This is a genomic window from Victivallis vadensis (assembly GCF_003096415.1).
In the GTDB taxonomy this organism is placed as follows: domain Bacteria; phylum Verrucomicrobiota; class Lentisphaeria; order Victivallales; family Victivallaceae; genus Victivallis; species Victivallis vadensis.
On sequence record NZ_QEKH01000014.1, the window covers coordinates 1 to 115,343 of the forward strand.

Consider the following 115,343-nt stretch of genomic DNA (forward strand, 5'->3'; position numbering starts at 1 on the left):
CAAGGTCAATGTCCGATGGTTTTCCACATCGCAGACGACCACTTTGCGGAGACGTTCCGGATATTTGTCTTGCGAACCACGCAGAAAAATGACTTCATCGCTCAAAACGGTTCCGGGATATTGCTTGACGTCGTATTCCGGGATGTCGTAGGTCGCATTGGTCTTGAGGCGCGTGACAAAATCCACACCGGAGAGATTCCATTTATACAGCATGGAAAAATCGACGTATCCGCGATCGCAAACCACCATGCTGTCACGCGGGAGTTCCATTCGTCTGGCGCTGTTTACCTCATGAACATCTCCATTGGTGAAATCAACGAACACGGGAAGATGACCATCGTGATCCAACAGCATATTGAGCTTGATTGCCCCTTTGGTTTGCCGATAGGTTGCCCATGGAAAAACTTTAACGCAAAGCTCAATCAGCGTTGCGTCGAGACTGTAAAGTTTCTTGGGAAACGAAAACTCATGCCGTGGCGCAATTGCATGGCAGTGGCCCAGAAGCATATGGAAAATATCGCCGAACATTTTCGGAGAGCGATGGGCATTGGCGTACGACAAGTTGGATTTGGTTGGAGCGGATTCCACTCCAAGATGATTCAACTTGCCTCCGCAGGTTTTCAAACCTCCGCAAATCTCTCGCAGACTATTGGCCTGCGCCAACTGGCAGAAGATCATCGACACAAAATGTGCCCAACTGTCAAAGGACTGTTTTCGCTTGTCTCCATTGTGTTTCATGACTATTTCTTCAAATTCTCGCTTCGGTATCAAATCCAACACTTGACGAAAAAGACTGACTGATGTATTTTTCATTACGGAGCCTCCTTGTGGTTTAGGCAACCGTAATATACTATTACGGACAAGTTGGCTCCACTTTTTTCACCCCTTCAAAAGTTTGTTAGGACAGGTGTGAAATTCAACCGATCTTTTTTTGCATTTGAAGTCTTGATCGTGTATTTATATATAAGATAGCACATTTTATCTGAAACTCAACGCAAGAGGAGGCTTTTCATGACGCTGCGCTTTCTTTCCGGGGCAACCGCCCTCCTGACGGCCTGGACCGTTCTGGCGGCGGAACTTCCGCCGATCCGGGCCGACGAGGCCGTCGAACGGCCCCGGGTGCAATCCACCGGCGACTTTCTGGTGATCGAAGCCCCCGGTGAAAACAACGCGATCGACACGCCGCGCGGCACGACGGCGAGCCGGCTCTCCGGCAGCGGCAGGGTCTACCGCTGGACGCCGTCGGACGACACTTCCCGTGTGACCGGCGGCGCCGCGCTGTTCGACGCGGTCCAGAGTCCCGACGAAAGTTTCCTGCTGCTGGGGGAACGGGTTGGCGCGGCGGACGGCCCCAACTCCAGCCGCCTGATCGGTTTCAACCTCTTCAACAAAAAGCTCGCGTCGGGAATCACGCTGCCGGAGCGCAAGCTCGGTTCGCTGCGCTTTCTGCCGTCCGGCACGACGCTGCTCGCCGTCGAGAAAGCCCAGCCGCAACTGGCGCGCCCGGACCGGCTGCTGCTGATCGACCTCGCCGCAGGCAAGACCGTCGCCGAATCCGAAGCGTTGGACCGGCCGGTCGCCGCCGCCGAAACCAACGGCAAAAAGTGCTGGTTCACCCTCGAAGGCGCCAATCAGTTTCATTCACTCGGCCTCCGGGAGTTCGGAGCTTCCCCGAAAACAGCCCAGACGCTCGTAAAGGGCGGGAAACTGCTGCTGTCGCCCGACGGCAGCACGCTGGCGATTTACGGTTCCGGCCAATTGGAAATCTACGACGTCGGCGCCGAACCGCCCCGGCTGCTGCGCGCGATGCCGCTGCCGAAGGGCTTCACGCCCGACTGGGGCCTCGCCCTCTCCGAAAAGCTGGATGAACTGCTGCTGGTCGAATCCGGGCGCAACGCCTGGCTCGTCAGCGGGAAAAGCCTGCGGCCGCTGGCGGAAAAGAGCGGACAGGCCGGCTGCTACGACTTTTCCGACCGCCGGCTGCTGCTCACGCTGGCCGCGGACGAAACCATCGGCCTGTATCAGCTTCCCGCCGCGACCGCGCCGTCGATGATGGTTTCGCCGCGCCGTCTGAAGCCGTTCAACCGCAACGACAATTTCCGGCTTTTCAATCGCTCCGGCAAGGAGCCGCAGGCGATTCTGGTCGATCACCGCGGCAATGTTTCGATTCTGGAAATCCGGCCGCGCCGCTGGAAAAAGACGCCGGTCTATCAGATTCCCTGACCAACCGCTTTTCAGGCCAGCGCCTCACGCACCAGCTGCCAGACCGGGGTGAACACATCGCAGGAGTCCATCCGGTTCTTCAGCACCGCGACCGCGAAATCACCGACCAGGTCGGCTTTCGCGTTGCTGCCGCCGTAACCGCCGTGGCCGAACACCCGGCCGACCGGTTCGCCCGGCGTCGCGTCCAGCGCATAGCCCAGCCCGAAGTTGCCCCGCTTCCCCGGCGGAACCAGCGGCTGGTGCACCGGCGAAACCGCATACGTCAACTGGTCGGCGGCGATCAGCTTGCCGTGGACGAGGTCGCCGTACATCCCGGCGATAAACCGGGCGTTCATGATTCCGGTGGAGGCGGGGATGCAGGCGGTCCGGATCGTGGTGTTGTTCATCCACTGCTCCAGCGGACAGACCTGCGGCGGAATCGCCAGCCGGGCGATCCGGTCGTTCTCGGTCAGCGGCACCGTATCCGACAGCGCCGGCGGCGACGGATTCGGCTCCAGCCACGCGATCGGCAGCGTTTCCGCTTCACGGAGCGTCATGCCGCAGTAACAGTCTTTCCCGAGGTAGCGGCGCACCAGTTCATTGAAGGAGCAGCCGGTGATGTTCTTCAGCGGCTTGAAGGCGAGCCAGCTGAAAGTGACCGCGTGGTAGTGGCACTCCGTGCCGGGCTTCCAGAGCGGTTCCAGCGCCGCAACCGCCGCCGCCATCCGCTCGAAATCTGCAAACTCCTCATGGGATTCCGCCTCAGGCAGTTGCGGCACGCTGGCGGTATGGCTCAGCACCATGCGCATCGTGATCTTCTCCTTGCCCCGGCAGCCGAATTCCGGCCAGTAGTCGGCGAGCGGCGCATCGTAGTTGAGCCGTCCCGCCCCCGCGACCAGGTGAACCAGCGTCGCCGCCACCCCTTTGGTCATCGAGAACACCGGGAAGAGGATATCACGGTCCACCGGCCTTTCCGTCCGCGTATCGGCGATGCCGGACCACGCTTCGGCCACGAGTTCGCCGCGATGGACCACCGCCGCCTGAAGGCCGACCGCCTTCCCGGACTTCACCAACTCATCCAGACAGGTCTGGACCCTGCTTTCCAACTGCGCATACAACATGGGAGACTCCATTCACTTTTTCACAACAGAAAAGTATACCACGAAAAAGGCTCATTGCAAGAATTGAGAAACGAGTTTTCCCGAAAAACTTCCCGCCGGCTCCGTTTATCCGCCCTTTGCCGACAAAAAACCCCGGCCGGTGGCCGGGGTGGATTTCCGCAAGCCGCTCACATCTGCGGTTGAGGCGGATCGATGGGGCTGATGTTGCCCCCCTGCCCGAACGGGGTGAAGCCGCCGCTGTTCGAAACCGGCGCCCAGACCGCACTGTTGACGGTAGGATCGTTCGGCGCGACGATGCCGAGCTGCAGCACCCAGACCTGTCCGGTGGTGGTGTCCACCTTGAACATCACCTTCTGTTCATTGCCATTGCGCCCGCCCTGCTGGGAGAGGGTCGCCACATTGATCTCGCCCTCCACCAGCGCATACCGGCCCGGCGTGAAGAGCTGCGAATTGCCGCTGTTGTCCGCCTGTGCCGGAAGTGAAGTGTAAATACCGACCGCCAGCAAAGCGACCGCTGCAACCGCCGCAACAACCAGAATCTTTTTCATAACCATTTTTCCTCCTGTTTGTATCGGAATTCAACAACATCGTCAAATTCCGCAACTAATTCCTCTAATCATTAAGATAATACCGGCTGATAAAAATGCAAGAGGAAACAGAAAAATTTCGTCATTCCCGCTATTTACCCTCCACCATCGGCGGCCGGTATCCCCGGTCGCCTCCGAGCCGCATAAAGTGCCGGAACACGACCAGCAGCGAGCAGAAACCGGCGACGCTCAGCCCCCCATCAGAAAAATCCACGAATAATCGTGCCCCAGCCGGTCCAGCCGCCAGAAATTTATTGCTCAGGTCGATCCGGTTCCAGACGGAGCCGACCGTCTTTTCCAGCTCACCCGAATTTCGGAACCAGACGTTGGAGTCGCCATAGGCGCAGATGCCGTACCGGTAGTAGCTGTTACGTGGCGCAAGCACCGCCATCGTCGGACAGCGCACCGCCGCATCCGGCAGCATCGCCTGCCATGGCCGCGTCTGGTATTCGACTCCGGCGCTCGAATACTTCGGACCGATGATCTCGGTCCAGTTCCAGTCATTTCCGCTGATTTTCATCGTCAAAGGATAGTAACCGTTGTTCGCATCGCCGTAAAACGCCAGTCCCATCCCGCACTGTTTGAGGTTGTTCGCGCACTGGATCGCCCGCGCTTTCTCCCGCGCCCGATTCAACGCCGGCAGCAGCATCGCCGCCAATATCGCGATGATGGCGATCACAACGAGCAATTCAATAAGGGTGAACGGCCTTAAGCGGCGGTATGCGGGGGGCGTGTCCGCCGCCCCCCGCGCCCCCTGCGTCCGGCAAGGTGCCGGTGCCGGGTACGGGACGGTCGACTGGCGGGAGCGCGGTCGGCCGGCGGGGAAGGAAGATCCGCAATAACGTGAAGTTGTCTTCCCGCTTTTCTGCGGAAAAACAACTTCACGTTTTTGCTCCGACTTGCCGCTTGCAGAGCATTGACGAAGACGTGAGAGCTTGCCGGAAGTATGTAAGAGATTGAGGAGGTCTGGTACGGGGAGAGACGCGGCGCAAGTCGCCGCTTTCTCTCCCCCGAACCCCTCTCTTTTACGCAGAGCGGGAACGAGGGGCCGGGGGAGCACAGCTCCCCAGCGGGATAAGCAGGAGGAACGCAGTGACGACGCACATCCCCGGCGGCGGCACCTTGCCGCCTCTCTTTTGCGCAGAGCGGTATAAAAGCGGAAATCACATATTTGACAAACTTTCATCTTGCGGCTCCTTTGGATTCTCTCATTGGAAATTCATTTTCATCAGTTATATTATACAATAACCGTCCGGAGTCGCAAAGTAAAAAGGTCTTTGAAAATGGTCAATTCGTACAAAGATAAACGGGACAGGGTCAGTCCTTACTGGAACCTCGACCTGGTTGCCGGCAGGAGCTTCGGCACAGCGAGACACGATATCTGGGAGGGGCTGCACCCGCGCGCCTGCAATCTGCTGATCGTGATGTCGGGGCGATGCACCGTCCGGAACGGCCGCCAGTCAACCGTGCTGCTGCCCGGTTCGGTCTATTTGCTGGCACCGGCGGAATCGCGCGTTTTCGAGCGGTTCGGAAGCTGGGACGCCTACTGGGCGCTGTTCCCCCTGCGGCTGCCGCTGCTCTGGCCCGAAATCAATCCGGGCATCTTCCGGATTCAACCGCCGCGCCGGGAACACCGTATCATGCTGCGCAACCTGATCGAGACCGTCAACCTGACCACCGAATGCCGCGGCGAATGGTATCAGCTGGCCGGAAACCTGATCGACAACGTGGTCCTGCGCGGCAACCGCCTTGCCGGAAACGCTCCCTCCGACCGGCGCATGCTGCTGGCGGTGAAACTCCTGAGCCGGCCGGAAAACGATCTTGCGATGGATGAGATCGCCGCGAAATGCGGCATGTCGCACTCCACTTTTTTCAGCGAATTCAAGCGCGTCCACGGCCTCTCTCCACGGCAGTTCCGGGAGCAGGCCCGGCTCCAGATGGCGAAAATCCTGCTGAAATCCGAAAAGCTTTCCATCGGGGAGATCGCCGCCCGGACCAACCTGATCGACGGCAGCTACCTTTCCAAGCGGTTCCGCAAGGTGTTCGGAGTGACTCCGCGCGAATATGTGCGCAAATTCCGCGAATCGCCGCCCGGCCCGCTCGAAGAAAAATATCTGCCGCACGATCCGGCCCGGTAAATTCAGATCCGGCGGTCGCGCCAGCGCCCCTTCCACAGATAGAGGCCGCAACCGGCCAGCATCACCACCTGATACAGGATTTCGGTCGTCCACGCCACGGCGGGCGAACAGCGCAGATAAGTGACCAGATAAAGCACCGCCGCCAGATAAACTGCAAGTGTGATCAGCTCGATCACCAGCCCAGCCCGGGTGCTTCCGGTCCCGGAAACGATATTGAACCAGATATTGGCCGGCGTCTGCACCAGGTGGGCGACAATCATCACATAGACCGCCGGAACCGTCGCCGCGATCAGGTCGGAGTTGTCCGTGTAAATCGACAGCGCCGCGGCGGGAAACAATGCGAGCAGCGCCAGTACCGGCAGAACAGCCAGATAACCGGTCCCCACCACTTTCCAGCCCAGCTTGAACACTCCGCCGGGGCCTTCCTCGCCGATCAGGTTGCTGACCAGCGAACTCCCCGCCGTCGCAAAGGAGTTCAGGATGATGAAGGGAATCGCGGAAAGCGACCGCACCAGATTCACCACCGCGAGCGGCCGCTCACCGAGATGCTCGACCGCGATAAAGAAAATGAACCAGACCGACAGCGCCAGAAACAGCTGCATCATCGTCCAGCAGGAGATTGCGAACACCCGGCGCAGCACCGTCACGTCAAAGAGCTTCAACCCGCCGGAAAATCCGTACTTATGAAGGTCCACCCGCCTGGCGAGATACCAGAAGTAAAAGATCGCCGACCCCAGCTCCGCGGCGGAAGAAGCGATCGCCGCGCCGGCGATGCCAAGGGGGGGAAAGCCGAACTTCCCGAAAATCAGCGCATAGTTCAGCACCACGTTGGTCAACACCATCACCACCGAATTGACCGTCAGGATTTTCGTCTGCGTAACGCCGACGAAGAATGCCCGGAACATCACGCCGGTGAAAGCGAAAAAGAAGCCGAACACCCGCCAGTTGAGATATTGAACGGTCGCGTCGAACACCGCCTCCGACTGAATCACGGGGCGCAATACATGAGGCGACAGCAGCAGCGACGCTCCGCACAGGATTGCGGCCAGAACCAGCAGGAATCCCAGACCGGAATAGAAGATTTTTCCGATTTCACCGTAACGCTTCTCACCATTCCGCCGCGCGATCAGGATTTGCGCGCCGATGCTGAAACCGAATCCCAGCATGAAAATCGACAGAAAATAGACGCTTCCCAACGCGGACGCACCCAGCTCGACTTCACCGATCCGCCCGAGGAAAGCGGTATCGGTAAGGCCGATCATATGTTCCATCAACACACTGACCAGCACCGGAAGCGCCACCAGCCATATTTTTCGATACGAATAACTCACAATCCCGCCATTCAATTACCTGCACCTGAAAACACCGAAACCATTTCGGCACATTTTCCGGCGATCCATGTAATATAATCGCATTATGCTTTCCGTAAAGCCGTAAACTGCAGGAATTCCGGAAAAAACAAGAAATATCCCGCCTCTCCCCAACAGACGTGCGCGCGCCCCTTAAAACGACAGTCGAAAAAGCTGGAGTTTCCATTTGCTCCGGTTTCCATGCGTCTGAATCATCATTTGTTGTCGGAATGAATTGCCGATGAACCCCGTAAACGGATCGACGCGGCGGTCAAATACAACTCCCAGCTTCTGATTTCCGTCACCAGATTCAAACGAGAAGAAGAATCGGAATGCCTCGAAGGCCTGATCGACCGGCAGTCGGACGACATCCTTTACAATCCTTAATCTGAAATCTGAACGCAGACGGCGGATTATCTGAAGCGAGTTCCAAGCGCCTTGCCCGTCAGAGACACTTTGTGCCCTGCAAAGCCGGGCTGCCGGAGATGCGATTGCACATCAGGCCGCGCAGCGCATAAGGCCTGCCGCGAAGGCGGCATGGCCTCCCCTGCCCCGCGCGGATTACTCCGCCCCCGCTCTTTCAAGCGGCAACGCGCCCCACAGTGTGCGCGCCTCCTCCGGCTTCAGCGCATACTCCGGCGAAGCGATCCGGAGCGCCGGAGTGCAGAAACGGTGACGGATTCCCATCAGGTCCAGCATCAGCTCGAACACCAGATCGTTCGTGAAAACCCGTCCCGCGTTTTTCCGCAGCGTCCATTCCAGCGCGGAACGCTGTTTGCGCAATGTTTCGGAGAGATACAGAAACATCGGAATTTCAGTCATCTCCGGCTCGAAGAGGTCGGCGGCATGCCCGACGCCCGGCACTTCGGAGTGATCCGACACATAGACAGCCGCTTTCACGCGCGGATTCTCCCGGAACATCCCGATCATCTTCTCCAGCAAGGTATCGGTGTACAGAATGCTTTTATCGTAGGGATACCACTCCAATTCCGGCCTGAACTTCTCCGGGTAACGCCGGAAATACGGCCCGTGACTCCCCATCAGGTGCACCACCACCAGTTTACGCTTCCCCTGAAGCAGCTCCGGCAGCCGTTCCAGCAACGCGCCGTCGGGACGCGCCCGCCACAGGATGAAATCCTCCATCGTGTTGAGCCAGATCCCCTGCCGCGCCCCGGAAGCCAGCGCCGCCACCGGCGAGTCGAACCGTCCGTGCGGATACTGGTTGCTCAGGAACACCGTCTCGTAGGAACAGTAGTTCGCGACGTCGAAGATGCTCGGATACATCCCCTCACTCCGCTTTTCGTACTGGTTGCGGGCGGTCAGCAGCATGGTCAATACCTGCATGGTCTGCACATGGCAGGAGTAAACCTCCTTCATCAACACGCAGTCCGGCGCGGCCGCGGCGCGGCGGAGAAACGGCGTAGTGTCCGTTTCGTAACCGTAGGCGCTCGAATGGCGGCGGCTGTGGGACTCTCCGATAATCAGCACGTAGATGCCGTCATCACCGCTTTTCTCCACACTCTTCTCCACTTCCGCCAGCCGTGCGGCATCACCGGCTGCGTAGGACTCGATCACATCGAAGTAGCCGAGACTGTCCGTAAACAGCACCTTGGTCCGGTTCAACGCCTCCCGGCCGGTGAATTCCTGCAGGATCCACGGCGAAAGCGCCAGCGTCACGGCTGCCGTCGCGATCAGAACTCCGCGCGGCGCGGGTTCCTTTTTTCCCAGCCGGTTCAACCAGAAAACCCCGCAGCAGACCGCCGCGCCGAGCAGAAGCAGGAAAATTCCGATGAAATGAGTGAAACAGTAGTAAAACGCCTCCGCCGGCTCCGTCTGGTAGACCGCCTGAATCGAATCGTAAGTGAATTTGCGCCCCGAAGTCAGCCGGTGCGCCAGGATCGTCACCGGCAGCAGAAAAAGCGTTCCGCCCAGCAGCAGCGTCGGCAATCCGGCAAGCCAACGGCATCTTTTCGCGATCAGCTCTCCGGCCACAGCATCCGCGCACCAGCACCAGGCCGCCGCCAGCATCGCGAACGCGAGCTGGTATGCCGCATAGTAGCGGTCGACCGGCGCGAAATTCAACGCCTCCTCCCACGCGAGCACCGCCGGAAACGCGAAATAGACCAGCCGCGCCCACCGCCGCTTCAGCAGCAGCGCCGCCGAAAGCGCGGCGGCGTACAGGATCGCCGACGCCGTCAGTTTCCACATCGTCGCCGGTTCGATATAGTCGCCGGGACAGCACCGCAGATACCCGATGCAAACCAACGCGACCATCCCGGAAACCGCCCCGCACAACACGGCGGCGCGGCGCGGGATGCGCCCGAAACCGAATCGCCCCACAATCACCTCTTTCCGTTCAGCCATCCCCCCGGATTGCGTCAATATAGCAGGCGGAAACCATTTTTTCAATCCCGCCATCAATTGGACGCCGCCACAATATTTTTATTTTTTTTTGTTTTCCCTATTGCTTTTCCTCTTCTCTTATGGTATAATATTGTTAACCGCTATAACTGAAATAACATAAATCGATATAACTAAAATAAAGAATCAAATCACGATATGCCGAAGAAGATCGAACAACTGCTTGCCGAATTCGCTCCGACCGGGAACATGGGCATTCACCGTGAATTGGCCGAGTTTCTGCGCCGGAAGATCGAAGCGGACGAAATCGCAGCCGGTTCCATGCTTCCTTCGCAGCGTGAAATGGCGGCACTGTGCCACACCAACGCCTTTTCGGTCAAGCTCGCCAGCGACGAACTCGCCCGGCTCGGCCTGATCGCCAAACAGCCGGGACGCGGAATGTTCGTAGTGGACCGTTGCGTCGGAATCCGCAATGTCGCGATCTACACCTCGGACAGCGTGGAACACCTTGAAAACCATGCTTTTTCCAGCGCTTTCCGGGAAATCCTCTGCCGGAAGCTGCAACAGGCAGGCATCGGTTACGAACTTCTCTTCGACTGCCGCCCCGAGGCGGAACATGACTCCCCGCCGGAACAACTGAGGCGGGCATTGGCCGAAGGCCGGATTCAAGCCGTAATCGGCACGAGCGTGCGCAGTTTCGATGAAGGCTGGTTCAACCGGCTTCCGGTACGGCACCTGAGCCAGATGTTCGATCCCCGGCTCGAAATTTCCGGCCTGGCCGAATATTTTTCCGGCTGCCGCCGGATTGCGGCTGTGCTGCCCACGCACGGCAACAGCCCCTACAGCGATATCCTCGAACTGCTGAAACCGGCCGGTCTCCCGCTCAAGCCGCGCTATATGCGGCAGATCCGCGAATTTGAACACCTGAAGGACAACTACGCCGGCCTCGGTTACCGGTATGTCCGGGAATTGCTGGAAACGACTCCGCCGCCGGACGCGCTGATCGTCTATCCGGATACCGCGGTTCCCGGCGCGATCATCGCAATTCTGGAAATGCGGCTCAAGGTGCCGCAGGAGTTGCGCGTGGCTTTTCACCGCAATATGGAACTTCCCTATTTCTGTCCGTTCCCGGTTCATTATCTGGATACGGAAATCTCCCTTATGGCCGAACAAACCGTCAGGGCGCTTGCTGAAAATTGTTTACCCCAATCGTAAGGAGAAGGAACGATGAGTCGAGATTGTCCAAAATTCACACTGATTGAACTTCTGATTGTAATAGCGATCATCGCCATACTTTCTTTTCCCGGTGAAAAGAAAGTAGGCAAAGAAAAGCCGCGTAACGGCATGTGCGTCACTTCGTTCCTACTTATGCCGCTGGTGGGCTTCGCCCCCCCGGCCCCCCGGAAAAAAGCAAGAAGTGATTCGCGCGCCCCCCACAGGGGCATTGGCGCGCGTTACCTGGCGGCGGCACCTTGCCGCACGCTGGTGGGCTTCGCCCCCCCGGCCCCCCGGAAAAAGGGTCATTTCACCCTTATTGAGCTGCTCATCGTCATAGCGATTATCGCAATCCTTGCCTCCATGCTCCTTCCGGCGTTGAACAAGGCGCGGGACCGGGGCAAGGCGGCCCGCTGTTCCTCCAACCTGCGGCAGGTCATGCAGGGGGGAATCCTGTACGCCAATGACAACAAAGACGGACTGCTCAGCAAATGGGATGACATCTGGTGGGCCTCTTTGCTGCTGTCAAAGAGATACGTTGCGGAAAAAGTTCTGTTCTGCTCCGACGCCGTGCCGCGTGGAGACGGTTTTGAAACGGAGTCGAGCCGCTGCTGGTATCCCTCATACGGGATGGTGAACATCAGAAGCTCCACCTGGTACTACCAGTACAACGTCAACTCCGCAGCTCCGACGCTCGGCGTCTTCTATGTCAAAGAGGGCGGTGAAAAGGGGCTGCTCCTCTTCAACAGAATGAAACGGCCGTCCCGGATTCACCTGTTCGGGGAGACCCGCCGGGCAGACAATGCGGCGCTGCACCCCGGGCTGGGCCACTGGATGTACCACCCCCGTGAAGCTGTGGAGGATGGCGGCCTCGCACTGGTACACGGCTCGGGACGGCTTGCCTTCGCCGATGGGCATGTGGCCGGCCTGACTCCGGCGACACTGGTGAACGAGTGGAAATTCGACTGCCTGATCGACGGCGGCACCGTCACCCGGTCGGAAGTGTCAATGCCGTGGCCGTGGCTGCCCTGAAAAACAAGAAGGAGTAAAAATCGTGAAAGTTTTGTTGCCGTTGTTTCTTGCTGTCGCCGCAGCGGCCGCCTGCGCCGCCGAACCGGTCTTCAGCTGTCGCGGGAATGTGCCGGGAAACATTCAATTCGCCGCCGGGCCGGTCCGGCTGGAACTTCGTTTTGAAAACCGCGGCTCTCTCGCCGGTGAAGTTACCGAACTGGTACGGCTGGCCGATTTTCACGGAAACGGCGAAGCCCCGCTCCGCCGCCGCGTGATGATGGAGCCGGCCGGCGTGCTGGAGCGTGAAATTGTGATTCCGGCGGAACGCAGGGGTGCGTTCCGCCTCACCTACTCCCTGATGCGGAACGGCGAACTGGTTTTCAGCCGGGACGTCACCGGGGCCATCCTCGAACCGGTGAAAGCGCTCGATCCCGAAAACTCCCCGATCGGCATGTATTGCTACAACCTCCACTGGAACGGCAAACGCGAACTGCCGGTCCTGCGGAACATGGGAATCAGCTGGATACGCGCCAACCTGAGCTGGGGGCGGAGCGAACCGGAACGCGGCCGGTTCGACTGGAAACAGGGAGATGACAGCAGCCGGCTCCTGAAGGAATACGGCATGCACGCGATGTTCAATCTGGTCTATCCTCCCCGCTGGGCGGTCGACCGCGTCAATATGTACGGAGGCAATCCGGCCGATTTCGGCGACTACGCCGCCTTTGCCGCCCGCGCCGCCGCCAGATATTTGCACATCCGGCACTGGAGCATCTGGAACGAGCCGGATGCGGAAAGCCACTGGGAGGGCGGCGGAGCCGAATTTGCCCGCCTGCTGAAAGCGACCGCTCCGGCGATCCGCGCCGCAAACCCGGAGGCGAAAGTGCTGCCCGGCGGCGTCACCGGTTCGCCCGCGCTGGCCGAACGTTTCTACCGGGAGCTGCAGCGGGCCGGCGCGCGTCCCGACTTCGACATCTACGAATATCACTACCGGAACATCGGCCTGCACCGGCGCCTGCTCCGGGAGTTCGGCTGGCGGGATATGCCGCTCTGGAACACGGAAGCCGCCGAAGGCGCGGAGAAAGCGGCGCAGCTGGTGCGTGAAACGGTCTCCGGACTCGCCGCCGGAGTCGAAAGGACTTTCATTTTCCTGTATGCAATTCCGATGACCCGCCCGGAGGAGTTCGAGGAGTTCGGTCCGGTGGTGATGGTCGATAACGACGGCAGGCCGACCGGCAACTTCCCGGTGGTCTACACGATGTCGCGACAGCTCAACGGGATCCGGGAGTGCCGGGAGCTTTCCTCCGGCGGACTGCGTCTTTTCAGCTGCCGTTACCGCGACGGCGGACCGCGTTACATTCTCTGGAGCAGCACCGGAGCACGCGCCGCAACCTTGAAATGCGGCGGCGAGCTCCGGATCACCGACGCCACCGGCACGGAAAGCCGACTGGTTCCTTTTGAAGGTTTCGTCAGCGTCCCCGTTTCAGAAGTCACCTACCTCGACGGAGCGGAAGTGACTCCCGCAGCGGAACGGGCGATGGCTGAAATCGGTACGCCCCGAACCACTCCGGTATTCGGAAACGAATTTGAGATTCCGCTCTCGTTCCATAATCCCGCACCAGGCCCCTTTCACGGTCAGGCGGTTCTGTCCGCTTCCCCCGACTGGGAGGCAGCGACTGCCGAAATCCCGCTGACTCTTGCTCCCGGAGAAAGGCGTGAAGTACTCTGCCGACTGAAACCGCGCCGCCTCGCCGACCGGGCGGAAACGCGCCTGACCTTGCAATTGTACCGGGAAGACGGCGCGCTCACCGGCTGCGACACGCGGGATATCAGGCTGACGACTGCACTGGACTTTACCCTGAGACCGGCTTTTCGCTGGGGAGAGCCGCGAGTCCGGGCGGATATCGCCAACCCGACCGCGTCCCCGATCGAAGCATCGATCCGCTTCCGGGTTCCCGGCAGTCCGGAAAAGACGGCGGCCATGCCGGTGACGCTCCCCGCCCTGGCCACGAGCCACGTCTATTTCGACCCGGAACCGGCGGAGGGCGAAAGCCGCGGCGAAGCGGAGGCGGTCCTCACCTTCCCGGGCGGAACCGTCCGGCGTTCCGCCAAGCTGAACTGGCTCGCGCTGAAACCGGCGGGGAATCCCCCGGTCATACTCCAGGAACGCTCCGATTACATCGCCCCTTCGCGGATCCTGTTTCAATGGGACGGCCCCTCCGACCTCTCCGTGAAAGCGAACCTCGACTGGGACGAACGGCACTTCAAGCTGACCGCGGACGTCACGGACGATGTCCACTCCGCCGATCCGGACCCCGCCTTGCTCTGGCAGCGCGACTCAATGCAACTCTGGTTCGACGGCATGTTGTTCGACCTCGGCCTGAATGAACGGGGAGCCGTGCTTTTCCGTCATGACAAGAAATCCGCCGGAATGAAAATCCCGTTCTCCGTCGTCCGTGAAGGTAACACCACCCGCTACCGGATCGCCTTCCCCAAACCGGACGGTTCCCCCTGGAAAGAGAACGATACAGTGCGGTTCGCCTTCATCGTCAACGACGCCGACCTCGGTGCGGAAAGAAAAGGCTGGATGTATTATCTCTCCGACATCGGCGATCCCCGCTGCCGTCCCGCCACGCCTGAAATCACTTTGGTAAAAGAATGAATCCCCCTAAATGTAAATTCCGAATAATAAGGAAAAAGCATGATGAAAAAACTGCTGTGTCTGTCCCTTCTCGCAACCGGAGCAATGCTGTATGCGACAGCCGATCCGCTGAAACCGGAAAACTGGAACAAGCAGTTCTCCACTTCCGGCAAAGCCCTGAAAATCGCGCACGCGGAAAAGGAGAACGCAGTCCGCTTCCTCGCCTCTTTTCCGGATTCGGTGAAAGACCGCTGGCTTTATCCCGCCATCGCCCTGTCCCCGGAAGACCGCGACGCGGATACGCTGCACTTTGAAATCCGCGCCGTCCAGAATCCGGCCGGACGCGGCTATAAGAACACTCTGGTCATCTTTCTGGACGCCAAAGGGAAACAGCTCGGCGGCATCACGTTTCCGGCACCGCAGGAAGAGTATTCCCTGGTGACGCTCAAGCTGGACGGCCGGCTGAAATTTCCGCTTTCCGATGCCGCATCAATCCGGATCGGCCTGAACAACCGCGACGCTCAGGAAGTGGCGATGTTCCTGCGCAACATCCGCTTCGGGAAAAAAGCGCCAGCCCGGTAATAAATCTACTCCCGGTAACCGGTTTTCAGGATTCCGTCGCGGATATCCCACCGTTCCCGGGTCAGGCGGTGCAGGAGTTCCTGCTTCATCCGACGCAGCTCCGTTTTCTCCAGCTCCCGGCTCCGGCCGCGGTTCTGCAGTTCGATTTCCTGCTGGCTCCTGCCCTCCGTCCAGTTGGTCGGCTCATCCAGACACAGAATGTCCGGCTCCGCATAAAAGGCACATCCCGGCCGGGCGCGTTTACGCTCCCCGAATGAGAGGGACTCCCAACGTTCGCTCCAACCGGCTTCCAGACCGAACCGGCACCTGATTTCACAGGCGCGAAAATCCGTTGCGGCAAGCTGTTCCGTCAACTCCGGCGGCGGGACATCGCACTCCTGGCGGCAGAAACAGGTCGAACCGTTCCGGCCCACCAGCCCCGTCTCCGGCGTCCGCCCCCCTGCCGCGAGTTTCAGCAGTGTGGATTTCCCGCAGCCGTTGAAGCCGGCGATTCCCGTCCCCCCGGGCGGAAACACCGCATTGAGATGTTCAAAAATTCTGCCTGGCGATATGTTCGGACGACTCCCACTTGCCCGGCTTTTTGACCGCCGGCTCGCAGGCTTCCGCCAGCGGAACCGGTTTGGCTCCGGTCAGCTCCTGTTTGTAATGCGGACTTGTTGCCGGACGGCGTCGCATAGAGTTCAAGATATGCATTGCTCTCCTCCGGTTTCAGAAATACACGGATATTCGGCAAAGGTTGCGGTCGTGTGAAGAACATAATAGTTGTAAATCTCCGATAATACCTGAGCATCGCATTCCGTTGCCGGCCGGATCCGGATTTCATTCATTGCTTCTCACCCCGCTTTCTGATAACGGAGCAGATGCGCTCCCCCAATGCAAGGAGTCCGTCGCTGACCTTGCCGAGAATCGCAAACAATACAACAATACAGGCGATAATCACATCAGCCCGGCTGGTCTGCCGGGCGTCATACATCAGAAATCCAAGTTCCTTTGAAGCGCCTTCCGGTCAGTTTTTCTGCCTGGAAGGTGTTTTCGGTTCCGGGAACGTTGTTTCGTTCAGAACCCGTTTGTAGTAGAATTTTGAGGTGTAGATCGCCGCTGCCGGATTGTGGCCCAGTACCCGGTCCTTGACGATGAACGTCACTGCCGGCGCCTTGCTGTGACGGGTGAAAATCGCGTCGTGCCCGACACACAGGCCGACCAGCACATTCAAATCCGCTCCCCAATCGTTGAGCACCTGGGCCTGAAGCGCCGGATTGCAGCAGGATTCGTTGCAGCCGGGGCAGACTTTCAATTGGTCCGGCAGGCCGATTTCCGTTTTATCGATCGCACCGACCTTGCAGATCACCGTTTTCGTTTCGATTCCGGCTGTCCGTACGATCTTGGCGTAGATCGATGCTTCGTCCAGCAGGCCGATGCAGCTTGCAATGCCGAGCTTCTTCACGCCGAGCTTCATCGCAAAGCGGATCGTTTCCTCCAGCCGGGTCAGACGCCCGTAATATTCGCCTTCGATTTCGGCGGCGGCCCGGGCGAGCCGTCCGTCAATGCCGTCGCTCTCATACAATCTGCGCGTGAGTTCCACGGCATCTTTGTATTCCTCGGTCAGGCAGAAAGCCGGATATTGCTTTTCACGCCGGTAGCAGTTGCGAACTGCGCACTCCGAGCAGCTCAGGCTGCATTTTTTTTCATCTTCACTCATCGGATAAGTCTCCATTTTCATGATTCTCAGATTTCCAGCCCAAGCAGTAATGCAACGATCGTGTTGGCCTGAATTGCGGCAGCGATTCCGCCCCGGGGCGACGCGGGCGGCAAGGCGGCGGATATCCCGGAAACCAGATCTCCCGCAAGGCCGCTGGCCGCGATCACCGTTTTCCCGATCTGCCGGAGTTCCTCGATCAGAACCATTTTGGCATCGGGAGCGTCGAGTGCCTGCCTTCCGCCGCCGCTTCCATTCTGCCGCTGAATTGAAATTCCATCATAAAACTCCATGCAGGCACACTGGAACCAATGTGACGTGAACGCCATCCCGGAGTCCATGACCTTTCAGATCAGTTTCAGGGCCTCGTCGAGAGCGGCGATGATGTCGTCAACGTGTTCGAGTCCGATGGAAAGACGAACGAGTTCGGGCGTGAGTCCGGCCTTGCGCTGGTCCTCGTCGGAGAGCTGCGAATGGGTCGTGCTCGCCGGATGGATGATCAGGCTCTTGGCATCCCCGACATTGGCGAGAATGCTGAACAGCCCGATGTTGTCCACCAGTTTGATGCCCTCGGCGCTGCCGCCCCTGACGCCGAATACGACCATTCCGCCCGCGCCGTCCGGCAGGTATTTCTGCGCGAGATCATGCGACGGATCGCCGAAAAGTCCCGGGTAGCGCACCCATGCGACCTTCGGATGATGCTTCAGGAACTCCGCCACCTTCCGCGCATTGGAGCTGTGGCGCTCCATGCGCAGCGGAAGCGATTCGACTCCCTGCAGGAAGAGCCATGCCGCGTCCGGCGCGAGCGTCGGCCCCTGATTGCGCAGCCCGACCGTACGCAGCCGCAGAATGAACGCCAGCGGATTCAGTTCCCCGAGATCGTGGGCGAAACGCAGTCCGTGATAACCGCGGTCAGGTTCGTTGTAGAGCGAGAACTTCGGATCGGTCCAGTCGAAATTCCCGGCATCGACGACCACTCCTCCGATGCCGGTTCCATGTCCTCCGATCCACTTGGAAAGCGAGTGGATCACGATGTTCGCGCCGTGCTCGATCGGACGCAGCAGCGTCGGCGGCGTGAAGGTCGCATCGACGATCAGCGGCAGGTGATGCTTTTTCGCAATCGCAGCGTAACCTTCGATGTCGGCGACGTCGAGCGCCGGGTTGCCGACGGTTTCGATATAAAGCGCACGGGTCTTTTCATTGATCGCAGCCTCTGTCGCCGCAAAATCGTTGACCGGCGCGAAGCGGACCGTGATTCCCTGCTGGGGCAGGATCGCGTCGAACTGCGTGAAGGTGCCGCCGTAAAGATTGTTTGCGGAGACCAGTTCATCGCCCTGCCTGAGAATATTGGTAACGGCGAAATAGATCGCCGCCGTGCCGCTGGAAAGCGTCAGCGCCGCTGCGCCGCCGTCGAGCTGCGCCAGGCGTTTTTCCAGCACGTCGTTGGTCGGATTCATCAGCCGGGCGTAGATGTTGCCCGGCTCCCGCAGCGCGAACAGGTCGGCGCCGTGCTGCGAGCTTTTGAAGTTGTAAGCGGTGGTGCGGTAAACCGGCACAGCCCGGGCGCGGGTGGTCGGTTCGATCTCCTGGCCGGCGTGGAGCGCCAGCGTTTCGATATGATAGTTTCGATTGTTCATGGATGTCTTCTCCCGGTGTTGCGTTGACTCAGTGATTGAACAGCCAGCCGGAGAGATAGCGTTCTCCCGTATCCGGCAGCAGGGCGATGATCCGTTTGCCCGCATATTCCGGGCGCTTGCTCAGTTCGAGCGCGACGAAAAGCGCGGCTCCGGAACTGATGCCGACCAGCAGCCCCTCCTGCTTCGCGGCTGCACGGGCGGTGTCGCCCGCCTCTTCGGCTCCGACCGGAAAAATCTCGTCGATGATCTGCGTATCGAGTACCGAGGGGACGAATCCGGCGCCGATGCCCTGAATTTTGTGCGGTCCGGGCCTGCCGCCGGAGAGCACCGGGGAGTCGGAGGGCTCCACCGCGATCAGCTTCACGTCCGGATTGCGCGCTTTCAGCACTTCGCCGACTCCGGTCAGCGTTCCGCCGGTTCCGACGCCGGCGACGAAGGCGTCGACTTTGCCGCCGGCATCCTGCCAGATCTCCTCGGCGGTCGTGTGCTTGTGGTATTCCGGATTGGCCGGGTTGTCGAACTGTTGAGGAATGAATGAACCCGGATGCGTTTTGGCAAGTTCCTCCGCTTTGGCGATTGCGCCTTTCATGCCGAGTGCGCCTTCGGTCAGCACGAGCTCCGCGCCGTAGGCGGCGAGCAATTTGCGGCGCTCAATGCTCATGGTGTCCGGCATGGTGAGGATCAGCCGGTAACCTTTGACTGCCGCAACGAGGGCGAGGCCGATACCGGTATTGCCGCTGGTCGGTTCGATGATCAGCGCTCCCGGCGCAATCTTTCCCGCCTTTTCCGCCGCCTCGATCATGCCGATGGCGATGCGGTCCTTGACGCTGCCGGCAGGGTTGAAGGATTCCACTTTGACCAGCACTTCCGCATTGCCCCGGTTGAGTTTGTTGATCCGCACCAGCGGGGTTTTGCCGATTTTTTCTAGAATGTCATTGCAAATTTTTTCGGACATGATAAAACCTCCTTTTTTCCAAAACTCTACTTTTTTGGTTGTGATATCATAAAATACAGCGTCCCCGGATAAAAACAAGTAAACATTGGAATTTTTTTACTTTTTTCTATTTCAGGGCGCAATCATGAAAACAGAGCAAAAAAGCAGATGACGGTACTTGAACCTACTCTATCGGTAGTGTATATTGCTCAGGATGGTTTGCAGGAAACGAGATGAATGAAAAAGAGGAAAGTAATGAAAATTTCCACGAAAGGGCGTTACGGTTTGCGGATTCTTCTGGATATCGCCTTGTACCGCGTCGGAGACAAACCGCGCATGATCCGTGAAATCGCGAGCAATCAGGAAATTTCCGAAAAGTACATCAGCCGCCTGATCATAGAACTGAGGAAAGCGGGATTCGTGAGGTCGGTCCGCGGTGTGAATGGCGGTTATACCTTGACGCGCAAGCCGGAAGACATCAGCGTCCTCGATGTACTCGAAACAATGGAGGGGCCGGTCGCCATCGTGGACTGCATGAACTCCTCGGGAGAAGTGTGCCGCCGGAAATCACAGTGTCCCACGCAACGGATGTGGACGGAAATCAATCAGAAAATCCGGAGCGCCTTTGCCGCCTACACCTTGAAGGATCTGGTGGAGCTTTATATCTCCAACGGCGAAACCGTCCTCGACTACTGCATCTGACCGCCGCTTCCGGCGGAGATGAAACAATTCAGACTTGCGAGAAATGCCCGGTCTTCCGCAATGCTGCGCCCGCGGGTGGTCAGATAGCCGCCGGTAATCATGCTGTTCATCCCGGCAAGCATCAGGAGTCCCTGGAAGTCTTTCATCGTCGTCTCGCGTCCTGCGGCGAATTTCAGCATCTTCGCGGGGTTGACCAGCCGGAATATCGCAGATGACTTGGCGACATCGGCAACCTCCATGACCGGAAGATGCTCCAGCGGCGTTCCCCTGACCGGAAGCAGGACATTCAGCGGAATGCCGTCCACATCCAGCTCGCGCACCGCAAATGCCATTTTCACCCGGTCGCGCCAGATTTCGCCGAGTCCGAGAATTCCGCCGCAGCAGATTGATACGCCGTACTGCTGCGGACCTCCGTTCCGGCTCCTGCGGCTCCGTTCAAAGCGGAAGTCAAGGCGCGTTCGGGGCAAACACCGATTTTCTGCCGGGTGTCTCCATCACCGGACGACACGCTGCGCGCGGAAATTCCGGAAGGCATTCCGGCGATTTCGCCGGGACAGTCCCTGGGCATCTGTCCGCTGAATATTCAGATGCCGCCGCCGTTCCGGACTTCGGAACGTTTTGCGAGACGTTCGAGCATGTCGCTGCGGTAAACTGCCGGAATCTTCTGCTGAAGCGCCTTGATTTCCGGCTGCCGGAACAGAGCGGTGCGATCGTATCGACGCGAAATCCGATTTCCCTCGTCGGCGATAATCCGCCCGGGGGAGCTGGAGAATACCACGAGCCGCGTTCCCAGATAAAGGGCCTCGTCGATGTCGTGCGTCACGAAAATCACCGTCCGCCGTTTTCCGGCATCACGGTGCAGATTGCGCACCAGCTCCTGCAGGAGCGCCCGGTTTACCGGGTCCAGCGCGCCGAACGGCTCGTCCATCAGCAGAATCCCGGAGGGGGACGCCAGCGCCCGCGCGATTGCCGCCCGCTGGCGCATGCCGCCGGACAGCGCCTCCGGATACTGGCCGAAAGAACCGCCCAGTCCCACGGTTTCGAGATAAGACTCCGCCAGCGCCTTTACCTCCTTCCGGTTTTTATCCGGATATGCGGCATGCAGTGCCAGCGTCAGATTCGCCCCGGTCGTCATCCAGGGGAAGAGCGAATAATCCTGAAAGACCACGGAACAATGGCGATCCGGCCCGGCGACTGGTTCGCCGTCGATCCGGATTTCTCCGGCCGACGGCCGTTCCAGTCCGGCAAGCAGCCGTAAAAGCGTCGATTTTCCGCAGCCGGATTGTCCGAGAATACAGAGAAATTCGCCGTTTTCGATGTTCAGGTCAATTCCCTGAAGGATCGTCTTCGAATCATAGGAAAAATCAATATGCCTGCATTCAATCATGTATATTCCTCCGGTAACGCAGCAGCCTGCGCTCCAGTTTGTTGAAAAGCCACATCAGCGAAGTGACGACGATTCCGATAAAGAGGATGCCGACGATCACCCGTCCGTAATCCGCGAAGTCGGAAAAGTTCTTCACATACCAGCCGAGTCCCTCAGTTGCGCCGATCAGCTCGGCGGCGGTCAGCAGGAGAAAACTGAAAATCAGCCCGAGCGAAGCGCCGGTCAGGATCGACGGCATCGCTCCCGGCAGCAGAATCCGGAAAAAGAACACGCTCCTTTTCAAGTGGAGCATTCTGGCTGAATCCAGCAAAGAATCCGGAATCGTCACTACTCCGGAAACCGTATTGACGAAAACCGGCCAGAACGCTCCCGACCAGATCACGAAGATCGAAGCCGAACGGAAACTCGGCAGAAGCGCAATCGCATACGGAATGTAGACGATCGGGGGAATTGCGCCCAGCACGCGGGAAAACGGTTCCGCTGCGGCGCGCAGCCTGCGGGAGCTTCCCACGGCGATTCCGGCCGGAATCGCCGTCACAAGGGCGAGCCCGTAGGCGGAACCGAGCAGATAGGAAGAAGAGAGCAATCCCCTGAGCATATCGCCCAGTTCCGCGAAGAACAGTGCGAGAATCGCCGCCGGCGGGGGAAACAGCACCGGGTCGGCAAGTCGGAAATTCGCACTGGCCAGCTGCCAGACCAGCAGAACCGCTTCGATTACAGTGGCGGAATCGATCACGGCGTTGCGCTTCTCTTCCCGCCGGGCGAGCCGGGCGCGTACTGTCGTGACGGCCGGCAGCGCGAGAGCGAGCAGCGCAAGCGGATAATCCCGGTTTCCCAGCGCGGCCGCAAACAGCGCGAGGCTTATGACTGCGAGCAGATATTTCATGACCGATTCCACTCCCTGTTTCAATTGTTCGCTTTGAAGAAGGCGTCCATTTCCCGGTATACCGGATCGTCGGGCCACCGTTTCAGCACTTCATCCAGTGCTTCGCGGTAAATCGATGTGTCGATATGGCGGCTGATGTCGACCCGGTTTTCCGGCAGGTAGCCGATCTCGTTCATCGTATTCCAGAAATCCACGGTTCCCTTTCTCAGAGGGTCGGGGTTGGAGTCGAAGGTATGATCGGTATAGGTGTCCGCGCGGACAATGCCGGGATCCAGCTTGAAACTGCCGGCGAATATCTTCACGGTTTCCTCCTGATTTTCCCGGTAAAATCTGTACGCCCGGATTTCCGCGATCAGATATCGCTTGTAGATTTCCCGTTTCGCCTTCAGGTCCTTCGTGTTGGCGATCAGCCGGCAGCAGGTGTAGGCGGGCTGGAAATCGGCGATGTAATTCGACACCACAAGACCGTAATTTTTTTTCGCCAGCGAAAAGTGCGGGCTGAATACGATCCCTGCATCCACCGCGCCCTTCCGGACGGCTTCCACCACGGCGCCCTGGCCGCCGAATTCAATGATTTTAAGATCTTTGTAAGGATCGACCCCCGCCTTTTTCAACGCGCCGCGAAAAATCACGTCGCCGGTGGAGAGTTTGCCAAGGCCGACTCTTGCTCCCTTGAAGTTCGCAAGATTCCGGAACTTCCCGGCATTCTCCGGCTTGACGATGATCGCCTGACCGCCGATCATCATGCCGCCGAAGACGGTGAAGTCGACTCCTCGGGCGATGAAAAGCAGCGGCGCCGCCGTGCCGAAGGTCCCGACATCAAGTTTTTTCGCCCGGACCGCTGCGCACCCTTCCGCAGTGGTATTGAATTGAAACAGATCGGCATCAATTCCTTCTTCGGCGAAAAAGCCTTTTTCCCGGGCGATGAAGTGCAGTCCGTGCGCCGGTTCCGCCAGATAGCCGACCCTGACCTTGTCTGCGGCGAACGTCCCCGAAGCCGTGAGAGCCAGAATTGCCGAAAGAGTGATTTGGGAAATGTTGTTCATGTTGAAACTCCTTGATTTTTTTTCAGATTATTCAATTGTGTCGGAATCAATTCCGTACTGTTCAAACCCGAGATTGTTGAGCGGATTCCGCACACCGGCACGGACGTCCTCGACGATTTTGCCGACATTGGCCTGGATCTCCGTCGGTACAGGATCGAACGGCGTACTGTATTCCGCGCTCGCCAGAATCACGATCTGCGACTTCTTAGTCGATTCGCTTTCGGTCGAGAACAGCCAGCCGAGCAGCGGAAGGTCTTTCAGGAGCGGCACTCCCGCGACACCCCGGACGATGTCGAACTTCCTCAGGCCGCCGATCACGAAATTCTTGCCGCTGTTGCCGATCTGCACTTCCGTTTCGATTTCGGACTTGTTCAGACGCGGTTCCCCGCTGGAATCCCAGCCGATCAGCGAAACGCTCTCCGCATGGAGCTTCAGAGTGGTGCTGTTGGCCGTGACGATCGGCTCGACGAGATCAAGCGAAAAACGAAACCCTTCTCCGACTTTGGTGATCTGCTGCTGCCCCTTCCGGATTTCGAGTTTTCCTGCGTCCGGCACATCCGGTTCGCCTGCGAACGGCGCCGGCAGCCTGCCGGTGTTGCCGGGTTCGATTTTTTGCGACACGTCGTCATAGAACAGGCCGGAACCGACATTGATTGAGGTTGTGGTGCGGTTTTTGGCATTCAGCACGCCGCTGGTCAGCACCCGCGCTTTGCCGCGGCTGGTCAGAAAATCGATGTACTTGCTGTTCCACTTCGGATTGAAATTGAAGAATTCCGTTTTGCTGGAGCCGGAGTTGTTCACTCCCGCACCGAACGTGGAAGCCCAATTGCTGCGGAAACGCCCTCCTGCGGAAAAGAAATCCGCGCCGTCGTTGTTTTTCCAGCTCTGAAAATCCAGACCGATCTTGTCGTCGTTCTCCGCGAAGATTTCGACCACTTTGTAGCGGAAACGGATCTCCGGAATCGGGCGGTCGTATTGCGCAAGCATATTGCTGATATGCTTCCATGACCAGAAAGGAGCCGCGACGAACAGCGCGTTAAGTCCGCCGTCGACGATCAGTTTGTCCACTCCGTTGTCGAATTCCACATCAATCGCCGAAGCGCCCACTTCCGAAACCATTTTCTTCAAAGTCGCCGCTGAATTGATCTTCGGGAAGTAGATGAATTTCGGACGGCCGCTGGAGGCGGTCAGCCCGGGCTGGTCAAGCCGTTCCACCAGTTTGTCGATGCTCTCTCCGTAACCGTCGTCCTCAAACCGGCAGGCTTCCGCCGAGACGATCAGCAGCTTGCGCCCATTGTTGAATTTGAGCGCAGCGACGCTCGGCTGATTCTGATCCACGCGCTTGGCGTTGATGATGGCGTTCAGATACCAGCGCAGTCCGTAGGGGTCCGCATGTTTGAGCTCGTAAGTTCTGGTAATGACGTACGGGTCGTTGTTGTCGCGGATGAAATGGATCGCTTTCGTCCCGTCCTTGACTTCCAGCCGCAGCTGCGCCTGCACGCTGCTGCTGCCGTAACCGGCGCTGGGGGCGTTGAAATCGGCTTTGGGCTTGCCGGGAATCTGCTCCGGCACAAGTTTGATCGTTTCGCCCACCGTCAGGATGGAAGCGGGAAAAAGTGCGGCCAGAAGGAGAAATATCTTGTTGTTCATGAAGTAAAACCTTTCGGAAAATCAGTTGAGTTCTTCCGCAACGACTTCCGGACTGACCGGAGGAGCCGGCAGAAGTTCGGGGTGGACCAGACGGGCTTCGGCTGTGACGATGATGTAGCTTTTCTCTTTCAGCGTGGTGGTCGTGCCGAACAGATACTTGAGCACCGGAATCCGCGAGAGAAACGGGATGCCGATCGTTTGTTCAACATCGGTCTCCTTTACATAGCTGCCGAGCAGTTTCTCCTGCTTGAAGCCAAGTGTCAAAGCGCCGTCGATCCGTGCGTAATTGCTGAGTTCATCTCCTCGATTGTTGCGTTCCACCACGCTGTTCACTCCGAGGTTGTAGGAGAAAATCACTCCGCCGGTTCTGTTGTTTTCATAAAAATCCCCGGTCGCCGGCACCATGCCGACGGAATCCACTTCACCGGTCTGTGCACCGAAGCAGATCACCGGGTTGGTGATTTTGAGCGCGACGGCCGGAGTTTCAGCTTGGTCGGCCACGACATCGGTTCGGTCGTCATCATCCTTTTTGAGGTTCTGGTAGCTCGGCGTCAACTCTGCATAATAGGTGCGCGTGACATCGCGGCCGTCGCCGTAAAGCGGCGTATTGAGAAAGGTCAGGTCCGCATTGGAAACCAGCCGGGCGTTGCCGGATTGCTGAAGCAGCCGCACGAAACTCAAATCGAACTGCGGCGCCGTGAAAAATCCACCGTAGCTCCAGCTCGTGGAGAAATTTTTCGCAAGATCGGCAAACTGTTTCGCTCCACCGAGGAGTTGCAGAACCGCTTCGTTGGAGAAAACCTTTCCGGCATCATATCCGGCTGCGAACAGATTCAATCCCGGTCCGTTTTTCCACGCCAGATAGTCCACGCCGATGTCACGCAGTTTGCTTTCGCGCACCTCATAGTAGTTCAAACGCAGATTCACCTGCGGCACCGGGCGGTCCAGCCGCTGTACCCAGGCGAGAATCGCCTTGGCGGAAGCCACATCATCTTTCCAGTAGATCGTATTGGTTTCCGCATTGAGATAGGCCGCGCCGATGCCCGTGCGCAAAGCGCCATTGATGATGTTGACGATATCCTGCGCCGCCCGGTAACGCGGCGTGTAGCTGATGCGGGTCACGCCGGTGCCTTCGATCACGGAGCCGAACTCGTCAAGTTTGCCCGGCTGGTCGATTTTTGCGATCAGGTCGTCGATCAGCGGGATGATTTCCGGGCCGGTGGAAACGATCAGCCAGTTCTTTTTTGCCGAAAAGTAGTTGACCCGTTCGACCCGCGACTGCGAGTCGTAACGCTTGACCGCGTTCTCGACAAAGGGACGGATATCGGTCGCCTTGACGTATTTGAGTTCATAGATTTTGCTTGTAATATTGGTTTGGGCGTCATCCTGAATCAGACGGATCTGCCGCACCTCGTCAGGCACGTTTTTTCTGCCGGCAAACGCCGGAGACTGTCCGAAGGCGGAGACGGAAAAACCCGCCGCCAATATGATATGGAAAATACTGTTGTTCATGGTGGTTCCTCATCGGGAAACGCTTCACTCCGAGAACAGAGAAGCGTAAATTGATCTGGTCATAAAAAACGGACCCGGCACGGGTCCGATTCTGTCGGCTGCGATGCAGTCTCAGCGGCGACATCGGTCCGGCATTCGGCTCATGCGGCACATCCGGCGGAGCACGGGAGTCATTTTTCCCGTAAAACGGCAGGTTCCGGCGGCATCCGGTAACGAAATGAAACGGTTCGTTTTCATCATCTCCTTTCCGACGATAATGAATTTCGTCATGATATCAAAGAAAACCAAAGCCGATGACTCGGCTTTCGCCATGCACGGGAGCAATCAGCGCGCGAAACAGAATCTCCTGCTCAATGACGGAATCATCGCTGCCGGTTCTGCGGAAACAGACTTTCCAGACCAGTGTTTTCAGAACCGGAGTTTTCAATTCCCCGCGATATTCAAAAGAGTGGATGGTTCCCAGCGTGTTCTGCAGCTGCAGGAACGATTGCGAGAATGCTTCTGGTGTAAATTCCTTCTGAAGATTTTCCGCGAGGACCTCTTTCAGCAGTTCATATTTTTTTCCTGAAAGGCTCTCAGCACGGCATCTGCGCATTGAAGCGCGGCGCTCCGGTCATATTCCCCGCCGGAAGCGGGATTTTTTTCTGGTTCCGCCGGGATTTGAACACACCCGGCAACAAAGACGGCCGCTGTCAGAAGCACCGCCTGAAATCGGGCAATTCGGATGATCTGCTTTTTCATAGGGGCTCCTTCGGTGTCGCTGCATTAATCTCTACTATTTTGATCGATTTTGTAAAATACATCATATATGCATATTTTCAAGTTTTAAAATCTAAAAATATCTATTTTTTTAATATTCACAATTAAAAAGGTAGCGTTTATAATCAAGGCCTCCTCTTTCCGAATCTCATTTCGAATCGCTCATGTATTCTTCTGAAAACTCAAGCTGTCTTCGTCTGCGTCAGCCGAACCGGACGATATCTCCCGGCATCACCTTCGTCATTATTTACCGTTTCTTTCACAATTCTGTAATGCAGGAAGCATTCCCTGAACAAATTTGTTCAGGCCGGGCGCTTCTCTTCCGCCGGTTCACGCTCATTTTGCCGGCTGGCACGGAATTTGCTTTATCGGATGGCACGGGAGTCCGATATGTTTCATCACTCCCGCAGCAATCTTTAAGCAAGGAGAGTATGACATGAAATGGTTCAGACATTTTCTACTGACGGCGACGGCCGTGGTCGCGGCCGCCGTCTCCGCCGCCGATAAACCGGTATTGCGCATCGGCTACAGCGACTGGCCGGGCTGGACCGCCTGGGAGATCGCTGACAAGAAGGGGTTTTTCGCAAAGCACGGCGTCGATGTGAAGCTGGAATGGTTCGAATACGGCCCGCAGATGGATGCGTTCGCCGTGGGACGGATCGATGCGGCAGGCATCTCCAACGGCGATGCGATGGTGCTCAACGCCTCCGGCGCACGCAACATCATCATCATGATCAACGATTACTCCAACGGCAATGACAAGATCGTCGGCGCGCCCGGCATCGGTTCGATCAGAGAACTGAAAGGCAGGAAAGTCGGCGTTGAGATCGGCTGCCTGAGCCACATGCTGCTGATGAACGCGCTCGCGAAGAACGGCATGACGGAAAAAGACGTGACGCTGGTCAACATGCCGACCCACCAGGCGGCGCAGACTCTCGCCTCCGGCGACGTTGCGGCGATCGTCGCGTGGCAGCCGAATTCCGGGGCGGCGCTCGAACTGGTCAAAGGCTCCCGGGAACTTTACACCAGCGCCGACGAACCCGGCATCATCTACGACACGCTGGCGGTTTCGGCGGAGAGTTTGCTGAAACACCGAGCCGAGTGGAGCAAGGTCGTCGCGGCGTGGTATGACGTAATCGACTACCTGAACGATCCGGCCAACCGGGACGAAGCGATGAAAATCCTGGCCGCGCGGGTCGGCGTGACGCCGGAAAAATATGCGACCTATATGAAAGGGACCCGGTTTCTGACCGCCGGCGAAGCGATGAAAATCTTCCGCAAGGCGGACGGTTTCGGTTCGGTCTACGGCTCCAGCGCGATTACAGACAAGTTCTTCGTCGACAACAAAATCTATAAAGAGAACGTAAACATCCCCCGCTGCATCGACCCGAGTTTCACCCGGGCGTACCTGAAGGGGAGGAAATAACCGGTTCGGGGAGGCGATTATGACTTTGCGGCAAGGATGCTTCGCCATCCGCAAAAAACTGACCCGGCGACAGGAAGGGACGCTTCTGGTGCTGTCGTTCGTGCTGCCGCTCGCATTGTGGGCGGCGGTCAGCTACACTCCCTTCCTCTATCATCCGGACATGCGGATCACGGATGCGGGCGACAGCCTGCTCTGCGCGCCCGGCGACCGGATCGACCGTTCGGGGTTCGAGCGGGAAAACAAGGCGATTCTCGAAAACGGCGGCGTCCCGATGCGGGGCGTCCGGGCCAATCCGGCCTGGCTGCCCGCGCCGCACGAGGTGGCGGCCGCGCTGGTGACCGCATTCAAGACGCCGCCGCGGCGCGACGGGGAGCCGTGGTTCCATCAGAGCATCGCGCACAGCATCCGGGTGGTGTTCCTCGGATTCCTGCTGTCGTCGCTGCTGGGAGTGCCGCTCGGCATCCTGTGCGGGGCGTTCCCGTTCTTCGAGCGGCTGTTCGAGCCGGTGGTGGAATTCATCCGCTACTTTCCGGCCCCGGTTTTCGCGACTCTGGCGGTCGCAATTCTCGGGATCAACGATGCGCCGAAGGTCGCGATCATCGTGATCGGCACCTTTTTCCAACAGCTGCCGATGATCGCCAATACCACGCGGCAGGCCGATCCGGCGCTGATCGAAGCGGCCCAGACGCTCGGAGCAGGCCGCAAGCGCATCCTGATGCGGGTGGTCATCCCGTCGGTGCTGCCGAAACTCTACAAGGACATGCGCATCCTGCTCGGCTGGGCGTGGACCTATCTGATCGTCGCGGAGGTGGTCGGCACCACGACCGGCATCAGCTGGTTCATCACCCAGCAGGCCAAATACCGGAATTTCGCGAACGTCTACGCGGCGATCGTGATCATCGGCTGCATCGGCCTTGCCTGCGACATGTTCCTCGCGTGGTTCGCAAAACAGATTTTTCCGTGGGAGGCCGGCTGCCGGACCCGGCTCTACCGGATCTTCGCGGAGGTCTTCGGTCCCCGCGACCAGGTGTTCAGCTTCACCCTGAAAAAACATTCGCCGGAAAACGTGGAGGAGTAATCATGGAACCATTACCCGACTACAAGCAAATGACTCCCGAGGTGCGCGACCGTTTCGTCCGGCTGAAGCGGCGCCCGGTAATCATGGAGGGAATCCGCGTATGCAAGGAGTTCCCCGCCTCTGACGGCCCCCGGACGGTCCTGAAGGATGTCAGTTTCCGGCTGCATCACCGCGAATTTCTTTCGATCATCGGTCCCTCCGGCTGCGGCAAATCGACGCTGATCCGGATCCTGGCCGGACTTGAAACCGCGACTTCCGGCGAAATCCTGCTGGACGGCAAAGCGGTCACGAAACCGGGCGCGGAACGCGGAATGGTGTTTCAGAAATACACCCTGTTCCCGTGGCTGACGGTCTGCCGGAACGTGATGTTCGGCCTTGAAACCGCCGGTTACAGCCGCGACGGCGCCGAAAACATGGCGCTGCAATGGCTGGACATCATCGGTCTGGAAAAATATGCGGACTACTACCCCGGCCAGCTTTCCGGCGGCATGCAGCAGCGCGTCGCGATCGCCCGCGCCCTTGCGCCCCAGCCGCGGGTGCTGCTGATGGACGAACCCTTCGGCGCACTGGATGCGCAGACCCGCGCCCAGATGCAGAACTACCTGCTGGAGGTCTGGCACAACATCGACATCACGGTCATTTTCGTGACCCACGACCTCGACGAGGCAGTCTATCTGTCGGACCGGATTCTGGCGTTGAAAGCGAATCCGGGCGAGGTCAACGAAGTGATCGAAGTGCCGGTCCCCCGGCCGCGCGCCCCGGACATGCTGCTGTCGCCGGAGTTTCAGGCGACGCGACGCCACATCGACGAACTGATCAACCCGAACCGCCGGGCGCAGAAGCCCGACTTCAAAATCATCAATATGGTCGGAACCAGAAACTACCTGTAAGGAAGGAGAATTTTATCATGGAAAACAATCTTGTTCTGCTCACCGAAACCGTAATCGACGGCGGCTGGAATTATTCCCGGATCGTGAAGCGCGGCCAGCTGCTGCGCCTGACCGATCTGGAAGGCGGAGCCAACGTATCGGCGATGTTCTACAACGCCGGAAACTTTTCCGAACGGTTCAATCTCGGCGATACGCTGAAAATCCAGCACATCTGCCGCCTGACGAAACACTGCTGCATCTACTCCGACATGGGACGCATCCTGATGAGCGTGCCGGAAGACACCTGCGGCTGGCACGACATGCTCTGCGGCTGCACCCATGCCGCGCTGATCGAGAAGCGGTTCGGCAAAAAGGAGTATCAGGAAGCGCACAATGAATTCTACCGCAACGGTTACGATTCTCTGCTCGTCGAACTGGGCAAACACGGCATGACCAAGCGGGACGTGACCGAAATCATCAACTTTTTCAGCAAGGTCACGGTCGATGAAAAAGGGGCGATGACCTTCGTGCCGGGCAATTCTCCGGCGGGAAGCCATGTAGACCTGCGGGCCGAGATGGATACGCTGGTGGTGCTTGATACCGGCATGCATCCGCTGAGTCCGGCGACCGAATATCCGCGCAAGCCGGTCAGAGCGGCGCTCTATGCGTGCGAACCCGGCCGCAAAGACGATCCGTGCTTCACCTGGTGCCCGGAAAACGAACGCGGATTCGCCGCCACCTCGCTCTACAACCTGTAATCCGGAGGACGCAATCATGGTTACCCGATATCTGGAAAGCCCCCGCAAGGAAGCCGACGCCGTCCACGTCGAAATCGTAAAGGCCGGAACCGGCTGGATGTATCCGGTCCGGAAAGGACAGATTCTGCGGATCGTCGACATCAACGGCAATCAGGCGGTCGACACCATTTTCTACAACGCCGACAATACCGCCGAACGTTACAGCGTACAGCAGACCGTGCAGCACCAGCGGAACGCGCTGGTCGGCGTCGGCACCGACCTGATGAGCAGCGAGGATCGCGTGATGCTGACGGTGGTGGCCGACACCTGCGGCGACCACGACACGCTCGGCAGCGCCTGCTCGTGCGAGAGCAACATGATCCGCTACGGTTTCGGCCACCGCTACCAGCACGCCTGCCGCGAAAGTTTCCTCGCCCGGCTGCTGGCGCACGGGATGGACAAGCGCGATCAGGTCAACAACCTGAATTTCTTCATGTACGTGCCGCTGGACGAGCGGGGCAATCTGAATTTCGCCGACGGCATCTCCTCGCCGGGCAAGTACATCGAACTCGAAGCGAAGATGAACGTGCTGGTGCTGGTCTCCAACTGTCCGCAGTTGAACAATCCCTGCAACGGCTATGATCCCACTCCGGTCAAGATGATCGTGTGGGACCCGGAAGGAGGCTGCCGATGAATCCGAAACTCAAAGCGGTGGAACGCGATCCGGCCGAGGCCGTCTGCTCCGCCGTGGTCAAGGCCGGAACCGGCTGGCTGCATGAGGTCCGGGCCGGACAGATCCTGCGGATCGTCGACCTGTGCGGCAACCAGTCGGCGGATGTGCTGCTCTACAATGCGCACGACACCGCCGAGCGTTACAATGTGAACAACACCATTGCGGCGCAGCGCAGCACGCTGATCGAGCTCGGCACCGAACTGCGTTCCAACGACGACAATGTGATGTTCACGGTCGTGGCCGATACCTGCGGTGAGCACGACACGCTCGGCAGCGGCTGTTCGGCGGAGGGCAATGCAATCCGCTACACCGACCGCACCCGCTTCATGCACAGCTGCCGCGACACCTTCGTGCGCCACTTTTCGGACATGCCCGGCATGAGCAAGCGCGACCAGACCTGCAACCTGAACTTCTTCACCAAAGTTCAGCTCGGCACGACGGGGAGCCTCGAATTTGTGGACGGCATCTCCGGCCCGGGCAAATACGTGGATCTCGAAGCGAAGATGGACGTGCTGGTGCTGCTCTCCAACTGTGCGCAGCTGAACAATCCCTGCAACGACTACAACCCGACTCCGGTGCAAATGCTCATCTGGGACGCCGAGAAAGGATAAGTGTTTTATGTTCAAGAAAGTACTGATCGCAAACCGCGGCGAAATCGCCTGCCGGATCATCCGGACGCTCAGGGAGATGAAGATCGGTTCGGTCGCGGTCTACTCCGATATCGATGAAACCGCCGCGCACGTGCTGGCCGCCGACGAGGCGGTCCGGCTCGGTCCGGCTCCGGCCGCCGAAAGCTACCTCAACATTCCGGCGATTCTCGCCGCCGCGCGGGAAACCGGGGCCGAAGCGATTCATCCCGGCTACGGTTTCCTGAGTGAAAACGCCGATTTCGCCCGGCAGTGCGAAGCGGCCGGAATCGTTTTCATCGGCCCCACGCCGGAACAGCTGGTCGACTTCGGGCTGAAGCACCGGGCGCGGGAACTGGCGCAGCGGTTCGAGGTGCCGCTGGTTCCGGGAAGCGGCCTGCTGCCGACTGCCGAAGCTGCGCTCGAAGCCGCCCGCGGAATCGGTTATCCGGTGATGCTCAAAAGTACGGCGGGCGGAGGCGGCATCGGCATGTGCGTGTGCCGTTCCGACGCGGAACTGGCCGCCGGTTTCGAACGGATCGGCCGGCTGAGCCGCAATAACTTCAAGGACTCCGGGCTGTTCGTCGAGAAGTACGTCGAATGTTCCCGGCATATCGAAGTGCAGTTGTTCGGGGACGGGCGGGGTCACGTCGCGATTCTCGGAGAACGCGACTGTTCCACCCAGCGCCGCAACCAGAAGGTGATTGAGGAGACGCCCGCGCCGGGCCTGCCGGAAGCGACCCGGGCCGCGCTGCACGCCGCCGCCCGCCGCCTCGGTGAAGGGGTCGCCTACCGTTCCGCCGGTACGGTCGAATTCATCTACGACTGCCGGACGGGCGACTTTTATTTCCTCGAAGTCAACACCCGGCTTCAGGTAGAACACGGCGTGACTGAAGCGGTTTTCGGCATCGACCTCGTGAAATGGATGATTCTGGAGGCGGCCGGAAACGTTCCTTTCGTTCCCGGGGAGTGTTTTACGCCCTCCGGCGCGGCGATGGAGTTCCGAATCTACGCAGAGGACCCCGGCAGGAACTACCAGCCGTCGAGCGGCCTTGTGACCGCCGCCGATTTTCCGGACGGAATCCGTTGCGACAGGTGGATCGAAACCGGCTCCGAAGTCAGTGCATGGTACGATCCGCTGCTCGCCAAACTGATCGTGCACGGCCGCGACCGCGCCGACGTGATCGCGAAGTCCGAACGGGCGCTGGCCGCCAGCCGTGTCGCCGGATTTGAAACCAATCTGCTGCTGCTGCGCGATGTGCTGAAGCTGGAAAAATTCCGTTCCGGGGAGGTTTCGACCGCCCTGTTGCGGGAGTTCGCCTATGCCGCGCCGACTTTTGAGGTTCTCGCACCGGGCGCGCAGACCACGGTGCAGGATTATCCCGGCCGCCTCGGCTGCTGGGATGTCGGCGTGCCGCCGTCGGGCCCGATGGACGATTACCACTTCCGGCTCGCCAACCGCATCGTCGGGAATGCCGAAAACGCTCCGGGGCTGGAAATGACCCTCTCCGGCGCAACGCTGCGGTTCAACTGCAAGACGCTGATCGCCGTGACGGGCGGCGATTTTCCGCTGAAACTGAACAACATGCCGGTCGAACGCAACCGTCCCTGCGAAGTGCATCCGGGCGATGTGCTGAAGATCGGCGTCACCCGCTGCGGCCAGCGCTGCAACCTCGCCGTGCGCGGCGGCATCGACGTGCCGGAATATCTCGGCAGCCGTTCGACCTTCACGCTCGGCCGTTTCGGCGGTCACGGCGGCCGCGCCCTCGCGGCGGGCGATGTGCTCCACATCGGGGGGATGACCGCGGGGGAACCGCTGACGCCCCCGGCCGCTTCGCTGCCCGAATTCGGCAGCCGCTGGGAGATCGCGGTCCTGTACGGGCCGCACGGCGCGCCGGACTACCTGACCCCGGAAGATGTGAAAACCTTCTTCGATGCGGAGTGGGAGGTGCATTACAACTCCTCGCGCACCGGCGTCCGGCTGATCGGCCCCCATTTTGAATGGGCGCGTCCCGATGGCGGCGAAGCCGGGCTGCACCCCTCCAACCTGCACGACAACGCCTATGCGGTCGGTACGCTGGATTTCACCGGCGACATGCCGGTAATCCTCGGCAACGACGGTCCGAGCCTCGGCGGTTTCGTCTGTCCGGTCACGGTCATCGGCGCCGAACTCTGGAAGGTCGGCCTGCTCCGCAGCGGCGACCGGGTCCGGTTCGTTCCGGTTTCGGTTGAATATGCGGCGCGCCTGCGCGAGTACCGCGAAGCCGTGCTGGCCGATCCCGCTGCCGCCTGGCCGCCGCCGCCGGTTCCTGAGCCGGTCGAGCCGGTCACTCCGGTCGTCGCCGAATTCGGCGGCGGCGATGAGATGGAGCGCATCGTCTGCCGCCAGGACGGGGATGCGTATCTGCTGCTGGAATTCGGCCCGCCGGTGATCGACCTGCGGCTCCGGTTCAAAGTTCACGCCTGGATGCTGAGGCTCGGTGAGCTGCACCATCCTGCCCTGATCGACCTGACGCCCGGAATCCGCTCTTTGCAACTTCACTTCGACCCGGCGAAACTGCCGCAGCGGGAGCTGCTGGAACTGCTTGCCGGCCTTGCGGAAGAACTGAAGAACAACCGGATCACCCGTGTCCCGGCCCGGATCGTACATCTGCCGCTGTCATGGGACGATCCCGCCACCCGGCTCGCCATTGAAAAATACGTCAGCACGGTCCGTCCCGGTGCGCCGTGGTGCTGTCCGAACAACATCGAATTCATCCGCCGCATCAACGGGCTGGACTCGGTTGACGAAGTGTATGAGACCGTGTTCAACGCCCGCTATCTGGTGATGGGACTCGGCGACGTCTACCTCGGCGCGCCGGTCGCGACCCCGCTCGATCCGCGCCGCCGCCTCGTGACGACCAAATACAATCCGGCCCGCACCTGGACGCCAGAAAACGCGGTCGGGATCGGCGGCGCCTACATGTGCGTCTACGGCATGGAGGGGCCCGGCGGCTATCAGTTCGTCGGGCGCACCGTACAGATGTGGAACCGGTTTCGCGTCACTCCGGAATTTGAAGCGGGCAAGCCGTGGCTGCTGCGTTTCTTCGACCAGGTCCGTTTCTATCCGGTCGGGCCGGACGAGCTGATGAGGATGCGCCGGGAGTTCATCGCCGGCAAATTCCATTTGAAGATCGAACCGACGGTTTTCGACATCGGAGAGTACGAAGCGTTTCTGCATGACAACGCCGCATCGATCCACGCCTTCGAAGCCCGCCGCAGGCAGGCTTTCGAGGAGGAAAAACAGCGTTGGATCGCCAACGGCCAGCTCACTTTCGAGACCCATTCCGGCGATGTCGTCGACGCCGCGCCCGAAGCCGTCCTGAAAGCCGGTGAAGAAGGCGTTTACGCCCCTGTCGCCGGAAGCATCTGGAAGCTGAATGTCGCCGCTCCCGGCACCCGCGTCAAGGCAGGCGAACCACTCGCCGTGATGGAGAGCATGAAAACCGAAATCGCGATTCCCGCAGAGACCGACTGCACAGTCACTCAGATCTTCTGCGCCGCCGCTACCGAAGTCAAAAGCGGCCAATGCCTTTTCGCCGTCACCGTATGATTCTTCCTTGGAAACCGCATTGCATAAAGGCACTTGAACATGCTGACGATCAAAAACTTATTACATCAGTACCGCACCGGGCGGACAACAGTGCGCCGCCGCCTGACCGAACTGTACCGGGCCGCCTCCGAAGCGCCTGCCGGAATCTGGATCAGCCTGATTCCCGAAGCGCAGCTGGAACAATATCTCGCCCGGCTGGAACGGTTGTCGCCGGACTCGCTGCCGCTTTACGGCATCCCGTTCGCAGTCAAAGACAACATCGACCTTGCCGGGATTCCGACCACGGCGGCCTGTCCGGCCTACGCCTACACTCCGGAGCGGTCGGCGCGGGTGGTCGAACTCCTGGTCGAAGCCGGCGCCGTTCCGCTCGGCAAAACCAATATGGACCAGTTCGCGACCGGGCTGGTCGGGGTACGCTCGCCGTATGGCGTGACCCCGAACCGGCTTGCTCCCGGTTATGTGGCGGGCGGTTCGAGCAGCGGCTCGGCGGCGGCGCTGACGCACGGACTGTGCAGCTTTTCGCTCGGCACCGACACCGCCGGTTCCGGACGGATTCCGGCGGCGTTCAATGAACTGGTCGGCGTCAAGCCGAGCCGGGGACTTCTGAGTACCCGCGGCGTGGTTCCGGCCTGCCGCACCCTCGACTGCGTATCGATCTTCGCATTGACGCTTGAAGATGCCGAAATTCTGCTGGAGGTCACCGTAAAATTCGATCCGAAAGACGCTTACAGCCGTGCCGCTCCGAAAGTGAATCCCCTGCCGCGCCGCTGGAAATTCGGTGTGCCGCGCGACGAAGAACTTGAGTTCTTCGGGAACCGCGCCTACCGCGACGCATTTTCCCGCGCGGTGCGGCGGATGGAAGCGGCAGGCGGCAAAAGGGTGACGATCGACTTCGCGCCGTTTCTGGCCGCTGCGCGTCTGCTCTACGAAGGACCGTGGGTATTCGAGCGTTACGCGGCGGTCGGCGGATTCATCGAGAGCCATCCCGGCGCGGCGCTTCCGGTGATCGAAACGATCATCACGCCCGGACATACGCCGCATCCGTCGGAGGTGTTCCGGGGAATGTACCGGCTGCAGGAGTGCAAGGCGAAGGCCGACGCGGAATTGGCGAAGGTTGACCTGCTCCTGACTCCGACAGCCGGAACCATCTACCGGATCGGCGAAGTCGAAGCCGATCCGATCCGGCTCAACAGCAATCTCGGGTACTATACCAACTACATGAATCTGCTGGACTATGCCGCCCTTGCAATTCCGGCGGCGCGGGCCGGCAAACTGCCGTTCGGCGTGACGCTGGTCGGCAGGGCGTTCGACGACGGCAGGCTGCTGGAGGCGGCGCGGCGCTTCCGGCTGGCGGAACCGTACACCGTCGCGGTCTGCGGCGCGCACCTCGCCGGCATGCCGCTCCACTCGGAACTGGAGGAGCTTGGCGCCCGTTTTCTGGGAAGCGCCGAAACCGCTCCCCGCTACCGGATGTACGCGCTGGAAAAAGGTTCCGTGCCGAAACCGGCGCTGTTGCGAACGGAAAAAGACGGAACTTCATTTTACGTTGAACTTTACGAACTGTCCGAAAATGCTTTCGCCCGGTTCGCCGCCCGCATTCCGCCTCCGCTCGGCCTCGGCATGCTGGAACTCCGGGACGGCTCCCGCGTCCCCGGCTTCATCGGCGAGGCCGTGGCGGCGGAGTGCGGCCGCGACATCTCCGGCTTCGCCGACTGGCGCGCCTATACCAGAACTTGTACGAAATCAGAATGGAAAGCGGACTCCCATGCAGAAACGAATGCCGTTTGAAAGATGTGCCGGAATGACCGGACTCGATCGGAAGTTGACCGGAACCGAACTTGACGCCGCCTACGACAACACCGGTGCGGTCGCCGACAGCGCCCGGCTGCTCGCCGGGTTCGACGAACGCAGCCGCCTTCTGGCCGAACGCCGTCCGGAACGTCTCGACCTGCGGTACGGCGTGCGCGAACGCCAGCGGATCGATTACTTTGCAAGCAGTGCCGTGAATGCGCCGCTTCTGGTTTTCATCCACGGCGGCTACTGGCAAATGCGGTGCAAGGAGACCTTCCGTTTTCTGGCGGCGGGACCGCTGCGGCACGGCATCCACGTCGCCCTGCCGGGTTACACGCTCGCGCCGGACCAGACGCTGACCGGCATCGTCGCGGAAATCCGCGACTCCCTGCGCTGGCTGCGGGAGCACGCCGCAGCGTGGGGAGCCGACTGCAGCCGGATCGTGGTCGCCGGCTGGTCGGCGGGCGGACATCTCGCCGCAATGATGTCTGACGAGGCGGGGGTGGTCGGCGTTCTCGCCGTCAGTGGTATTTTCGACCTGGAACCGATCTCCCGATGCAGCCTGAATGAAAAACTCCGGCTGACGCCGGAAGAAATCACGGGGCTGAGTCCGCAGCATCGTCCCCTTTCCCGGCGTCCGTTGATCGCGGCCTGCGGTTCTGCCGAATTACCGGAGCTGCTGCGTCAAAGCTGGGATTTTGCGCGGCTTCGCGCGGCTGCGGCGCTGCCCGGCGGCGCTTTCACGCTTCCCGGGCACAACCACTTCACAATCCTGCATGAACTGGAAGCCCCGGAAGGCAAGCTTACAGCAGCTCTGCTGAGCCTGGTTTAACCGTTTTGAGCAGGGGGAAATCTAAGAAGCCCGGCCGGTCGCGGCCCGGTTGTCAGGCTATTGCTTGAAGGAATTTGCCCCAGCGTAATTAATCGCGGTTATCGCCATACTTTTTTGAAAGCAGGCAACGAACAGCCACATAACGGCATGTGCGTTACTTCGTTCCTGCTTATGCCGCGGGTAAGTTTCGCCGGATTCCCGAAAAACGTCCTTTTACCAATATTGAGCTGCTTGTTATCATTTTGATCGTCGCGATTCCGGTAGTCTGAAAAATGGAATTTATGGCTGGGGGGACAGCGCCGCCGAGCTTCTGTCTGAAGAATACGGCAACCAGCGTTCCCCGAATCACAGCGAACATAAATTCAGGCTATTATACTATTTTAATTGACGCGTCTGGAAACGTCCAGCCTTAAGCTAGTCAGGCGTTCCCTGCAACGATGACAATGCTGCAGGTGCAACCGGCAGAAAATGCGACGAAACCATGACATGACATGATTCCGGTATTGGTCAAGCTCGAATATGGTATAGTGCATGGTTATTCCTCCTCCCGCAATTGGCTGACGATTTTTCGAAGTTTGGCAAGCGCCCGGCTCTTGGCGACATAAACCATATTGACCGGGATTTTCAGGAATTTCGCCACTTTTTCCGGGGATTCTCCTTTGACCGCATAAAACTCAAACGCCTGAAAGGTGGAATCTTCCAGTTGAAGTTTCAGCTGCTTCATCGCCAACGTCAGGATATGTTGCCGCCACTCCTCCTGCCAGCGGTCATGGTCATAGGCTTCCAACTCCACTGCTTCGCAATCGACCTCATTTTTGCGCCGCTGACGAATGATGTTCAGCGCACAATGATAAATCATCACCCCGAGGTAATCCCGGAATTTTCCCTTGGAACGGTCATAGACGAAACTTTTACTTCGGTCAAAAAAACGCAGCATGACCGACTGAACCAGCTCGTTGATTTCGGCAACATTGAGCTTGTAGTCCCGTCCACGCACCACGATCAGCGGACGATAGGTTTTATAGAACTCATTTGGTTTGTTTTCTAAAATTTGTCTGAATGATTATTTATTTCTCTCTTGAAAGACGTTGTTTTTCAAGGTTAGCAGATTTGCGCTCTTCCGGGTTTCCGCTTCTCAGTTCGGGAGTATTGATGCCACGGAGACGGATGGAAATATTCTTTCCGGCGATGGCGGAATGTTCGTCGATGTCACAGGCGAAGGTATCGCCGTCGATGACGCGCAAAAGGCGGGAGACTTTGACGTCGGGATAAAGTTTATCCTGTGGATGAGTGGCGCATCCGGCCAGCAGCAGAATTCCGAACAGCAGAAGTAATGTTCTTTTCATTGGTTTCGTCTCCTTTGTCATCTTATGCCGGAATTTATCGGCAATCTTACGCGGCAGACGAAAAATTGTGCAAAAAAAGAGGTGCTCCCCATGCACCTCATCAAGGCACCGCCAAGCGCCCACTCAAGAATGCAAAAGGGAGCACCAAAACACAATGGTGCTTTCCCTTCAGCAACGATTCTTGAGTCAAAAGTTTGGCGGTTTCTGATGAGAACGTCTGCTGAAAAGTCTACAAAGACTTAACTATTAAATTGTAAGAATTTATATGCCTGTTTTACGGCTCCTCATTTTACGAACCAGATATTTGGCCGAAACCACTTTCGGCTTACCGTTCTTTCCGCAAACCACAGCCTGTTGGCCGAGTTTTGCTTTCTTTTCCAGTTCTTCATTTACGGCATCCTGCAAGGCTTGTACCGCGAGCAAAGAAGTTTTTTGAGTGGCTTCAGCAGTCATGGCAAAACTCCTTCATCTGTTTATAAATAGTATCGTTATAAATGTTGACCCCGTTGGCGTCAACGTCAAAAATCAAAGAAATTTCCCGTTGGGAGTTATCCACGCAATGTGTCACATCGCACACGTCGGCATATTCAAACAAATTTGCCACGCTGCGCGGATAACGGCGTTCAATCGCATCGGAGGGAATGTTGTGCCCTCCCTGCTTGACTCGATATTCCACCCGCCTGGCTGAAAATTCCGCATTCGGCAGATACAAATAAAACAGTTCGACCCGCCATCCGTCATTTTTCCATTGCTTGATTTTCTGCAAATACGCTTTGCCGGAAAGCGTTGTCTCAAAGGCGAAATTTTCCCGTGAGCGAATTTTCTCTTCAATCGCATTCAGAAAAATTTTACTTGCCTGAAGTTGAACAGCCTCCACATTCAGTGGCGAAAGCCCTCTCGCAATCTCATCGGCGTTAATGAAATTCAAACATCCGGCAATTTTCGGAAGATATTTCATGGCAAAAGTCGTCTTTCCGGCACCGTTCGGTCCGGCAATGATATAACATGTTGGAGACTTTTGCATCAGAATACTTTTCCTTCATTTCATCGGTATCCGTTATAATATATTCCGGCGAGATAAAATATCAACTTTCTTTTGCTCTTCGGCATAAGAAATCGGGAAAACCCCGGCATTAGTTCACGGAAGCACTTCGGACCCCGTAGAAAAATCGCCAGGCCCGGCACAGCATAACGCTCCGGGCAAGAATACCGGGAAATCCGAAGATGCTTCCTTTTTTACGCTTGACCTTCAGGAATTCAGCCCATATATTACCTTGCGAAGCGGAATTACAGCAAGAAATTTGATATATGGCATTTACAACCAGAGGAAGTTTATTATCCGCCGTCCGGCGCGGCGATGAAGTCGGCTGGGGTGAATTCTATGCGCTGTACAAGCCGCTCATTCTGTTGCGCGGCGGCGACCTCCGGCTCAGCCAGACCGAGAAGGAAGAACTGGTTCAACTGGTGATGCTGGACTTCTTCAAGGGAAGCCGTTCTTTCGTCTATGACAAATCCAAGGGGCGTTTCCGGGACTACCTGAAGCGGATTATTCACAACAAAGCCTGTGACCTGATGCGCAAACGGCAGGACGGAACCGTTTCCATCGAATCGGAAGATTTCGGCATTGAAGAGCTTCCGGCTGAAGCTGAGGATATCTGGGAAAAACAATGGCGTGCAACCGTGTTGGCTCAGGCGCTTTTGGAAATCAAGCAGAAATGTGACCCCACGACTTATCAGTCCTACATGTACTTTGCTCTCCAAGATATGTCTGCCCAAGAGGTGGCAAATCTGCTGGTACATATAATAGGAAAATCCGACATCAAAACACACTGGCGGATATGAAAAAAGTTTGAAATTTCTTTTCTGAGCAGGAAAAATCCCCGACAGACAGGGAACTCTTCCCTGCTGCCGGGAGTGCGTTACGCCGCTAGAAGCTCCTGCCGTATCTTTTGAATTTCGTCCTCCTCAATAATTTTATTGCAGACCCGCCTGCTTCTGAGGACGCCGAATTTGTCCATCCAGTTTTTTACCGCCACATCGGAGATATTATAGATGAGCCCGATGGTTCGGTTGCTGTATCGGTTAACGAGCCGGGAAAGTGCTTCCGGTGTCGGGCGCAATGGTTGCATCTTCTTTGCCTCTTCGGGGACTTCAAAGTTGATTTCCTCTGTCACAGCAAAAAGCTTTTTGCAACGCGCATCCATATCTCCGCGAGCTTTCTCCAACATTTTTGTGTAAAGTTTTATCATCTCCACCGATTCCCAGCAGAAGATACGCATCGCGTCACGCATAGGGCAATCTCTGGCGGCCAGCCATGACATCAACGTAGTCCGGAAAGAGTGAAAACCGTAGATGCAACCGTTACGCTGTCGCCTGAGCCCCTCTTTTGAGAGCTGGGTAGTCTCCTTGCCAAGAGCTTCTTTAAAGATTTTCGTGCATTTCTTGTAGACTTCTTTGTCGTTGTACTCATTAGCAATAACCGGATTGACGTAAGAAGATACTCTATCTTGCATTCGGCGCTGAAGAAGTTCCATAAGATTGGCTGATATCGGAATTCTTGCTGTCGAACCGGCACACTTACGCATTGTTTTATAAGGGTGAAACTCAATAAAACCGGTTTTGAAATCAACATGTTCCCATTTGAGAAGGCAACAGTCTTTCAGCCTTGCGCCAATACTTGCGCCGACGATAAACAAATCTATATAGTCCTGACCATAATTTGCCACTGTTTTCATCACCGCATCCAGCATATGGGGCTCCAAGGGCATGTGGGTTGATTCGGAACCATCTGATTTCGGCTTGCGCCTGACGATGTCGGGGTGAAAAGGGTCTCCGTTCGGCAACTGGTGATTGACTGAGACACAACGAAAGACGTTCGATAAAAGGTTGATTTTTTTATTGAACGTAGTCCCCCGGATATGGGTGCTGTTCCACAAATGCAGTGCATAATCTACGGAAATATCATTGCTGATTTCATCCATGTATCTGAGCTTTTTCTGCTCGCACCATGCTTTGAAATGGGCGTAGTTGCTGCGGATGTGCTTCTGGCGGAGAAGCGAGTTATCCAACTGTTCAGGATTTCTTTTAAGCCAGTAATCGAACCCCTCCTGAAATGTCAGGCGCGGAATTTCGAGGCCGTCCACCACTTCGGAAAGATTGCGGATGACCTTGAGGGCGTTCTGCCGTTTGCGGGTGATGAGTTCGGCTCCCACCGTCTCCGAGGCAATGGAGCGGTCCCGGAAGGCCACCGCTTCCTGATAATTACTGGTTCCGGTGTAGAAAGTCTTACGCTTTCCGTTGATAAGGCGGCGAAACGTCCATTCGCCATTCGGGGAACATCTTTGTTCCAGCGTCGGTGCTTTTGATTTTGTTCTCGGCATTTTCTTATCTCCTCTGTTTCGGTAATTATAATACCGGACGAGATAAGACAAAAACACACGCCGTTCTGAAAAATCCAAGGATATTGGCTACAATATTGGCACAGAACGCACTTTTTGCGGGTTCCGGATTGGCGGGTTATCCTTGTTTTGAGGCGAAAAAAAATGGTACACCCGACGAGATTCGAACTCATGACCTTCTACTCCGGAGGCAGACGCTCTATCCAGCTGAGCTACGGGTGCCCATGTTTGTTGTTATATAAGATAGCGCCGTTTTTGGATTTTTAAAGCAGCTTTCTGAAGAATATTTGATTTTTTTTATTCATTTTGAGGCTGAACAATCATTTTTCATCAATTAAAGAAGAAAATCCGGCTCCTATGGCTGCTTCGGCACTCTCAAGCCCCGGCGCATCGCACGGATGTTCCGCTGCACCAGAACCGCACTCCGGCGGGAAATCTCTCCGGTTCCGTATTCCGCCTCGTAAAAAGCCAGCACCACCGTCGTCATCCGGCGGTCAAAACCTTCGCGGAAATCCGCAAGCATCCGGGCATAGTCCAGTAACTCCTCGTTCCGACGGCGCGGCACCCCGGCAAGCGTCAACTCAATCCGAATCGCCTGATAGCCGAAAAGCACGCTCTCCCGGTATTCACCCGCCTTCAACGCCGCCGCCGCCTTCTCAAAACAAGCCTTCGCCTCCTCCTCTTGCCGATGAAGCCGACGAAGTCGCAACTGTTTGCGCAACAGTACATAAGCCGCAATCAGCGCCGCTCCAGCCAGAACCACCGCCGGATAGTACCGCCGCAGAAACTCCTGCCCGATTCGGAGATAATGCTGACTTCGACTCCCAAGCTGCTTGAGATACTCCCAGGCCGCCTCCCCTCTGGTCTTCTTTTTATCGGAGGCGCGATTCGCGGATTTCGGCGCCACCTTCCTGTAGGTTTCCTTGATCTGCTTGCGGATCTCCTCCTGCACCTCCGCGACCTGCATGATGATTTCCGCGGCTTTCGACGGCGTCTCCTCCGCCCGCACCTGCTTCAGATACATGTCTTTCAACGTCTGAAGCGTATGCTCGGTCAACTCCGGCGGCGTAACCCGCCATTCATCTCCGAAGGGATCCCGCAGCTTGCCGATCCCAATCGGAGTCGTCTGCGACCGGATCTCACCCGGCGGCGTCGCATCCATAGTCAGCCAACCGTATTCCGGCACGAAAATCTGAGTCCACGCATGAGCATGGTATTCATATACCTCAAACACATTCTGCAAAGTATTAAAATCGCCCGGCGAAAATCCGGCCGCAGTACGGGACGGCAATCCCGCCAGCCGCGCCATCACCGCCAAAGACGCGGCAAAGTACTCGCAATGCCCCTCCTTCAGCTCAAAGACGAAGTAATCCACCGTCTCCTTCCCTTCCGGAACCGGCCGGGAATACTGCTGATACTTGAAGTTGTTGCGCAGGTAATCCCGCAGAATCAACGCTTTTTCGTAATCATTTTTGGCATTCCGCGTCAGTTCTTCCACCTTCTTCTTCAACCGCTCCGAAATTTTCTTCTCCGGCAGTTTCAGATAATGGGCGCGCGCAGGCCGTTCGCGCCAGCGCCGCCGGGTACGCTCCGACAACGGGTTCTCCAGCTCCGTACTGATTTCACTGGAAACCAGATAGGAAAACGGCAGATTCGGATAATTGTTCGAGGCCAGTTCGCTGTTATAAAAGGTCGTCCTGAGCAGGCTGTAAGGCGCCGTGTCGTTGTTCCGCTCGAAAGAGACCGGGCGGTAAGGCGCATAAAGTTTGGGACTCAGCCATTTCAGGATCGTGTAGCGCGATGAAACCATCCGGGAGGCGGAACGCTCGGAACTGCGCACATTGATCCTGCCCCGCTTCAGTTCCGCGGACGCCAGCCAGCGCGTCCCGTCATATTCATCATACAACTGCGCCAGATGGTACAGCTTCAGGGGCGACTTCACCCGCAATACCAGGTCGCGTCCCGGCGGAGCGCTGCCGGAACCGTCCTGAGATGAAGAATCGGGTTGTTTTCCCTTGATCTTCATCGGAGTTCCGCCGGCTTCCAGCGTATCGGGGGTCCCATTGCGGATAATGCGGACGCCTCCCTGTTCCTGTTTGACTTTTTCAGACTGAAACCACTGTTGCAGGTTGGCGGGCAGCATTGAAGATTTATCCGTATTGAATGCCACGGCAAAAATTCCCTTCGAACCGCTCGGGTCCGTCGGGAACAGCGGAAAAATCAGCGCAAAGCACCCGGCGACCAGCCCCAGATGCAATGCCAGGATATGCCAGTTCCGCCGCAGAATCCGGCGCGGATTCGGCAGACGCGGGTTTGCGGACAACTGCTGCAGGCGGTTGCTGTACAACAATATGAGCATACTGCCGAAAGCCACACCCAGGCACCACAGATAGACCGTGCGCGGCAACAGCGCCCCGTATGCCAGCAGAATCATCGAGATCGCAAATAAATAACCGTAATCGCGCGCGTTCTGTGCCATCAGAAAGATCAGACTGGTGATGGCCAATACCTCCGACAGCGCCTTGTCCGCCGGGATGCCGTGCGTCAGCCGGTACATCAGCCAGACCGCCGCGGCGGCGACCACGGCAAGCTGAATCATAAATCGCCACCACGAGGGAATGACCCGGTACGGCACATAAGCCAGCAGCGCCAATACCGGGATCAGCCCCAATACCGCGAAGGTCAACTGAGGCTGGGCATACTGCCACAGCGAAGCGACCACGGCGGCGCCGCACAATATGGTATAGACCAGATGCTGCGGCAGCCGCTCCGGGGTCTGCCGCCGCCGGGAGTGGTCCACGATCCGCTTGACAGGAAGAATCCGCAGAATATATTTACGCCAGAGCTTCATTTTTCCAGCACCTCTTCCAAAGTGTTCGCGAAACAGACCTCGCGCGGCTTGACCGCCCCGCGGAACCGCCGCAACGAGCGGTCGCCGTACACAATGCGCGGTTCATCCGGCAGAATCGGCGGAAAGTTGCCCTTCGGCGCCAGAATCCAGTTGACCCGGCAGCCGTTGTCAAGCAGAAGCTCCAGAAGCCCCTTCGAAGCGTCGTCCGCCTCCATCGACAGCGCATACACCAGCACGCCGCCGGGTATCTGCTCAACCGCCTCCAGAAGGGTATCCGCAAACGGCACCTCCGCCGGTTCCAGCATCATCAAAGTCTGCATCAGCCGCCAGTGCATCACCGAAGCGTCTCCCGAAAGATGGAGCCGCTCGCCGCTGCGCCCGTCCGCCGCGAAAAAGTGAATCCGGCAGTACATCTCCTTGAGATGCTCCGACAGGCTTGCCGCCGCACTGACCAGAAATTCGAGGTTGTTTTCCCGCGGATCGTTGCCGACCAGCGCTTTTCTGGTATCCAGTATGATCACGATCTGGTCGACCGTATTGGCTTCAAATTCGCGGATCATCAACTGCTGCCGCCCCGCCGATCCTTTCCAGTGGATAAACCGGATCTCGTCGCCCGGCCGGTACGGGCGGACTCCGAAAAATTCCTGACCGTGCCCGGATTGCCCGAGCGGACGGCCGTCGAAGCTCGGCATCGGGTTGCTTTCGGCCTGCAGCTGCAATGAATCAAGCCGGACTGTGCCGGGGTAGATCTGAATTTCACCCGGCAGCCTGAACTTCCGGGTACGCCGGAACAGGCCGGCCGGATCACCGCCGGAGACTTTCACCTCCAGCAGCCTGGCGCAGCCGCGCTTCTCCGCGATGCAGGTCCGGTTCAGAAGCAGCGACTCCCCCGGCCCCAGCGGGGGAACGGCGGCATGCAGCACGCCGCCCGGAGCAAATTCGCATTTCTCCGTAATCACCATCGGCTGCCGAAAGAGGAAAGTGCGGTTGGTGACCAGCAGCGGCAGCGCGACTTCGGTTCCGAAAAAGCCGTCGCTGTTCGGCCGCCGTTCAATCCTGATCCGGTACAGCGAAAACTGGGCCAGCAGGAAGCTGGCCGCCAGAAGCGAACAGAAAATCGAAGCCGCCAACGCGGTCGCCAGCCCGACGTTGACCAGCGCCACCCCGACAGTTCCGACCGTCATCAGAATCAGCAGAAAGCCGCGGGCGGTCGGAAACGCCATCATATCGCGGGTTCCTCATTGACCATCGGAATCCCCTCCATGATGGAATCGAGCACATTGTCCACCTTGTGCCATTCCCCCTGGAAGCGCAGCCGCAGCCGCATCCTGTGCGCCAGCACCACCTTGACCATCGCGCGCACATCCTGCGGCGTTACATAATTCCGGCCGCTGTAGGCGGCGAGACTCTGGCTGCACCGCATCAGCGCCAGCGTGGCGCGGGGGCTGCAGCCGTTGGCGAGCGCCGGATGCTGCCGGGTCGCATCGGTGACTTTGATGATGTATTCCTTGATCTTCTGATCCACCGACACATTGCGCACCAGCGCATGGCAGTGCACGATATCCGATCCCTTGATCACATAGGAGATGCGCGAGAGCGGATGGCTTCCCTGCTGCGAACTCAGAATTTCCAGCTCCGCTTCAGGCGACGGATATCCGATCGAAAGGCGCATCATGAAGCGGTCGAGCTGCGGTTCCGGCAGCGGATAGGTGCCGTGGTAATCCTCCGGATTCTGGGTTGCGACCACGAAAAACGGCTTCGGCAGCACATGCGCCTTGCCGTCGACGGTGACCACCGATTCGGCCATGCACTCCAGCAGGCTCGACTGGGTGCGCGGCGTGGTGCGGTTGATCTCATCGGCCAGAATCACATTGCCGAAAATCGGGCCGGGAATAAACCGGAACTGTTTGAGCTTCTCATCGTAAATATTCGTACCGGTGATATCGCACGGCAGCATATCCGGCGTGAACTGGATGCGGCGGTAATTCGCCTGAATGGATTTCGCCAGCGCCTGCGCGAGAATGCTCTTCCCGACGCCGGGAGCGTCCTCCAGCAGCAGATGGCCGTCGGCCATCAGGCAGACGATCATGTTCCGCACCACCTCCGGCTTGCCCTTGAACACCACCTCGATGTTCTGCTCCAACTGCCGGATCACCTTGCGCATCGATTCAAACGTGAATTCGCTGTCGGGAGTATCCGCCCGTTTCTCGCCGGCCCGGGCGATCCCCGGATTGTTCGGATCGTTGAAAACCAGCATGGAACTGCCGATCTGGATCGTATCCAGATGCTTGATCTGCACCTGCACGATCGGCGCGGAATTCACGAACGTGCCGTTCGCACTGCCGAGATCCTCAATGAAAACCCCTTCCGCCGTAGAGCTGATCACCGCATGATGCCGGGAAACATTGGGTTCCGCAATCACGATATCGCTGTCGTTCTCACGCCCGATAATCAGAGATTTCCGGTTGATCGGAATCTCCCGGGTATTGCCGTACCCCTCCTGAAGCGTGATGGTCGGAAACTCGCGTTGCGCCGATGATATATCTTTTTGTGCCATATCTAATGTGATCTACTCTCTTTGACTTATCGTTCCGGAAGGAAAATGAAAATTACGGAATTCTTTACTTTCATCCTTTCCTTTTTATATAAGATACCCGACTCAAAGGGATTTTCAAACGCCGCCGATACTTTTTTCGTCAATGACGCTCAAAAAAATGAAACTTTTTTGTTTCGTTCCTTCAAAGCGGTCCGCACCGCCTGCGGCAGGTCATTTTTTCATAGCGGCAGTGCGGCGGTTAAAGGCCTCGACTCCGTCGGCGACGGCGGCGGCGACTTTCCGCTGACGCGCCGGGTCGGCAATCGCCAGCTCCTCCTTCGGGGTGGTGATGAAGCCGGCTTCGACCAACACGGCCGGACAGTGCGCCTTGACCAGAACCCGGAAACGGGCGAATTTCACCCCCCGATCCGGCCCGCCGGTGGCTTTGACCAGGCGGGATTGAATCTCCTGCGCGAGATTCAGGTTGGCGCCGTCATACCGGTTCGACAGCGTCGCCTGCTTCGGGACGGCTCCGCCGCCGGTGCTGCGGCAGCCGTCCGGCGTCATCGCGAAGGTTTCGACGCCGGTGCCGGTCCGGTTGGCAGCGGCGTTGTGATGCACGGAAATGAACAGATCGGCTTTCAACGTTCCGGAGAGGTTGCCGCGCGCATCCAGCGAAACATCCTTATCCGTATCGCGGGTCATTTTCACTGTGAAGCCGCGTTTGACCAGTTCATCCCGGATTTTCTGCGCAAGGGCGAAATTCAGCGTTTTCTCCTGATGCTTCGCACCGGTCGCGCCGGTTTCGCTGCCGCCGTGGCCCGGATCGATCAAAATCATTTTCACCGGTTTCGCAGGGGCGACCTCCCGGTTCAACAGCGGGGCGACCACCTTTTTCAGATTGGCCTCCGACAGCGAATAGACGCCGGATTTTCCTTCCGTCCGCTGCGCCGGTTCCACCAGATGCACCCAGCCGCCGTTGAAGTTGGCGCGCAGGCTGCCGGGATAGATCGTAATGAAGTTGCCGTTCCTGCGCAGCGTACAGCTCCGTTCGGAGGCTTCGCTCTGAACGCCGAGCGCGCGGATTTCGCGCGAGACCGGCGAGTGGCAACCGGCGAACGTCAGGCCGACGGCCGCCGCTGCGCCGCACAACAGGATGGTTTGCTTCACAATGATTTTCCTTCGCCGATGCCGGTGCTGCCGAAGCCGCCCGCGCCGCGCTGCGTTTCGGAGAGCTCCTCCGCCGGAACCAGTTCCACGGCGGCCAGTTCCGCGATCACCATCTGGGCGATCCGGTCGCCCCGCCGCACCTGAAACACCGCCGGGCCGGGATTGAACATGATCACTCCGACTTCCCCGCGGTATCCGGCGTCGATGGTGCCGGGAGAGTTGGTCAGCGAGAGATTGTGCTTCAACGCCAGTCCGCTGCGGGGGCGCACCTGCGCCTCAAATCCGACCGGAAGCTCCAGAAACAATCCGGTCGGCACCAGCGTGCTCTTCCCGACGGCCAGTTCGATGTCGGTGCGGGCCTTAAGGTCGTAGGCGGCATCGTCGGGATGCGCTTTGGCGGGAGCCAGGTCGGAACAGCCGGAGGCCATCTTGAATTTTATCATATTTTTGAGCATAAATCTCACTTTCCGATTTGTTTTGCATCGAGAACGGTATTAAAGTATCATTGCTCAGAATCGATGTCAAGAGAGCGTCCAGAAGAAAGAGGCGCATTACTGTTTATCTGATCCCGGGAAAGGAAATTTCATGAATCTGATCGACCTGCTTCAATATGCGATGGATTCCGGCGGTTCGGACCTGTTCATCACCACCGGCAAAATCCCGTCCATGCGGCGCAGCGGCACCATCTACCAGATCGGCGAAGAGGTCATTCAGGCGGAAACCGTCGACGAATTCCGCCGGACCGTGCTCGACCAGGAGCGCGAGGCGGAATACCGGCAGCGCGGCACCGCCGACGCGGGCTTCAACATCGACCTCGCCCACCGCTTCCGCATCAACTTCATGAGTACGCTGAACGGCCCCGGCTTCGTCGCCCGCCCGATCCACTCCGGGCGCGACCTGGATATGGTCAAACTGCATATTCCGGTCCAGATCCAGAAGATGTGCGAGGCTCCCGCCGGAATCATCCTGGTGGTCGGCGCCACCGGCAGCGGCAAGTCCACCACGCTCGCGGCCATGGTCAACTATATCAACGCCAACCTCAACAAACATATCATCACGCTGGAAGACCCGATCGAATACATCCATGAGGACCAGCGGAGCATCATCACCCAGCGCGAACTCAACTCCGATGCGGTCAGTTTCGCGGACGCGCTGCGCAGCGCTCTGCGCGAAGCGCCCAATGTGATCGTAATCGGCGAAATGCGCGACACCGACACGGTCAGCACCGCGGTGGCGGCGGCGATGAGCGGCCACCTCGTGCTGTCCACGCTGCACACCTCCGACGCGATCCAGTCGGTGGAGCGGGTGATCGACCTGTTTCCGGAGGACCAGAGAATGCAGGTGGCGACCGATCTCGGCAACGCGCTGGTCGGCGTAATCGCGCAGCGGCTGATTCCGACGCCGACGCACGACGGCATGATCCCCGCCTTTGAAATCCTGATCGGCACGCCGCCGGTGCGCAAGCTGGTCGGCGAACGCGATTACAGCGGCCTTGAGGACGCGCTCCGGCGCGGCGGCGAAAGCGGCATGCAGACTTTCAACCGCACCATCTACCGCATGACCAAGGAGCACCTGATCGCGGAAGAAGATGCGCTCAAGGCGGTCACCAATCCCGATGAATTCCGGCTGCTTTTAAAAGGAATGGAGTCCGGCGTGGATTCGCTGCGCAGCCTGTACGGCACCGCCGAGGACTCCGAGGACGGCAAGTTCATCGACATGCGCCGGCTGCTGCGCAGCGCGGTCAAGATCGGCGCGTCGGACCTGCACCTCTCCTGCGGTGCGCCGCCGACGCTCCGGCTCAACGGCGAACTGCGCGCGCTGGAGCTGCCGCCGCTGACCCCTTCCGACACCCAGCGGCTGCTCTTCAGCGTACTGACGCCGCGCCAGCGGGTCGAATTCGAGGAGAAGCGGGAGATCGACCTCGCGCTGTCGGTCACGATGAACATCGGCAGCAACAACCCGAACGACACGATCCGTTTCCGCATCAACGGCTACTTCCAGCGCGGCTGCGTCGGCGTGGCCGCCCGCGTGATCGCGGTGCATATCCCGACGCCCGAGGCGCTGGGCCTGCCGCAGAGCCTGCTCGACATCAGCAAGAAGAAACAGGGACTGATCCTGATCACCGGCCCGACCGGCAGCGGCAAGTCCACCACGCTCGCCAGCGTGATCGACCAGATCAACCGCACCAAGGCCGACCACATCATCACAGTCGAGGATCCGATCGAATTCGTGCACAAAAACAAGATGGCATTGATCGAGCAGCGCGAGGTGCACGCCGACACGCTGAGCTTCTTCAACGCGCTCAAGTACGCGCTGCGCGAAGACCCCGATGTGATCATGGTCGGCGAGATGCGCGACACCGAAACCATCGCCGCCGCGCTGACCGCCGCCGAAACCGGCCATCTGGTGTTCGGAACTTTGCACACCAACAACGCGCCGCAGACGGTGGACCGCATCATCGACTCCTTCCCTGCCCACCAGCAGAACCAGATCCGCCAGCAGCTCGCCAGCGTGATCCTCGGCGTGGTCGCGCAACGGCTGCTGCCGAATCTCGACGGCCGGGGACGGAGCGCCGCGTTTGAGATCATGATCGGCACGCCGCCGGTCCAGGCGCTGATCCGCGAAAACAAGACCGGCCAGCTCCAGTCGATTCTGGAAACCAACTTCAAGGACGGCATGATCACCATGCGCCGCTCGCTCGAAGAACTGGTCGCCGCCGGCAAGATTTCACAGGAGCAGGCCAATGCGCTGTCGATGGACGCCAAGCAGGTAGAGGCTTTCTAGTCCGCCGGCGGGCAAGCCGCGAAGAGCGCAGCCGTTTTAAAAGAGCGACGGCTGCGCGCTTTCCGCGTCGAGTGCTTCGACAAAGGGCCTGAACGCGGTCGGCAGCGAAATTTCCCGCTCCAACTCGTCGCGGGTCACCCAATGGAAGCCGCCGTTTTCCGCCTTGCAATCGGCGAGAAAGCCGGACATGTGCCATTCCAGATGGGTGAAGACATGCTTTGCGCCGCCGGTCGCGATGATCCGTTCCGCGAAGATTCCCTGCCCGGCCATCCATTCGGCAGCTTCGGCGACAGTCAGGCTTCCGGCGGTATTCGGGAACTCCCAGAGCCCGGCCAGCAGGCCGTTGCCGGGACGGCGAAGCAGCGCGATCCGGTCGCCGCAGCGGAGCAGGAACACCGTCCGCGGCTCGATCCGGCGCGGCTTCCTGCCGGGCTTTACCGGCAGCCCGGCGGCAATCCCTTCGCGCCGTCCGGCACAAAGCTCCGCCAGCGGACACTCCGCGCACCTCGGCGCGCCGTTCGGCAGGCAGACCGTCGCGCCCAGCTCCATCAAACTCTGCGTGAAATCACCGCAGCGTCCGGCGGGATAAACCTGCCGCAACGCATCGGAAATCGCCCCCTTGACCTTGGGACTGGAGATATCCTCCCGGCTCGCGGCAAGCCGCGAAACCACCCGCAGCACATTTCCGTCCACCGCCGGCTCCGGCCGGTTGAAGGAGATCGACGCGATCGCCCCGGCGGTATACTCCCCGATGCCGGGCAAAGAGCGCAGCGTTTCCACATCGCGCGGGAACTCGCCGCCGTACTCGCTGACGATTACCCGTGCCGCCTTCTGCAGATTGCGCACCCGGTTGTAGTAGCCCAACCCCTCCCACAGCTTCAGCAGCTGCGGTTCGGAAGCCTCCGCGAGTGCGTGCAGATCGGGCAGCTCCTTCAGGAACCGGTCGTAATACGGCTTCACCGCCTCGACGCGGGTCTGCTGCAGCATGATCTCCGAAATCCATACCCGGTAAGGTTCGGGGCTTTCGCGCCACGGCAGAATCCGGGCGTGCCTGTCATACCACTCCAGCAGCGGAGCGACGATTGCCTGCAATGATTCCGAATCCATGTCCGTCCCCTTTATTTGAAAATGGAAAATATAGACCGCTCCCACCCGGAAAGCAAACCGAACTTTATGACTTTTCAATATCTTTCATTTGAGAAAACGCCTACCGGCAGTATATTATTCAGAAAAATTGATCATTATGAGGTACTTCATGGAATTTTTACCCGGTGTTTTCCGGTTCCGATTCGGGCAGCCCGAAAACGGCACGCCCTCGCAGCAGATGTATGTGAAGCCGCCCCGGCGCGAAGCGATGGCTGAACTGCCGCACGCGGAGCCGCCGTTCGACGCTTCGCAGATCAAATTCACCGTCAGCCGCCGCGGCTGCCGCCTCGAACTGCCGCTCACTTCCGGCGAGGATATCTACGGGCTCGGCCTCAACCTCAAAAGCCTGCGCCACACCGGCAAAAAACGGACGCTCCGGGTCAACAGCGACCCGGCCACCGACACCGGCGACAGCCACGCGCCCGCCCCGCTCTATTTCACGACCGCCGGTTACGGCGTGTTGGTCGATACCGCCCGCTATGCGTCCTTCTACTGCGGCGGCAACGCCCATCTGAACCCCAAGGAAGAGACGCGGGCGCCGGAACAAGGCGGCGTAAAACTTTCCGAAGCGGAACTTTATGCGCTGGACAGCTCCGCCTCCGCCCCGATGGTGATCGACATTCCCGCTGCCCCCGGCGTGGACCTCTACTTGTTCACCGGCCCGGCGTTGCTCGACGCGGTGCGGCGCTACGTGCTGTTCACCGGCGGCGGCGCCCTGCCCCCCGAATGGGGCCTCGGCTGCTGGTACCGCACCTGCGGCGCGAGCGATGCCGCGCAGGTGCTGGCGATGGCGAAGGAGCTGCGCGACAAGTCGATTCCGTGCGACGTGCTCGGCCTCGAACCGGGCTGGCAGTCGAAAGCCTACTCGTGCAGTTTCAAATGGAGCCCGGAACGCTTTCCGCAGCCGGACCGGACCGTCGCCGCCCTGAACAATATGGGCTATCACGTGAATCTGTGGGAACACCTTTTCACCCATCCGACCTCCCCGATCTACCGTGACCTGGTCCCCTATTCCGGCGACTTCAAGGTCTGGGACGGGGCGGTGCCGGACCTGACGCTGGCCCCGGCCAGTGAATGTTTCGCCTCCTACCACGCCCGCACCTTCACCTCGCGCGGAATCAGCTCGTTCAAGCTCGACGAGTGCGACAATTCGGACTTCATTTCGAGTCCGTGGTCGTTCCCGGAATGTTCGCAGTTTCCCTCCGGGCAGGACGGCGAAACCATGCACTCGATGCTCGGCATGCTCTATATGGAAACCATCGGCCGCGCCTGCCGCAAAAGCAATATCCGCACCTACGGCAGCGTCCGCAACGCCCACGCCTTCGCGCCGCCGCAGCCGTTCGTGCTGTACAGCGACCTCTACGACCACGCGGAGTTTATCCGGGGCGTGACCACCTGCGGCTTTTCCGGGATGCTCTGGACCCCGGAGCTGCGCCACGCGGTGTCGCCTGAAGACTATCTGCGCCGCCTGCAGGCGATGGTGCTGTCGCCGCAGATGCTGCTGAACATCTGGTCGATGCCGCACCCGCCGTGGCGGCAGCTCCGGCGCGAACTCAACAGCGCCGGAGAATTTTACCCTGAGGAGGAACAGCTCCGGCTGGAAAAGGCGACCCGCGACATCCTCGAACTGCGGATGCGCTTCCTGCCCTATCTGTACGCCGCTTTCGCGGAATACAGCTTCCACGGCACGCCACCTTTCCGGGCGCTGACGATGGATGTCCCGGACGATCCCCGGCTGCGCGACGTCGACTACGCCTGGATGGCGGGCGACCGGCTGCTGGCGGTTCCCTTCCGCGCCGGAATGACCGAGCTGACCGTGCCGCTGCCGGAAGGCGACTGGTACGACTTCCATACCGGCGAAAAATACACCGGGGAAGTCACTCTGCGCCCTGCGCCGGAAGAGCTGCCGATCCTGGTCAAAGGTTCGGCGGTGGTTCCGCTCGCGGAACCGGTCCCGCATATCACCGACGGCATGAAATTCAAACTGCGCCTCAAATGCTTCGGGGACGCCCCGCGCCCGGCCCGGCTCTTTGCCGACGACGGCTTCAGCTTCGCCTATGAAAACGAAACTCCCCGCTGGGGCGAAGTCCGCGCGGACGGCACTCTCTCGCCGGAACTGGCCGCCCGCTACGAAGTGCTCCCCTGACGCGGGAACTGCCTCCGGCGGGTCAGGGGCAAACGCCTTGCCCGTTGAAGACGGCACAGCTTTCCCCGCGACCGGTCTTTTTATCTTTCCCTGATGCGGACTGGCAAATTCCGCAAATGATGATACATTATAACGCGTAACGAAATGTTCAACCCGGAGGAGCCCGGCAAACGGGTTCCTTCTCATCTGTAAGGAATGGATGTCATGGCCGAAGAAGAGGTAAAAGATCTGGAGCTGATGGACAAGATCGTCAGTTTATGCAAACGTCGCGGATTCATATTCCCGAGTTCCGAAATCTACGGCGGGATCAACGGCTTCTGGGATTACGGCCCCTACGGCGCGCGCATGAAACGCGCCATCGAAAACCTCTGGTGGCATGAAATGGTCGAAACCCGCGACAACGTCGAAGGACTTGATTCGACCATCATCTGCCATCCCCGCGTCTGGAAGGCTTCCGGCCACCTCGACCAGTTCAGCGACCTGATGACCGACTGCAAGAAGTGCAAATCCCGCTACCGCGTCGACCAGATGGCCGACCCGACCACCTGTCCGAACTGCGGTTCCAAGGACCTGACCGAGCCGCGCGAATTCAACCTGATGATGAAAACCTTCGTCGGCCCGGTCTTCGACGAGGAGCACACCGCGTGGCTCCGCGCCGAAACCTGCCAGCCGATTTTCGTGGATTTCCACAGCGTCCGCGTCGCGACCCGCCAGAAGCTGCCTTTCGGCATCGCGCAGATCGGCAAGGCGTTCCGCAATGAGATCAACCCGCGCAACTTCACCTTCCGCAGCCGCGAATTCACCCAGATGGAGATGGAATTCTTCTGCGACGGCGAGGAGGGCATGGAGTGGTTCGAGTACTGGAAGCAGCAGCGGATCAACTACTATAAGAACAAACTGAAGTTCTCCGACGACTTCTTCCGCATCTACGTCCACGAGAAGCTCGCCCACTACGCGAAGGCGGCGATCGATATCGAAGTGAAGTTCCCGTTCGGCTGGGGCGAGCTTGAGGGCGTCCACCACCGCGGCACCTGGGACCTCACCCGCCACAGCGAATTTTCGGGAGAAGACCTGCAGTACATGGACCATGACAACAGCCGCAAGCTGATGCCGACCGTGATCGAAACCTCCGTCGGACTCGACCGCACCATGCTGGCGCTGCTCTGCCGCGCCTACGACGAGGAGAAGGCCGCCACCGCCAAGGAGGGCATGGACGAGGATACCCGCGTCGTGCTGCACCTGCCGCCGCTGGTCGCGCCGATTCAGGTCGCGGTGCTGCCGCTCTCCAAGAAGCTGAAGGAACCGGCCTATGCGCTGTACAAGGAGATCGACCGCCACTTCCGCTGCGAATACGACGAGACCGGCAGCGTCGGCAAACGTTACCGCCGCCAGGACGAAATCGGCACGCCGTTCAGCGTGACGTTCGACTTCGATTCGGCGAACGACAACGCGGTCACCGTCCGCAACCGCGACACGATGGAGCAGGAACGCGTCAACGTGACCCAGCTGCGCGACTATCTCGAAAAGCAGATCGAAGCGTAATTGCCGCCACTCAAGGCCGGACAGCCCGTGTCCGGCCTTTTTATTTCAGGAAAGGAGCTGATCATGGACAGGCAGGAACTGGAAAAACTGATTCAAAATCTTTACGTTCAGACCGGAGCCGGGGAGTTCTTTGAACCGCCGACCATTCACGTCGCCTCCGCTTCCGATCCTTTCTTCGCCCGCTACAAAACGGTGATCGGCCCCCACCACTGGACGCCGCAGGAGGCGCTGGGCCGCAAGTTCCCGGAAGCGACCGCCCGTTCGGTCGTGGTCTGGGTGCTTCCGGTCAGCCGCAAGGCGCGCGAAACCAACCGGCGCGAAACCGAACGCCCCTCGGTCGAATGGGCCGCGGTGCGCAGTTTCGGCGAGATCATGAATGAGGAGATCCGCAGCCAGACCGCCGGACTGCTGACCGCCGCCGGTTTTCCCGCCGTCGCCCCCCATCTCGAACAGCGCGAAATCTACCCCGCTCCCGGCTGGGATGTGAAGAATTTCACCTCAAGCTGGTCAGAACGGCATGTCGCTTTCGTCGCCGGGGCCGGCACTTTCGGACTCTCCGCAGGACTGATCACCGCCCACGGCGTCGCAATGCGGCTCGGCTCCGTGGTCACGGCGCTCGAATTGGCCCCGGACGCCCGCCCCTACGGCAACGATCCGTTCGCGTGGTGCACCCGGTGCGGAGCCTGCATCCGCCGCTGTCCCGGCCATGCGATCGGCAGGGAATTCACCGACCGCGACAAGCCCGGCTGCGCCAACTACTGCGTAACCCATGTGAATCCGGGCCGCGAGGAGCATTACGGCTGGCTGAACCGCGCCCTCGGCTGCGCCCTCTGCCAGACTGCGGTGCCCTGTGAATTTCAGCGTCCCGGCGTCCGGGACCTTCAACCGTCACCGGCGCAGTAATCACGTTTTCCGGAACGGGTGTGGGCGAATTTGCCCGCATTTTTTGCAAAATTGCCGGAATGCAATATTACGGCAATATTCCCGCGATGTTGATCTGTTATACTATAAAGTAAACAGATCATTTCAAACGTCGAGGGAATATATCATGAAAACCACACTGTTTCTCTTTCTGCTGGCCGCGATTCCGATGCTGACCACCATAACCTGCTTCGCGGAGGACGTTCCGGTCCCCGTTGACGACAAGGATTATGTTCCGCCGCAGGCCGCGATTTCCCGTGACGGCATCTACCTGCCGGAAGCGCTGCTGGCCGATACCCGCGCCACAACTCCGAGTGAGGATGCGCCGGCAACGGAGACAAACCGCGAGGAGGACTCCCTGACGGATTCCTCCGCGCAATTCTGATCACAGCGACGCTTTCAACAGCCTGAACCTGCGACGGCGCCCCCAGGTCTCCAGCAGATAGATCAGGCAATAACAACCGGGCATTACCAGAAACGCCACCGCCAGCGGTAACGCCAGCATCAGCAGCGACGCATAGATGGATTCAAAGTTCCCCAGCCACAGGTTACCTGCGGCCAGCGTAATCCAGCCGACTGCCACCGGCAGCAGCCGTTTGCTCCAGTGCATCGGGCGGCAGAAACAGGTCAGCAGCAACGCCATACCGACCGCAGTCAGCGCCGGGATCGTCAGAATTACCGCGCCAAGCAGCGAATGAGTCAATCCGTAAGGCTCGGCCGCCGGCAGTGAAAATGCGGCCGCGAAGTTGATGATCCGGGACAATGTATTCTTTTTCATGGTTTTCCCCTCCGCCGCTTCATTATTTATGATCCGCAGTACAGATTCTGAATCCGGCGGCAACCGCCGCCGCCATCACCAGCACGGCCAGAATCAGAAACGGCGCCAGCGTATTGAATTCCGGGATTCCCAGCAGTTTCCCGACAGTGTACGGTTCCGTCGCCATCGCCTGACCGCCGCTCCACATCGCCATCGCCGCCATCCAGTATTTGCCGAGTTTATTCATGATCGATTTTCCTTTCTGTTTCGGGATGATTCCCGCCGCAATAAAAGCAAATGCCGTGCCAAGCCGTCATCCGATCGCATAATCAATTGGAATTCAAAGCATTATACCACAAACAAGGCAAACTCATTCTTTTTCAATCATCAACAAAAAATGCACATACGATTGACACACAATGTACACCATGCTATATTAACGCCATTCCAAGGAAAGGGTAGGCGACATGGCGATGTTCACGGCACAGGAAGGGGCGCGTCTGGAAGCGCTGGGCAGGCTTAATTTCATCAATCCGTTCGCGCCGGAGCGGATCAAACTGGAGGAGACGATCCTCGGTTCCTCCCGGCCGGCTTCCGATGATGTCTGGAACATGCACTCCGGTTCCAACGGAACCCGCGCGGCAGTGCAGGCGATCGGCGAACTGGCCACCCACTGGGCGAAAGAACTGCGAAAACGCACCGGACGCACCGGTTTCTCCGCCACTCCGGCTGAAGACAAGCTGTACGACGCGGTGGTGATCTATCATCTATTTGAAAAATACCGTCAACCGATGACGGAGCGGATGGTTCAGTTTCCGGATGAAACGGAATATCCGGTCTACCGTGACTTCGCCCGGGATTTTCTCGAACTTGCCGCCTATCCCGGACGCAAAACCTCCTTCCGCTACGAACCGGAGCGCAGCTTCGCGATCTTCTTTCAGATTCACCGCGCCTTTCACCATATTTTCAGCTTCATCGTCGGCGGAACGCTGGCGGCGGGCGGCCTGCGCGCCGCGATCTGGCAATCGATTTTCAGCCACGACATCGACCGTTATTTCCGTGTGCTCTATGACAAGATGAACGGCATCACCACGCTGATCACCGGCGAATCCGGGACCGGAAAGGAACTGGTGGCCCGGGCGATCGCGCTGTCGCAATATATCCCGTTCGACGCGAAAACCTGCCGCTTCGCCTATCCTTATACCGCGTGCTTCCTGCCGGTGCAGCTTTCGGCCATGCCCCAGACCATGATCGAATCCGAGCTGTTCGGCCACCGCAAGGGAGCTTTCACCGGCGCGACCGGCGACCGAATCGGCTACTTTGAAGGCTGCGTGGAATCCGGCAGCGTCTTTCTCGATGAGATCGGTGAAATTCCGCCGGAAACCCAGGTGAAACTGCTGCGGGTGCTGCAAAGCCGCAAATTCCAGCGGCTCGGCGACAACCGGCTGCTGGAATTCCGGGGGAAAATCATCGCCGCGACCAATCGCGACCTCGGCGAAGCATGCCGCACAAAAACTTTCCGCAACGATCTTTATTACCGGCTCTGCGCCGATACGGTCAGCACGGTTCCGCTGCGCGAACTGGTTTCCGGCGACGACCGGGAGCTTGAACACTTCGTGGCAATCCTGTCGGAACGGATTCTGGGGCATCAGGAGGCCGCCCGTTTCACACCGGAGGCGGTCAGGTGGATCCGGCGGCACCTCGGCGCCTCTTATCCGTGGCCGGGCAACGTGCGCGAGCTTGAGCAGTGTGTGCGCAATCTGGTGATCCGGGGAGAATATACTCCGGCGGCCACGCAGGAAACCGGGGAACTCGAAACCGCACTGGACCGGACCGATCTTACCTGGGAAGAGCTGCTGCGCCTCTATCTCAGGCGCGGCTACAACCGCCTCGGCAGTTGCCAGGCGGTCGCTGAATTCGCGGGGCTGGATCGGCGCACTGTCAAAAAATATCTGTCATGACGGAAGCCAAGCGCCGTACTGCCTTGAAAAATAACGCCGCGTCCCGGTTCAAGAAACTTGTACGCGGCGTAAAATAATAAAACGCAAATACTCCGTCTATTGCGTCCCCGGAAATTCATGATATATTATTGAAATGAATAATGGAAGCAATTGCAACCCGGGAATGAACTCCATGAGGATTCTGCTGATCGAAGATGACGCCAAGACGGCGGAGATTATACTCAAGGGATTCCAACAGGCGGGATTCGAGACCTGTCATGCCGCCGACGGACTTGACGGTCTGTTCAAAGCCAAGAGCGCCCTTTTCGACGCGGCAGTGATCGATGTGATGCTGCCGAAACTGAACGGTTTCACCGTGATTGAGGAGCTCCGTGCCGCCGGGCTCAAGTTGCCGATCATCGTGCTCAGCGCCAAGGATTCGGTGGAAAGCAAAATCACCGGTTTGGAAAAAGGCGGCGACGACTATCTGGCCAAGCCGTTTTCCATGGCGGAACTGATCGCACGGGTACACGCGCAATTACGCCGCGCCAGCTGCGCCGCGGAAACGACAGTGCTGACAGTAGAGGACCTGACCCTCGACCTGATCAGCCGCAAGGTGGTCCGGGGCGGTGAACGGATCGAGCTGCAGCCGCTGGAATACCAGCTGCTCGAATATCTGATGCGCAACAAGGGGCGCGTCGTCTCCAAAAACACCATTATGGAACATGTGTGGGAATACCATTTCGACACCCGGACCAATATCGTTGAATCACGGGTCTGCAGGCTGCGCGAAAAAATAGATAAGCCATTTGCACGCAAATTGATCCGTACCGTCCGGGGCTTCGGGTATGTTCTGGAGTGACCGCCCTCCTTTCCGGACGGTGAAGTTCAAAGTCGCCCTCGGCTATGCCCTGCTCTTCGCAGTTTCCACTTGTTTCTGCTTCGCCGCGGTTTATCTCTACCAGCGCAACCACCTTTATAACACCATCGATCAGAAGCTGCTGACTTTCGTTCAGGAATTCGAATATGAATACCTGACCGGCGACGAGTTTGCGGCCGCTTCGGTCGCCCTCAACTTCGACCAGGTGCCGCCGGACGTGTTCGCTGTGGTCGGCCAGAAAATAGCGGGTTGGAAGCCGCTGTTCGCCGCCTACCACGGTTCCCGCAACCACGGCCACTATCTGCTGATCGGCACCGCCGGCAACCGGCTTCAGGAATTCATCGTCCGGTGGCCTTCGCTGACCATAGGGGTCCGGGAACTCACGCTGGTCGACCGGGCCGCGGTTATGAATCATAAATTCAACAGCGAATCTTACGGAGAAGGCATAAACCAGATATTCTTCCTGCTGCTCTCCGAAAACGGCAGGGTTCTGGCCCGGTCCGACTTCCGGGAGCGGCTGCTGCCTTTTTTTACCGGACAGGACTTTGCGAAATACCGCTGTTCCCGCTGGTTTGCCACTCTCTCCGGCAAGTGCGCTCCGATCCGCGTGCTGAACCAACGGCTGATCGACGGCAATATCCTGGTCATCGGCTACAGTCTGATGGATATTCAGGAGAATCTGTCCAGCCTGGTCTTCATCTTCAATTCGATGGTGCTGCTGATGCTGCTGATCGGTTCATGGGCCGGCTGGCTGCTGGCGCGCAAATTCATCAGGGGCGTGGACCGGGTCACCTGCGCGGCGCGGAAAATCGAAGCCGGAGATTTTTCGCTGCGGGTCGGGCATGGCGATGAGGGCGAAGAGATCGACAATCTGGTCGACGCCTTCAATAACATGACAGCCAACACCGAAAAATTACTGAAGGAACTGAAAACAATCTCCGACAACATCGCCCATGATCTGCGCACTCCGATCACCCGCATCCGGGGCAAAGCCGAATTAGCCGTGCTCAATCCCGAAGACAGCTCGGAACTGGCCGGCGATGTAGCCGAAGAGTGTGCCGAAATGCTGACTATGATCAATACCATGCTGGAGATTACTCAGACCGAATCCGGCATTGCCCAGGATGACTTTGATGATCTTGACCTGACCGCCCTCACCGCCGCGGTACTGGAACTTTTTTCCACAGTGGCCGAGGATAAGGGGATTACATTGCATCAGGAGCTTCCGGCACAACCGCTTTCCGCCTGCGGCAACAAAGTGAAATACCAGCGGCTGCTGGCCAATCTGCTGGACAACGCGATCAAATTCACTCCGTCCGGCGGTACGGTTTCCGTCCGTTTGGAACCCGGCGATTCGGAATTCACGCTCCGCATCAGCGATACCGGCTGCGGAATACCGCCGGAAGCCCGGTCTCATATTTTCGAACGATTTTACCGTTCCGATTCCAGCCGGAGCCTGCCGGGCAACGGTCTGGGGCTCAGTCTGGTCAAGGCGATCGTTTCCGTTGCCGGAGGAACCATCGAAGTGGAGAGTGAAGTCAACCGGGGAACGACTTTCCTCGTCACCCTGCCACGGTGGCGGCAAAAGACGAAGATGACGAAACTTTAATCAAACGGCCACCTCCTGAATCTTTTTCCATGCTATATTAATGAAATAAACCAACATAGTCAAGGATAACAGATGCTTTTGAAGATTTTTGATTCCAGACGCCTTCCGGTCACATTGCTGATCTTGTTTTACCTGGCAACCTATATCCTGCCGCTCGGCAGCCGTCAGATGATCCGGCCGGATGAATTCCGGTATGCGGAAATTCCCCGTGAAATGCTCGCCTCCGGCAACTGGATCACTCCGAAGCTCGTCGATGTCCGCTATTTTGAAAAACCGGCGCTGGGCTATCAACTCACCGCATTAAGCTTCAAATACTTTGGTGAAAACGCATTCGCGCTGCGCCTGCCCTCCGCGCTGGCCGTCGGCATCACCGCACTGCTGCTCTTCAGGCTGCTGAAAACAAACAGCTCCGATCCCCGTCTGCCGGTATTGGCGACCGGGATTTATCTGCTTTGCGGCCTTGTCTACGGTGTCGGCACCTTCGCCGTGCTCGACAGCCAGCTCACGGCGGCGCTGACGCTGACCATCGGTTTCTTCTATTTCGCCTGGAGCGCGCGAACCCGGCTGGCGACCGCGGCATGGCTGGCCGCCGTCGGAGCCGCAACCGGAGCCGCTTTCCTGCTCAAGGGGCTGCTGGCTTTCGCGGTTCCGACCGTGGTGATCGTCCCCTTTCTGCTCTGGCAGAAGGAGTGGAAAAAGATTTTCGTCTATCCGTGGCTTCCTTTCGCCGCGGCCCTGCTGGTCGCATTGCCGTGGGCGCTGGCGATCCACCACCAGGAACCGGACTTCTGGCGTTACTTCATCGAGGAGGAGCACTTCAACCGTTTCACCGGCAATACCTACGACCGGGACCCGGAACCCTTCTGGTACTTTATCCCGGTCCTGCTCGGCGGTATGCTGCCGGCCGGCCTCTACTGCACCGCAGCCTGGATGGGCTGGAAACGCGAGCTGTTCCGCCGGCCGCTGTACCGTTTCCTGCTCTGCTGGGCAGTACTCCCGTTCCTGCTCTTTTCCGCCTCAAGCTGCAAGCTCGGCACCTATATTCTGCCCTGTTTCCCGCCGCTGGCCGCCCTGATCGCAGCCGGTACGCTCGAAGCCTTCCGGCTGCGCCCCGGCTCCGCCCGGAAAATTCTCGACATCACCTTCAAAAGCCTCGGCCTGCTGCTGGCCGCCCTTGCCGTGATCGCAACCGTCGGCCTGATCGTCTGGCGGTTCATTCCCGCCCTGCCCGAGCTCTACGGCAAATGGAATCTTTTCCCGTACCTGACGCTGCTGGCCTTGCTGGCGTGGGGAGTCGCACTGATACGCAGCCGCCGCTGGACGGCGCCGGTGCAGTCCGCCGTCTTTCTCTTCGGCATGGCCCCGGCGATCGTATTCGGGTTGAATGCCGTTCCGGATATCGCCCTCGGCGACAAAGCGACGGCCGTCGGCATCCGGCAGTGCCTGGAGGAAATACCGGTACGGCGCGGCGACATCATCCTGGTTGACCGCGGCACGCTTCAGGCGACGGCCTGGCTTCTGAAACGAACCGATCTCGTGCTGATCGGCAAGCCCGGAGAACTTCAATACGGGCTGAACAACTATCCGGAATATGCCTCACGCTGGTATAAGGAAGAGGAAACGGACAAGCTGCTCGCCGCCAGTCATCCCGGAAGCCGCTTGTTCATCACCTTGCGGAATCTCAAAAAAAAGCCGCTTCCGCCTGATTGGGCAGCCGAACAGGTCGTCACCCGCAACGGCATCAGCGTTATCCGTTTCTGATACGCGAAACGCCCCCGGTCATTTTGCCCCTTTTACGGATATCAAGTGTTCTGAAATATCTGTTCCGAGGCTGGAATTTCGGAGAAACCGCGTTGTTCTAATCGCATATCCTGCAGTTTTTTCCGGACGGCTCCGCCGGTCCGCGTTGTCAGACAAAGGTATTCTCCACCACCGGCGAGACCTTCACTCCGGGATCGCGTTCCCGCAGGATCGTCTGTATCCGCTCACGCAACTCCCGGTTGCTCAGCGCATAATTGCGCGGCACCAGCAGATTGAAGCGCAGATGCCGGCAATGCGCCGTTTTCGCCATCCGGAAGTCATAGACCCGGAACCGCGGGTCGATCGATTCTGCGGCGTTCACCGTCGCCAGCCGCCACGACTTGTATTCGGGGTCGTCGCGGTCGAACGGATCGCAATGCAAAGTGAGCTGGACCGGCAGCGCCAGCGCCACCTCCCGCTCCGTCCGTTCCAGCGAATCGTGAATCTTCACCGGATCGCAGTCGGAATTCACCTCGGCGTGGGCAGTTGCAAAATACCGGCCGGGACCGTAGTTGTGCAGGATCAGGTCATGAACGCCGCAGATGTCGGGATTTTCCAGCATCTTGCGCTCCAACTCCTCGACCAGTTGGCGGTCCGGGCACTCGCCCAGCAGCGGATTGACCGTGTCCCGCACCACCTTGATGCCGCCGAGAATGATCAGCACCGCCACCGCGACACCCGCGTAACCGTCCGCCGGGAAGCTGGTGAAACGCGACACCGCCGCCGACGCCAGCACCACGGAGGTGGTCAGAATATCGCTCAGGCTGTCGAACGCCGTCGCCTGCAGCACGGTGGAGTCGATCTTTTTCCCCAGTTTGCGGTTGAAGAGGAACATCCAGAACTTCACCGGAATCGCCAGCGCGACCGCCAGCATCCCCCAGTTGGAAACCACCGTTTCAACCGGGTGAAAAATCCGCTCCGCCGCACTCTTGAAGAAGTCGATGCCGACCGCGATGATGATTACCGCGATCACCAGCCCGGCCACATATTCGAGCCTGCCGTGGCCGAAGGGATGTTCATCGTCGGCCGGTTTGGCCGCCATCCGGAAGCCGATCAGGGCCACCACCGAAGAACCGGCGTCAGAGAGGTTGTTCACCGCGTCGGCCAGCACCGCAATGCTGCCGGAAATCAGCCCGACCGTCATCTTCGCGGCGAACAGCGCCACATTGCAGGCGACACCGACCATTCCGCCCAGTTCGCCGTATGCCTGGCGCACTTTCAGATTGCCGGTATTCTCCGGTTCTTTCACAAACATCCTGACCAGAAACTCGGTAAACATCTCTTCTCTCCGGTTACACAAAAATCCGGCGCGGTTCCCGATGGGGCCTGCGCCGGACAATGGATCAAAAGACGGATCGCGTTATTCGACGACCACCGCGACCTTGATGCCCTTCATATTCACGTTGACCTCCAGCGCCTCCTGGATGTTCTCCAGCGGGATGTGGTGGGTCACGAGCTTTTCCATCGGCAGGCCGATTCCGGCCGCGCGGCGCAGGAACGCGAACGCGATCGGATAATCCTGCGGCGAATAGACCCAAGAACCGACCGCGGTGACCTCCTTGTTGCAGAGGTCGTAGTGCGGATCGATCGTGCAGGTGCCGCTCGGCAGGAAGAAGCCGACTTCGCAGAGACCGCCGCCGCGGCGGACCATCTTCCACGCATTCGCGGCCGCCGCCGGAACGCCGGTGCACTGAAACACAAATCCGGCGCCGAGGCCGTCGGTATCCTTCTTCACTTCCTCAAGCATATCCTCGAACTTCGCATATTTGGTGAAGTTGAAGGTATGGGTCGCGCCCATCTCTCCGGCGAGTTCGAGGCGGTTGTCGTTGCCGTCCACCGCGATGATATTGTCGATGCCCATCGTGCGCAGCACCGCCAGCACCATCAGTCCGATCGGGCCGCAACCCTGCACCAGAACCTTGGTGTTGAAGTTCAGCAACCCGGTGGTCTTGGCGCGCTCGACCGCATGGACCGCAACCGCCGCCGGTTCGATCAGCATGCGCTGGTCGAGGGAAAGACCGTTCACCACGAAGAAAGTCGAATTCGGACGGATTTTCAAATACTCGGCATAGTAGCCGTTCAGGTGGGTATCGTCGTCCGGGAACAGGCCGTACACGCCGCAATGCTCGCAGAGGTTGGTGCGCGCCGGAGTATTCTGACAGGCGCTGCACTGGCCGCACGGGATCACGCAGGTCACGATCCGGTCGCCGACCTTGACCGGAAGACCGGCGGAGTCATGGGTGATGTTCTTGCCGAGCACTTCGATCACGCCCGAACCTTCATGACCGAGCACCACTGGGCAGAGACCGAAAGGATCGCGTTTGTATTCATGGCCGTCGGTGCCGCAGACGCCGCACCCTTCCACCTTGACCAGCATCTCATCGTCGCCGATCGGCGGAATCGGGAATTCCTTGATTTCAAATTTGCCGGGAGCGACCAGCACCGCAGCTTTCGCCATCTTTGCCATGATTACACCTCTTTACTGATGGGTTGCCCGGATCGGCGGAGCCGTCCGGAAAACTGTAGGATATACGATTAAGATAACGCGATTTTCCCAAAATTCCAGCCCCCGGAACAAATATTTTAGAAATCCGGAATGAAAATATCTTTTCATCCTCCATCTGTATCTTTTTCTCTGCAATTCCGGCAAAACGGTTACATCCCCCCATTTTCCCGATTGGCCTTTTCACTATCCCCGCTGCGAAATCCACCGGTTTCGATACAGTCGCTCCATGAAAAATCAATTTTCCTGGGAATTACCTCTTGCGTTTTGACATGAAATATTGTATAATTACATTGTGACTGTGTCAGATTATCACTTTTTGTTTCACCTAACAGGAAAGGATCGGTTTTATGAAACTCAACTGGCTGTTTTCCCTCGCAATGCTGTCCGGCTGCCTGACGGCGGCGGAACTGAAGGTCCGGAATCTGGATTTCTCCGAAGGGGAAAAACACTGGCGGAATGCCTACCCGGATGTCGTTCAGACCGGATTGGAGGACGGCAAACTCAAGATGACCGTCCTCAAGGAAAAGGGCTCGCACGGCGCATTCGTCCAGTACTTCGCCGCCGCGCCGCACACGAAGCTGGTGTTCAGCGCCGACGTGGAAAGCGATCAGCCCGGCATCGCCTACCTCAACGTCAAGCTGAACAAGGACAAACAGGAGTTCGCCTCGCTGAATTCTCCGACCGCCCCCGGCGGCAGGCAGCGGCTTGAACTCTTCTTCGACACCGGCGACGCCGATGCGATGGCTGTATTATGCCGGGTTCAGCCGATGGCCGGAGCCGTCGGCAAAAACGTCGTCTTCAGCAACCTCGCCCTGAAGCCGGACACCACGCGCAAAATTTTCATCGCCGGGGATTCCACGGTCGAAAACTGGAACCGCTCGGGAGACCGGGCCGGCTGGGGGCAGATGCTTCAGAAATTCTGCCCTCCCGATGTGCGGGTCATCAACCTCGCGGTCGGCGGGCGCAGCACCAGAAGTTTCGTCGCTGAAAAACGGTGGGAGAAGCTTCTGGCGCAGCTCTCGCCCGGCGATCTCGTGCTGATCCAGTTCGGCCACAACGACCAGAAGAAGGATTCCCCCGAACGCTACGCTCCGGCCGACGGCAGCTATCAGGAGTACCTGAAGCGTTTCATCGCCGACGTGCGCGAACGCAGGGGCGAAGTCGTCCTCTGCACTCCGGTCGCCCGGCGCATCTTCGACGGCGCGAAAGTCCGCAACACCCTCGGCGGCTATCCCGAAGCGGTCCGCAAGGTCGGCGCCGAAACCGGCACTCCGGTGATCGATCTCTACAACGCCACCGTCGCGGCGCTGGAAAAGTACGGCCCGGAAAAGAGCGCCGAACTCTTCTATGTCACGCCCGAACAGCAGCCCGACCGCACCCACTTCAACCGCGCCGGCGCCGAACTCGTCGCCGGAGAAGTCGCCCGCGCGCTCAAGGAGAAGCAGCTCCCCGCTCCCCGGGAATAGGGACGCCGCTTCGCGAAGTCACAGCCGGACCAGCCGGAGTTCCGCCAGCGTCATGGCCAGCGCCTCCCGGTCCGGACAGTCGAGCATCCGCAGCGAAATCTTCCGCCGCCCGGCTCCGTTCAGGGAGAGCGTGCCGGCCTCCGCGCTTCCGCGTATATAACACCGGTCGGAAGCGGACGGGTCGGGACGGCCGTTCAAGGTGGCGACCAGCACGTTCGCGGCGCCTCCGTCGCCGCTGACGGCCAGCTCCACCTTCTGCCCGGTTTTCCACGCCGCGCCGTGAATCCCCGAGACGGTGACCACTTCGACCCGGTACCGTCCCTCCTCCGGGAAGTACGCTTCCCACTCGATCCGGTCGGCGGGGTTGTGCCACTCCGCCAGATTGCCGGTCCGGTCCAGACAGCAGTGGCTGACGGCGGGATGACGTTCCCCGGCGGCGCCGAGGCCGCGAAGCTCCGCCGGTTCCACGGCGGCCTCCCGCTGCCCGTGACGGATCGTTCCCCGCGCGGCAGGCAGCCGCAGGACATGGTCAAGCGGCACGAGGTCCGTACAGACTGCCGGAGCGTTCCGGCACGCCAGCTCCAGCGTCACCACGGGCAAAAGCCGGGCACGCAGCCATTCCGGCAGGCGGATGGTCAGGCAGCGGCCGCCGGAACACCCGAATTCGACGGGGCATTCCGGCTCCGCCGCAGCCCAGCAGCGGACCACCACCTCCTCCAGACCGTACAGCCGGATTTCCGGCCGGAACTCCCGGATGATCAGATGAAGCCGGGTCCGTTTTCCCGGTCTTTGCTCCACGGTCACATATCCCCAGTCAAATGAACATTGAAAGGGATTCGCGCCGCAGCCGTAAACCGCGAAGCCGTACCGTTCCAGCCACTTGCCTGTCTCCCGCAATACCCGGACGGTCTCCGGCGGAAAGGAGCCGTCCGGCATCGGCCCGACGTTCAGCAGGTAGTTGGTATCCTTCTCCGCCAGCGAAGCCAGCAAGGAGAGCACTTCACCCGGAGTTTTCCAGTCGTGGTCGTTCCACTTGAATCCCCAGGTGCGGTTCAGCGTTCCGGGCGTCTCCCACATCCCTTCGGGGGGGGCGGCGGGAAGCTGGTTGTCGCCGTAGCTGCCGTAATCGCCGAAGCCATGCCCGATCCGGGTGTTGATCAGGCAGTCCGGCTGGAGTTTACGGACCAGTTCCACGATCCTGCCGGACTCCTCGCGGGAAATCGTCAGCGGGCAGTCGAACCACATGATGCCGACCGGCCCGTAGCCGGTCAGCAGCTCCGTCAACTGCGGAATCGCCTTTCCCTCGAAATAGCGCCGGAACCGTTTTCCGCGATGCGCGGGATAGTCCCAGTCGTTCCCCCACGACATGCCGTGATTCTTCGGGCTTTCCGGTCCCGGGTCGCCGCCGTCCGGGTGGTGCCAGTCAAGGTCCTGCGAATAATAGATGCCCAGCTTCAGCCCGTACTTCGGACAGGCGGCGGCCAGCTCCGCCAAGGGATCGCGGCCGAACGGCGTCGCATCAACCACGTTATAGGAATCCACCCGGCTGCGGTACATCGCGAATCCGTCGTGATGCTTGGCGGAAAAGACCAGATAACGCATACCGGCGTCACGAGCGGTGCGGCACCACTGCTCCGCGTCGAACCGCTCCGGATTGAAACGCGCCGCCAATGCCCCGTATTCGCGATTGGGAATGCGGAAGCAGGCCTGAAGCCATTCGCCGATGTACGACATCTCCCTGCCGCGCCAGATGCCGCCGGGGATCGAATACAATCCCCAGTGGATGAACATGCCGAAGCGCGCCTCGGAAAACCACTGCGCCCTCATTGCCCGCGCCGTCCTTTCCCGACCGGGATCATCCCGAACTTCGACGCGTCGCAGAAGTTCCGGGCGGTGCCGAACAGCATCAACTGCGCTTTGCGCCCGTCGCGATCGCCGAAAGAGCCGTTGATTCCGGCGTCAAACCCGAACCGTTCCGGCGGATTGCCGTCCGCGCGGACCAGCTTCCACGGGATGGTCAGGCCGATCCAATACTCCTGCCGATCCTGCGCTGCTCCGCACAACCGCACCGTCTCCGCCGGGAGTTCCGGCAATTGCGGGCACCACAATTGCGGTTTCGTTTTTCCCGCCACCGGCGGCAGGATCAGAAACTGAAGGACGTTCCGGCCGTACTGCGCTTTCCCCAGTCCCTCCGCCGGTGTGCGGAAGTCGAAGAAAAGCTCGACGCAACTGCCGAGCGCCCCCGGCCACACCTCCGGCAGCCTCGGGTGAATATCGCGGACCCGCCCCGCCACAAAAAGCGCCTCGCGATTCCAGCCGAGCCGGAAACCGCCGGAGAGTTCGGCGGGACCGCCCCAGAAGTGCGCCTCCTGGATGGAAGCCGTGTCGGAGGGGCGGCCGAACACCGCTTGCTCAATCCGGTCAAGTTTCAGTTCAGGGGCAAAGCCGTCCAGCGCGTCGCCGGCGGCAAGCACAAAATTTTCCGGCACTTCTCCGGCGGCGCCGGAGGCTGAAACACCGATCCGGCAGCCCCGGGTCAGTTCCACATTGTTCGGCAGCCGGAGCGTGACCGGCAGCTCAAATACACTCCCTTTGGCTCCGGCCTCCAGCCGACAGTCGAACTTCACCTTGCGGCGGCGTCCGGGGCGGATTGCCACCTCCTCTTCCCGCGGCGAAACAACAAGCCCCGGAACCGCGCCCGCTTCAAGCCGGGCATTCCAGACTTCGTCGCCGGTGTTGAGCAGCGTCAGAGCCACGGAACCCGTCCCGCCGACGATGTTCTCAACCTCGACCGCGCTGACCGGCGAGGAAAGCACCTCCAATTCGCCATCCGCCAGATGCACATACCGCGGCATGGTGGTCAGCGGCAGCAGGAACACGCCCCGCCCGTCCCGTCCGGCCCCCGGCACGGCGCGGAATATCCGGCGCTCACCGAAGACGTTCACCGTTTCCAGCTCATTTCCCGGAGCGGTCACCAGCACATCCGCCGCAGCATCCGCGGCCCACAGCACCGCGACCCGTCCCGCCGCCGCTTTACTGAAAAGCGCGCCGCGCACCTCGCCGGAATCCAGCCAGCGATACGACTTGCCGGGATCGGCGCTCTCAAACTGCGCGGCCAGCACCGCGACGGCCAGACTGAGCAGGCTCGGAGTGCGTTCACCCGCCGGAGTAGCTGAAAGCAGCGAAAAATCCGGCTCCCTCTCCGTCCATGGTTTACCGTCTTTCGGCCACTCCGGGTTCCAGCCGAAGAAGATGAACCCCTCCGAACCGGATGCCAGATTGATCACCGCGTTTTTAACGATCGAAGCCGAAGCCTCCCACTCGTCGTTAACCCGGCCCGGCCATGAAGCCGTGGAGACGAAGCCGGTCCGGCGCTCCTTCGCCGCCAGCGCCACCGTCTCCGGCGGAATCGGCCGGTCCGCCTCGTAGCGGAGCGCCTGAAGCACGCCGGTCTCGGAGTTGAAACGCCGGATTCCGGCAGGCGCCGCCTCCCGCACCTCCCCGAGAAAACGGCGCAGGTTCGCCTGATCCGGCTGGCGCGGCGTGGTATAGGTGTGATAGGAGAGCACGTCGAAGTTGCCCGTCGCTCCGGCTGCCAGCGCCCGCTTCATCCACGGCAGGAAACTGCCGGTGCCGCAGACGCCGTAGATGCGGACGTCGGGATCGACCGCTTTCACAGTACGGTAAACCGTCCGGCAGACCTCGGCGTAATCCTCCGGATGCTCCGGCATTCCATACGCGTTCGGTTCGTTCTCGATCTCGTAGTGCCGGATCCTGCCGCGATAACGTTCGGCGCTCTCCCGCAGGAAACGGGCGTACTTTTTCAGGTCCGGGAAGCCGCCGCCCTTCGCGCTCGGCCACTGTTTCATCCCGCGCGGATACTCCCGCTCGCGGTGCCACGCCGAGTAGGGATAGCTCTGCAACGAAACGAAAAGCTCCCGCCCCGCCATCAGTTCCCAGTCGAGCGCGGCGTTCCAGTTCCACTCCTGCGGAGGCGCGGCCGGATCGTGTTCAGGAGCCGTGCTGTGGTCCACGAAAGCCGGTCCCTGCACCCATCCCCAGCGCAAATACTTGTGGGCATACCGCAGCGGCAGCGCGTCGGGCCAGAAACCGAAGGCTTTCACGTCGCAGTCGTGCAGTCCGAAAAGCCCCGGCCCGGCCGGTTCCGGACGGCGCGCGACATGCAGAAAATTCTTTTTCACCCGGAACGGGGCCGACAGTCCGTCGATCGAGATCACCAGATGGTACACGTCGCTTTGCAGCAGGGCCGGGGACATCACCGGGACCATCGTGCTGCACCCCGGTTCCAGAAGCCGTTTCTCCTGCCGGACGTTCCGAATCCGGTTCACCTCCGATTGCAGTTCATAGCGGAGGGTGACCTCCCGCCGTTCTTGCGTACTGTTCAGCAGTTGAACCAGCGGATAATCGCGTTTTTCCGGGTCGGAACCGATCACATAGGTATCGAAGCCGTGCACGGCGGCCGTAACGCCCCCCTGCCCCGCCGGGACCAGCCGGCCGGAGTAATCCCGTTCCCAGCCGACCGAAAAGCTCCCGCCGCCGCCTTTGAGCTCAAGCTCATCGACCAGCGATGCGGAACAGCCGAGCCGCTGCACGGTGAAGTTTTCCGGCAGCTTCACCTCCAGCGTTTCGCCGTTCTCCTGCGTCAGTCCGGCCCGGCCGTTTCCCCACGTCAGAAGCAGTTTATGCCACTTGCCCGGCGCCTGCGTCCCCCGGGAGTCGGCCCGGCCTTCGCCGGACTCCAGCCGGAACCTCCGCTCCTGCGACGGGCCGGCGGGGATGACGACTTTCAACTCCCCCGCCGGGCCGCCCAGCGTCAGCACCTCCTTGGCCGGACGGCGCATGCAGTCCTCCACGAACAGCGACACGCTCCCGGCTTCCAGCCCGGTCAGGTGCGGCGCCAGCTCATAGGTGAAACGGACCATTTCAAACGGCAGCCGGTTTCCCTTCGCGCCCCCGGCAACCGGGGCAACCACCGGCACACGCAGATTCAACCCGCCCCCGGAAGGGTAGACGGGAAGCTCCGCCGCACCCGACAACAGCGCCGGGCCGCAGCAGAGCGAGGCGAGGATCAGACAGTGTTTCATCCCCTTCCTCCCTGCTCCGTCACGATGGTCAGCACCGGCAGCGACGAAGCCGCATAGCGCCGGGCGAATTCGCTCGAACGGATCCGCCAGGCCGCGGCGGCGTTCTTCTCATCGGCGGCTTCCAGCCGGAAACCGATCCACCCGGCCCCGGCGGCAACCGCCTTTTTCAATTGTTCCGTCACATCGACCACGACCGGCCGGGAGAGATCCGCCGCCCGGTTCGGCAGGATCACCCCGGCTTTCTCTCCCGCGCCGTCATCGGCCAGACCGATCTTGCCGTCGGCTTCCGTGCCCCAATAGACCCACAGCACGGTTTCCGGCCCGGCGATGCCGGGAGTATCCGGGTGGCACCCGGTTCTGCCGTTCAGGGTCACGGTCAAAGTCGCCTTGGCGACCGCCGATTTCTCCGGCAGTTTGTATTCAAGCACGCTCCGGTGGATGCCGTTCCCGAGCTTTCCGGTCAACAGCTCCAGCACCGGTTTCTCCTGCGTATGCGTCAGCACCGATTCGACCACGCCGTCGCCGTTGCGGTCGATCAGCATTCCATCCGCGGCGGACTGAAGTTTCAGCTCCGCGCCGTTCAGCAGCATCGCGCCTCCGCACGCCAGGGTCAGAAAGAACAGTTTTTTCATCTTCATACTCCTTTGTTATCGTTCCACTTTCCAGTATTCGTTCTCATTGTTGATCAGCGCGGCGGTCGGCACGCTCTCCACATGGCCGTCCAGCCAGATCGCATTGCTCCGTCCGGAATGCCGCGCATACGGATACGCATCCGCCCATCCCCAACTGATCAACTGCCCCCAGCCCGTCTCCGCCGTGGAATCCGCCGCCATCAGCGTCCGCGACGGCTGCGAAATCCTCGAAAGTTTCTTCCCGAGCGCAGTATTGCTCGCCCCGGCACCGAGATGCATGTAGTTGATCCCGTACATCACCCATGTATGGCGGTTGCTGTATTTCGCATAATATTCCTCGTTCGCAAGACTCCGCACCGGGCAGCGCGTGATCAGGCCCTTATCCGCCGAATGCGCGCTCCACGCCACGTTGGTATCGTTGTTGAAAAAATAAACCGTGGTAATCTGGATCAGCCAGTTCGGATAGATGCCCGCCCCGCTCGGCGACGGGTAAAAGCCATCGTAGTCCCCATGATAGAAAGTCATCAGTCTGGAAATCTGGCTCTGGTTGCTCACGCAGCTGATCGCCCTCGCCTTGTCCCGCGCCTTGTTGAGAGCCGGCAGCAGCATCGCCGCCAGTATCGCTATGATCGCAATCACCACGAGCAGCTCAATCAGCGTAAAACTGCAGCGGGATAGTCTCCGACGGAGGATTTCGCTCCAGCCGGAGCGACCAGCGCTTTCGCCGCTGGACCACGACCGGCAAGGTGCCGGTGCCGGGTACGGGGCGGTGCAGTGCAAAGACGCGGTCGATCGACGGCGGAAAAAAGATCCGCAAAAACGTGAAGTTGTCTTCCCGCTTTTCTGCGGAAAAACAACTTCACGTTTTTGCTCCGACTTGCCGCCTGCAGAGCATTGGCAGAGGCGTGAGAGCTTGCGGGAAATGAGAGAGATGTTCGGATTGGTTGGTACGGGGAGAGATGCGGCGCTGGTCGCCGCTTTCTCTCCCCCGAACCCCTCTCTTTTACGCAGAGCGGAAACAAGGGACCGGAAGGTATGAAGTGACGGCACGCATGGAATAATACCGTTCAGAAATTTGATCAGTGTGTAATAAACCGCTGACCTGCCGCCGGAATGGAAACGCTTCTCTTCGAACATGGGTTACTCCTGATGGTTGATGATGAGTTTCGAGTCTATTTTGATATAACTTACAAAGCCGCATTCCGAGTCGATATCGATGTTGTCGAAGATCAGCCTGCCGAGCGTCTGCGCCATTTCGACATGCGGCGGCGCAATCGTGGTCAGGCGGTAACTGTCATATTCGCTGTTGTTGTCGAAACTGATCATCTCCGGCGGACGCTTCGCTCCGCGTTCGGCGAAATAATCGATGATGCGGGCGGCAAGCTCGTCGGTGCTGACGATCAGGCCGCAGCCGCTTCCGTTCTCCATGCAGTTGCGGTAAATCTGCTCCAGTCCGACCCACTCCTCCGGTTTGTTCCGGCCGTCGCTGAGACGGCGCATCGTAAATTCCACGCCCAGCAGGCGTTCCCGGTTGAAGTCCAGATAGTTCTTCGAGGAGATTTCGCGGCGGCAGTAGGCGATCTTCCGGATTCCCTTTTCCATCAGGTACTTCGCGGCCAGGCTCCCCTCGCCGAAGATATTGACCGTCACCGTGTGGAACGGCCAGTGCATCCAGCTCATCGCGCCGGACTGGTAGACGAAAATCTTATTGTGATACTGGAAGAAGAGATCGGAATTTTCAATCAGGAATTCGTCCTCTTCCCCGCGGACCGACAGAATGAACGCCGCAATTCCCGTCTCCGTGAGCCGCAGCAGCTTCTCCTTGAGTTCCGCCCGGTCCCGCACATCATCCAGATGAACGTCCTCCAACGTAAAATCCTCGGCGGCCAGCGCCTGCTGCAGAGTCCGGCGGAACTCCCCGGTCCAGTGCAGATACTCGTAACTGTTCCGGCTGTGGATCACGCAGATCCGGCGCGTCATCTCACATTTGAGCTGGCGGAGCAGATTCGGATTCACCGGAGCGGACACCCTTGTTCCCGCGCGTTTGCTGCGGCTGACGATCCCGCGCCGCTCCAACTGCTTGATGGCCCGGTAGGCGTTCATTCTGGTCGTGGAAAATTTCCGGGCCAGCTCCTGCTCCGACTCGATATGGCTCCCCGGCGACAGTTGTCCGTCGATCAGCCTCCCGGCCAGGTGCCGATAGATTTCAAATTGCTCTTGATTCACAGCGTCAACCGGTTTTAATGTTCAATTCTCTTTGAATATTATACCAAATAATGTTCTTTTTGTCAAGAGCATAACTGAAAAAAACTGAAAAAAAGGGGAATCCCAGAAGTTGCGCAGCGGCGGAGCACCGCTTGCAAAACCGTCCGCCGCGCGGTATGTTAACTCCGGTACCCAACCAAGACGGAGTTATCATCATGTACGAAGAACTGAAACAGATGCTGCAGGAATCCAGACGCACCCTCGCCTTCACCGGAGCCGGCATCTCCACTTTGTCCGGCATCCGGGATTTCCGGGGCAAAAACGGCGTTTACCTTGAACCGTGGCACGGCAAATCCGTCGAAGAGATTCTGTCGCTCGACTGCTTCCTCGCCGAACCCGCGCTGTTCTACGGCTGGGCCGCCGAATTCCTGTACCGGCTGGAAGAGTTCCATCCCGCCGCCGTCCACCGCGCCCTTGCCGGGCTTGAACAATCCGGCCTGCTGCGCGGCGTATACACTCAGAATATCGACCTGCTCCACCAGCAAGCGGGCAGCCGCCACGTTTACGAACTGCACGGCAGCCCCGCCCGGCACCACTGCCTGAAATGCCGGAAGCAGTTCGGTTATGCCGAAATCGCGCCGCTGGTGCTCGCCGGAAAAGTGCCTCGCTGCGGCTGCGGCGGCCTCGTCAAACCCGATATCGTCTTTTACGGTGAAAACCTCGACGAAGCCCTGCTCAACCAGGCATTCGCCGATATGGAAAAAGCCGAACTCGTGCTGGTGCTCGGCAGCAGCCTGACCGTCCAGCCCGCCGCCTCGCTGCCGATGGCGGCCAACTACGGCGGCGGCAAAATCGTGATCGTCAATGCCCAGCCCACGCCGCTCGACCGCTACGCGGCACTGCGCTATGACGACCTGCAAAGCGTCTTTGAAGAGCTTGAAAACTGGCTGGAACACCGGTGACGCGCGCCATTTTCCCTCGCCGCCGACGGTGACGCCGGCATCCTCGAATTCGCGGACGCCGGCCGTCTTCCCGTGAAAGCGGCACACCCCGGCACGGTGCGGAAATTACAGTGCAGTGCAGAAATTCCGCCCGCGCCGACGATTGCGATGCGAAGCACGGTCCCGCGCCTCCCCGCCTGGTTGTCCGGCGGTTTTCAATATGGTTCCGATTCGCCGCAAATGCAATCCCCGTTCCGGGAAACTTTCCGATTTTTTAGCCGGATACGATTGGCAAAACGGCGGCATGAGTGCTAGAATATACACAGTAACAGCTTATTCAACAGGATGGATCAAATGATTATTTTCGTCGCAGACGACCATTACGAATCGTTCCCCGGCCGCAACACCTACGAGGAGATCGCCGCGGACTACCCCGACATGAAATTCATCGAAAACGACTGGAGCATCTTCACCTCCGTCGACCTTGCCGGAGATTGCGATCTCTTGATCCTCAACATGATCGCCGACACCTGCAATCTGCCGGTCCCGGATGAGGCCGCCGCCGAAGCGGTGAAGAAGTATTGCGAAGCCGGCAAGAACCTGCTGCTGCTGCACGGCGGCAGCTCCGCCTTCTGGCCCTATGCGTGGTTCCGCGAGCTCGTCGGCATCCGCTGGGTGCGCGGCAACGATCCGGACGGATTCGTCGCGTCGTTCCATCCGCACGAGCCTTACAAGGTGGTGCGCGCCAAGTGCCGCCACCGCCTCGTCAACAAACTCGTCGAGATGGATCTGCCGAAAGACGAGATCTATACCGGGCTCGAACAGACCCGGCCCGTCTGGACGCTGATGAACACCACGATCAGCACCGGCACTTTCCCGCAATGCACCGAATCGGCGACGCCGTGGGGCGGCCGCGTGATCAACTTCCTGCCCGGTCACGACAAGTCCGTGACCCGCCACCCCGATTTCATCGCCAACGTGAAACTGCTGATCGACGACCTGCGCTGACCTTTCGGCCCCTTCCCGGCTTTCCGGGAGGGGGATTCTGCTTCGGGAAACCGGCAATCGAACAAGGGGGAACGCATTCATGAGATTTCGCGGCGAACCGGTCCCGCCTTCGCCCGGCGGCGAACCGCCGATGACGCAGGAGTTCAACCGCCGGCTCTACGGGTTGGTACTGCCCGCTCTCGGCGGATTATGGGCGCTTTACACCATCTTTTTCAGCCGCCGTATCCGGCTTCCCTCCCGTTACGGCCGTGGAACCGAGTTTTTCGGCGCCGACGCGGTGCTGATTGCGCTGATCGTGCTGGAGAGCTGCGTTCTCGCGCACCGCATCCGCTTCTGGTACGAACTTTACCAGTCGCCGCCGCAATTCTGGAAATGGCACGACCAGCTTCTGCTGGGGCTGATCGTGCTGACCGCGATTGTTTTCAGCCTGAATCTGTATTATAAATTCTTCTGACCGGAGAGGTTCGTCAAATGCTCAGTGAAAGATTGATTTTCCCCCTGACTCCTGTACCCGTATTTCCTCCGCTGCGGGAGCGCGCCGCATGGCGGGCCATGAGTGAAATTCCCCGGAACCGGCGTTTTCTGGGAAACCGGATCCTGCCGCTGGCCCAGAACGCGCTCACCGCGCCGATACCGGAGCTTCCCGCCTCGCTTTTCATGGAGTTCGTGCGCATCGGCGACCGCAAGCACTACGAGAAGCCCTATTTCCAGCGGCGGCAGATGCTGGAAGCCCTGGTTCTGGCCGAGGGTTACGAATACCGGGGCCGCTTCATCGACCGGATCATCGATTATTTGTGGGCAATCATGGGCGAATACACCTGGTCGCTGCCCGCGCATGTGAATTCGGGCGGCGATCCGCTGCCGGAGCTGCCGTTTGAAATGGTGGACCTCTTCTGCGCCGAGACCGGCATGCTGCTGGCCCAGACCTTGAATTTCATGGAATCGGAGCTGCGGGACGTTTCTTTGAATCTCGTCTCCGGCATCCGCCGCAACCTGCAAAAGCGCATCATCGAACCGTGCGAGCGCGAACCGTTTCCCTTCTGGTGGGGGCACGGCTTCAACAACTGGAGTCCGTGGTGCGCCTCCAACGTGCTGGGCGTCGCGCTGACCGTCCTCTCCGGCCAGCCGGAGCGGCAGGAGAAAATGGTCCGCAGCCTCGCCGCGATCATCGACCGTTATCTGGATCTCTACCCGGCGGACGGCGGCTGCGACGAGGGGCCGAGCTACTGGGGAGTTTCACCCGCCTCCATGCTGATCTTCCTCGAAGAACTGTATAACGCTTCGGGCGGAAAAATTTCCATTTACGATGAGCCGCTGGTCCGGCACATGGGCGAATTCTTTGCGGACTGCTATCTTGACGGCGGCTGTTTCACGCCGTTCTCCGACGCGGCGGTCCGGTTCGATCCGCCGGTCCCGCTCTGCCGGCGCTACGGCGAGCGCACCGGCAGCGAAAAACTGAAGAATTTCACGCTGCGGATGCTGGCCGGCCTGAACGGGGAACCCTATCAGCCGTACACCGGATATACCAGCACTTCGTCGCTGTTCCGAATGCCCGCCTTTCTCTTCTGGCTGCCCGCCGAAGAGGTTCCGGCGCCGCCGGCGGCGGACTCGGTCAGCTATTATCCGGTGGTCCAGCAGCTTTTCGTACATGCGGGCAAACTCGCGTTCGCGGCCAAAGGCGGCCACAACGCCGAAAACCACAACCACAACGACCTCGGCCAGTTCATGTTTTTCCACAGCGGCGAGCCGATGATCGTCGACCTCGGCCGGTGCGAATACACCCGGCACACCTTTTCGGAACGCCGTTATGAAAACTGGGTGCTGAATGCCCTGGGGCACAATCCGCCGCTTTTCGACGGCGTCGGCCAGCACGACGGCAAGGAGCACCGAGCCGCCGATGTGCGTTTCTCGCAGGAGGGGAACCGCGTTCAACTGGAGATGGAGCTGGCGGGAGCTTTCCCGGCGGAGCTGGAGCTTGTTTCCGTGCGCCGGAGCATCCGCCTCGACATCGGCAGCGGCGAAATTCAGGTCGAAGACCGCTGGGAGAGCCGCCAGCCGCACACGGTGCAGTGGAATCTCTACACTCCGGCAAAAGTCGCCGTCCGGCCCGGAGAAACGGAGTTCCGGAACGGTTCCGCCGTGATGCGCCTGACCCTGTCGGGCACGCCGGTTTCGGTTGCCGCCGCCGTGCCGGAAAATCCTGACCCGGAACTGACGCACAGTTGGGGCGCGCCGCCGTGCCGGGTCCGCCTGACTGCCGAAGCGGGTTGCTCCGGGGCCGTTACGATGCGGTTCACCTTTCCGGCTTCACGCAATTGAACACCGCGCACGCCGGGAAGTGGAGTCCAGACCATGCTGATACCTGAAACATTCCGCCGGATCGGTGTTTTCGCCCCTGCCGGAAAACTCGCGCCGGAGCTTTTTCAAAGCGGCGCGGAGCTGCTGGAAGCGGAGGGCAAAAGCGTCCGCGTCGCCCCCCATGTCCGGCAGGAGTATCCGGTCCGCTATCTGGCCGCCTCCGCCGAAAGCCGGGCGGAAGAGCTGACCCGCCTCTGGCTCGATCCTGAAACCGACCTGCTGCTCGCGGCGCGGGGCGGTTTCGGCTGCGCCCATCTGCTGCCGCTGCTGGACTGGAAACAACTCGCCACCCGCCCGGAACTTCCGCTGGTCGGTTACAGCGACGTGACCGTACTCCATTACGCGATGCTCAAGACCGGCGCGGGAACTCCAGTCATCGGTCCGATGCTCGGCAAGCTCGCGCAGGCCGCCGATGACCCGTACACCGCCGGGCACTTCCGCAAAGCGCTGCTGAAAACGCCGCGCGAAGTGGAAGCGCCGCCGGAATTCGGCCCTGTCCACATCCTGAAACCGGGAAACGCGCAGGGGCTGCCCCTGCCCGGCAACCTCGCGGTCGCAGCCACCCTCGCCGGAACCGGCTTCCTGCCCGATCCGGCGGGGAAAATCCTGTTCTTCGAGGATCTGAACGAGCCGGTCTACAAGCTCGACCGCTACCTGACGCAGCTGGAACAGGCCGGTTTCCTGCGCAATGCGGCCGGAATCGTGTTCGGCCAGTTCAGCGACTGCGCGCCGCCGGAGGAGCTGGAACGGCTCTTCGGAGAAGTCGCGGCGCGGTTCGGCGGACCGGTCCGGATGAACTTCCCGTTCGGCCACGTGTTTCCGTTCGCTTCACTGAACTGCCGCCAGTTGGTCGCGCTTGAAAGCGACCGCATCTGCTGCTGCTGACGAAAGAGCCGCAACCGGCCGGATAATCATCAAAGCACCATTCCCGCTACCCAGCCCGCAGCCAGCAGCGGCAGGTTGTAGTGCAGAAACGTCGGAATCACCGAATCATAGATATGGTCGTGCTGGCCGTCGGCGTTCAGCCCGGCGGTCGGCCCCAGCACCGATTCGGAGACCGGTGAACCCGCGTCCCCTAATGCTCCGGCGGAACCGACGATCGCGATGGTCGCCGCCGCCGACAGCCCCATCGACATGCACAGCGGCACATAGATCGCCGCAATCAGCGGCACCGTCGAAAACGACGAACCGATTCCCATGGTGATCACCAATCCGATGAACAGCATCAGGAACACCGCCACGCCTTTATAGTCTCCGGCAAAACCGCCGACCACCTTGACCATCTCATCGACGCCGCCGGTGGCCCGCATCACTTCGGCAAAGCCGGAGGCGGCGATCATCACCAGCCCGATGCCTCCCATCAGATAGACGCCCTGCGTGAACACATCCTGCGTATCGCGGATGCGGATCACTCCGGCGCACACGAACACCAGCACCGCCAGCACCGACGCGACAATCAGCGAATCCATCAGGAACTGCCCCGCCAGCGCCACGGCGATCGCAACCATGCCGACGCCGACATTGAAGAGGCTGATCTTCTTCGGTTCGACCTCCCTCAGCTCCCGATCCGTGGCGCTTTTGCTGTAGTCCCGCGGCTTCCGGTAGGAAAAAAAGATCGCGATCAGCAATCCGGTCAGCATGCCCGCCGCCGGAATCAGCATCGCGCCGGGGGCCTGGCTGTTCAACACATCCATGCCGCTCTTGCGGATGCTGCCGAGCACCACTTCATTGATATAGATTTTCCCGAAGCCCACCGGCAGCACCATGTAGGGAGTGATCAGGCCGAAAGTCAGGATGCAGGCCACCATGCGCCGGTCCAGGCGGATCCGCTCGAATACCGGCAGCAGCGGCGGAATCAGCACCGGAATGAATGCGATATGCACCGGAATCAGGTTCTGCGACGAAATCGCGATCAGCGTCAGGATCGCAATCAGCGAATACTTGAAACAGAAGATCTGTTTTTGCGTGACCTGCCGCCCGATGCAGGCGAACAGCTTCTGCGCGATCAGCTCGGTGACGCCGGAGCGGGAGATCGCGATCGAAAAAGCGCCGAGCATCGCGTAGTTCATCGCGATACCCGCGCCGCCGCCGAGGCCGCCGTAAAACGCCTTGACCGCTCCCCCCGTCCCCAGCCCGGCGATCACGCCGCCGAACACCGACGCCAGGATCAGCGAAAACACCACATTCAACCGCAACGCGGATAACGCCAGCAACATCACCACCGACAGCAACACCGGGTTGCCCAGCATCGACCAATCCATCAACTCTTTCCGTTCTTTTTTTCTTTATATCGTATATACGAACCGATCCGTTTGGAAAACATGACCGGACAACCGCACTGCGGACACCGCAACGGCCCCTTTTCCATGAGCTCATACAATCCGGCCAGCGGGAAAAATTGCCCTACGATCTTCAGCCACCAACCGGCCTTGCGCCTTTCCCGGACTCCCTGCCCCCGAAAGGAACACTCCGGGCAGAACATAAACTGGTTGACATCAAACGCCAGCAACGTCCCCCAACCGGCCAGAATCACTCCCGCCACTGATAACAGGAACTCCGCCCATCCCACGATCCGCGCCGTCTGAGTGCTGTAACACCGCCCTGGCAACACGAACATCAGGATTTCAAGACCACCGGCCAACAGCCAACACAAAGCCCCCTGCCCGATCCGCTTCCATGCACAAACACGAAGCTGCTTGCGGGCCTCAGCCTGCGGCTGCAGCCACTCCCCGCAGAAGCGGCAGCGACGCGAAACGCCATATTCCGTTTCGCCACAATGCGGACAAGTCCTCGGAGTTCTCAACGGTTCAGCGGCGACGTTCGCAGGCGGTCACGGCGTTGCTCATCAGGATCGCGATGGTCATCGGGCCGACGCCGCCCGGCACCGGGGTGATCGCACCGGCGACCTCGACCGCCTCCTGAAAATTCACGTCGCCGACCAGCTTGTTCTTGCCGGTTTCCGGGTTCGGAATGCGGTTGATGCCGACGTCGATCACGGCGGCGCCCGGCTTGATCATATCGCCGGTCACGAATTCCGGCTTGCCGATCGCGGCGATCAGGATATCCGCGTCGCGGGTGTACTTTGCGATATCCGGCGTGCCGGAGTGAACCACGGTCACAGTGGCGTTCGCCCCCTTCGCCTTCTGCATCAGCATCGCGGCCAGCGGCTTGCCGACGATGTTGGAGCGGCCGATCACCACCGCATGCCTGCCGGCGGGATCGATGCCGGACTTCTCCAGCAGCACCAGCACTCCGTAGGGCGTACAGGGGCGGAAACCGTCGGTCTTGCCGATCAGCAGCTTGCCGACGTTGCGCTCATGGAAGCAGTCCACGTCCTTATCCGGATCGATCGCGGCGATCACCTTCTCCTCATCGATCTGCGGCGGCGGAGGCGACTGAACCAGAATGCCGTCGATTTTCGGGTCACGGTTCAATTTGTCGATCAAATCAAGCACGTCGCTCATGGAGGCGTCGGCAGGCAATACGCGCTTGTCGGAGTAGATGCCGAGCTCCGCGCATTTCTTCGCCTTGGAATTCACATAAACCTGCGAAGCGGGATCGTCGCCGATCAGCACGACGGCGAGTCCGGGAGTTTTCCCCGCCGCCTTCAACTTCTCCACCCGTGCGAGGGTCTCTTCATTCACCATCCGGGCTATCGCCTTGCCGTCAATGATTTTCGCCGCCATAGTCACCTCATATCTGTAAGAGTGTAAATATTTTAAAATACCACCGCAACGGCGGCTTTTCAAGGCGGCCGGCCTGCTCTGCAGGAATAAATTCCGGTTCCGCCGCCGTCTTCCGCCCGGGCTTGACCTCCCGGACGGCTGTGCTATATTACATCAGGATCAGTTGAAACTTCCAAACCGGAGCGTTTATTGTCATGTCCAGAACTGTTTTCATCCTTCTTTTGCTCCTCTGCCTGCAACTGCCTTCCTTCGCTGCCGCCCGGAGAGCCTACACCCATAACTCGGAATACCTCCGCGACCACATTTCGGATCTCATCAGCAACTGGAATGGAGCCAGACTCGAGGCGACCTCAGCGGATTACGCCACGCTGAATCTGCGCAACGGAACCCGGCCGATCAAATTCGACCAGAAGGAGCTGCGCAAGAGGAACGGCCGCTACCTCTACATGAACATGCGCGTCAAGGAAAAAGAGAGCCGGTACGGATTCCTGATCCTGCCGGACAACGCCGGATTCATTCGTTTTCCAGTGGTTGCGGACGGCAACTTTCACATCTACAACATCGACCTCGCCGACGAGAACGGCAGAATCCGCCGGCCGGAATCCATCGTTTTTTCGGACAGCGGCAAATCGCAGACCATCCATCTGCTCGGCTTCAGTCTGGTCGGCAATCCGTCCGGCCGCTCCGATGTCCGGATTCTCGACGTCGGGACGGTCAACCACGAACTCTATTCCGGCGTACCCAATCAGCTCTATTTGCTGCTTCACAACACCGGCGGCAAAGTTTCCAACAACCTGGAGCTGGAAAGCCTGAAACTGCCGTTCCGGGTGGAGGAGAGCAACCGCTTCCGCCGGAAACTGCCCGCGATTGTGCCTCAGGCGAGAAAAACGGTGCTGATCGACATCACGCCCCGCACTCCCGGCTCCGGAAAGCTCTCCGCCGAAGTGGCCGACAAGGAGGGGCTGTCGAAATTCCAGCGGACGCTCAAGGCAGTCACCCCTCCGCCCCTTCCCGGCGGCTCCGCTTCCGGGATGCCCGTTCCGTCGCCGCTCCCGACGATCTGTAATGTGGCGGCCTTTTATACGCCCCGCTACACCACGGCCGACAGCTGGAAAAACGTCAGCGAATACACCCCGGGCCGCCGGCCCGTGCTCGGCTACTACGATGTGTCCAAGCCGGAAACCATCGACTGGCAGATCAAGCTGCTCACGGAAAACGGCATCAACACGCTGTTCATCGACTGGTATGAAAAGCAGGGAAAACCCGCTCATCCCGAATGGTTCGAGGCCTACCGGCAGGCCCGGCACCGCAAGCTGATCCGCTGGGCGATCGCGTGGGACAACAGCAACGCGGTCAACTCCGCCGATGAATTCAGGCGGATCGCCGCACTCTGGATCGCCGGCTATTTCCGCCGGGAAGGCTATCTTCACGTCAACGGCAAACCGGTCGTGCTGATCAAGCAGCCGCTGCGCCTCGACCGGAATCTGAGCGGACAGCTCGGAGCCTGCCTCGCGGAGACCCGGAAACAGGCTCAGGCCGCCGGGCTTCCCGGCATCTGTTTCATCGCGGGGCTGACTCCGTTCCCGAACCAGAAGAACGTGGACCATGTGCGCGAAATCAAGTTCCTGCTGGCCAACGGTTTTGATTTCGTCACCGACGTGGTGCACACCTCCGCCGAAAAGCCCGGCGACGTGCCGGGCGTCCTCGACTTCGAGGAGGTGGCGGACCTCAATACCAGAATGTGGGCGCAACGCCGCCGGACCGCCGCCTCGAACTACATTCCTTTCGTGACGACCGGCTGCAACGACTATCCGCTCCGGCGGGATTCCGCCGAAATCATCGAAAACCGTACCCCTGAGGAGTTCGGCAAGCTCTGCAAAAGCGCCGCCCGCTTCATCGCCGTGAACAAAGCGCCGTTCTTCCTGATCGGGCACCTGAACGATTTCGATCGCGGCGCTTCCATCGAGCCGAACTCCGAGGACGGTTTCCGGTACTACGAGGCATTGCGCGACGAAGTGATGACTCCCGGCACCCGCCCGCCGCAGAATTACGGACCGACCGCGCTCAGGTGACGCCGCCCCCGGAAATCCGGCGGAGAAACTCCCGCGGCGAGCAGCCGGTGTGCTTCCGGAATACCGTACTGAAGTAGTTGCTGTCGGAGAATCCGCAGCGCCGCCCCACTCCGGCGACCGTATGACGCGACGGCTCCAGCGAAAACAGCAGCTTCGCCTCCCTGATGCGCCGTTCCGTCAGGAGCTCCCGGAAACTCCTGCCGTTCGAGGCGCGGCGGATCGCACTTCCCAGATGGTTCGGATTCACCCGCAGAATCTCCGCCAGATCGGCGAGCGCCGGTTCCTGATGATATGAACGGTCGATAAACCGTTCGCACTGTTCCAGATAGTACGCATCGGAACGTTTCTTTCCCCCCGGAGGCCGCCGCTCCCGGCATCCGGCCAGCTCCATCCGGACCAGTTCGGCAAGCCAGCGCGCGTGAAAACGAATTCCGGCAACCGACTTTTCAGCCAGTTCGGCAGGCTGCCGCCCGACGAACTCCGGCGGCAGTTCTTTTCCGAAACGGAAATACCCGATATAGGCGATCGCCGCCAGGTAGCCGTCGAGCAGGACCGGCGCGGCGCAATCCCAGATTCCGTTCGGACAGCAACCGCAGAAGGAACGTCCGCAAGCGGCCAGCAGCTTGCTGCGCGCTTTGTTTTCGGAGCAGACTTTCAGGCCGCCCGGCCGAAGCTTCGCCCACCGGCAGAACTCCCCGTGATGATAGTACTGGTCGGAAGCCAGCGCCAGTTCCGGGTACTCGACGAATCCCGGATGCAGCACCTCCAGATTCACCACCGCTCCCAGCTCAAGCTCCAGTCTCCGCATCGCGTCGGACAGCTTCATACCTGCCTCCATTTCCGTTTTCTGTGATAATTTAAGATTTTTTCGCGGAAAATTCAAGGTTTATTCTAAAAAAACGATTATTTTTAAAGTTGCAACCACTAAATATGGAGTGAATCTCATGAAAACTTATCTTGAACCGGCCAGAACCCTTCCCGTCGTCGGAACCTGTGACGTGCTTGTCGCCGGAGCCGGTCCCGCCGGAATCGGCGCCGCGCTCGGAGCCGCCCGCTGCGGCGCGTCCGTGTTCCTGCTCGAAGCCGCCAACTGCGTCGGCGGCATGGCCACTGCGGGCATGATGTCGCACTGGTGCGGCGGCACCGAGTCGCCGCTGCTCGACGAAATCTTCAAGCGCACCAAATCCTCGCCGCTGCTCCCACCCGCGACCAGCGAACGCGCCAACCCGTGGGCCACCGCGCACGAAGCGCAGAAAACGGCGGTACAGGAGCTGCTGCTCGAAGCCGGCGTGACTCTTCAGTACCATACCCGCATCGCCGGGGCCGTGGTGGAGGACAATACCGTCAAAGGAGTCATCACCGAAAGCAAATCCGGCCGTGAAGTCATCCTCGCCCACACCGTGATCGACGCAACCGGGGACGGCGATGTCGCGGCAGCGGCAGGAGCGGAATTCGTGCTGGGCCGTCCTGAAGACCACGGCTGCCAGCCGGTTACGCTGATGTTCCGCATCGGCGGGGTCGATCACAGCCGCGCGATCTTCCCCGGCAGTTTTGAAAGTCTGGTCGACGTGCCGAAAGGGGAAATTCAGGCGCTCGGCCATGAACACCTCCCCTTCCCCGCCGGCCATGTACTGCTCTATCCCGCGCCGCTGCCCGGCGAAGTCTGCGTGAATATGACCAACGTGACCGGTGTGAACGCGACCGACGTGCGCGAACTGACCCGCGCCGAGCTGACCTGCCGCGAACAGATGGTGAAGATCGTGCAGTTCCTGCGCGAATTTGCACCGGGTTACGAAAACTGCTACGCCGTGACCAGCGCCGCCAACGTCGGAGTCCGTGAAACCCGCCACTTCAAGGCTCTTTATCAGCTGAATGAAACCGATATCGTCGAAGCCCGCACTTTCGACGACTGGATCGCCACGCGCAACCATTTCAACTTCGACATCCACAACGTGAAAGGGCCGGGGCTGGACGCCAACGGGGCACAGCACAAGTTCCGCTCCAAAGGGAAGTACACCATCCCGTACCGCAGTTGCGTCCCCGAAAAGCTCGACGGCCTGCTGCTCAGCGGCCGCAACATCGACGGCACCCACAAGGCGCACTCCAATTTCCGGGTGATGCCGATCTGCCTGAACATCGGCCAGGGCACGGGCGTCGCCGCCGCCCTCGCCGCCCGCAACAACATCCCGGCCCGCGCCGTAGATGTCAAAGCCGTACAGGCGGAGCTGATGAAAATGGGCATCCGGCCCTGACACCGGCGGCAAGGTGCCGCTGCCGGGGCGGCAAGGTGCCGCTGCCGGGTGCGCACGCCAATGCCCCTCCGGGGGGCGTGCGGGCAACCAGCATAGGCAAAGCATTGGTCGGTCTGCATAACCACTTACACGGCATATAAATAAGGCCGTAATACCATTTACGCGGCACATAAGTAAGACTACGTCGCCTTATACGCGGCGCACAACAAGCGCGGGTTCGCGCCGCGAACGAATGTGAGGGAATTACTTGCCTTTGGCAAGTAACGAGGAACGGTAGTGACGAAGCCGAACGTAGTGAGCGAAGCCCCCCTGGCGCAGCCCGCAACGCGGGCGATGAAGGGTTGGCCGCCGCAGGCGGACAAGTAAGCGGCGAAGCCGCGCCCGCGAGCGGAAGCGCTCTGCAACCGGACTGGCCTCCGCAACCGGCGAGGGGGTCCGGGGGACGTGCGCGACGTCCCCCGGAGCCATCCGCGGGCCGGAGGTCCGGCGCTCACCACCCTCCGGGCACCCTGCCTGTTCTTGCGCTTAAAAGTTGTTACCCTCCGAGCGCCCTGCCTGTTCTTGCGGCAATGCGAAGTTGAATATAAAACTCACGTGCGAATTGAAAGCGAAGATGAATCTCCGCACTCCAAGGACGCTTCGCGTCGCAGGAGCAAGCCTCCAAGGGGAAATCCCATTTCCGTAAACTTGCATACAATGCAACTATCCGGCGACCTCGCGACCGGCTATCTCGGCGATTCCAAGGCGGGAGAACAGGTCGGTTTCTGGATCAGGACCACAACCGGAGAAACACTGGTCAGCAATTTTTCCCGGAATCAGAACCTGGTGCAGCAAAGCCAATATGTCTCCGGCACCGATCATGACCTCGGCTTCGGAGACAACTTTTTCGACGTTCACTGGACACATCCGGACTATCTCAGCAACCTCACCATCGGTGTCGGTGAAAGAGCCCCTGCACCGCCCACCGGCCAGCCGCTTCCCAACGCCTGGATTACCCTGCCGTTCGGCGGAAGCGCTTGCGCCGCCTGCGTCTGCATCCGCCGCCAAAGCCGAGCCTGACCGTTCCTTCGCATACCGCATGGAATTTTCCTGTTGCAATACAGGCCATCCGGTGCTATATTGCAGGAAACTGTTCAGGAGAAAACATCATGTATTGTATCCGCTGCGGCCTGCAATTGCCGGATGACGCCAAGAGCTGTTCCCGGTGCGGCACTCCCGTTCCCGGCATGGTTCCGCATGGAATTTTCCTGTTGCAATACAGGCCATCCGGTGCTATATTGCAGGAAACTGTTCAGGAGAAAACATCATGTATTGTATCCGCTGCGGCCTGCAATTGCCGGATGACGCCAAGAGCTGTTCCCGGTGCGGCACTCCCGTTCCCGGCATGGCTCCGCCGCAGTCCGGCCTGCCGTGGGCGATCCTTGCCTGCGTCTGCTGCTGTCCCGCCACCGGGATCGTCGCGATCGTCTACGCCCTGAAATCGGCGGAGCTGTTCAAACAGCAGAAGTGGGAGGAAGCCCGGAAAGCCGCCGCGAAATCGGTCCGCTGGTCCTGGATCTCCGTCCACACCGCTATTGTGCTCACGCTGGCCTACATGGTCTACGGCGTAATCCTGCTCTACCGGCAGCTCGATCAATTCGACCAACTGATGAAATGAACATCCGTCAACCGCTTTCACTCAAACATCCGCTGGTTCTGGCCGCGGGAGCAGCCGCGGCGGCGGCCGGAGCCGTGCTGCTTTACTTCTCGCCGCCCGGCAGGAGCTGGTATCTTCCCCCCTGCCCGCTTCACGAACTGACCGGCCTGTATTGTTCGGGCTGCGGCACCACCCGCTCTTTCTACGCCCTGCTGCATGGGCGTTTCGCGGAGGCGGCCACCTGGAATCTGCTGTTGTATCCGGCGCTGCTCCTGGTTGCGCTGCTGCTGTTCCGGCCCCGCCTTGCGCTCAACCGATACCTCTGCGTATCGGTACTGGCCGTCATTCTGATCTACTGGGTGCTGCGGAATTTGCCGTGGTACCCCTTCACCTTATTGGCGCCGCACTGAAAATGATGCACAGGATTCTGATTATCGGCTGTTGCGGCGCGGGAAAAACCACCCTTGCCCGGGAACTCGGCGCCCGGCTGGGTCTGGAGCCGGTCCATCTCGACCGGCTCTGGTGGCGGCCGGGCTGGCGGGAACGCGGCCGCGAGGAGTTCGACGCGGAGCTGGCGGAACTCCTCCGCCGCCCGGAGTGGATTCTCGACGGCAACTTCCAAAGGACGCTCCCGGAGCGGCTGAAATTCGCCGACACCGTGATCCTGCTGGAATACCCCCGGAGCCGCTGCCTGTGGAACACGTTCAAACGTTACTTCCGCTATCGCGGCACTTCGCGGCCCGATGTCGGCGAAGGCTGCCCGGAGCGGCTGAACCTCCCTTTTCTGCGCTACATCTGGAACTACAACCGCGTCACGCTGCCGCGCGTACAGGCCGCCCTTGAAGCGGCTCCGGCCGGATGCCGGATCATCCGCCTCGCTTCCCCGGCGGCGACGGCGGCGTTTCTGAAACGTTTTTCCTGAACATGCGGGGCTTTACAATGTATTTTCCTGACCCGCAACTGCTTCTGCATCCTGCTGCGGCGATTGAAAGGTCTCGCGGAGCCATTCGGCAGCCCTGCCGCCGTCGGTCAGCAGCATCCGGCCGACGCTGAATGCCAGCGGTCCCGCCCACAGCAGCGCGACCGCCGCGATCACTCCAACAGCCAGCAGCGTCCGGCCGCGCCGATATGCGAATTTGCGCAATTCGCGCGGTACTTCAGGAGGACCGCTCGGCGGAAACGGAAAGTAGTCCATTCGCTGCCGTTTATTCAGGATATCCAGCGCCTGCTCTTTCATCGTACACATCGCCCGGTAAAAACAGGTAAAAGCGATGATGCAGAGGATGAAACCGGCCAGCGGAATCCAGCCGACCAGCCACGAACAGCAGAAAATGCAGCAGGCGACCAACGCATTCTGAACGCCGCTTTCCCGCTGCCGCAAGCCGCTTTTGAAGTGGAGTTTCTCCAGTTTGACCGCCAGCGAATAAATCGCGTTGAACACCCAGAACATGCCGAAAACCGGGATGAACAGCAGCGCCAGCCGGATCACCGGCGGCAGCCGGTTCTGCGAATGCGGAATCAGGCTCCAGAAGAATCCGAGCAACGTGATGCTGCTCCAGCTGAGGATCAGCATCACGATTACGGACACGGCGGAATAAATCAGGATTCCATTCACACCGAATACCAGCCGGATATTTTCGAGCGCGAAAGAGAGCAGAAACAGCACTCCGCACGCCATCACCGAATGGAAAAACCAGACGAACCGCCTTTCTATCGCATGTTCCCGGATCGCCCATCGCGCGCAGAGCGTCGGCATCATCGCGCCGAACGGAGTGAACTGCATCATCTCCCAATTCGCGCCGTCCCGGGAAATCCGGCTCTCTGCCCCGATGATTCCATCCGCCGTCATTTCAGCGACTTCCGCAAACGAATAGCGCCGCTCTCCGAAACCCATGATCAGATAAGAGCCTTGTTCCATACCGCCCCCGCTGGTTGTACCATAGTCGGAGTTACTATATCCGTCCGGAGAGCGGCTGTCAACCCGGAATGCGAAGATTTTCCTCCGCTTTCCCGTTACTCCGCAACAGTTCCCTGCCGGCCGAGCAATTCACCGGAGGGCAGTTCGACGGTGTACGCCCTGCCGCCGACCGTGACCGTGATGCTCCTGAGCTCCCGATTCATCCTGCCGTCGGCAACGGCAAGCTCGACCTTGCCTTCCCGGAACTTCGCCGCCAGCGCGCAGGGGGCGGAGACCGTAACCGCGCCCAAAGGAGTTTCCAGTCCGGCTGAGGCGTCGTAAAACACCGCTTCGACCGTATTCCCCAGCCGGGCCGCCTGAACCTTCACCGTATTGGAAAGGATCTCCGGCAGCCGCTCCGGCACCTTGCCGTCGCAGGAGACGAAGTAGGCGTAGGAACCGTCCTTCACCTCGCGGCCATGATCGATCCACATCGAGAAAAGCTCGACCTCATTCTCCTCGACGCCTTTATTGGCTTCCGACAGCTTCCGCCAGCCGGTCGTGCGTTTTTCGCTCTTGTGCGCGATTTTTCCGGAGGTCGCCTGCGGCAGCACGCCGTACACGAAGCCGTTGTTTTCCACCCACTCGACGCCATGCTTTCGCACCACCGGATTGTTGCCCTTTCTCAGGGGCTGTTCGACCGTGGTGAAGATATTGCCGTCGTATTCGGGGGCGAGGTTTTCGATGCCCGCGCCGAGCGCGAGAAAGAGGTCTCCGAAGAAGAAATACGCTTTGTTCGCCCGGAGTTTCAGAATTTCCGGATTCTCCTCACGGCGGGCGGGATTCTCCACAACCGAGTCGTTCACCTTGTCGAAAATGAATCCGGCAGCCGCGTCCTGATCCGGCAGCACCGCACCGGCGGCGAACTCCCCGCGGGAGCCGTATCCGAGCCAGTTCTCGACCGGCTTGAGTTCTTTCACCTGCCGCTCGGTGGTGCCGGGAAGCATGGTCAGGATCGCCGCGCCGAGCGCCCTGGAACTTTCGCCGCCTTCGCGTTCAAAAATGGTCTGGCCGTCGCAGGTGAACAAATTGAAGCCGCCGGCTCCGCCGTAATAGCTCTCCAGCCCGTTGGTGCGGTTGGAGACCATGTTCACGAACACATAATAAGCCGGATTCTTGCGGATCAGGTCGTCGTTGTTGAAGAAGTACCGGGTGCCATGATACTGTCCCATCGGGAAATTCAGCATAAAAAGATTCTTCGCTTTCGCCTCCCTGCGGAACTGGTCCAGCTCGGCCCGCTGCTCAGCCGAAAGTCGGTCGCGGAAATTCCGGTTCAGGTTGTCGGCCAGCGTCAGCGACGGAATCACCCGTTTATCCCCGTAACCGGGCCGGGCGTTGCCGCGCTCCAGCACCGGCGGAATCGTCCCCTTGTAGAAGTAGAACGAAGAGCCGCGGAAGAAGTTGAAAAGAGCATCCAGCGCCCGTGCGTCCAGCGCCGCCGCCCACGGCGTTCCCTTCAGCTTCGCGATGATGTTCAGCGAACCGTTGGTGCCGTGGATCGGATATCCCCAGATCAGGCACTGGCGGCCATGCCCCCAGCCCGCGCCGTCGGCGGTGAAACCCTCGATCCAGAACGCGTCGTCATAGGTGTTCTGCGACACATTCGAGATGCTTTTGTTGACCACCTCGCTCAACACGTCCACCATCTCCGGCGAATCGTTGACCAAAGCCGCCTCCAGCAGCGGCCGGTAGGCGGTCGCGTTGCCGCCTACCCACCAGACGTGCTTGCGGAAGCGCTGCACATCGACGATCTTCGCATCCGTCGCGTCGCCGCGCACCGGCTGGCTCCACGCCTGGAACGCGAGCTTTTTCAGCGCGGCGGCAACCTCCGGCCGGCACCCCGACTCCATATCGCCGATCATCGCCAGATAGATCCACGCCCCCGCTTTCGGCATCGCGAAACAGGAGCCGTGAAAACGGCCGTTGCGAATTTTATTTCCCCGGTCGAATTCGATCTTCGCGTAATTCAGCACGCCCCGGTAAAGTTTTTCCTTTGCGGCGGCGCGTTCCTCCTCCGCAAACTTGCCGTCGCGCAGGTCCAACGCGATCCGCAGCAGCCGGTCGAAAGCGCTGGTGAGCATGTTCAGCACCGGCGTCTGGATCTGCATCGTGTCGAATTTCGGATCACCCCAGTTGTTCTTCCAATACTCCGACTCCAGCTTTGCCAGATCCCGGAACGAACCGTTGCCGTCCAGTTGCGCCAGCAGCTCCGCACCGGAACGTTTGTCCGACAGATCCAGCCACGGCGTCGTTTGGGCCAGCTCCCGTTTCATGTTCAGCACCGCATCCCGCTTCTGCGCGGAATCCGCCCCCGTCAGCAATCCGGCACACAGCGCCAGTCCGATCACACCAATCCGTTTCATTGCGATATTCTCCTTCATTCCACTTCGGGGGCTTTGTAATGGTTCATGCCGCCCAGTTGCTTCCATTTGACATACACGTAAATCAGCACGGCCGTCGCGATTACCGTGAAGATGAAATCCCACACGAAAATGAACCGGTAGCCGAAGCGGTCGATCGCCAGCCCGCCGCCCCAGTTCGCGACGATCACCAGCACGCTGTTCACCATCGCGTTGGCGCTGGAGAACTGGCCGTACTTCTCCGGCGGAAACAGCGCGATATACATCGGCACGCTGCTCAGCGTCTGCACCGAATAGACGATCACGATCACAATTCCCACCGCGAAGAACGTCGCATAGTCCGTCACGTGGAAGTATCCCCACACATTGATCAGGATCACCAATACGCCGCTCCACAGGAACACCCGCAACGGATGCAGCTTGTCCATAAGATATCCCATCAACAGGATTACGCCAAGCGAAACCAGCGAGCCGATCCCCATGATCCGGCCGAACTGCGCCTCGGTCAGGTGCAGTTCCCTGGTGGCGAACAACAGATTGAACACCGACCGGCACACCGTCGAAACCTGCGTCATCGCCGTCCCCAGGAACAGCATCGAATAAAACGGACTTCTGTAGCACTGCCGGAAATAGATCGCCACCCAGTTCACCAGCCGCTTCGCAACCGGAACCGTCGCGGCCTGATACTGCGGCGGAGGCGGATATTCCCCCTCTTTCACGAAAAAGCACATCAACGCGAAGCTGACCGCGTACAGAATGCCGATTCCGGTGTAAATCCACGATGAATATTCGCGCGCGTACTCCATCAGGAAGTAGTTGAACACAAACCCCGCCGCGGTGAACGACAGATTCAGAAACGCCATGAAGCGCCCGATGAACCGGTGCGGAATCACGTCCGCGAAGATGTAATAATAGATCGACCCGATGATCAGGTTGAAGAACTGGAAGAATACCGCGAAAACGCAGACCAGCACGATCCCCAGTGTTGCCGGGGAGACGCCGGGCAGCACGGTCGTGTGCAGCAGCGCCGCCGCCTCCGGCGTCCAGCCGAGCAGGATCAGGAACAGCGCCACGAACGGGGTCGCGAAAGCGAGATACGGAATCCGTCTGCCCCATTTCGTGCGCGTCCGGTCGCTGGTCGTGGAGAGGATCGGATTCATCACGAAGTTCATCGCCGCCGGAATGCTGCCGACCACCAGCCCGATCAGCGCCCCCGACGCATGGAACGAATCCAGCGTCAGCGGCAGCAGCGTCGGCACCAGCACATAGGCCAGCATGCTGTAGCAGAAACCGCCCCACAGCATCCAGCCGCACACCGCCAGCACTCCGCCGAGCGTATAGTGCAGCGTACCGACCGAATACGGTTTTTCAAGAGCGGTTTCCATCGCACGTTTCCTCCTGTTACCGGATCGGTTCCGAGCAGTAGATGCGCCCCTCGTCGGCCTTCAGGCTGTAGCGGAGCCTGCCGTCGGAGAGCCGGACCGTTTCATCGCCGTTGTTCACGTAGAGCCGCGCCGGAGCACCGGGCAGCTCAAGGACGCCGTCGAGCTGTCTGCCGGAGACGTTCGAGAGCATCAGGATGAATTTGCCGTCCACCGTCCGGCAGCCGTACCAGAGTTCATCGCCGCGTTCGACCTTCGTGTTGGCAGCGAAGCCGTTGAAGTACGGAGCGAACGCCTTGACCTCGCGCATTACCTGCGTGAACTCGGCGCGGTTCTTTGTCGGGCTGAACACGGTGTAGATGCCCCAGCGCGGATTCATTCTGCGGTCGCTGTAGAGCCAGTAGATCAGGCCGTTCGCGCCGGAGAGGATGCTGGTGGTGACCTGGCCGCGCATGCGTTCGATGCTGCCCGGATAAGTCGGGGTCGGCGGACGGTGCGGGTGGTCCGGGTCGTTCACCAGCGCCAGCGCCCGTTTTTCGGCGTCCTGATACTCCGGCGAATCTTTCGGATAGTCGCCGCGCTTTTTGCCGTTGACCTCCTCGTCGTAGAAGGAGTTGGGATTCAGCGAGCCGCCGCTTTCACAGCCGAACGCGGAGTCATGGGTGTTCAGGATCGGCAGCGACTGCATGTCGTGCCATTCACCGGCGGCCTTTTCGGCGTACTCCTTCGCGGTTTTCGCCATGCCGGCGGCGTGACCGTGATACCACTGCGGGATATCGACGTCGACGCTGTCCTGAAACTCCTTCTGATACCAGCTCGAACTGACGGTGGTGTGGTAGGGATCGAGCTTGCGCACCATGTCGTTGAAAAAGACCAGCTGTTCGGGATCGACCCCGTAGATGCCCGGCTCGTCGAAGAGATACCACCAGCAGAGCGCCGGGTGGTTCATGTATCTGACCACGCGCTCCATCACCGGTTTGAAGTTCGATGCGGCGATCTCGGTGTGCTGCAGGTGGATCATGCCGTAGCAGTTTTCCTTTTGCAGCGTGTCGAGAAATTCCTGCATCGGATAGGCGTCGCCGAGCCGGGTCATCGTGTAGTTATGGAACACGTTGAAGCCGAACTTCTTCGCATCTTTGATCTGTTCGATGTCCACCGCGTAGATCGCCAGCGGCGTGAAAGGCTTGCCGTTCAGCAGCGAAATTTTGTTGGTGTAGTCGCTGACCGTCGGAATCGATTTATGGTGCGATACATACATGGTGTACAGCTTGCCTTTCGCGGCGACGGTCACGGTGTTCAACCCCTCATTCCAGCCTTTCTGCGGCCGCAGTGAAACGGTCACGCCGTACCGGTGGAACCGGTTCTCCAGGCCGTTGACCGTCACTTTGTCCACGCCGTCGTTGAAAGCGGCGCGGCTGAAATCCACAAAGGAGTTGGCGCGCGGTGCATGGGCGAAATCGACGGTTTCGCGCAACACGGCGAGCTTTTTCATCGCTTCCGCCGGAGCGGGTTTCGGTGCGGCCAGCGCCATCGCAACCGGCATTGTGCACAGCAGGGCCAGAACGGCCGGCAGCAGGTGAAGTTTTTTCATGATATCTCCTTGTTTTTATCAGGTTATTGGAGGTTGAAACGTTTCGTGGCAGCCTTGCCGAGCAGCTCGCCGCCGGGCAGTTCCAGCCGGTACGGCTTGCCGTCGACCGTGACGGCAAGCTCGCGCAGATTCCGGTTCATCAGCCCGTCGGCGGCGGTCAGTTCGACGGAGGCGCCGTCGAATTCGGCGACCAGCGCGCACGGAGCCGACACCGAGATCGTGCCGTGCGGCGTTTTCAGGCGGACGGAGGCATCGTAGAAGATCGCTTCCACCGTGCCGTCCAGCGCCGCGGCCTGAACTTTTACCGTATTGGCAAGGATTTCCGGCAGCCGTTCCGGCGCCTTGCCGTCGCAGGAGACGAAATAGGCGTAGAACCCGTTGTCCACATTGCGGCCGTGATCGATCCACATCGAAAAGAGTTCGACTTCATTCTCCCCGGCGTTCTTATTGGCTTGCGAAAGTTTCCGCCAGCCGGTCATGCGTTTTTCGCTTTTATGCGCGATTTTCCCGGCGGTCGCCGGCGGCAGCACGCCGTACACGAAGCCGTTGTTTTCCACCCACTCGACGCCGTGCTTCGACACAACCGGACTGCCGCCCTTTTTCAGGGTCTGCTCGACCGTGGTGAAGATGTCGCCGCCGTATTCGGGGGCGAGGTTGGTGATTCCGGCACCGAGGGCGAGGAAGAGGTCGCCGAAGAAGAAGTACGCCTTGTTCGCACGGAGCTTCAGTATCTCGGGATTTTCCTCCTTGCGGGTCGGAGTTTCGACCACCGCGTAGTTGACCTTGTCGAATATGAAACCGGCGGCGGCATCCTGATCCGGCGCAACCGCTCCGGCGGCGAATGCCCCCTTGCTGCCGTAACCGATCCAGTTCTGAACCGGATTGAGTTGCTTCACCTGCCGCGCAGTGGTGCCGGGCAGCATGGTCAGCGTCGCCGCGCCGAGGGCTTTGGCGCTTTCGCCGCCCTCGCGTTCGAACAGGGTCTGGCCGTCGCAGGTGAAGAGATTGAAGCCGTTGGCGCCGCCGTAATAGCTTTCGAGGCCGTTGGTTCGGCTGCTCGCCATATTCACAAAGACATAATAGTCAGGATTCTTGCGGATCAGGTCGTCGTTGTTGAAGAAGTACCGCGTGCCGTGATACTGCCCCATCGGAAAATTCAGCATGAAGAGATTCTTCTCTCCCGCTTCCCGGCGGAACTGGTCAAGTTCGGCAAGCTGCTCCTTGTTCATCCGCAGCCGGAAATCCCGGTTCAGGCTGTCGGCCAGCGTCATCGACGGGATCATCCGCTTATTCGCATAGCCGGGATGGGCGTTGCCCCGCTCCAGCACCGGCGGGATGGTCCCCTTGTAGAAGTAGAACGCCGAACCGCGGAAAAATTCAAAGACCGTCTGCAGCACCTCCGGGCTGAGGCTCGACGCCCACGGCGTGCCGTTCAGCCGCGCGATGATGTTCAACGAGCCGTTGGTGCCGTGGATCGGATATCCCCACACCAGGCACTGGCGGCCATGTCCCCAGCCCGCGCCGTCGGCGGTGAAGCCCTCGATCCAGAACGCGGTATCGTAAGTATTCTGCGACACGCGCGAAATGCTGCGGCGGGCGACCTCGGCGGTCACGTCGACCATCTTCACGGAGTTGTTGACCAGCGCGGATTCCAGCAGCGGCCGGTAAGCGGTCGCGTTACCGCCGACCCAGCCGGCATTGCCCCGGAACCGTTCGATCCGCACCGGGTCGCGGTCGGTCGCGTTGTTGCGCAGCGGCTGGCTCCACGCCTGAAACGCGAGGCGCTGCAACGCTTTCGCCACTTCCGGGTACTCGCCCGAAGTCATATCTTTGTAGTTCTGGAAGTAGATCGCGACCGCGGCGTGCGGCATAGCGAAACAGGAACCGTGAAAACGTCCGTTCTGCATGCCGTCGCGGCTGAACTCCATCTTTGCGTAATTCAGAACTCCCTTGTAGAGCCTGCGTTTCACCTCGGCGCGCCCGGCCTCGGGAATCTTGCCGTCGGCGAGATCGCCGGAAATGCGCTTGAGCTGCTCGAAGGCGGGGACCAGCAGTCTGTTGAGCACCTTCTGCTGCAACTCCCACTGGTCGAACTTCTTCCGGCCGTAGTTGTTCTTCTTGAATTCGTTTTCCAGCTCGCGCAGATTGGCGAAGGAACCGTTGTCGTCGAGCAATTCAGCAAGTTCCGCGCCGGACCGGGTTTCAGCGGTATAAAAGCGCTGGGTGCTCCACTTGTCGCGCAGCTTCCGGAGCGCATCGTTTTTATCGGAGGCGGAGGCGGCCAGCGCGACCAGCAACGCCGCCAATGCGGGAATCCACTGTTTCATGATCATTCTCCTCAATCGGTCGGCGGCGGCACGTATCCCTTTGCACCGCCGAGCTGTTTCCATTTGACGTAGACGTAAATCAGCGCCAATGTCGCGCCGATGGTGAAGATGGTGTCCCACGCGAAGATGAAGCGGTAGCCGAAACGGTCGATCGCCATGCCGCCGAAGTAGTTCGCGAAGATCAGCAGCACGCAGTTCATCATCGCGTTGGCGCTGCAGAACTGGCCGTACTTGTCCGGCGGGAAGAGATCGACAAAAACCGGCCCGTTGCTGAGGTACTGGATCGCATAGACCACCGAAATCGCAATGCCGACCACAAAGAACGACGCATAGTCGGTCACGTAGTAATATCCCCAGATATTCGCGAGGATCACGATGATCCCGCTTCCCAGGAAGACCCGCAGCGGATGGATCTTATCCATCACATAGCCGACCAGCACGATCACCACCGCCGAGACCACCGAACCGGCTGCCATCACCCGTCCGTACTGGGCGGCGGTCATATGCAGTTCCTCGGTGGCGAAGAGCAGATTGAAAGTATGACGGCAGACGGTCGACGCGTTGTTCAGCGCGGTTCCGAGAAACAGGAACGTGAAGAACGGATGGCGGTAGCACTGCCGGAAGTAGATTTTCACCCAGTTCACCAGTCGCTGATACCACGGCAGTTCCGCCTCCTGAAACTGCTTCGGCGGCGGATACTCCCCTTCTTTCACGAATACGCACATCAGCATGAAACAGACCAGATACAGCAGTCCGATACCGGTGAAGACCATCGGCGCGTAATCGATCGCATAGGGCATCACGAAGAGGTTGAACAGCAGTCCGCTGCCGGTTCCGGCGAGATTCATCGCCGCCATGAAACGGCCGATGAACTGGTGCGGGATCACGTCGGCGAACACATAATAATAGATCGAGCCGACGATCAGGTTGAAGAACTGGAAAATCACCGCGAAAACGCAGATCAGCAGAATACCGAGCGAATTCATCGACATTCCCGTGATGAAATGCACGTGCAGATAGTTCGTGATCGGCGGCACCCAGCCGATCAGGATCATGAACAGTGCGACGAAAGGAGTCGCCGCAACCAGATACGGGATGCGCCTGCCCCAGCGGGTGCGGGTCCGGTCACTGGCGGTGGAGAGGATCGGATTCATCACGAAATTCATCGCCGCCGGAATGCTGCCGACCACCAGCCCGATCAGCGCGCCGGAGGCGCTGAACTGCTTCATGGTCAGCGGCAGCAGCGTCGGAACCAGCGTGCCAAGCATCCCGAAGATATTACCGCCGAGGATCACCCACGCCGACACCACGACCACGCCGGCCAGCGAATAACGCAGTGTTCCGACCGCATAGGGACGCCGGGGATCCTCCGGCGCCGGCTCCGGAATCAGTCCGGCAGATACGGTACTCTCAGCCATTGATCACCTCGCGCGGTTCGGAGTGGACGGCAAGCCCCCGGAAGCTGGAGCTTTCGACCGGCCAGCGCCAGGTCAGCCCCGCTTTCAAGATGATCCGGCGTTCCGGCATTCCGGGAGCGACCAGCCGGATGGTCCGGTCGGCTTCGGAGCGGAGCGCCGCGTGAATCAGCACGCCGCCGCGCAGCTCCGCCGATACGCGAAGCCCTCCCTCCGCCCGCAGCTCCTCGAAGGAGACCCGCTTCCAGTCGGCGGGCAGCGCCGGGAAGAGGCGCACCACCCCGCCGGAAGATTGCAGCAGCATCTCGTGAATCGCCTGCATCGCCGCGAAATTCCCCTCCAGCGTGAACGGACGGTACTTGAGCACGGAGTCGCCGAGGTCGCGGTAATCCCCATTCAGGTGGAAGCCGTTGGAGCTGACGAAGGCGTCGAGGAAAAGCCGCAGCAGCCGGGCGGCCCGGTCGCCGCGGCGGCAATAGGCGTTCAACGCCGCCATCCAGCCGAAGCTGTAACCGACCCAATTGCCGGTGCCGAGCCGGTCGATCCGCCGCAGCGAAGCAGCGATCAGCGCCTCATTTTTAGCCGGATCGAGCAGCCGCAGCGGATAGAGCGCCATCAGATGGGAGTGATGGCGGTGCGACTCCTGCAAAAGCTCATCGGGAGAGAGCATCAGGCCGTTTTCGGGGTCGATGCTCAGCGGTTCAAGGTGTTCCAGCTCCCCGCGCCAGCGGGCGGCGGCTTCCGCATCGCCCGCCGCCTCCGAGAGTTCGGCGAGATCCGTAAAAAGCCGCAGCAGCAGTGCCTGATCGTAATTGGAGTTCGGCGTCAGGAAGGCGGCCAGCGTTTCATCGTGGATTTCCGGCGAAGAAGAAACGGGCAGTTTATAGAATCCTCTTTCATCCCGCTTCATCAGCGCGGTCAGGAATTCGGCGACGCCCGACAGGAAAGGCAGCGCCTTTTCCCGGAGGAATGCTTCATCCTGAGTATACCGCCAGTGATCCGCGAACAGCGCCGCCAGCCAGGCGCCGTTGGTCGGTGAAAAGGAGTACTGCGGCCAGCCGCCGAGCGGCTGCCCCGCCAGCGAAGTGACGCCCGGCACCGCGATTCCGGGGCAGCCGAAGAACCGTTCCGCATGGCGGCGGAACACCGGGATACGCTCCGTAAGATGGTCGAGAAAACTTTCGCCGCAGTCGAAATCGCCGCTGGTCAGGTAAGCGATATAGGAAAATTCGGTATTCAGGTCGTGATGGAAATCACCGCGCCACGGCGGCAGCGAACCATCGTCCGCGGTCCAGACGCCCTGCAGCGGCATCGGCGGCGCCCCCTTGCGGGAAGCGGAGCCGTAAAAATATCGGCAGAGCTCGTAGAACTGCTGGAACCGCGGAACCGGCAGCATGACCCGTGAGCGGTGCCAGAAGGCCTGCCACCAGCGGCGGTGCTCCCGGCGGGCGGCTTCGACCGGAGCGTCGTCCGATACGGAATAAACCTTGAACAACCCTTCCAGCTCCTCCATCGAACCGGCCCGGAGAATGCGGATCACATACTCCCCGCGCGTCAGCTCGCGCAGCAGAATGCCGTAATTCAACCCTTCACAGCACGGCTGCAGATATCCCCGAACCGTTCCGGAATCGATTTCGCGCCCCGGAGGATAGCCCAGCGAACCGACGCTGCGGACGCCCCCCGCCTGCTGCAGCAGCTCCGCCTCGCCCTGATAGTCGGGCGGCACGATCCGGATCGACAGCAGCGGCACACTCACCGAAAGCCGGATTTCCTCACCGTCCGCGCGGCAGAAGCAGCTTAAGGCCGTTATGCCGGAATCCTCGTCGCGCAGCAGTCCGGCCGCATGGGCCGGGTCCAGCTCATAGACCGCCTCCCTCAGCGGTTCGGCCAGCGTCAGTTCGAGCCGCCCGACCGGAATTTTCGTCGCCGGAATCGTCTTCGCCAGCTCGCAAAGCCGGTGGCACAGCGTCATATCGCGGTCACGGGCGGCGTCAACCAGCGCCCGGAAGTTCCAGAGCGGCGAATTTTCCGCCTCGCCGATGCGTTCGTCCCAGAGGTCGCCGCGGTCGAGCGAGAGTTTTACATTCTGTCCGTCGCCCCACAGCAGCACACCGCAGAGTCCGTTGCCGAGCGGCACGGCCTCATCCCAGCGGTTGACGGGAGCGGAAAGTTTCAGGTGCTTCATGTTACAAATTCCGTTTCATCACTTCAATTGTCGTTGGTGACCCACTGCAGCTGGTTCTTATGGAAACCACCGCGCATCCGGTAACCGCCGGGCATTTCATTTTCATACAGTTTGCCGTCAGTGGAGTAATATGGAATCGTGATTTTAGAACTGACCGCCTGTCCGACCGAGTAACTGGCGGCATGGCCATCGAGGAACGTGATATTGCCGCTGCGGCCATGGAAAGTGGTAAAGTTGCCGGTCCACTCGCTTTTATCGGTCCGGATCACGTTGTAGGCCCCACCGTTCGGTCCCCAGCCGGTGCTGAACGCTTCCGCCAGCAGAACCGTGCCGGAAGCCGCCTTTTTCACTTTTTTGAACGGCATCGGGTATCCCTCCGCCGCGACTCCCGACTGGGGAATCGCATAGGTGTCTCCGGTTTGCGCATCGGGTTTCGCCACAAGGTAGGAAGGGCAGATCGCGATTTTGCGGGCCAGGGCATTGGCCGCGCTGCCGTTATCCCCCGGACTGAACCCGGGAACTCCGCCTTTGCTGTAAAGATAGAACCAGCTGTCGCTGACACCGGTGGCCGCGCGGGCGTCGCCGATCACCCCGCTGCTGTCGTTCATATACTGAATCATGATCAGGCCGAATTGCTTTTGCCTGCTGACGCAACTGATATTCCGCGCCCGCTCGCGGGCATTGTTCAGGGCGGGCAGCAGCATTGAGGCGAGAATCGCAATGATCGCGATCACCACGAGCAGCTCAATAAGGGTAAAGGTGTTGTGGAGAGGATTCCGGGGGCGATCAGAGTAACGCATACGATCAATTCCTTTCTGCATTCGGTTAGGATCGGGTTGCACTGATATTAATTATACCACAACTCGTGTCGAAAAAGAATACACAAAATGCACTGTTTTGTATCTATTAGAGACTTTTTGCCGAAATTTCATCCGGGAAAGCAATTCCATCCTGAAAACCGCAGTTCATCGGGGGCCCGTAACTGCGAAACCTCCGGTTTCATGAAACGGAAAACATTAACAGATACAATATAATTGATTTTGTGTATTCTTTTTCGACACGAGTTGTGGTATAATTAATATCGGCGACCAATCGGACGACCGTTTCATATAACAGAAGGAATTGAACGTATGGCGGCAAGGTGCCGCTGCCGGGTAACGGGATGTGCGTCGTCACTGCATTCCTCCTACTTATCCCGCTGGGGAGCTCTGCTCCCCCGGCCCCTCGTTGCCTCTTCCGCTCCCGCTCTGCGTAAAAGAGAGGGGTTCGGGGGAGAGAAAGCGGCGACTTGCGCCGCGTCTCTCCCCGTACCAACCGATCTGAACATCTCTCTCATTCCCCTCAAGCTCTCACGCCTTGGCCAATGCTCTGCAAGCGGCAAGTCGGAGCAAAAACGTGAAGTTGTTTTTCCGCAGAAAAGCGGGAAGACAACTTCACGTTTTTGCGGATCTTCCTTCCCCGCCGGCCGACCGCGCCTCTGCCGATCGACCGTCCCGTACCCGGCACCGGCACCTTGCCGGACGCAGGGGGCGCGGGGGGCGGCGGACACGCCCCCCGCATCCCGCCGCACAAGGCCGATCACCGCAAGATTTACGCTGCTTGAGCTGCTCGTGGTAGCTGAAAGCCGCGATCCGCATGGCCGGTTTCGGCCGCGGCGTCAAAGTGACCAACTGACGGAACATCCCGGTGGCGACAGAAGCTGCCGGCTGGCTCCCGAAGTTTTATCAGCACTTCCCGTCAATGGCGCTCGTGCTTGCGGAATGCCGCCGGAGAAATCTTACGGTATTTCGTGAAGATGCGGGTGAAGTAGTAACGGTTGCAGAAACCGCACTTCTCCGCGATCGCGGAGATCGACTCGTCGCTCTGAAGCAGATACAAAGCGGCGAGTTCCAGTTTTTTCTCCAGAATAAAGTGCTGCGGAGTAATCGCGAAACTGCTGTAGAACTTCTTGATGAAGGGGCCGAGGCTCATATGCGCCATCGCCGCGAGCTTGCGATTGCTGTAATTCAGGGTCGGGTCGCGCTTGATCATCTGCCAGATCGCGAGCATCTGGGACTCGATATTGCGCAGGTCGAGCAGATACTCCTGCGGAAGCTGTTCGATGACCAGATTGACCGCGGCGCATCCGAGCAGTTTGAGCGCATCGCCCCCCTGCCGCGCCTGCAGCAGTTCGCTGAGTCGGTCGATCACGCCGTGCAGCGGCGGCGAACCGGCAAGTTCGGCGACGAAATCGGAACAGTCGGCGTACAGCCCGCCGATGGTGAAGTGCAGATAGAATTTCTCAATCAGCCCGCCGCGGGTGCTGGTGGTGAAAACGGTGTTCGGGGCGATCAGATAAATTTTCCCCGGCATCAGGTGGATGGTCCGGTCCTTGAAATGGATGTATCCGCAGGCGTTCACCGGCCGGTACAGCCGCCAATACGGCATCTGCAGGTCGATGAGGTTCCACTCCTGGATCACGTCATAACGCATATACAGAATTTCCACAGGGAAAGGGGCCAGCGAAAATGCCTCATGATTTGCCATGACGTTCTCCCGGAGAGTGCGAAGCCGGACCGGCTCCGCCGTTTGCCGTTTTCTTTTGTTATATAATTATATAATGAAAATCCCCGCACTGCAAGTCCGAATCCGCAAAAACATACGAATAGATACAAAAAAAGCCATTCCACATATTTGGCGGTTGCAAAGAGAGAAAAAGTCCGGCTATCTGTTTTTTGCGGCCTCCGGTCTGCCATCAAGTGAAAGCGAATCCAGCAGTTCTTCTGCCGGGAAGTCGCCGGTGAGATAATACAGCACACGTCCTGATGTCGCTCCGGCAGCATACGGATTTCCCCAGAGATCGGTACGCGCAACTCCGGGCAAACGGCTTCGCAGCAGCCAGCCGGACGCCGTTTTCCGGGGAATTGCGACCACGGTACTGGTCCGACCGTCGGAAAAACAATATGCGTACACCTGATCCCCGAAGCCCCGGCGCGCCGTGAACTTCTTATCCTCCAGAAGCCGCGCCATCGCGGCATGGGCCACCAGTTGAGGCGATGGATAGCCGTCCGCCTGCAGCAGCGCCAGAAAATTCGGCTGCCGGGCCAGGCCTTCGTAGGTATGCGCGGAGTAGAGAAACACCCGGTCGACGCCCGCAGCCAGCAAACTTACGATATAACGGACTTGAAGTTCAGAGAGTTCGAGATTGTCGTCGCGGTTAGGCCACGGCACGGTATGGCGGTAGATTCCGATATACTCGCCCAGCGCCTCGTTGGCGGCGGACTTGCTGGCCCCCTGCCCCTCGCTCATGTAAATCCGATGCCGGAAAACGGAACCGATCGTATCGCGCAGTTCCCGGATTGCGCGTTCCGGAATATCACCGGGATAACCGGTGTAACGGTCGTTGTACAAGTGAAAGTCGACGATGTCGCAATACCGGCCGGCTCCGAGCTTGGCCAACGCGCGGTTCCAGCGCTCGCCGATCACTCCGGCCACGGTATTGTAACCGGCGATCCTGACTTCCGGAGCTACGGCGCGAGCCGCCTCAAACGCGGCTTTCTGCAATGTGAAATAAGGCGGCGCATTGTCCGGGAAGGAGATGCGGCTTCCGTTTTCATCGAAGCCTTTGTAGAAAAAGCCGGACGCCCACGGTTCGTTCCAGACCATGTATTCATCGATTTCTCCGCGATAGCGCCTCACTACGGCAGTCACATAGGCGGCGAACTCTTCCGGCCGGAGCGGAGCGGCATAATTCAGCCGGTAGCGTTCCAGCCAGGAGAGTTTCTTCTTATCCCACTCTCTTTTCCCGGCCTCGGTGGCCCATGCGGGAGCAGTTGAAAGCCCGCCGAGGATTTTCAGGTGGTTCCGGCGGTAAAGGCCGATCGCGTCGTCGCGGAAACGCCATTCGCCCCGGCTCGGTTCAAGGAACGCCCAACCGATGTATTCAGTCCCCGCATCGTGGAGCCGGACATGGTTGACTCCGGCGGCCTTGATGCTCTTCAACACCGGATCATTGGCCAGAACATGAATGCCGAACGGCGAATCCGGCGCATTCCTGTCCCAGTAGCGCGGACGCGGCAGCCGGGTGACGACCAATTCATTCACCGGCGAGATCGGCTTCCCGTCCCTGACCGCGGCGACTTCAATCCGGAACTGTCCCGACGCCCCTCCGGCAAACATCCCGAAGTCTATGCTGCCATGCGCGTTGCGAGGCGTCACCTGAAAACTCTGCTTCCTGCCGTACAGGTCGGCGGCAGTGACGGCCAGAACCGCCCCTTCCCAACTACCCGAAAGCCGATAATCGATGCGGGGGACTTCCGTGAGAAACTGAATACGGGAAGCTGCGGCTTCCCCGGGTGGGAGCGCCAGCGCAACTTCACACGGAGCCTGCGGCAGATAGGCGGAATCATTTCCCGCCGCAACCCGGAAGGCATCGACCGCCAACGTATTCCGGGTACGGAACCGGAACTGGAACGCCTTTGCTTCCGCTTCCGGAATAAATTCAATTCCCAGCCGCTTCCACACCTCCGCCGCGGGCAGTTTCCGCCAGCGTCCTCCCGCGTAAACCTCGCCCTCCCCCCGGTACGAGAAAGAGAACGTGTGGACTTTCCCCGGTTCCGCCACCTGAAAGGGTTCGGTCAGCAACGCGCCGTCGCGGAAAACCAGACAAGGCGAACCGGACGGTCCCGGTTCGGCGGATATCCGCCACTGCGGCGTTTTCTCCCTCCCGAAATTCCAGCCGCTCTGCAATCCGGCGGGAAGCCGGCTGTTCCGGAAAAAGTTCTTCAATTCCGGCGAAGGCCGCCGAATCCCCGAAGCGGACTTCGCCAGCTCTTCCGGTCCGGCCTCCGTCAGTTTCAGCGAGACGATATCGAACGCCCCGACCGCGTTCAAATACAGAAACAACCCAACCTCCCCGGCAGGTACACCGGCCTGAGGCCTGAAGATAAACTCCGCCTTTTTCCATTCCGGCGTAATCTCCAGCGGCGCGCTCCACAAAGTCCGGTAGGGAGCGGCAGTCTCGCGGATCAGAATCTCCGCTTTATTATCCTGGAGGTTGCGATATTGCAGTGAGAGTTTATAATATTTACGGTCAGCCGGACGCGGGACCGGGCAAGCGAACTGCACCCGCTGCGAATCCATTTTCGTGACCTCGAAGCGCAAAAAGTGCTCCATCCCTTCATTGATCACCCTGCCTGTCGCTTCACAGCCGGTCCAGCCCGGATAGTCCGGCCGCCAGTTCTCCGGCAGAACGCCGTCGAATCTCCCTTTCGCAACGACCGTGTTCTTTTTCACTCTGGTGAAATCCACATCCAACGCAAGCGGCGCGGCTTCGGCGGCAACGCTACTGAACGATATCCCGCACAGCAGGCCAATAACCAGGAATCTGATCTTCCACATGGCAGGCTCCATTACTCATTCATCCACATTTTCGGAGAAGACCAACTGTCCCCTTCCAGCGTCTCTTTCGGCATATACCGGGTGACATGTCCGTCCGCCATCAGATAGTTGAACTTGTTGGAGTGGGGAGGCGGTATCGGATTTCCGGCGCCGTCCTGATGATTGGTATGCTGCTGGTCCGGATTCATATCGGAAGTGCTGTTGATATAGCCGATGAATTTGTTCCGGCTGCTGCGTTCAGTCGCGGCCACCGTCATCGAAGGCCGTCTCACCCGCGTCAGCCGGATGATCGAACTCAAATCCGTCGAATCGGAAATCTCCGGCGAAAACAGCCGGCGGTTCAGTACATAGGTATTGCGCCGCTCGACATTGGGCAGCCCGTTGGCGATCACCGGACAACGGTAAAGCGACCGGGTGTCGACGATGCCGCCGAATTCATTGTACTGCGCCTGTGACAGATCAAGGCTCCTCCCGTCGTACCTTCCATACCCCAGCACATCATCCCACGTAAAGCCCTTGTACAAGCTCGTGCTCCGGCTGTCCGCGGCGAACGGCAGAGAATCACTGTTGTCGCCCGCGTAATTCAGCATCATCAGTCCGAGCTGTTTGAAATTGTTCACGCATTGCGCCCCCCAGGCATGTTTCCGCGCCTGGTTCAGCGCCGGCAGCAGCATCGCCGCCAATATCGCGATGATCGCAATCACCACCAGCAGCTCAATAATGGTGAAATTCCGTTTCATTTCCATTCTCCTTCCATAACGATTGAAGTTTGAGGTTCCGATTCCAAACAGGTTGCAGGCATGGTACATTTTTCAATTTCAAACAGCTCGACGTGTTCCAGACGGCTGATTTCAAACCGCAATTCTCCCTGCGCAAAACAGTACGGGTGATCTTCTCCGTCGGAAACCCGCTTCATCGCAGCCGGCATCACTCCCTCCGGCAATCGGATGCTCAACCGGACCTCCCGCAGCGGAATCACCGGCAGCGTCTGCTGGTAATTCACGACTCCGAGCAGCAGAGTGCGGCCGTCTTCGCTCTCCAGCAGCGTAACCTCCGCATCGGCGGGAAGGTTTTCCGCCTGAAGCAGAAAGCGCGGAAGCAACCGTTTGAACAACGCCTCACCGAACGTCTGCTGCGAATACTGCCGTATCGCCAGCACTCCCGAGTACAGATAGGCCACCCGTCCCCTGCCGTATCCATGCTCGATCCAGCCCGCATACCGGGTAGTCTCTCCGGGTGGATTGGAGTGGATGGAGGCGTAATGTCTTTCATCGTCTGCCGGAAAATCCGGCAGGGCCACCAGTCCTTTCACTTCGGCAGGGTCCGCCGCCGACACCAGCGGCGCCGGAACACCCCGGCAGGAAAGATATTCGCCCTTGTGCGCGAGGTAGCTGACGGACCCGGCGTCATGCCCCGTGTAATCAGCATGGAAAAGATCAGCCAACTGAAAATTGCCGGAAGTGCCGCCCGAAGGCGTGAACAGTGAGGTTTTACCGGTGGCGATCAGGGTGCCGCCGTCGCACACGAACTTACGGAGCCGCCCGCACTCTTCCGGCGTCATGAAAACGGCGTGATTCACGATCAGCGCCTTCAAACCGGAAAAATCCGATGTCACATCAGTCACGATCCGGTACGGAATATGCAGCCGGTTCAGGATCTCGGCGCTTCCCAGTATCTCATCGAGCGTCGCATTGCGGCGGATTCCCATATTATTGGCGGACGCCTCGTGAAGCCGGATCAACGGAACGCCGTTCTTCTCCTCATTCACACAGCTCTCCATTGAAAAGTAGAGGCCGACTTCAGCGCGAAGTTCCGGCCGCAATTCCGCAATGCGCTTCCGAAAGGGTTCCAGTTGTTCGACAATTTTTCCGAGCCGCCGATAGAATGGCCGGCAGAGTGTTCCATCCGGATTGATTGCATCGATAAAGAGATAAGCGCCGCCGTTGGCCAGTGTGGTCGCGGCATGAAGCAACAGTTCCTCATCCGATTTCGAAGAGGTGTGATCGTGCAGGTCGGTACAGCGGGAGGTCATGAATTCGTACGGTTTCCTGCGACTGTAGGCCGCGAAGATTCTGGCGGCCAACCGTTGCTGCAGAGCGCCCCCATAGAAATCCCCCGAAGCGTAGTCCGACGACGCCGCGATCGCGGAACTCTGCCCCATATACCAGCCGTGCAGAACAGCGGAGAACTGGTGGGTGACTGCGATTCCGGGGCGGCATTCGCGGGCGTGCGCAGTCAGCTCCCGGGCAAATTCTGCGAGCGACTCTTCGCGGAACCGCTGAAAAGCGATCCAGCCGGAATCATTCCAGTCCACCGTTTCCGGAATCGGTCTGCCGAACTTTTCCCGGCAGGCCGCACAACAGCACACCTGCGGCCAGAAAGTCATGTCGAGAAAAAGCCCTGCGATTTCATAAGCCGCAATCTCGGCAATCTGCTCCCGGCAGAATTCCCGGTAAGCGGCGTTGTTGGGACAGCAGTAATGATAACGCCCGTGCGATTCGTCACCGGCACGGGAACGGATCCGCCATTCGGAATGGCGGAACGCCGGTTCATTCTGGTAGACCACGGTATGATACCCCACCGGCACGATTCCGGCTTCAGCCAGCAGTCGGACCGTCTCTCCGAAAAGATCCCGCCCGACACAGCCGCCGTGGACATGGCCGATCCGGGAGGGATAGTAGCAGTTGCCGTTGTGGTCGCTGGCATAGACCATCGCCGCTTCGACCCCGGCCAGCCTGACCATCTCCACATATTCCGCCGGATCGAACTTTCTCATATACTCCGGCTTCAGATCCGTGATGTGATTATCGATCAGAAGCCGGGAGTAACAATCGAAAAGCGTTTTCATGAATCAGTACCGTTCCGTTGATTTTTTTAGCATCTATACTATATTATACCAAAAGAAAACCGGATTGCATAGAGGAGAAATCGATTATTATCAGGACAAATCGATACTTGGCAGCCCTGGAACCGCTCCGGCCGCAAAGCCTGGTCTGCTGGCACGGCGAGTGGCCGGCAGGATGGGTGGAAAAAAACCGGCGGCTCTACGATTATGAACTGGTCTATGTGAGCAGCGGCAAAGGCCGGGTGGCGACCGGGGAGCGAAGCTATTACTGCGATGCGGGTTCGCTGGTCATCATTCCGCCGCGGCTGCTGCACTATTCCGATGCCGAGAGCGGCATGGAACGCTGGTGTCTGCATATCGACTGGTTCGGCAAGTGCCTGGCACAGAAAACAATGGAGATGCCCTACGTGTTTACCGACACCGATGAGACTTTTCGGGAGGAACTCGCCGCGGAGCCGCCGCCGCCGGAATGTGCGCTGGAATTTCCGCTTCATCTTCGCCTTGGAGAAGAACAGCGCGAGCCGATGCTCGCCGCACTTAGGGAATTATTCATGTATCCTCCTGAAACCCTCGCTGCCGCCGCGTACCGGCAATCCGCATTGTGGCGAATTCTCTCATTCGCGCTGGAAACGCCCGGCACACTCGCCCCGGCGTTATGCGACCGGATGAATACGATCTTCTTTCAGGCCAAAACCCTATTGGATAAAGAATTCCATAATCCGGAGCTGGAACTTGCCCGAATTGCCCGATCCCTGCGGATCACCCCCAACTACCTGCTGAAGCTTTTCCGCCGCGAAATCGGCATGTCCGCACAGGGATATCTGCAGAACCTGCGTCTGACCCACGCCGAGAAACTTCTGGGCTCCACACGCCTGTCGATCGCGGAAATCGCCCTGGCTTCCGGTTTCTCCGACGGGAATTACTTCGCCCGCTTTTTCCGCCTCAAGCACGGCGTCTCGCCGCGGCAGTTCCGGCTTTCACGACAGGCGGAACCGGAAGCCCTTTCCCACGGCGGAATCACCTCTTCGCGGCGGCGGTCAGCAGGCGGTTGAGCAGATTCAGGAATTTTTCTCTGTGTTTCGGAGAAAAGGGGGCGGGGCCGCCGGTGACCTCTCCGGCGGCCCGCAGGTCCTGCATCACATCGCGCATCGCCAGCCGGGTCTTGATATTCGCGGGCGTAAAAAGCTCGCCGTGCGAATTGAACGCCTGCGCCCCCTTCGCCAATACCCGGTCGGCCAGCGGAATATCCGAGGTAATCACCAGATCGCCCGCCCGCGCCAGTTCGACGATCCGGTTGTCGGCTGCGTCGAAACCGCTGCCGGTCACTTCAAGCCGCACCAGCGCCGACGCCGGAATGCGCTGAAAGGAATTGGCGACCAGCACTGCCGGTATCCGGGTCCGCTCCGCAGCCCGGTAGACTGCCTCCTTCAGCTCACGCGGAATCGCGTCGCCATCGATGTAAATCGTTGCAGAACGGCGTTCCGGAATCTCCATATTCTCCATACCTTTCCCAAGCAGCGGAAGTTTATTCCGGAATCCAGAATGTGGTCTGCGAGCGCACCGCCTCCGGCTTGCCCTCCACCTCAAGTTCCACGGTGTAGGGAACTTCGGCCCCCTCCGGCCTGCCGAGAAACAGGCGCGCGCCCTCCTGCCGGAAGGAAACCTCGCCCCCCTCGGGGAAGAGCCGGGCGCGGCGCACTTCGTTCTTCAGTTCCGCCCAGCAGAATTCGCCGCAGGGATCATTCAGGAAATGCAGGAAAATCCGGCTGCCGCGCACCGTGACCGGACGGGCGGTGCAGTTCCACGAGAACGGATGCCGTTCGCTCTGCGTGACGGCTTCGCGGTGACGTTCCAGCCACTCGCCCGCTTCGTCGAGGATGCGCACCGACTCCTCCGGAATCGTCCCATCCTCTTTCGGACCGACGTTCAACAACAGATTGCCACCCTTTTCCGCACAGGTCAGCAGCAGTTGGATCACCTGCCCCGCGCTCTTCCAATGGAAGTCCCCGGCATGCCACCCCCAGTTGTCGTTCAGCGTCATGCACGCCTCCCAGTCGCGGTCCTCCGCCGGCGGATTGACGGTCTGCTCGCATACCTTCACGTCGAACGGGT

General features: G+C 59.6%; 99 protein-coding genes, 1 tRNA gene and 1 pseudogene (1 of these 101 running past the window's edge). 41 read left to right on the forward strand and 60 right to left on the reverse strand.

What is annotated here, in order from left to right; all coding sequences use genetic code 11:
- Positions 1-813: IS4 family transposase (locus C8D82_RS20655; protein ID WP_133245137.1), on the reverse strand; the 813-nt coding region annotated here is incomplete at its 3' end.
- Between the two features lie 198 nt (positions 814-1,011).
- On the opposite strand from C8D82_RS20655, the gene C8D82_RS09545 reads away from it, so the two are divergent.
- Positions 1,012-2,223: a hypothetical protein gene (locus C8D82_RS09545; protein WP_116884055.1), complete on the forward strand. Its 1,212-nt coding sequence runs from the start codon at positions 1,012-1,014 to the stop codon at positions 2,221-2,223.
- Positions 2,224-2,234: 11 nt separating this feature from the next.
- Here the strand turns inward: C8D82_RS09545 and C8D82_RS09550 are convergent, their stop codons facing one another.
- The 3 genes from C8D82_RS09550 to C8D82_RS21570 all read right to left on the reverse strand — a co-directional run bounded on the left by C8D82_RS09550 (position 2,235) and on the right by C8D82_RS21570 (position 4,589).
- Positions 2,235-3,323: a serine hydrolase domain-containing protein gene (locus C8D82_RS09550; RefSeq protein WP_165832976.1), complete on the reverse strand. Its 1,089-nt coding sequence runs from the start codon at positions 3,321-3,323 to the stop codon at positions 2,235-2,237.
- Positions 3,324-3,490: 167 nt separating this feature from the next.
- Complete coding sequence (locus C8D82_RS09555; RefSeq protein ID WP_116884057.1) at positions 3,491-3,871, reverse strand: hypothetical protein; 381 nt, start codon at positions 3,869-3,871, stop codon at positions 3,491-3,493.
- A gap of 130 nt (positions 3,872-4,001) precedes the next feature.
- On the reverse strand, positions 4,002-4,589 hold the full coding sequence (locus C8D82_RS21570; RefSeq protein WP_207776105.1) for a DUF1559 family PulG-like putative transporter: 588 nt from the start codon (positions 4,587-4,589) through the stop codon (positions 4,002-4,004).
- Positions 4,590-5,193: 604 nt separating this feature from the next.
- Between C8D82_RS21570 and C8D82_RS09565 the strand changes: the two genes are divergently transcribed.
- Positions 5,194-6,048, forward strand: a complete 855-nt coding sequence (locus C8D82_RS09565) for a helix-turn-helix domain-containing protein (protein ID WP_116884059.1) — start codon at positions 5,194-5,196, stop codon at positions 6,046-6,048.
- A gap of 2 nt (positions 6,049-6,050) precedes the next feature.
- Here the strand turns inward: C8D82_RS09565 and C8D82_RS09570 are convergent, their stop codons facing one another.
- Together C8D82_RS09570 and C8D82_RS09575 are read right to left on the reverse strand one after the other, a co-directional pair.
- Positions 6,051-7,379 carry an MATE family efflux transporter gene (locus tag C8D82_RS09570; protein ID WP_116884149.1) on the reverse strand — a complete coding sequence of 443 codons (1,329 nt, stop codon included), beginning with the start codon at positions 7,377-7,379 and terminating at the stop codon, positions 6,051-6,053.
- A gap of 579 nt (positions 7,380-7,958) precedes the next feature.
- A complete protein-coding gene (locus C8D82_RS09575; protein ID WP_165832977.1) occupies positions 7,959-9,761 on the reverse strand; it encodes a phosphoethanolamine transferase in 1,803 nt (600 codons plus the stop codon).
- Between the two features lie 195 nt (positions 9,762-9,956).
- On the opposite strand from C8D82_RS09575, the gene C8D82_RS09580 reads away from it, so the two are divergent.
- From C8D82_RS09580 to C8D82_RS09595, 4 genes are read left to right on the forward strand one after another with little or no spacing between them, the layout of a single operon-like run.
- Positions 9,957-10,973 (forward strand): GntR family transcriptional regulator, encoded by a 1,017-nt coding sequence (locus C8D82_RS09580; protein WP_116884061.1) that lies wholly within the window; start codon positions 9,957-9,959, stop codon positions 10,971-10,973.
- Positions 10,974-10,985: 12 nt separating this feature from the next.
- Positions 10,986-12,005 (forward strand): type II secretion system protein, encoded by a 1,020-nt coding sequence (locus tag C8D82_RS09585; RefSeq protein ID WP_116884062.1) that lies wholly within the window; start codon positions 10,986-10,988, stop codon positions 12,003-12,005.
- 22 nt (positions 12,006-12,027) lie between these two features.
- Positions 12,028-14,643, forward strand: coding sequence for a DOMON domain-containing protein (locus C8D82_RS09590; protein ID WP_116884063.1), 2,616 nt, complete (start codon positions 12,028-12,030; stop codon positions 14,641-14,643).
- A gap of 39 nt (positions 14,644-14,682) precedes the next feature.
- Positions 14,683-15,204: a hypothetical protein gene (locus C8D82_RS09595; protein WP_116884064.1), complete on the forward strand. Its 522-nt coding sequence runs from the start codon at positions 14,683-14,685 to the stop codon at positions 15,202-15,204.
- 5 nt (positions 15,205-15,209) lie between these two features.
- Here C8D82_RS09595 and C8D82_RS09600 read toward each other — a convergent pair whose 3' ends face one another.
- The 7 genes from C8D82_RS09600 to cysK all read right to left on the reverse strand — a co-directional run bounded on the left by C8D82_RS09600 (position 15,210) and on the right by cysK (position 19,492).
- Positions 15,210-15,719 carry an ATP-binding cassette domain-containing protein gene (locus C8D82_RS09600; RefSeq protein WP_165832978.1) on the reverse strand — a complete coding sequence of 170 codons (510 nt, stop codon included), beginning with the start codon at positions 15,717-15,719 and terminating at the stop codon, positions 15,210-15,212.
- 13 nt (positions 15,720-15,732) lie between these two features.
- Complete coding sequence (locus C8D82_RS21175) at positions 15,733-15,888, reverse strand: hypothetical protein (RefSeq protein ID WP_165832979.1); 156 nt, start codon at positions 15,886-15,888, stop codon at positions 15,733-15,735.
- A gap of 139 nt (positions 15,889-16,027) precedes the next feature.
- Positions 16,028-16,177: a hypothetical protein gene (locus C8D82_RS21180; RefSeq protein ID WP_165832980.1), complete on the reverse strand. Its 150-nt coding sequence runs from the start codon at positions 16,175-16,177 to the stop codon at positions 16,028-16,030.
- Positions 16,178-16,210: 33 nt separating this feature from the next.
- Positions 16,211-16,903 carry a DUF1847 domain-containing protein gene (locus C8D82_RS09605; RefSeq protein ID WP_116884150.1) on the reverse strand — a complete coding sequence of 231 codons (693 nt, stop codon included), beginning with the start codon at positions 16,901-16,903 and terminating at the stop codon, positions 16,211-16,213.
- Positions 16,904-16,929: 26 nt separating this feature from the next.
- Entirely contained in the window at positions 16,930-17,229 is a 300-nt protein-coding gene (locus C8D82_RS09610) for a ubiquitin-activating E1 family protein (protein WP_133245138.1), read from the reverse strand.
- Positions 17,230-17,247: 18 nt separating this feature from the next.
- Positions 17,248-18,537, reverse strand: coding sequence for an O-acetylhomoserine aminocarboxypropyltransferase/cysteine synthase family protein (locus C8D82_RS09615; protein ID WP_116884067.1), 1,290 nt, complete (start codon positions 18,535-18,537; stop codon positions 17,248-17,250).
- A 28-nt stretch (positions 18,538-18,565) separates the two neighbouring features.
- Entirely contained in the window at positions 18,566-19,492 is a 927-nt protein-coding gene (gene cysK, locus C8D82_RS09620; protein WP_116884068.1) for a cysteine synthase A, read from the reverse strand.
- 234 nt (positions 19,493-19,726) lie between these two features.
- Between cysK and C8D82_RS09625 the strand changes: the two genes are divergently transcribed.
- The gene (locus C8D82_RS09625; RefSeq protein ID WP_165832981.1) at positions 19,727-20,173 is read left to right on the forward strand and encodes an RrF2 family transcriptional regulator; all 447 of its coding nucleotides are present in this window, start codon (positions 19,727-19,729) and stop codon (positions 20,171-20,173) included.
- On the opposite strand, the gene C8D82_RS09630 is transcribed toward C8D82_RS09625, so the two are convergent.
- A complete protein-coding gene (locus C8D82_RS09630) occupies positions 20,161-20,640 on the reverse strand; it encodes a biotin synthase BioB (RefSeq protein WP_207776106.1) in 480 nt (159 codons plus the stop codon). The two genes, C8D82_RS09625 and C8D82_RS09630, sit on opposite strands and share 13 nt — an antisense overlap.
- 18 nt (positions 20,641-20,658) lie before the next feature.
- Here C8D82_RS09630 and C8D82_RS22295 point away from each other — a divergent pair, with 18 nt between their 5' ends.
- Positions 20,659-20,823, forward strand: a complete 165-nt coding sequence (locus tag C8D82_RS22295) for a hypothetical protein (protein ID WP_367998824.1) — start codon at positions 20,659-20,661, stop codon at positions 20,821-20,823.
- Here the strand turns inward: C8D82_RS22295 and C8D82_RS09635 are convergent.
- The 7 genes from C8D82_RS09635 to C8D82_RS09665 all read right to left on the reverse strand — a co-directional run bounded on the left by C8D82_RS09635 (position 20,757) and on the right by C8D82_RS09665 (position 27,395).
- Positions 20,757-21,560: an ABC transporter ATP-binding protein gene (locus C8D82_RS09635; RefSeq protein WP_116884070.1), complete on the reverse strand. Its 804-nt coding sequence runs from the start codon at positions 21,558-21,560 to the stop codon at positions 20,757-20,759. The two genes, C8D82_RS22295 and C8D82_RS09635, sit on opposite strands and share 67 nt — an antisense overlap.
- Positions 21,553-22,446 carry an ABC transporter permease gene (locus C8D82_RS09640; protein ID WP_116884071.1) on the reverse strand — a complete coding sequence of 298 codons (894 nt, stop codon included), beginning with the start codon at positions 22,444-22,446 and terminating at the stop codon, positions 21,553-21,555. The genes C8D82_RS09635 and C8D82_RS09640 overlap by 8 nt, the downstream gene beginning before the upstream one ends.
- A 20-nt stretch (positions 22,447-22,466) precedes the next feature.
- Positions 22,467-23,492: an ABC transporter substrate-binding protein gene (locus tag C8D82_RS09645; protein ID WP_116884072.1), complete on the reverse strand. Its 1,026-nt coding sequence runs from the start codon at positions 23,490-23,492 to the stop codon at positions 22,467-22,469.
- 27 nt (positions 23,493-23,519) lie between these two features.
- Positions 23,520-25,142 (reverse strand): type II secretion system protein GspD, encoded by a 1,623-nt coding sequence (locus C8D82_RS09650; protein WP_116884073.1) that lies wholly within the window; start codon positions 25,140-25,142, stop codon positions 23,520-23,522.
- A gap of 21 nt (positions 25,143-25,163) precedes the next feature.
- The gene (locus tag C8D82_RS09655) at positions 25,164-26,654 is read right to left on the reverse strand and encodes a type II secretion system protein D (protein WP_116884074.1); all 1,491 of its coding nucleotides are present in this window, start codon (positions 26,652-26,654) and stop codon (positions 25,164-25,166) included.
- 274 nt (positions 26,655-26,928) lie between these two features.
- Positions 26,929-27,249, reverse strand: coding sequence for a hypothetical protein (locus C8D82_RS21185; RefSeq protein ID WP_165832982.1), 321 nt, complete (start codon positions 27,247-27,249; stop codon positions 26,929-26,931).
- Complete coding sequence (locus tag C8D82_RS09665) at positions 27,198-27,395, reverse strand: hypothetical protein (protein ID WP_116884076.1); 198 nt, start codon at positions 27,393-27,395, stop codon at positions 27,198-27,200. The genes C8D82_RS21185 and C8D82_RS09665 overlap by 52 nt, the downstream gene beginning before the upstream one ends.
- Positions 27,396-27,849: 454 nt before the next feature.
- Here C8D82_RS09665 and C8D82_RS09670 point away from each other — a divergent pair, with 454 nt between their 5' ends.
- Genes C8D82_RS09670 through C8D82_RS09710 form a run of 9 tightly spaced genes read left to right on the forward strand, consistent with a single transcriptional unit; the run spans position 27,850 to position 39,097 of the window.
- Positions 27,850-28,839: an ABC transporter substrate-binding protein gene (locus C8D82_RS09670; RefSeq protein WP_116884077.1), complete on the forward strand. Its 990-nt coding sequence runs from the start codon at positions 27,850-27,852 to the stop codon at positions 28,837-28,839.
- Between the two features lie 19 nt (positions 28,840-28,858).
- On the forward strand, positions 28,859-29,917 hold the full coding sequence (locus C8D82_RS09675; protein ID WP_116884078.1) for an ABC transporter permease: 1,059 nt from the start codon (positions 28,859-28,861) through the stop codon (positions 29,915-29,917).
- A 2-nt stretch (positions 29,918-29,919) separates the two neighbouring features.
- Complete coding sequence (locus C8D82_RS09680) at positions 29,920-30,807, forward strand: ABC transporter ATP-binding protein (protein WP_116884079.1); 888 nt, start codon at positions 29,920-29,922, stop codon at positions 30,805-30,807.
- 17 nt (positions 30,808-30,824) lie between these two features.
- Positions 30,825-31,544: an urea amidolyase associated protein UAAP1 gene (locus C8D82_RS09685; protein WP_116884080.1), complete on the forward strand. Its 720-nt coding sequence runs from the start codon at positions 30,825-30,827 to the stop codon at positions 31,542-31,544.
- Between the two features lie 16 nt (positions 31,545-31,560).
- Positions 31,561-32,217 (forward strand): urea amidolyase associated protein UAAP2, encoded by a 657-nt coding sequence (locus C8D82_RS09690; RefSeq protein ID WP_116884081.1) that lies wholly within the window; start codon positions 31,561-31,563, stop codon positions 32,215-32,217.
- Positions 32,214-32,867 (forward strand): DUF1989 domain-containing protein, encoded by a 654-nt coding sequence (locus C8D82_RS09695; RefSeq protein ID WP_116884082.1) that lies wholly within the window; start codon positions 32,214-32,216, stop codon positions 32,865-32,867. Before C8D82_RS09690 ends, C8D82_RS09695 begins: the two co-directional genes overlap by 4 nt.
- 7 nt (positions 32,868-32,874) lie before the next feature.
- Positions 32,875-36,474: an urea carboxylase gene (gene uca / locus C8D82_RS09700; protein WP_116884083.1), complete on the forward strand. Its 3,600-nt coding sequence runs from the start codon at positions 32,875-32,877 to the stop codon at positions 36,472-36,474.
- Between the two features lie 39 nt (positions 36,475-36,513).
- On the forward strand, positions 36,514-38,262 hold the full coding sequence (gene atzF / locus C8D82_RS09705) for an allophanate hydrolase (RefSeq protein WP_116884084.1): 1,749 nt from the start codon (positions 36,514-36,516) through the stop codon (positions 38,260-38,262).
- Positions 38,240-39,097 (forward strand): alpha/beta hydrolase, encoded by an 858-nt coding sequence (locus tag C8D82_RS09710; protein WP_207776107.1) that lies wholly within the window; start codon positions 38,240-38,242, stop codon positions 39,095-39,097. Before atzF ends, C8D82_RS09710 begins: the two co-directional genes overlap by 23 nt.
- 535 nt (positions 39,098-39,632) lie before the next feature.
- Here C8D82_RS09710 and C8D82_RS09715 read toward each other — a convergent pair.
- The 4 genes from C8D82_RS09715 to C8D82_RS09730 all read right to left on the reverse strand — a co-directional run bounded on the left by C8D82_RS09715 (position 39,633) and on the right by C8D82_RS09730 (position 41,467).
- The gene (locus C8D82_RS09715; RefSeq protein WP_116884085.1) at positions 39,633-40,148 is read right to left on the reverse strand and encodes a sigma-70 family RNA polymerase sigma factor; all 516 of its coding nucleotides are present in this window, start codon (positions 40,146-40,148) and stop codon (positions 39,633-39,635) included.
- Between the two features lie 16 nt (positions 40,149-40,164).
- Complete coding sequence (locus C8D82_RS09720; protein ID WP_116884086.1) at positions 40,165-40,443, reverse strand: thermonuclease family protein; 279 nt, start codon at positions 40,441-40,443, stop codon at positions 40,165-40,167.
- Between the two features lie 261 nt (positions 40,444-40,704).
- Positions 40,705-40,896: a hypothetical protein gene (locus tag C8D82_RS09725; protein WP_116884087.1), complete on the reverse strand. Its 192-nt coding sequence runs from the start codon at positions 40,894-40,896 to the stop codon at positions 40,705-40,707.
- Positions 40,886-41,467: an ATPase gene (locus tag C8D82_RS09730; RefSeq protein WP_116884088.1), complete on the reverse strand. Its 582-nt coding sequence runs from the start codon at positions 41,465-41,467 to the stop codon at positions 40,886-40,888. The genes C8D82_RS09725 and C8D82_RS09730 overlap by 11 nt, the downstream gene beginning before the upstream one ends.
- A gap of 284 nt (positions 41,468-41,751) precedes the next feature.
- On the opposite strand from C8D82_RS09730, the gene C8D82_RS09735 reads away from it, so the two are divergent.
- Complete coding sequence (locus C8D82_RS09735) at positions 41,752-42,285, forward strand: RNA polymerase sigma factor (protein WP_116884089.1); 534 nt, start codon at positions 41,752-41,754, stop codon at positions 42,283-42,285.
- A 77-nt stretch (positions 42,286-42,362) separates the two neighbouring features.
- Here C8D82_RS09735 and C8D82_RS09740 read toward each other — a convergent pair whose 3' ends face one another.
- The 7 genes from C8D82_RS09740 to dut form a co-directional block, all read right to left on the reverse strand.
- Positions 42,363-43,823: a tyrosine-type recombinase/integrase gene (locus C8D82_RS09740; protein WP_116884090.1), complete on the reverse strand. Its 1,461-nt coding sequence runs from the start codon at positions 43,821-43,823 to the stop codon at positions 42,363-42,365.
- A 163-nt stretch (positions 43,824-43,986) separates the two neighbouring features.
- Positions 43,987-44,063: transfer RNA gene (locus C8D82_RS09745), tRNA-Arg, on the reverse strand.
- A gap of 133 nt (positions 44,064-44,196) precedes the next feature.
- The gene (locus C8D82_RS09750; protein WP_116884091.1) at positions 44,197-46,692 is read right to left on the reverse strand and encodes a transglutaminase-like domain-containing protein; all 2,496 of its coding nucleotides are present in this window, start codon (positions 46,690-46,692) and stop codon (positions 44,197-44,199) included.
- Complete coding sequence (locus C8D82_RS09755; protein ID WP_116884092.1) at positions 46,689-47,918, reverse strand: DUF58 domain-containing protein; 1,230 nt, start codon at positions 47,916-47,918, stop codon at positions 46,689-46,691. Before C8D82_RS09755 ends, C8D82_RS09750 begins: the two co-directional genes overlap by 4 nt.
- Positions 47,915-49,249, reverse strand: coding sequence for an AAA family ATPase (locus C8D82_RS09760; RefSeq protein ID WP_116884093.1), 1,335 nt, complete (start codon positions 49,247-49,249; stop codon positions 47,915-47,917). The genes C8D82_RS09755 and C8D82_RS09760 overlap by 4 nt, the downstream gene beginning before the upstream one ends.
- Positions 49,250-49,459: 210 nt before the next feature.
- On the reverse strand, positions 49,460-50,398 hold the full coding sequence (locus C8D82_RS09765) for an N-acetylmuramoyl-L-alanine amidase family protein (protein WP_116884094.1): 939 nt from the start codon (positions 50,396-50,398) through the stop codon (positions 49,460-49,462).
- Positions 50,395-50,853: a dUTP diphosphatase gene (gene dut / locus C8D82_RS09770; RefSeq protein WP_207776108.1), complete on the reverse strand. Its 459-nt coding sequence runs from the start codon at positions 50,851-50,853 to the stop codon at positions 50,395-50,397. The genes C8D82_RS09765 and dut overlap by 4 nt, the downstream gene beginning before the upstream one ends.
- Positions 50,854-50,983: 130 nt before the next feature.
- On the opposite strand from dut, the gene C8D82_RS09775 reads away from it, so the two are divergent.
- Entirely contained in the window at positions 50,984-53,182 is a 2,199-nt protein-coding gene (locus C8D82_RS09775) for a type IV pilus twitching motility protein PilT (protein WP_116884095.1), read from the forward strand.
- A 36-nt stretch (positions 53,183-53,218) separates the two neighbouring features.
- On the opposite strand, the gene mutY is transcribed toward C8D82_RS09775, so the two are convergent.
- A complete protein-coding gene (gene mutY / locus C8D82_RS09780) occupies positions 53,219-54,289 on the reverse strand; it encodes an A/G-specific adenine glycosylase (RefSeq protein WP_116884096.1) in 1,071 nt (356 codons plus the stop codon).
- Positions 54,290-54,437: 148 nt separating this feature from the next.
- On the opposite strand from mutY, the gene C8D82_RS09785 reads away from it, so the two are divergent.
- The 4 genes from C8D82_RS09785 to C8D82_RS09800 all read left to right on the forward strand — a co-directional run bounded on the left by C8D82_RS09785 (position 54,438) and on the right by C8D82_RS09800 (position 59,322).
- Positions 54,438-56,474, forward strand: a complete 2,037-nt coding sequence (locus C8D82_RS09785) for a TIM-barrel domain-containing protein (protein WP_165832984.1) — start codon at positions 54,438-54,440, stop codon at positions 56,472-56,474.
- Between the two features lie 204 nt (positions 56,475-56,678).
- Positions 56,679-58,016, forward strand: coding sequence for a glycine--tRNA ligase (locus C8D82_RS09790; RefSeq protein WP_116884098.1), 1,338 nt, complete (start codon positions 56,679-56,681; stop codon positions 58,014-58,016).
- Between the two features lie 63 nt (positions 58,017-58,079).
- The gene (locus C8D82_RS09795; protein WP_116884099.1) at positions 58,080-58,919 is read left to right on the forward strand and encodes a hypothetical protein; all 840 of its coding nucleotides are present in this window, start codon (positions 58,080-58,082) and stop codon (positions 58,917-58,919) included.
- Between the two features lie 145 nt (positions 58,920-59,064).
- Entirely contained in the window at positions 59,065-59,322 is a 258-nt protein-coding gene (locus tag C8D82_RS09800; protein WP_116884100.1) for a hypothetical protein, read from the forward strand.
- On the opposite strand, the gene C8D82_RS09805 is transcribed toward C8D82_RS09800, so the two are convergent.
- The gene (locus tag C8D82_RS09805; protein ID WP_116884101.1) at positions 59,323-59,715 is read right to left on the reverse strand and encodes a hypothetical protein; all 393 of its coding nucleotides are present in this window, start codon (positions 59,713-59,715) and stop codon (positions 59,323-59,325) included.
- A 22-nt stretch (positions 59,716-59,737) separates the two neighbouring features.
- Complete coding sequence (locus C8D82_RS09810) at positions 59,738-59,941, reverse strand: hypothetical protein (RefSeq protein ID WP_116884102.1); 204 nt, start codon at positions 59,939-59,941, stop codon at positions 59,738-59,740.
- A gap of 220 nt (positions 59,942-60,161) precedes the next feature.
- Here C8D82_RS09810 and C8D82_RS09815 point away from each other — a divergent pair, with 220 nt between their 5' ends.
- The 4 genes from C8D82_RS09815 (at position 60,162) to C8D82_RS09830 (ending at position 65,884) form a co-directional block, all read left to right on the forward strand.
- Positions 60,162-61,655 (forward strand): sigma 54-interacting transcriptional regulator, encoded by a 1,494-nt coding sequence (locus tag C8D82_RS09815; protein WP_116884103.1) that lies wholly within the window; start codon positions 60,162-60,164, stop codon positions 61,653-61,655.
- Between the two features lie 172 nt (positions 61,656-61,827).
- On the forward strand, positions 61,828-62,496 hold the full coding sequence (locus tag C8D82_RS09820) for a winged helix-turn-helix domain-containing protein (protein ID WP_116884154.1): 669 nt from the start codon (positions 61,828-61,830) through the stop codon (positions 62,494-62,496).
- Positions 62,483-64,123 carry a sensor histidine kinase gene (locus C8D82_RS09825; protein WP_116884104.1) on the forward strand — a complete coding sequence of 547 codons (1,641 nt, stop codon included), beginning with the start codon at positions 62,483-62,485 and terminating at the stop codon, positions 64,121-64,123. Before C8D82_RS09820 ends, C8D82_RS09825 begins: the two co-directional genes overlap by 14 nt.
- Positions 64,124-64,195: 72 nt before the next feature.
- The gene (locus tag C8D82_RS09830; protein ID WP_116884105.1) at positions 64,196-65,884 is read left to right on the forward strand and encodes a phospholipid carrier-dependent glycosyltransferase; all 1,689 of its coding nucleotides are present in this window, start codon (positions 64,196-64,198) and stop codon (positions 65,882-65,884) included.
- 148 nt (positions 65,885-66,032) lie between these two features.
- On the opposite strand, the gene C8D82_RS09835 is transcribed toward C8D82_RS09830, so the two are convergent.
- The 3 genes from C8D82_RS09835 to C8D82_RS21190 all read right to left on the reverse strand — a co-directional run bounded on the left by C8D82_RS09835 (position 66,033) and on the right by C8D82_RS21190 (position 68,667).
- Positions 66,033-67,202: a cation diffusion facilitator family transporter gene (locus C8D82_RS09835; protein WP_116884106.1), complete on the reverse strand. Its 1,170-nt coding sequence runs from the start codon at positions 67,200-67,202 to the stop codon at positions 66,033-66,035.
- Positions 67,203-67,283: 81 nt separating this feature from the next.
- Entirely contained in the window at positions 67,284-68,390 is a 1,107-nt protein-coding gene (locus C8D82_RS09840) for a zinc-dependent alcohol dehydrogenase (protein ID WP_116884107.1), read from the reverse strand.
- Positions 68,341-68,667, reverse strand: coding sequence for a hypothetical protein (locus C8D82_RS21190; RefSeq protein ID WP_165832985.1), 327 nt, complete (start codon positions 68,665-68,667; stop codon positions 68,341-68,343). Before C8D82_RS21190 ends, C8D82_RS09840 begins: the two co-directional genes overlap by 50 nt.
- A gap of 109 nt (positions 68,668-68,776) precedes the next feature.
- Between C8D82_RS21190 and C8D82_RS09845 the strand changes: the two genes are divergently transcribed.
- Positions 68,777-69,895 (forward strand): rhamnogalacturonan acetylesterase, encoded by a 1,119-nt coding sequence (locus C8D82_RS09845; RefSeq protein ID WP_116884108.1) that lies wholly within the window; start codon positions 68,777-68,779, stop codon positions 69,893-69,895.
- Positions 69,896-69,913: 18 nt separating this feature from the next.
- On the opposite strand, the gene C8D82_RS09850 is transcribed toward C8D82_RS09845, so the two are convergent.
- The 5 genes from C8D82_RS09850 to C8D82_RS09870 are packed head-to-tail and all read right to left on the reverse strand — an operon-like array spanning position 69,914 to position 77,858.
- Positions 69,914-71,722 (reverse strand): alpha-L-fucosidase, encoded by a 1,809-nt coding sequence (locus C8D82_RS09850; protein WP_116884109.1) that lies wholly within the window; start codon positions 71,720-71,722, stop codon positions 69,914-69,916.
- The gene (locus C8D82_RS09855; RefSeq protein ID WP_116884110.1) at positions 71,719-75,000 is read right to left on the reverse strand and encodes a DOMON domain-containing protein; all 3,282 of its coding nucleotides are present in this window, start codon (positions 74,998-75,000) and stop codon (positions 71,719-71,721) included. Before C8D82_RS09855 ends, C8D82_RS09850 begins: the two co-directional genes overlap by 4 nt.
- Positions 74,997-75,632: a hypothetical protein gene (locus C8D82_RS09860; RefSeq protein ID WP_133245140.1), complete on the reverse strand. Its 636-nt coding sequence runs from the start codon at positions 75,630-75,632 to the stop codon at positions 74,997-74,999. The genes C8D82_RS09855 and C8D82_RS09860 overlap by 4 nt, the downstream gene beginning before the upstream one ends.
- A gap of 15 nt (positions 75,633-75,647) precedes the next feature.
- Positions 75,648-76,769 carry a prepilin-type N-terminal cleavage/methylation domain-containing protein gene (locus C8D82_RS09865; RefSeq protein WP_116884155.1) on the reverse strand — a complete coding sequence of 374 codons (1,122 nt, stop codon included), beginning with the start codon at positions 76,767-76,769 and terminating at the stop codon, positions 75,648-75,650.
- Between the two features lie 3 nt (positions 76,770-76,772).
- Entirely contained in the window at positions 76,773-77,858 is a 1,086-nt protein-coding gene (locus C8D82_RS09870; protein ID WP_116884112.1) for a GntR family transcriptional regulator, read from the reverse strand.
- A 194-nt stretch (positions 77,859-78,052) separates the two neighbouring features.
- On the opposite strand from C8D82_RS09870, the gene C8D82_RS09875 reads away from it, so the two are divergent.
- The 5 genes from C8D82_RS09875 (at position 78,053) to C8D82_RS09895 (ending at position 83,029) form a co-directional block, all read left to right on the forward strand.
- Positions 78,053-78,799 carry an SIR2 family NAD-dependent protein deacylase gene (locus C8D82_RS09875; RefSeq protein ID WP_116884113.1) on the forward strand — a complete coding sequence of 249 codons (747 nt, stop codon included), beginning with the start codon at positions 78,053-78,055 and terminating at the stop codon, positions 78,797-78,799.
- A gap of 333 nt (positions 78,800-79,132) precedes the next feature.
- Positions 79,133-79,786 carry a ThuA domain-containing protein gene (locus C8D82_RS09880; protein ID WP_165832986.1) on the forward strand — a complete coding sequence of 218 codons (654 nt, stop codon included), beginning with the start codon at positions 79,133-79,135 and terminating at the stop codon, positions 79,784-79,786.
- A 79-nt stretch (positions 79,787-79,865) separates the two neighbouring features.
- Positions 79,866-80,240 carry a hypothetical protein gene (locus tag C8D82_RS09885; RefSeq protein WP_116884115.1) on the forward strand — a complete coding sequence of 125 codons (375 nt, stop codon included), beginning with the start codon at positions 79,866-79,868 and terminating at the stop codon, positions 80,238-80,240.
- A 17-nt stretch (positions 80,241-80,257) separates the two neighbouring features.
- Entirely contained in the window at positions 80,258-82,105 is a 1,848-nt protein-coding gene (locus C8D82_RS09890) for a heparinase II/III domain-containing protein (RefSeq protein WP_116884116.1), read from the forward strand.
- A gap of 33 nt (positions 82,106-82,138) precedes the next feature.
- Entirely contained in the window at positions 82,139-83,029 is an 891-nt protein-coding gene (locus C8D82_RS09895) for a S66 peptidase family protein (protein ID WP_116884117.1), read from the forward strand.
- 29 nt (positions 83,030-83,058) lie between these two features.
- Here C8D82_RS09895 and C8D82_RS09900 read toward each other — a convergent pair whose 3' ends face one another.
- Together C8D82_RS09900 and folD are read right to left on the reverse strand one after the other, a co-directional pair.
- Positions 83,059-84,405: a Na+/H+ antiporter family protein gene (locus C8D82_RS09900; protein WP_207776109.1), complete on the reverse strand. Its 1,347-nt coding sequence runs from the start codon at positions 84,403-84,405 to the stop codon at positions 83,059-83,061.
- 546 nt (positions 84,406-84,951) lie between these two features.
- Positions 84,952-85,830: a bifunctional methylenetetrahydrofolate dehydrogenase/methenyltetrahydrofolate cyclohydrolase FolD gene (folD, locus tag C8D82_RS09910; protein WP_116884119.1), complete on the reverse strand. Its 879-nt coding sequence runs from the start codon at positions 85,828-85,830 to the stop codon at positions 84,952-84,954.
- A 194-nt stretch (positions 85,831-86,024) separates the two neighbouring features.
- On the opposite strand from folD, the gene C8D82_RS09915 reads away from it, so the two are divergent.
- Positions 86,025-87,902 carry a glycoside hydrolase family 99-like domain-containing protein gene (locus C8D82_RS09915; RefSeq protein WP_116884120.1) on the forward strand — a complete coding sequence of 626 codons (1,878 nt, stop codon included), beginning with the start codon at positions 86,025-86,027 and terminating at the stop codon, positions 87,900-87,902.
- Here the strand turns inward: C8D82_RS09915 and C8D82_RS09920 are convergent.
- On the reverse strand, positions 87,895-88,728 hold the full coding sequence (locus tag C8D82_RS09920; protein WP_165832987.1) for a helix-turn-helix transcriptional regulator: 834 nt from the start codon (positions 88,726-88,728) through the stop codon (positions 87,895-87,897). The two genes, C8D82_RS09915 and C8D82_RS09920, sit on opposite strands and share 8 nt — an antisense overlap.
- Positions 88,729-88,846: 118 nt before the next feature.
- Between C8D82_RS09920 and C8D82_RS09925 the strand changes: the two genes are divergently transcribed.
- The 6 genes and pseudogenes from C8D82_RS09925 to C8D82_RS09950 all read left to right on the forward strand — a co-directional run bounded on the left by C8D82_RS09925 (position 88,847) and on the right by C8D82_RS09950 (position 92,712).
- On the forward strand, positions 88,847-90,154 hold the full coding sequence (locus C8D82_RS09925; protein ID WP_116884122.1) for an FAD-dependent oxidoreductase: 1,308 nt from the start codon (positions 88,847-88,849) through the stop codon (positions 90,152-90,154).
- Between the two features lie 696 nt (positions 90,155-90,850).
- Positions 90,851-91,213: a hypothetical protein gene (locus C8D82_RS09930; protein ID WP_116884123.1), complete on the forward strand. Its 363-nt coding sequence runs from the start codon at positions 90,851-90,853 to the stop codon at positions 91,211-91,213.
- 89 nt (positions 91,214-91,302) lie between these two features.
- Positions 91,303-91,368 (forward strand): annotated as a pseudogene (locus tag C8D82_RS22300) (zinc-ribbon domain-containing protein); the annotation flags it as partial.
- Between the two features lie 92 nt (positions 91,369-91,460).
- The gene (locus C8D82_RS09940) at positions 91,461-91,811 is read left to right on the forward strand and encodes a CD225/dispanin family protein (protein WP_116884157.1); all 351 of its coding nucleotides are present in this window, start codon (positions 91,461-91,463) and stop codon (positions 91,809-91,811) included.
- A complete protein-coding gene (locus tag C8D82_RS09945) occupies positions 91,808-92,200 on the forward strand; it encodes a DUF2752 domain-containing protein (RefSeq protein ID WP_116884124.1) in 393 nt (130 codons plus the stop codon). The genes C8D82_RS09940 and C8D82_RS09945 overlap by 4 nt, the downstream gene beginning before the upstream one ends.
- A 2-nt stretch (positions 92,201-92,202) precedes the next feature.
- On the forward strand, positions 92,203-92,712 hold the full coding sequence (locus tag C8D82_RS09950; RefSeq protein WP_116884125.1) for a P-loop NTPase family protein: 510 nt from the start codon (positions 92,203-92,205) through the stop codon (positions 92,710-92,712).
- 12 nt (positions 92,713-92,724) lie between these two features.
- Here C8D82_RS09950 and C8D82_RS09955 read toward each other — a convergent pair whose 3' ends face one another.
- From C8D82_RS09955 to C8D82_RS10010, 12 genes are all read right to left on the reverse strand, one after another.
- Entirely contained in the window at positions 92,725-93,708 is a 984-nt protein-coding gene (locus C8D82_RS09955; protein WP_133245142.1) for a hypothetical protein, read from the reverse strand.
- A gap of 95 nt (positions 93,709-93,803) precedes the next feature.
- Entirely contained in the window at positions 93,804-96,110 is a 2,307-nt protein-coding gene (locus C8D82_RS09960; RefSeq protein WP_165832988.1) for a polysaccharide lyase family 8 super-sandwich domain-containing protein, read from the reverse strand.
- A gap of 14 nt (positions 96,111-96,124) precedes the next feature.
- A complete protein-coding gene (locus C8D82_RS09965; protein WP_116884128.1) occupies positions 96,125-97,492 on the reverse strand; it encodes an MFS transporter in 1,368 nt (455 codons plus the stop codon).
- Positions 97,493-97,508: 16 nt separating this feature from the next.
- Positions 97,509-99,080, reverse strand: a complete 1,572-nt coding sequence (locus tag C8D82_RS09970) for a hypothetical protein (RefSeq protein WP_116884129.1) — start codon at positions 99,078-99,080, stop codon at positions 97,509-97,511.
- A gap of 23 nt (positions 99,081-99,103) precedes the next feature.
- Complete coding sequence (locus tag C8D82_RS09975; RefSeq protein WP_165832989.1) at positions 99,104-101,407, reverse strand: polysaccharide lyase family 8 super-sandwich domain-containing protein; 2,304 nt, start codon at positions 101,405-101,407, stop codon at positions 99,104-99,106.
- An 11-nt stretch (positions 101,408-101,418) separates the two neighbouring features.
- Entirely contained in the window at positions 101,419-102,825 is a 1,407-nt protein-coding gene (locus C8D82_RS09980; protein WP_116884131.1) for an MFS transporter, read from the reverse strand.
- Positions 102,818-105,007, reverse strand: coding sequence for a glycosyl hydrolase family 95 catalytic domain-containing protein (locus C8D82_RS09985; protein WP_116884132.1), 2,190 nt, complete (start codon positions 105,005-105,007; stop codon positions 102,818-102,820). Before C8D82_RS09985 ends, C8D82_RS09980 begins: the two co-directional genes overlap by 8 nt.
- A 23-nt stretch (positions 105,008-105,030) precedes the next feature.
- Positions 105,031-105,807, reverse strand: coding sequence for a type II secretion system protein (locus C8D82_RS09990; RefSeq protein ID WP_116884133.1), 777 nt, complete (start codon positions 105,805-105,807; stop codon positions 105,031-105,033).
- Positions 105,808-106,744: 937 nt separating this feature from the next.
- Positions 106,745-107,533: a helix-turn-helix domain-containing protein gene (locus tag C8D82_RS09995; RefSeq protein WP_116884134.1), complete on the reverse strand. Its 789-nt coding sequence runs from the start codon at positions 107,531-107,533 to the stop codon at positions 106,745-106,747.
- A gap of 177 nt (positions 107,534-107,710) precedes the next feature.
- Entirely contained in the window at positions 107,711-110,386 is a 2,676-nt protein-coding gene (locus tag C8D82_RS10000) for a hypothetical protein (protein WP_116884135.1), read from the reverse strand.
- 11 nt (positions 110,387-110,397) lie between these two features.
- Positions 110,398-111,126 carry an H-X9-DG-CTERM domain-containing protein gene (locus tag C8D82_RS10005; RefSeq protein WP_165832990.1) on the reverse strand — a complete coding sequence of 243 codons (729 nt, stop codon included), beginning with the start codon at positions 111,124-111,126 and terminating at the stop codon, positions 110,398-110,400.
- A complete protein-coding gene (locus tag C8D82_RS10010) occupies positions 111,123-113,234 on the reverse strand; it encodes a beta-galactosidase (protein ID WP_116884136.1) in 2,112 nt (703 codons plus the stop codon). The genes C8D82_RS10005 and C8D82_RS10010 overlap by 4 nt, the downstream gene beginning before the upstream one ends.
- A 107-nt stretch (positions 113,235-113,341) precedes the next feature.
- Here C8D82_RS10010 and C8D82_RS10015 point away from each other — a divergent pair, with 107 nt between their 5' ends.
- Positions 113,342-114,283 (forward strand): AraC family transcriptional regulator, encoded by a 942-nt coding sequence (locus C8D82_RS10015; protein ID WP_133245143.1) that lies wholly within the window; start codon positions 113,342-113,344, stop codon positions 114,281-114,283.
- On the opposite strand, the gene C8D82_RS10020 is transcribed toward C8D82_RS10015, so the two are convergent.
- The gene (locus C8D82_RS10020; protein ID WP_116884159.1) at positions 114,249-114,725 is read right to left on the reverse strand and encodes a YaiI/YqxD family protein; all 477 of its coding nucleotides are present in this window, start codon (positions 114,723-114,725) and stop codon (positions 114,249-114,251) included. The genes C8D82_RS10015 and C8D82_RS10020 overlap by 35 nt on opposite strands.
- Positions 114,726-114,756: 31 nt before the next feature.
- Positions 114,757-115,343, reverse strand: the 3' portion of a protein-coding gene (locus C8D82_RS10025; RefSeq protein WP_116884138.1) for an alpha-L-fucosidase. 625 nt of this gene lie beyond the right edge of the window; 587 of the gene's 1,212 nt are visible here — the last part of the coding sequence; the start codon falls outside the window, past its right edge — the gene reads right to left on this strand; its stop codon occupies positions 114,757-114,759.

Coding starts and splice junctions, on each gene's coding strand:
- C8D82_RS09545 (WP_116884055.1), top strand. CDS start 1,012: ATGACGCTGCGCTTTCTTTCCGGGGCAACCGCCCTCCTGACGGCCTGG.
- C8D82_RS09550 (WP_165832976.1), bottom strand. CDS start 3,323: ATGTTGTATGCGCAGTTGGAAAGCAGGGTCCAGACCTGTCTGGATGAG.
- C8D82_RS09555 (WP_116884057.1), bottom strand. CDS start 3,871: ATGAAAAAGATTCTGGTTGTTGCGGCGGTTGCAGCGGTCGCTTTGCTG.
- C8D82_RS09565 (WP_116884059.1), top strand. CDS start 5,194: ATGGTCAATTCGTACAAAGATAAACGGGACAGGGTCAGTCCTTACTGG.
- C8D82_RS09575 (WP_165832977.1), bottom strand. CDS start 9,761: ATGGCTGAACGGAAAGAGGTGATTGTGGGGCGATTCGGTTTCGGGCGC.
- C8D82_RS09580 (WP_116884061.1), top strand. CDS start 9,957: ATGCCGAAGAAGATCGAACAACTGCTTGCCGAATTCGCTCCGACCGGG.
- C8D82_RS09585 (WP_116884062.1), top strand. CDS start 10,986: ATGAGTCGAGATTGTCCAAAATTCACACTGATTGAACTTCTGATTGTA.
- C8D82_RS09595 (WP_116884064.1), top strand. CDS start 14,683: ATGATGAAAAAACTGCTGTGTCTGTCCCTTCTCGCAACCGGAGCAATG.
- C8D82_RS21180 (WP_165832980.1), bottom strand. CDS start 16,177: ATGTATGACGCCCGGCAGACCAGCCGGGCTGATGTGATTATCGCCTGT.
- C8D82_RS09605 (WP_116884150.1), bottom strand. CDS start 16,903: ATGAGTGAAGATGAAAAAAAATGCAGCCTGAGCTGCTCGGAGTGCGCA.
- C8D82_RS09610 (WP_133245138.1), bottom strand. CDS start 17,229: ATGGCGTTCACGTCACATTGGTTCCAGTGTGCCTGCATGGAGTTTTAT.
- C8D82_RS09615 (WP_116884067.1), bottom strand. CDS start 18,537: ATGAACAATCGAAACTATCATATCGAAACGCTGGCGCTCCACGCCGGC.
- cysK (WP_116884068.1), bottom strand. CDS start 19,492: ATGTCCGAAAAAATTTGCAATGACATTCTAGAAAAAATCGGCAAAACC.
- C8D82_RS09625 (WP_165832981.1), top strand. CDS start 19,727: ATGAAAATTTCCACGAAAGGGCGTTACGGTTTGCGGATTCTTCTGGAT.
- C8D82_RS09635 (WP_116884070.1), bottom strand. CDS start 21,560: ATGATTGAATGCAGGCATATTGATTTTTCCTATGATTCGAAGACGATC.
- C8D82_RS09640 (WP_116884071.1), bottom strand. CDS start 22,446: ATGAAATATCTGCTCGCAGTCATAAGCCTCGCGCTGTTTGCGGCCGCG.
- C8D82_RS09645 (WP_116884072.1), bottom strand. CDS start 23,492: ATGAACAACATTTCCCAAATCACTCTTTCGGCAATTCTGGCTCTCACG.
- C8D82_RS09650 (WP_116884073.1), bottom strand. CDS start 25,142: ATGAACAACAAGATATTTCTCCTTCTGGCCGCACTTTTTCCCGCTTCC.
- C8D82_RS09655 (WP_116884074.1), bottom strand. CDS start 26,654: ATGAACAACAGTATTTTCCATATCATATTGGCGGCGGGTTTTTCCGTC.
- C8D82_RS21185 (WP_165832982.1), bottom strand. CDS start 27,249: ATGCGCAGATGCCGTGCTGAGAGCCTTTCAGGAAAAAAATATGAACTG.
- C8D82_RS09665 (WP_116884076.1), bottom strand. CDS start 27,395: ATGAAAAAGCAGATCATCCGAATTGCCCGATTTCAGGCGGTGCTTCTG.
- C8D82_RS09670 (WP_116884077.1), top strand. CDS start 27,850: ATGAAATGGTTCAGACATTTTCTACTGACGGCGACGGCCGTGGTCGCG.
- C8D82_RS09675 (WP_116884078.1), top strand. CDS start 28,859: ATGACTTTGCGGCAAGGATGCTTCGCCATCCGCAAAAAACTGACCCGG.
- C8D82_RS09680 (WP_116884079.1), top strand. CDS start 29,920: ATGGAACCATTACCCGACTACAAGCAAATGACTCCCGAGGTGCGCGAC.
- C8D82_RS09685 (WP_116884080.1), top strand. CDS start 30,825: ATGGAAAACAATCTTGTTCTGCTCACCGAAACCGTAATCGACGGCGGC.
- C8D82_RS09690 (WP_116884081.1), top strand. CDS start 31,561: ATGGTTACCCGATATCTGGAAAGCCCCCGCAAGGAAGCCGACGCCGTC.
- C8D82_RS09695 (WP_116884082.1), top strand. CDS start 32,214: ATGAATCCGAAACTCAAAGCGGTGGAACGCGATCCGGCCGAGGCCGTC.
- uca (WP_116884083.1), top strand. CDS start 32,875: ATGTTCAAGAAAGTACTGATCGCAAACCGCGGCGAAATCGCCTGCCGG.
- atzF (WP_116884084.1), top strand. CDS start 36,514: ATGCTGACGATCAAAAACTTATTACATCAGTACCGCACCGGGCGGACA.
- C8D82_RS09710 (WP_207776107.1), top strand. CDS start 38,240: ATGCAGAAACGAATGCCGTTTGAAAGATGTGCCGGAATGACCGGACTC.
- C8D82_RS09720 (WP_116884086.1), bottom strand. CDS start 40,443: ATGAAAAGAACATTACTTCTGCTGTTCGGAATTCTGCTGCTGGCCGGA.
- C8D82_RS09725 (WP_116884087.1), bottom strand. CDS start 40,896: ATGACTGCTGAAGCCACTCAAAAAACTTCTTTGCTCGCGGTACAAGCC.
- C8D82_RS09730 (WP_116884088.1), bottom strand. CDS start 41,467: ATGCAAAAGTCTCCAACATGTTATATCATTGCCGGACCGAACGGTGCC.
- C8D82_RS09735 (WP_116884089.1), top strand. CDS start 41,752: ATGGCATTTACAACCAGAGGAAGTTTATTATCCGCCGTCCGGCGCGGC.
- C8D82_RS09740 (WP_116884090.1), bottom strand. CDS start 43,823: ATGCCGAGAACAAAATCAAAAGCACCGACGCTGGAACAAAGATGTTCC.
- C8D82_RS09750 (WP_116884091.1), bottom strand. CDS start 46,692: ATGAAGCTCTGGCGTAAATATATTCTGCGGATTCTTCCTGTCAAGCGG.
- C8D82_RS09755 (WP_116884092.1), bottom strand. CDS start 47,918: ATGATGGCGTTTCCGACCGCCCGCGGCTTTCTGCTGATTCTGATGACG.
- C8D82_RS09760 (WP_116884093.1), bottom strand. CDS start 49,249: ATGGCACAAAAAGATATATCATCGGCGCAACGCGAGTTTCCGACCATC.
- dut (WP_207776108.1), bottom strand. CDS start 50,853: ATGCTCAAAAATATGATAAAATTCAAGATGGCCTCCGGCTGTTCCGAC.
- C8D82_RS09775 (WP_116884095.1), top strand. CDS start 50,984: ATGAATCTGATCGACCTGCTTCAATATGCGATGGATTCCGGCGGTTCG.
- mutY (WP_116884096.1), bottom strand. CDS start 54,289: ATGGATTCGGAATCATTGCAGGCAATCGTCGCTCCGCTGCTGGAGTGG.
- C8D82_RS09785 (WP_165832984.1), top strand. CDS start 54,438: ATGGAATTTTTACCCGGTGTTTTCCGGTTCCGATTCGGGCAGCCCGAA.
- C8D82_RS09790 (WP_116884098.1), top strand. CDS start 56,679: ATGGCCGAAGAAGAGGTAAAAGATCTGGAGCTGATGGACAAGATCGTC.
- C8D82_RS09795 (WP_116884099.1), top strand. CDS start 58,080: ATGGACAGGCAGGAACTGGAAAAACTGATTCAAAATCTTTACGTTCAG.
- C8D82_RS09800 (WP_116884100.1), top strand. CDS start 59,065: ATGAAAACCACACTGTTTCTCTTTCTGCTGGCCGCGATTCCGATGCTG.
- C8D82_RS09805 (WP_116884101.1), bottom strand. CDS start 59,715: ATGAAAAAGAATACATTGTCCCGGATCATCAACTTCGCGGCCGCATTT.
- C8D82_RS09810 (WP_116884102.1), bottom strand. CDS start 59,941: ATGAATAAACTCGGCAAATACTGGATGGCGGCGATGGCGATGTGGAGC.
- C8D82_RS09815 (WP_116884103.1), top strand. CDS start 60,162: ATGGCGATGTTCACGGCACAGGAAGGGGCGCGTCTGGAAGCGCTGGGC.
- C8D82_RS09820 (WP_116884154.1), top strand. CDS start 61,828: ATGAGGATTCTGCTGATCGAAGATGACGCCAAGACGGCGGAGATTATA.
- C8D82_RS09825 (WP_116884104.1), top strand. CDS start 62,483: ATGTTCTGGAGTGACCGCCCTCCTTTCCGGACGGTGAAGTTCAAAGTC.
- C8D82_RS09830 (WP_116884105.1), top strand. CDS start 64,196: ATGCTTTTGAAGATTTTTGATTCCAGACGCCTTCCGGTCACATTGCTG.
- C8D82_RS09835 (WP_116884106.1), bottom strand. CDS start 67,202: ATGTTTACCGAGTTTCTGGTCAGGATGTTTGTGAAAGAACCGGAGAAT.
- C8D82_RS09840 (WP_116884107.1), bottom strand. CDS start 68,390: ATGGCAAAGATGGCGAAAGCTGCGGTGCTGGTCGCTCCCGGCAAATTT.
- C8D82_RS09845 (WP_116884108.1), top strand. CDS start 68,777: ATGAAACTCAACTGGCTGTTTTCCCTCGCAATGCTGTCCGGCTGCCTG.
- C8D82_RS09850 (WP_116884109.1), bottom strand. CDS start 71,722: ATGAGGGCGCAGTGGTTTTCCGAGGCGCGCTTCGGCATGTTCATCCAC.
- C8D82_RS09855 (WP_116884110.1), bottom strand. CDS start 75,000: ATGAAACACTGTCTGATCCTCGCCTCGCTCTGCTGCGGCCCGGCGCTG.
- C8D82_RS09860 (WP_133245140.1), bottom strand. CDS start 75,632: ATGAAAAAACTGTTCTTTCTGACCCTGGCGTGCGGAGGCGCGATGCTG.
- C8D82_RS09865 (WP_116884155.1), bottom strand. CDS start 76,769: ATGTTCGAAGAGAAGCGTTTCCATTCCGGCGGCAGGTCAGCGGTTTAT.
- C8D82_RS09875 (WP_116884113.1), top strand. CDS start 78,053: ATGTACGAAGAACTGAAACAGATGCTGCAGGAATCCAGACGCACCCTC.
- C8D82_RS09880 (WP_165832986.1), top strand. CDS start 79,133: ATGATTATTTTCGTCGCAGACGACCATTACGAATCGTTCCCCGGCCGC.
- C8D82_RS09885 (WP_116884115.1), top strand. CDS start 79,866: ATGAGATTTCGCGGCGAACCGGTCCCGCCTTCGCCCGGCGGCGAACCG.
- C8D82_RS09890 (WP_116884116.1), top strand. CDS start 80,258: ATGCTCAGTGAAAGATTGATTTTCCCCCTGACTCCTGTACCCGTATTT.
- C8D82_RS09895 (WP_116884117.1), top strand. CDS start 82,139: ATGCTGATACCTGAAACATTCCGCCGGATCGGTGTTTTCGCCCCTGCC.
- C8D82_RS09900 (WP_207776109.1), bottom strand. CDS start 84,405: ATGGATTGGTCGATGCTGGGCAACCCGGTGTTGCTGTCGGTGGTGATG.
- folD (WP_116884119.1), bottom strand. CDS start 85,830: ATGGCGGCGAAAATCATTGACGGCAAGGCGATAGCCCGGATGGTGAAT.
- C8D82_RS09915 (WP_116884120.1), top strand. CDS start 86,025: ATGTCCAGAACTGTTTTCATCCTTCTTTTGCTCCTCTGCCTGCAACTG.
- C8D82_RS09920 (WP_165832987.1), bottom strand. CDS start 88,728: ATGAAGCTGTCCGACGCGATGCGGAGACTGGAGCTTGAGCTGGGAGCG.
- C8D82_RS09925 (WP_116884122.1), top strand. CDS start 88,847: ATGAAAACTTATCTTGAACCGGCCAGAACCCTTCCCGTCGTCGGAACC.
- C8D82_RS09930 (WP_116884123.1), top strand. CDS start 90,851: ATGCAACTATCCGGCGACCTCGCGACCGGCTATCTCGGCGATTCCAAG.
- C8D82_RS09940 (WP_116884157.1), top strand. CDS start 91,461: ATGTATTGTATCCGCTGCGGCCTGCAATTGCCGGATGACGCCAAGAGC.
- C8D82_RS09945 (WP_116884124.1), top strand. CDS start 91,808: ATGAACATCCGTCAACCGCTTTCACTCAAACATCCGCTGGTTCTGGCC.
- C8D82_RS09950 (WP_116884125.1), top strand. CDS start 92,203: ATGATGCACAGGATTCTGATTATCGGCTGTTGCGGCGCGGGAAAAACC.
- C8D82_RS09955 (WP_133245142.1), bottom strand. CDS start 93,708: ATGGAACAAGGCTCTTATCTGATCATGGGTTTCGGAGAGCGGCGCTAT.
- C8D82_RS09960 (WP_165832988.1), bottom strand. CDS start 96,110: ATGAAACGGATTGGTGTGATCGGACTGGCGCTGTGTGCCGGATTGCTG.
- C8D82_RS09965 (WP_116884128.1), bottom strand. CDS start 97,492: ATGGAAACCGCTCTTGAAAAACCGTATTCGGTCGGTACGCTGCACTAT.
- C8D82_RS09970 (WP_116884129.1), bottom strand. CDS start 99,080: ATGAAAAAACTTCACCTGCTGCCGGCCGTTCTGGCCCTGCTGTGCACA.
- C8D82_RS09975 (WP_165832989.1), bottom strand. CDS start 101,407: ATGAAACAGTGGATTCCCGCATTGGCGGCGTTGCTGGTCGCGCTGGCC.
- C8D82_RS09980 (WP_116884131.1), bottom strand. CDS start 102,825: ATGGCTGAGAGTACCGTATCTGCCGGACTGATTCCGGAGCCGGCGCCG.
- C8D82_RS09985 (WP_116884132.1), bottom strand. CDS start 105,007: ATGAAGCACCTGAAACTTTCCGCTCCCGTCAACCGCTGGGATGAGGCC.
- C8D82_RS09990 (WP_116884133.1), bottom strand. CDS start 105,807: ATGCGTTACTCTGATCGCCCCCGGAATCCTCTCCACAACACCTTTACC.
- C8D82_RS09995 (WP_116884134.1), bottom strand. CDS start 107,533: ATGGCAAATCATGAGGCATTTTCGCTGGCCCCTTTCCCTGTGGAAATT.
- C8D82_RS10000 (WP_116884135.1), bottom strand. CDS start 110,386: ATGTGGAAGATCAGATTCCTGGTTATTGGCCTGCTGTGCGGGATATCG.
- C8D82_RS10005 (WP_165832990.1), bottom strand. CDS start 111,126: ATGAAACGGAATTTCACCATTATTGAGCTGCTGGTGGTGATTGCGATC.
- C8D82_RS10010 (WP_116884136.1), bottom strand. CDS start 113,234: ATGAAAACGCTTTTCGATTGTTACTCCCGGCTTCTGATCGATAATCAC.
- C8D82_RS10020 (WP_116884159.1), bottom strand. CDS start 114,725: ATGGAGATTCCGGAACGCCGTTCTGCAACGATTTACATCGATGGCGAC.